Source organism: Aeromicrobium sp. 50.2.37 (assembly GCF_024655735.1).
GTDB lineage: Bacteria > Actinomycetota > Actinomycetes > Propionibacteriales > Nocardioidaceae > Aeromicrobium.
The window spans coordinates 1-115343 of sequence record NZ_JANLGG010000003.1; the positions used below are offsets into that span (position 1 = coordinate 1).

Here is a 115343-nt window from a genome sequence, read left to right on the forward strand (position 1 = left end):
CCCCCCCCCCCCCCCCCCCCCCCCCCCCCCCCCCCCCCCCCCCCCCCCCCGACGGTCTCGTCCTCCTCGACCTTGATCTCGAGGATGGTGCCGGCGACGGGGGAGGGGATCTCCGTGTCGACCTTGTCGGTGGAGATCTCCAGCAGGGGCTCGTCGACCTCGACGGTGTCGCCGACGGCCTTGAGCCACGTGGTGACGGTGCCCTCGGTGACGCTCTCGCCGAGCTCGGGAAGGGTGACGGTCGTTGCCATGGTGTCGTCCTCGTTCGGGTCAGGCGTGCGAGTGGAGGGGCTTGCCGGCCAGGGCGAGTGCAGCCTCGCCGAGAGCCTCGTTCTGCGTGGGGTGCGCGTGGATCAGCTGCGCGACGTCCTCGGGGTAGGCCTCCCAGTTGACGATCAGCGAGGCCTCACCGACCTGCTCGCCGTAGCGGGCGCCGATCATGTGGACGCCGACGATCGGGCCGTCCTTCTCGCGCACCAGCTTGATGACGCCGGCGGTGCCGAGGATCTGGCTCTTGCCGTTGCCGCCGAGGTTGTACTCGACGGTCTCGACGTTGTCGTCGCCGTACTTCTCCTTGGCCTGCGGCTCGGTGATGCCCACCGAGGCGAGCTCGGGGTCGCAGTAGGTGACGCGCGGGATGCCCGGGTCGAGCACGGGCTGGGGGTTGAGGCCGGCGATCTCCTCGGCCACGAAGATGCCGTGGGCGAAGCCGCGGTGGGCCAGCTGGAGACCGGGCACGAGGTCACCCACGGCGTAGACGCCGTCGACGTTGGTGTGCAGGCGCTCGTCGGTGGGCACCCAGCCGCGGTCGACGGTGACGCCGACCTCCTCGAAGCCGTTGCCGTTGCCGTTCGGGCCTCGGCCGACCGCCACGAGGACGAGGTCGGTCTCGATGGTCTTGCCGTCCTCGAGGGTCACGATCACGCCGGAGTCGGTCTGCTCGACACCGGAGAACTTGGTGCCGGTCTTGAAGGCGATCTTGCGCTTGCGGAACGCGCGCTCGAGGTTCTTCGAGAGCGTCGGGTCCTCGAGGGGCACGAGCGTGGGGAGGGCCTCGATGATCGTGACGTCGGCCCCGAAGGACTTCCAGACGGAGGCGAACTCGACGCCGATGACGCTGCCGCCGATGATCACGACACGCTCGGGGACCTCGCTCATCGTGAGGGCCTCCTCGCTCGTGACGACGCGACCGCCGATCTCGAGACCGGGCAGGCTGCGGGCGTAGGAGCCGGTCGCCAGCACGACGTTCTTGCCGGTGTACCGCTGGCCGTCGACTTCGACGGTGTCCTTGGCGACGAGCACGCCCTCACCCTCGACGACCGTGATGCCGCCGGACTTGATGAGGCCCTGCAGACCCTTGTAGAGACGGTCGATGACGCCGTCCTTGTAGGCGTTGACGGCGGCCATGTCGATGCCCTCGAACGTGGCCTTGACGCCGTAGTTCTCGCTGTGGCGGGTCTCGTCGGCGACCTCGGCCGAGTGCAGGAGCGCCTTGGTGGGGATGCAGCCGTTGTGCAGGCAGGTTCCCCCGACCTTGCCCTTCTCGACCAGCGCGACGCTGAGGCCGAGCTGCACCGCGCGGAGGGCGCAGGCGTAGCCGCCGCTGCCGCCGCCCAGGATGACGATGTCGAAGGTGTTCTGGTCGCCCGGGCTGTCCGCCACAGTGTCCTCCCGCGTGGATGAGTCGTTCTCCGTCATCTTGTCACCCTCGCGTGCGACCGCACCACGGGGGGAGCGACCGGCGAGTAGGTTGCGGCGTGACCCGTGGGGCGCCGCCCGGCGACCTGCCGCGCGGGTCGCTGCGCGATTCTCCCGGTCGTCCACCAGTCGTCGGGCAGAATGTCGCCATGGCTCTGTTCGGCCGCCGACGCGGCAGCTCCGATCGTCGCGCGACGCGTGACGACATGGCCACGCTGCGCGCCTGGGCGGGGGAGCGTGACGGCGTCGAGGCGTACGTCGAGCCGCGCACGTCGTTCAACGAGCCGACGGTCGTCCTCGTGGCGTCGGACGGTGAGTCCATCCGCCGTCGGGTCGAGTCGCCCAAGGCGGCCGCCGACCTCGCCCGCAAGCTGGCGATCCCCGTCTACGACGCCAACCGGGTGGGGTACCCGCAGCGCATGCGCGACTACGCCGTGCGCAAGCAGGCCCGCGACACCGGTCGGGCGCGTTCGTCCTCGCCGGGCCCGCGTCGCTCCACGCCCGGTGGCTCCACGGCGCCGGCGCCGTCGGGCCCGCGTCCGCTCTCGCCGCGCGAGCGCGACGCGATCGCCACCCTCCAGGTGTCGGCCGACGTCACGGGCGACGCCACCGTCCGCCCCGACGACGAGGTGCTCCGCCGCTGGTGGAAGCAGGCGCGTGCCCGCTCCCACCCCGACCGCCGCGGTGGCGACCGCAGCGAGTGGGACGAGGTCGAGCAGGCCGCCCGCACCCTCGGCCTCGCCGGCGACTGACCCGCACGCCTCAGTCGGCGTGCTCGGGGGGCCAGACGACCGTGAACCGCTCGAAGACGACCTCGACGTGGTCGACATCGGCGTCGTCGGCCAGCCCGAGTCCGCGCGCCACGTAGCGGCGGTGCTCCCGCAGCCAGGAGTCACGGGTGCGGTCGTCCTCGCCCTCGTCCCATGCAAAGACGTCGTCGACGGAGTCGAGCCGTCCCGAGCGCACGTCGGTGGTGCGCAGCACGACGCGTGACCGCCCGGAGCCGTCCTCCACCACCCAGTGGCCGCCCAGCACGACGGGCTCGTCGGGGTCGGGCAGTCCGCAGGTGGCCCGCTTCGGGCCGTGGAGCACGTAGTCGAGGAGCCGGTCCGCCATCGCGGCCGAGCTGCCGAACGGTCCGACGGCGGGCACCTCGTCGCGGTGCTGCGGGTGCGCCGCGACGTAGGCGGCCCAGAGCGGATCGTCGCTCACGACCAGCCCGCCTCGTCGAGCCCGCCCGGGACCTCGACGTCGGGCGACGCGTCGTACGGGGTCCGGGTGAACGCGAACGTGGCGAGGTCCAGCTGGACGGGTCGGCCGTCGGCGTCGCGGCGCACCGTGAGCCGCTCGTTCTCGTAGTAGCCCTCGAGACCGACCCACGCACCGTCGGCGGTGGAGGCGAAGCGCGCGCCGCGGCCCTGCCCGGGCTCGCCGAGGACGAGCCGGTCCCCGTCGAGTCGGACGGTGTAGCGGGACGTTCCCCAGAACCAGTCGCCCACGAGGTCGAGCAGGTCGTGCTGGGCGGGCGCGCGGCGCCACGGCGGCGCGGCGACGGGCTCGCGCTCGCGCACAAGGTCGAGCAGGTCGGTGCCGACGGGGCCCAGCCCCGAGGTGGTGTTGGCCAGCACCACGACGCCGTCGCCGGACTCGACGTCGACGCGCAGCGACGCCAGGAAGCCCGGCATGGAGCCGCCGTGGCCGACGTACCGGCGGCCCGCGACGTTCCAGACCTGCCACCCGAGCGCGTGGGCGCCCGTCCACGGCTGTCCGGTGACGTCGCTCACCGCGACGGGGCGGAGCATCTCGCGCAGCGTGGCGTCCTCGAGCAGCCCGGCGGTGTGGCCGGCGGCGAAGGCGGCCCACCGGGCCAGGTCCTCGGCGCTCGACCAGAGCTGGCCGGCCGGGGCCAGAGCAGCGGCGTCGTGCTCGGGCTCGACGTGCGCCAGGTCCGCGAACGGGTGGACCGCGAGTCCGGGAGCAGCGTCGTCGGACGGCCGGTGGGTGGTGGCCGTCATGCCGAGGGGCTCGAGCAGGTCCTCGTGCACGGTGTCGTGCCACGGCTGACCACGCAGCCGGGAGACGAGCTCACCGAGGACGCCGAAGCCGGTGTTGGAGTAGTGGAAGCGCGTGCCGGGCGTGAAGAGCAGGCGCGGTCCTGCCGCCAGCAGCTCGTCCCAGGCCTCGCCGGGGGTCCGCTCCCACCACGGTCCGTTGGTCTCGGCCTGCAGGCCCGACGTGTGGCTCAGGAGCTGAGCGACGGTGACCGGAAGGTCGGTGCCGTTCGCCGCCCGCGGCCCGGTGGTTCCTGAGCCCCGTCGAAGGGCACCCCCGCCGGTGCCGTTCGCCGCCCGGAGCCCGGCACCCCCGCCGAGCTCCGGCAGGTGGTCGCCGATCCGGTCGTTCAGGTCGAGCCGACCGGCGTCGCGCAGCTGCAGCACCTGGGTGCCGACGAACGTCTTCGTGATGGACCCGATCCGGTACTGGGTCCGCGGCGTGGCCAGCGGCGAGTCCGCCGTGCCGTCGAGGTGGCCGGCCGCACCGCTCCACACCACCGCACCCCCACGCACGACGGCCGCCGTGACCGAGGGGACGCGGCGGCGGGCCTGCTCCTCGGCGAGACGGGCGTCGAGCGCGCGCCGGGTGCCCTCCAGCAGTGGTCCGTCGTCGGTGGCGGGTCGGTCCTCAGGCACCGGCTGCGGCCAGGTCGCTCGCCAGACGCACGAGCGTGCGGACCGACACCCCGGTCCCGCCCGACGGCGTGTAGCCGTGCTCGGCCCCGTCGTTGAACGACGGACCGGCGATGTCCAGGTGCGCCCACGGGGTCTCGCCGACGAACTCGCGCAGGAAGGCGGCCGCGAACAGGGTCCCGCCGTAGGGCTTCGGGTTGTGCTGGCGGATGTCGGCGATCTTCGAGGACGTGACGGCGGACTTCATCTCCTCGACGATCGGCAGCGGCCACATCGACTCCCCGGTGGCCTTCGCGGCGTCGAGGACCGACTCGCTCAGCGCGTCGTCGTTGCCGAGCACACCGCTGGTGCGCTCACCGAGCGCGACGACGCACGCACCGGTCAGCGTCGCGACGTCGATGATGCGGTCGGCACCGGCCTCCACCGCCAGGGAGAGACCGTCGGCGAGCACGAGACGACCCTCGGCGTCGGTGTTGTGCACCTCGACGGTGGAGCCGGAGCGCATCGTGAGCACGTCGCCGGGGCGGGTGGCCGAGCCGCTGGGCATGTTCTCGGCGAGGCAGGCGAACGCCGTGACCTTGATCGGCAGCCCGAGCTCGGCGATGGCCAGGGTCGCGGCCACGACCGCGGCCGCGCCCGCCATGTCGATCTTCATGGTCTGCATGCCGGCGCCGCTCTTGATCGAGAGGCCGCCCGAGTCGAAGGTGATGCCCTTGCCCACCAGGGCGAGGTGGGTGACGGGCTTGCGGGGCTCGTAGCTGAGGCGCACGAGGCGGGGCGGCGCGTCGGACCCGGCGCCCACGCCGAGGATGCCGCCGCAGTGCTCCTTCTCGAGGCGCTTCTCGTCCCACACCGAGACCTTGACGGGGGCGCCACCGGCGTGCTCGACGATCTGCTCGGCGAAGGCCGGCGGGCGCAGGTCGCCGGGCGGGGTGTTCACCCAGTCACGCGCCAGGGCCGTGGCGCGGGCCACCACGGCGGCGCGCTGGACGGCGTCGACGACCGTCGACTGGCGGGCGAAGGCGGACAGCACGGTGAGGGTCCGCACGCGATCGTCGTCGGACGTCGGCTTGGTCTTGTAGGCCTCGTAGCGGTAGGAGCCGAGCAGGGCGCCCTCCGCCACGGCCGTGACCTCGTCGCCCTCGGCCGGGTGCAGGGCCAGCGCCACGGACGTGGCCTTGGTACGGGCCGCGGCACGCACGCCGCTCGCGGCCGCACGGCGCAGCTCCTCGGCGTCGGGCTCGGCGCTCAGGCCCACGGCCACCACCGTCGAGACCTTGGCGGCCTCGCCGGCAGGGACGGTGACGACCTGGCCCTTCTCGCCGGTGAAGCCCAGCAGGGCCAGCGTCGAGGCGTGGTCGCCGGCGTCGTCGTCGTTGCGCACGCCCAGCACGAGGACGTCGGCCTTGACCGACGACGGCTTGGCTGTGCTGACCGAGACGTCAGGCAGAAGGGACTCGTTCACGCGCGACGGCGTCGAAGGGGCCATGGATCCCATGTAATCACGCAGGCCGCTAGGTTGAGTCGCATGGACCTGCTCCGCTCGCCGCTGCACGACCACCACGTGGCCCTGGGGGCCAAGATGGCCGAGTTCGGCGGGTGGACGATGCCGCTGGAGTATCCCTCGGAGTCAGGCGGCGGGGTGCTCGCCGAGCACGCTGCCGTGCGAGAGGCCGCCGGCCTGTTCGACGTGAGCCACCTGGGCAAGGCCAGCGTGCGGGGGGCGGGCGCCCTCGACCACGTGAACGCGGTCCTCACCAACGACCTGCGGCGCATCGGCCCCGGCCAGGCGCAGTACACGCTCTGCTGCGACGAGACCGGTGGCACGGTCGACGACCTCATCGCCTACGTCCGCAGCGAGTTCGACGTCTTCCTCGTGCCGAACGCCGCGAACACCGCCGCCGTCGTCGCACAGCTGCAGGCGTCGGCACCGGAGGGGGTCGAGGTGGTCGACCGGCACCGCGAGCTCGCCGTGCTGGCGGTCCAGGGACCGGCGAGCGAGGCCGTCCTCGAGGCGGTCGGGGTGCCCGTCGACCACGCGTACATGTCCTTCGTCGAGGCGCCCGTGGGTGGCGCCGAGGCCATCGTGTGCCGCACCGGCTACACCGGCGAGAAGGGCTACGAGCTCGTGGTCCGGGCCGACGACGCCCCCGCCGTGTGGGAGGCGCTCCTGGAGGCCGGCGCGCCGCACGGTCTGCGGCCCTGCGGCCTCGGTGCCCGCGACACGCTCCGAACCGAGATGGGGTATCCGCTGCACGGCCACGAGCTGTCCCTCGAGATCTCGCCGGTCATGGCGCGCGCGGGCTGGGCGGTCGGCTGGGACAAGCCCACGTTCGCCGGCAAGGACGCCCTGACCCGCCAGCGCGAGGAGAAGACCGTTCCCCTGGTGCGCGGCCTCGTCGCCGCAGGACGCGGCATCCCGCGTCCCGGCATGGTCGTGCGGTCCGTCGGCCCCGACGGCGAGCCCGGCGACGTGGTCGGCGAGGTCACGTCGGGCACCTTCTCGCCGACGCTGCGCCAGGGTGTCGGCCTGGCCCTCCTGGACCGGTCCGTCGGCGACGGTGACGACGTGGTCGTGGAGGTCCGCCGGCGTGCGGAGCGCTTCACGGTGACCAAGCCGCCGTTCGTGACGACCTCGACCTGACGACTTCCGACGCGACACGGGCCGTGGCCTGCGCGACGATGACCGGACCGACTGCTGGACCGAACGAGGAGGACGGCGATGAGCTGGAGCTGGGTGCTGGAGACCGCCGACGGGCAGGACAAGGGCCGGTCGGAGGAGTTCGACAGCCGCGGTGACGCGGAGTCGTGGGTGGGGGAGACGTTCTCCGAGCTGATCGACCAGGGCGTCGACCAGGTCCGTCTGCTCGACGGCGACACCGAGGTCTACGGACCGATGTCGCTGCACAGCGCATAGCCGTCCGCCGCCCGCCGCTCGAGGTGCGCGACGCGTGACCCGGCCGCTTCACGGGTGCGCGGACGCGCCGCCGGCCCGGTCGTAGCGCTCCGCGAGGAGGGCGAAGGCCGAGACCAGCTCCGGCGGACCGACGACGTCCATCGCGGACTCGAACCTCCCGAACCAGGCGGCCAGCGCGCCCCAGGACCAGGAGCCGGTCTCGATGCTGCAGCGGTGGTCGTCGAGCGCGACGAGCACCCCGTCGTCCACGAAGGGGCGTACCTCGTGCGCCGGCCGGTGCAGCACGACCGTGCCGCGGCAGGGCCACTCGTCCAGGTCCGACCCCTTGGACCGTGCCGACACGAACGCCTGCACGTCGCCGCCCGGCACGGACCGTGGCCGGAACCGCGGCCCGGTCGGCGTGCGCGGGCCGACGCGGTCGGCGCTGAAGATCCGCCAGTCCTCGCGGTCGAGGTCCCACCCGACGAGGTACCACCGTCCGGAGGAGCTGACCAGGTGGTGCGGCTCGACACGTCGCGCTGCAGGGACGTCGTCACCCGCGTCCGGTGCTCCTCTCGCGACGTAGTCGAAGCGGAGGACCTCGCGATCCCGTATCGCGTTGGCGAGGGTGACGAGGACGTCGACCGCCACGCTCGGGCGTGCCGTGCCCCCGGGTCGGATCGTGGTCACCTGGAGCGCGTCAAGGCGGTGCCGCAGCCGCGCGGGCATCACCTGACGGATCGTGACGAGGGCGCGGACCGCGGCCTCCTCGATGCCGACGCCGGAGGCCGGTGCGGTCTGCAGCGCGACGGCCACCGCGACGGTCTGGTCGTCGTCGAAGAGCAACGGCGGCAGCTCGGAACCGGCAGCGAGCCGGTAGCCGCCGTCCGGGCCCGTGGCGGCCTGGATGGTGTAGCCCATCTCGCGGAGTCTCTCGACGTCGCGGCGCACCGTGCGGTCGCTGACCTCCAGCCGCGAGGCGAGGAGGGGACCCGGCCAGTCCCGCCGTGCCTGGAGCAGCGACAGCAGACGCAGGAGCCTGGCGGTGGTGGTCACAGGGTCGAGATTACGTGGAGTTCAGGACAGAAGCTGGCCTGAACGGGTGTCACGGTGGGTCCACCGGCCGACGCGGCCGGCCACCACCGAAGGAGAAGACATGACCATCCAGACCGTCACCCACCTGAACTTCCGCGGCGACGCCCGCGCGGCGCTCGAGCTCTACCAGTCCGTGTTCGGCGGCCACCTCGCCATCACCACCTACGCCGACGCCGGCATGCCGGCCGACGCGCCCGGGGCGGGTGCGGTCCTCTTCGGCCTGGTGTCGGCCGACAACGGGTTCCGCGTGATGGGCTACGACGTCCCCGGCCGGACCGAGGGCATGCTCGTCGGCGGAGGCACCACCCGCCGGGAGAACCACACGACGCTCACCGAGCAGGCGGTGTTCGTCTCGGTCGCGTCGGACACCCTCGAGGAGCTCCAGGGCTACTGGGACGACCTCGCGGTGCAGGGCGTCGTCGTCGAGCCGCTCGCGGCCTCGGCCTGGAGCGCAGGGTTCGGCATGCTCACCGACCGGTTCGGCGTCACGTGGAGCTTCAGCGTCGTGCCGTCCTGACCGCGTCGCGGCGGCGCTGCGACCTGGTGGTCTAGTAGCGGTCCCGCAACGGGGCGCCGCGATCGATGGAGACGGCCGGCAGCCGGAAGCGACGCAGCTGGGTGCTGCGCAGCACCGAGTAGCCGACGGCACCCTTCGTGGGGGTGTCCGGGAACCGCTCACGCAGACCGCGCTTGAGGCCGCGGACCATGACCACCTCGTCGAGGATCGTGAGCAGCAGCATGACCGCCCAGGCGTAGAAGACGACGAGCTGGGCCCAGGGCTGGTTGATGAAGCTCAGCACCAGCACGAGCAGCAGGATCGGGAGCAGGTACTCGGCGACGTTGCGACGGCGGTCGACGAAGTCCCGGGCGAAGGCGCGGACCGGGCCACGGTCACGGGGCGGCAGGTCGGAGCCCTTGCCGGCGCGGAGCGCCTCCTGCTGCCGCTGGCGCAGCTGCGCGCGGGCGTCGCGCTCTCGACGCATCTGCTCCTTGCGCGTCAGGGGCGTCTTCATGGCCTTCTTGCGGGCGGCCTCGGCCTCCTTGCGACTGGGAGTCGCGCGGCCCTTGGCGTTGTTGCTCTGGCGGTCGTCCGGGGCGGCGTTGTCCTGCGTCACGGCGTCACCCTACACAGGAGGACCTCGCCATCCTCACCCCTGCAGGCGGTCGTCCACGTCGCGCGCGATGGTCGCCTGCTCCTGCGTCGGGACCGACGTGTCACCCGTCGCGACGAGGACCACGACGACCTCGGCGCGCCGGAACACGACCACGCGGAACCGGTTGCCGGCGCCGTCGTCGTAGTCCCAGCCCACCTGCTGGTCGCCGAGCCCGTCGAGCTCGTCCTCGGGGACGGGCTCGGTCGTGAACCCTTCCTCCTCGCACGTGGTCCGGACCGCCACGAGAGCGTCGAGGGTGTCGGTGGCGGCCTGCTCGTCCGCGACCATCCCGTACTCGAGCACGGAGCGCGGCAGCCCCTCCTGCTCGTAGTAGGAGACGCGACCCTCCTTGACGTTGGCGGGCTCGGCGGGGACGCCGCAGTAGCGGGGCTTGCCGGGGTTGCCCGAGATGCGCTCGCTGGCTGGCACGCGGACCCAGCCCTTCGGCAGCCCGTCCTCCGGCAGGATCGTGAGGTCGGCGCGCTGGTCGGCGGACGTGCGCTCGGGCGCGGCGGGCTCGTCGCCGCCCGTGCAGCCGCTCACCGTCACCAGGAGGGTGACGGCGAGCAGCGACGCGACGCGGGTGAACGGGTCACGGACCATTGCGGATCGCCTCCTCGAGGATGGCGGCCATCTCCTCGTGTCCTCGGTCGTTGGGGTGGTAGCTGCCGTTCTTGTCGGGCTTGCCGTCGGCGATGCGGACCTCGATGTTGTTCATGCAGGCGTTGGAGGTGCCGATCTCGCACCCGTTGAAGGCGTCGTACATGTCGACGTACTGGAAGGCACCGGGGTTCTCCTCGTTGAGCTCGTTCACGAGGTCCTCGATCTGGCCGTCCATGTCCTCGACCAGGTCGTTGATGGCCAGGATGTCATCGGTGTCGATCTGCGTGCCGTCGCTCCACGCGCTGCCCGGGTCCTCGGGGAAGAAGCGCGGGTAGCCGAGCACCAGGATCCTCGCGTTCGGAGCCTGCTCGCGGATCTGCGGCAGCAGCTCGCGCATGTTCTCGATGGCCTGGGCGATGTTCTCCTCGGCCTCGTCGCGCTCGGACTGGTTGTCGAAGCAGCTGTGGAACGGGTTCATCCCGTCCTTGATGCACTGCTCGAGCGTGTTCGCGAACTTCGCGTCGTTGCCACCGATGGTGAAGGTGACCAGGCTGGTGTCCTCGTCGAGGTTGTCCAGCTGCGCCGGTTCGTCGTCGTTGTCGCTGTTGGGCTCGGTGAAGTCCTCGGTGACGGCACCGGAGCAGGCCGCGAAGGTGTAGCCGCCGGCGAAGTCGAACGTGTCGTTGATCTGCTGGGAGTACGCGCCCTCGGACCGGTGGCACATGTTGTTGTACGGCGCCTCGGTCTGGGTGACCGGGATCTCGACGCAGCCGTACTGGTGGCAGTAGAGCTGCGGCTGGGGATTGCCGTCCTCGTCGAGGTTCTCGTAGTAGTCCTCGGCCTCGGAGGCGTAGTTCTCGTCGGTGTCGGGGTCGTACTCCGAGCCGCCCTCCCCGGAGGAGAAGGAGTCGCCGAGGGCGACGTACTCGCCGGCCTCGGCCTGCTCCTGCGGTGTGAGCGACGGGTCGAGATAGGTCGGCACCGTCGAGTCGCCGGGCAGGGGTGCCGTGGGCTCCGGCACCTCGCCGCAGTCGCTGCCGCCGGTGATCTCGCAGATCTTCGTGCTGACGGTGGCCCTGATGGGCTCGCTGTTGGCCGTGATGGTCCAGACGATCCCCCCGACCAGGATCGCGGCGAGGACGATGACGCCCACGAGCTCGAGCGAGCCTTGGCCCCGCTCGAAGCGTCGTGGTCGCACGGTCTGCATGGCTCCATGGAAGCGAGACGGGTACCCGGGCGCCCAGGGCCCTGGGACCCAGATGCTCCGCTGCGGCGTCCGTCGGTCGTGCAGCCCCGGTCGTGCACGGTGCCCGTACTCTGGCGCCATGGGGATCGGACGCAGGATTCGCGACATCTGGCGGTCGCGGTCGCACCAGGAGCTCGACGGCGACGCGTTGCGCAGCTCGCTCGACGACACGTACCGCGGTCAGCTGGCCCACCTGCAGCGCGTGCGTCGCGGCGTCGCGGACGTCACCACGAGCCGCAAGCGCGTCGAGGTGCGGCTCCGCCAGCTCGAGCAGCAGTCCAGCACCTTCGAGGGCCAGGCGCGCGAGGCCGTCGCCCGGGGTGACGACGACGCGGCCCGCGCGGCACTCGGGCGCAAGGTCGGGCTCGAGGAGGCCCTGGCGGACCTGCGCGAGCGGCACGCCGCCCTCCAGAAGGAGGAGGCCACGATCACCGACGCGGCGACCCGCCTGGAGCAGAACATCGAGGACTTCCGGCTCCGCAAGGACACGCTCACGGCCCGCCAGTCCGCGGCCGAGGCCCGTTCTCAGCTGACCAGCGCCGACTCCGGCATCACCTCCTCGCTCAGCACCGTCAACCAGCAGATGGAGGCGGCCGAGCGGCACACCCGAGAGCTCGAGGCCAAGGCCGACGCCGTGGACGAGCTCGTCGCCGACGGGGTCGTCGCGCGGCCGGGCGAGGACACCGCCGACCTCGAGGCGCGCCGCTTCGACCGCGAGCTCGGGATCGACCCGTCCTCCACGGACACCGAGTCAGGGGAGGATGGCCGTGGCCCGCACCAGATTCAGGCCTGACGCGGGGCTCTCCCGACGGATGTTCGGGGTGAGCCTCGGGCTCGGCGCCCTCTACGTCGCCTTCGGCGCGATCCTGATCAACTTCTCCGGCAGTGCGGTCGTCGGGCTCGTCATCGTGATCGCCATGGCCTGGGGCCAGTGGTACTTCTCCGACAAGCTCGCCCTGCGGTCCATGGGCGCGAAGGTCGTGACCCCGGAGCAGGCCCCCGAGCTGCACGCCATGATCGACCGGCTGTGCGTCATGGCCGACATGCCCAAGCCGACGGTGGCCGTCGCGGTCACCGACATGCCGAACGCCTTCGCGACCGGCCGCACGCCCAGCCACTCCGCGGTGTGCGTCACGACCGGCATCATGCAGCGTCTCGACGCCGACGAGCTCGAGGGCGTGCTCGCGCACGAGCTGGCCCACGTGGCCAACCGCGACGTCTCGGTCATGACGGTCGCCTCGTCGCTGGGCCTGCTGGCCGGCTTCATCACCCGCTGGGGCCTGTACTTCGGCCGGGGCGGCAGCAACCGCAACGGCAACAACGTGCCCTTCATCGTCGTGTTCCTCGTGAGCATGGTGGTGTACTTCATCAGCTTCCTGCTGACCCGGGCGCTGTCGCGGTACCGCGAGCTCAGCGCGGACCGCAGCGGCGCGTACCTCACGGGGCGTCCCTCGAAGCTGGCGTCGGCCCTCACCAAGATCTCGGGCGACATGAGCCGCATCCCCAACAAGGACCTGCGCGACTCCCAGGCCCTGAGCGCGTTCTTCTTCGCGCCGGCCATCAGCCGCGCGTCGGCCGGCGCCCTCATGGCCACCCACCCGCCGTTGGAGCAGCGCCTGGCGCAGCTGGCCAAGGTCGGCGCCGAGCTCTCGGATCCGATCTGATGGGCCCGATCTGATGGGCTGGCTCGACGGGATCCTCGGGCGCTCCAAGCCGCCGGAGGCCGACCTCGACGTGCTGTTCGGAGTGCCCCAGGCGGGGTTGTCGCTGCAGGCTGCCGGCTTCACGGCCACGGGCGCCGGAGCCGTGTGCTTCCGCGACGTCGACGGCGTCAGCGACGACCAGGTCGTGGCCGAGGTGCAGCAGGTCATCGGGACCGACGCCTCGGCGGCGGTCGAGCTGAGCGACGACGGGCGAGGCTTCCGCTGGATGCAGGTGACCCGGTCGCCGGGCGACCTCACCGGCCTGGTCACCGACCTTCACGCGGCGAACTCCTCGCTCGCCGACGCCGGGTACGGACCCCAGCTCCTGTGCTCCACGGTCCTGTTCACGGCACCTTCCGGCGGAGCGCTGGCGCTGGTCTACCTGTTCAAGCAGGGCACCTTCTACCCGTTCGCGCCGGTCGCCGGCCAGCGTCGGGACAACCCGGTCGAGATCCAGGTCCGCGCGCTCGTCGAGGGTGACGTCCCGGTCGAGCCGAAGCTCGAGCGGTGGCTCGCGCTGTGGGGTGCGCCGGGCCTGTCCGTCTAGGGCACTGGGGCGCGCACTGCGGCTGGGGCGTCCGGGTCGGCCGGTCTTGGGTAGGTTGGGACCGTGAGCCTCGACACCCTCTCGACCGCAGAGATCAGCGCCCTCCACGACGAGCAGACGGCCGCCTACGAACGCCTCAAGGCAGCCGGTCTCGCCCTCGACATCACGCGCGGCAAGCCGTCCGCGGCCCAGCTCGACCTGTCGAACGCCCTGCTCGACCTCCCGGGCCAGGACTACAAGGACGGCGCGGGCACCGACACCCGCAACTACGGCGGCATCGTGGGCAACACCGACCTGCGCGGGATCTTCGCCGAGCTGCTGCACGTGCCGGTCGACCAGGTGGTCGCGGGCGACAACGCGAGCCTGGCGATCATGCACGACCTGGTGGTGCTCGCCATGCTCAAGGGCACGGTCGGCTCGACGCGTCCGTGGTCGCAGGAGGACGAGGTCGTCTTCCTCTGCCCCGCGCCCGGCTACGACCGGCACTTCGCGATCTGCGAGCAGTACGGCATCACCATGCGCACCATCGAGATGCACGACGACGGCCCCGACATGGCCGCCGTGCGCGAGGCCGTCACCGACCCGGCCGTCAAGGGGATCTGGATCGTCCCCACGTACGCCAACCCCACGGGTGCGGTCGTCAGCGAGGCGAAGGCCGCCGAGCTGGCCGCCCTCGAGACCGCCGCACCCGACTTCCGCATCTTCTGGGACAACGCGTACGCCGTGCACCACCTGACCGAGGAGCGCACCAAGACCGCCGACATCGTCGGCCTGTGCGCCGCCTCCGGGCACCCGGACCGTCCCTTCGTGCTCGCGTCGACCTCCAAGATCACCTTCGCCGGGTCCGGGGTCAGCTTCTTCGCCTCGTCGCCGGAGAACGTCGCCTGGTACACGGGACTCATCGGCAAGCGGACGATCGGGCCCGACAAGGTCAACCAGCTGCGCCACCTGCGGCACCTCGTCGACGTCGACGGCGTGCACGCGCTCATGGACCGGCACCGCGAGATCCTCGCCCCGAAGTTCGCGGTGGTGCTCGAGGTCCTGTCCGAGCGACTCGGGGGACACGACGTGGCCACGTGGACCGAGCCCAAGGGCGGCTACTTCGTGAGCCTCGACGTCCCGGACGGCTGCGCGACGAGGGTCGTGCAGCTGGCCAAGGAGGCCGGCATCGCCCTCACCCCGGCCGGTGCCTCGTTCCCGTACGGCAAGGACCCGCGCGACCGCAACATCCGCATCGCGCCGTCGTTCCCGCCCATCGAGGAGCTGCGGACGGCCATGGAGGGACTCGCCACGTGCGTGCTCCTCGCGGCCACCGAGCAACGACTGGCCTGACGACCGTGCGGGTGCTCGTGGCGCCGGACACGTTCGCCGGGACGCTGGGCGCCCCCGAGGCGGCCAGGGCGATCGCGCGCGGCTGGGCCCGTGCGGCGCCCCACGACGAGATCGTGCGGCTGCCCATGGCCGACGGTGGCCCCGGCTTCGTCGACGCGCTCCACGACGCCCTCGGCGGTCACCTCCACGTCGTGACGGTGACCGGGTCGACCGGGGTCGACGTCCCGATGACGGTCCTCGTCGTCGACGACGTCGCGTACCTGGAGTCGGCACAGGCCTGCGGGCTCCAGCTCGGACCGCCGTCGGCGAGGTCGGCGAGCACGTGGGGCGTGGGTCAGGCGATCGCGGCCGCCGTGGAGCTCGGCGTCGAGTCGGTGGTCGTGGGTCTGGGCGGCAGCGCCACCAACGACGGGGGCGCCGGACTGCTGGGCGCGCTCGGAGCGGTGGCCGACCGCCCGCTCGACGCCGGGCCCGACGGGCTCGGCGGCATCACACGGGTCGACCTCGAGCCGGCTCGCGCGGCAGTCGGCCAGGTGCGCCTCGTGGCGGCGAGCGACGTCGACGTGCCCCTGCTCGGGATGTTCGGTGCGACCAAGACCTTCGGGCCGCAGAAGGGCCTCTCCGACGCCGACGTGGTCGAGGTCGACGGACTGCTCGACCGGTTCGTCGAGGCGGCCTGCGGCTCGTCCCCGGCGGAACGGCGGGTCGCGGACTCGCCGGGTGCCGGCGCTGCGGGCGGCCTCGGGCTCGCGCTCCTCCTCCTGGGCGCGGAGCGCCGGCCCGGTGTCGCGGTCGTGGCCGACGCCGTGGGTCTGGACGCCGCGTGCGCCGCGGCCGACCTGGTGGTCTCGGGGGAGGGTGCCTACGACCACACGTCGCGCAGCGGCAAGGTCGTGCACGGCGTGGCGCAGGTGGCAGCACGCCACGCCCGTCCGTGCGTGGCGATCGCCGGCCAGGTCACGGTGGGCGCGCGCGAGATGCGCGCCATGGGCGTGGAGTCGGCGTACGCGGTGCTCGACGTCGTGGGGGAGGAGCGTGCCTTCGCCGATCCGGCCGGCTCGCTGAGCGAGGTGGCCGAGCGGGTCGCCCGCACCTGGTCCAGGTGAGCCCGCGGCGGAGCACGTGGTGATCGCGCCCAGGTCGAGCACGTACGATGGAACAGAACCGGCCTCCTCCTGGTTTGCACCAGGGAGACCACCCGAGACCGACGGAGATGACATGAGCGTCGACAGCAGCACGACCCCCGACACGGCCACCACCGCCACCGACGGCGTCACCGCGCCCGCCGAGGGCGTGACGTTGTCCGCCAACGCCGCCGACAAGGTCCGGAGCCTGCTCGCGCAGGAGGGTCGCGACGACCTCGCCCTGCGGATCGCCGTGCAGCCCGGTGGCTGCTCCGGCCTGCGCTACCAGCTCTTCTTCGACGAGCGCACGCTCGACGGCGACGAGGTCCGCGACTTCGACGGCGTCAACGTCGTCGTCGACCGCATGAGCCTGCCCTACCTGGGCGGCGCCACCATCGACTTCGTCGACACGATCGAGAAGCAGGGCTTCACCATCGACAACCCAATGGCCACCGGTTCCTGCGCCTGCGGCGACTCGTTCCACTGATGGAGTGACCTCGCGAGCCTTGCGAGCGACGGTCACGACACGCCGAGCAGTCCACGCCGAAGGCGTCCAGCTCGGTCGAGGTGCCCCGACGGCCCGGACCCAGCCGGCGTCCGGGGCCACGCTTGCACAGCTCGTGAACGCACCAGCACGCCCGAGGTCACGCACGACCTCCTCACACGACGGCCTCCTGCGCACGCAGGGGGCCGTCGTCTAGTCTCGTCGGGTGCATCTCGCGATCGCCGGTTCCGTGGCCACCGACCACCTGCAGGTCTTCACGGGAAGGTTCTCGGACTCCCTGGTCCCCGACCAGCTGGACAAGCTGTCCGTCTCCTTCCTCGTCGAGGACCTCGACATCCGCCGAGGAGGGTGTGCGGCGAACATCTCCTTCGCCCTGGCCGCGCTCGGCCACCGACCGACGCTCGTGGCCTCGGTCGGCACCGACTTCGTGGAGCAGGGCTACCGCACCTGGCTCGAGGACGCGGGCGTCGACTGCTCCCTCGTCCACGTCTCGCCCACGGCCCACACGGCCCTGTGCACCATCACGACGGACGACGCCCACGCGCAGATCGTCACGTTCTACCCCGGCGCCATGGCCGAGGCGCGGCGCATCGACGTGGGGGAGATCCACCGCGAGCGGCCGATCGACCTGCTGCTCATCGGACCGGACGACCCGGCCGGCATGCAGCGCCACACCGAGACGGCCCGGTCGCTCGGCATCCCGTTCGCCGCGGACCCCTCGCAGCAGCTCGCCTGGGCCGGCGGCGACCTGATCCGTGACCTCGTCGACGGTGCCGCCTACCTGTTCAGCAACGACTACGAGGACGCCCTCATCCAGAGCAAGACCGGCTGGTCGGCCGACGACGTGCAGGCGCGCGTCGGCACCCGCGTCGTCACGCGCGGCAAGGACGGCGTCACGGTGTACCCGTCCGAGGGCCCGGCCGTCGAGGTCGCGGCCATCCCGGGCGTGACGTCGGTCGACCCGACCGGCGTCGGCGACAGCTTCCGCGCCGGGTTCCTCGCCGGTGTGGCCGCGGGCCTGACCCTCGAGCGGTGCGCCCAGATCGGCTGCACCATCGCCGCGAGCGTCGTCGAGACGACCGGCACGCAGGAGTACCGCCTGACCCGCGAGGCGTTCCTCGGACGGCTCGAGGGAGCCTACGGCGAGGCCGCCCGGGTCGAGGTCGACGCCGCCCTGAGCCTGGTGTGAGCTCACCCCGCGAGTGCACCCTAGGAAGGGTGCCCTTACCTCCCCGTCACGGACGACGTCGGGGTACTGTTCTTGTGTCATCGCATGACTGGTGTGGACTAGAAAGGCGCCTCGTGGGTCGGATGAAGTTGGCGGCTGCTGTCGTCCTCGCGGTTCTCCTCAGTGCTTGCTCGCCCGTCGCGGACAACGACATCGAGCGGCTCGCGCTGCCGGTCGCCGCGAGCGATCGGTCGCAGCCCGTGTGGGACCTGTGGCTCGGCGCCTGGATCGCCGTCCTCGTCGTGTTCGTGCTCGTCTTCGGCCTGATCGTCTACGCGTCGGTCCGGTACCGGCGTCGCAGCGACGACGAGATCCCGACGCAGGTGCGCTACAACCTCCCGCTGGAGGCGCTGTACACGATCGCACCGGTCGTGGTCGTCGCGGTCTTCTTCTTCCACACCGTCACGAGCCAGAACGAGGTGCTCGAGGAGGTCGAGAACCCCGATCACACGATCCAGGTCGTCGGCTCCAAGTGGCAGTGGGCCTTCAACTACCTCGACGAGCAGGCCACGCAGGGCGAGGACGTGTACGACTTCGGCACGCCCGCCCAGCCGGCCGAGCTGTGGCTCCCGCTGGGTGAGTCGGTGCGGTTCAACCTGACGAGCCCCGACGTGATCCACTCGTTCTGGATCCCGGAGTTCTACTTCAAGATGGACGTCGTCCCGGGTCGCGACAACAGCTTCGACATGACGCCGACGCGTGAGGGGACCTTCACCGGGCGGTGCGCCGAGCTGTGCGGGCTCTACCACTCGCGGATGATCTTCAAGGTGAAGGTCGTCTCCCCCGAGGAGTACCAGGCACATCTGCGGGACTTGGCCGAGCTCGGCCAAGTAGGCGCACCCGCCGGCCAGAAGGAGGCCGACACGGTCACCGGGCTCGACGGCCCAGACACGTCGAACACGGACGACGAGAGCGTCCAGGAAGGTGCGGGCAACTGATGGCCACCACTGCGGCATTCGACGACGGTCGGGAGCAGACCGCCGTCCGTGAGACGACGCTCGGCCAGAAGGTCGTCACGATCATGACCACGACCGATCACAAGGTGATCGGCAACCTGTACCTGGTCACGTCGTTCGTGTTCTTCCTGATCGGCGGCGTGCTCGCCCTCGCGATCCGGGCGAACCTGGCGCAGCCGGGCTCCAACCTCTTGAGTGACGAGGCCTACAACCAGGCCTTCACGATGCACGGCACGATCATGCTGCTGATGTTCGCGACGCCGCTGTTCTTCGGCTTCGCCAACGCGATCATGCCCCTGCAGATCGGCGCCCCCGACGTCGCGTTCCCGCGTCTCAACATGTTCAGTTACTGGTTGTACCTGTTCGGCTCGACGATCGTCGTGGGCGGCTTGTTCGTGCCCGGCGGAGCTGCGAGCTTCGGCTGGTTCGCCTACGCCCCGCTGTCGGACAGCGTGAACTCTCCGGGCGTCGGCGGCGACCTCTGGGTCATGGGTCTGTGGATGTCAGGTCTCGGCACCATTCTCGGAGCCGTCAACTTCATCACCACGATCTTCTGCATGCGCGTGCCCGGCATGACCATGTTCCGCATGCCGATCTTCGTCTGGAACACGCTCGTCACCAGCCTGCTGGTCCTCATCGCGTTCCCGATCTTCGCCGCTGCGCTGCTCACCTTGGCCGCCGACCGCATGCTCGGGGCCAACGTCTTCGACGCGGCCAACGGGGGACCGATCCTGTGGCAGCACCTGTTCTGGTTCTTCGGGCACCCCGAGGTCTACATCATCGCGTTGCCGTTCTTCGGCATCATCTCCGAGATCCTGCCGGTCTTCAGCCGCAAGCCGATCTTCGGGTACGTCGGCCTGGTGGCAGCGACGCTGCTCATCGCGGCCCTCTCGGTTGCCGTGTGGGCCCACCACATGTTCGTCACCGGGGCGGTCGACCTCGCGTTCTTCAGCTTCATGACGTTCTTGATCGCGGTACCGACCGGCGTGAAGTTCTTCAACTGGATCGGCACGCTGTGGGGGGGGAGTCTGTCCTTCGACACCCCCATGATCTTCTCGATCGGCTTCCTCGTCACCTTCCTCTTCGGTGGTCTGACGGGTGTCATCCTGGCCTCGCCCACCCTCGACTTCTCGCTGTCGGACTCCTACTTCGTGGTGGCGCACTTCCACTACGTCGTGTTCGGCACGGTGGTGTTCGCGATGTTCGCCGGCTTCTACTTCTGGTGGCCCAAGCTCACCGGCCGCATGCTGGACGAGAAACTCGGCAAGGTCCACTTCTGGCTGCTGTTCATCGGCTTCCACCTGACGTTCCTCGTCCAGCACTGGCTGGGCGTGGAGGGCATGCCGCGCCGCTACGCGGACTACGGCCCCAACGACGGCTTCACGACGCTCAACGAGATCTCGTCGATCGGCGCGTTCCTGCTGGGCGCCTCGACCCTGCCGTTCCTCTGGAACGTCTGGAAGTCGCGCAACAGCCCGCTGGTCAAGCTCGACGACCCGTGGGGCTGGGGCCGCTCGCTGGAGTGGGCCACGAGCTCGCCCCCGCCGCGCCACAACTTCCACTCCCTGCCGCGGGTGCGCAGCGAGAGCCCGGCGTTCGACCTCCACCACCCGGAGATCGCCGAGCTGGAGCTGCTGCACAACCCCGACGAGGACAGCGTCTTCGCCGACGCCCCGAACACCAACGGCAAGGCGGACGTGGTCGACGAGCACCAGAAGTCCCAGAACCCCGAGAAGGACGGTCACTGAGCCATGAAGGGCATGAAGGCCGAGTACTGGACGATCATCTCCTGCGGGATCTTCTTCGTCTTCATCGCGCCGGTGTACTGGGTGCTGACCGGGGACCCCACGGGCACCACGGCGCTCGTCATGACGTTCCTGCTGTGCGCCCTGCTGGGCTTCTACCTGTACGTGGTGGCCAAGCAGATCCCGAGCCGTCCGGAGGACCTGGACGACGCCGAGATCGCCGACGGCGCCGGCGAGCTGGGCTTCTTCCCGCCGTACAGCTGGTGGCCGCTCTACTGCGCCCTGGCGCTCGGCACGATCGTGCTCGGCGTGGTCATCGGCTGGTGGTTGTTCATCATCGGCGCGACGATCGGTGCCGTGACCCTCTGCGGCTGGATCTTCGAGTACTACCGCGGCGTCCACGCCCACTGATCAGCCTGGATGTTGGTCCCCGCCGCGTAGGATGACGCGGTGAGGTCAACGTTCTTGGGGCACCGCGTCGTGCTCGTCGTCGTGGCGATCGCGTCGCTCCTGGCAGCCTGCACCTCGGGCGGATCGCTTCGTGAGGCCGTGGCCCCCAAGGAGCCGGCCGTCGTCACGGCCAACGTCAAGGACAAGGCGGCCGACGTGCCCGTCGACACCCTCGTGGAGGTCGACGTCGAGCACGGGACGATCGTCGAGGCCTCCCTGTCCACCGAGGACGGCGCCGACGCCATCGAGGGCGAGGGTGGCGAGTCCGGCTGGACGGCGGCCTCGCGGCTCGAGCCCGGCACGGCCTACACGCTCACCGCGCAGGTCCGTGGCGACGACGGCAAGGACGTCGACCTCGTGCGCACGTTCACGACCCAGACGCTGACCCTGGACGACCAGACCTATCCGTCGGTGGCTCCGCTCAAGGGCGAGACGGTCGGCGTGGGCATGCCGGTCATCGTCACCTTCGACATCCCCGTGAAGAACCGGGAGCTGTTCGAGGAGAACATGCACGTCCGGTCCACCCCCGAGGTCGAGGGGTCGTGGCACTGGATCAGCGACTCCGTCGTGCACTACCGCCCCGAGCGTTACTGGCCCGCCGGGACGAAGGTGACGGTGGACCTCGACCTCAACAGCCTTCCCGCCGGGGGAGGGGTGTACGGCCAGCAGGACCAGGACATCCCCTTCACGATCGGCAAGAAGGTCGTGACCACGGTCGACGTCGCCAAGCACACGCTGACGATGAGCGTCGACGACGAGAAGCTGCGCACGATCCCGGTGTCCACCGGCAAGCCCGGGAACGAGACCCGGCGCGGCACCAAGGTGATCATGGAGAGGTTCTCCTCGGTCGACATGGACGCCGCCACCACCGGCGTGGACTCCTCCGATCCCGACTACTACGACATCAGCGACGTCCGCTGGGCCATGCGGGTCACGAACTCCGGGGAGTTCCTGCACGCCGCCCCCTGGTCGGTCGGCTCGCAGGGTCGGGAGAACGTGAGCCACGGCTGCGTGGGCATGAGCACGGCCGATGCCAAGTGGGTCTACGACCGCTCCCGCCGAGGCGACGTCGTGCGCTTCGTGAACAGCCCCCGGTCCCTCGAGGACAACAACGGCTGGACCGACTGGAACGTCGACTGGAGCGAGTGGACGAAGGGGTCGGCGCTGGACCCTGCGGCGTCCTGAGGGGCGTTCTGCGTCGCCGAGGGGGCTCTGGGACGTCCGGGGTGGCTGCGTCCCGTTCCGGTGGGCATCGCGCACGCTGCTGCGCCGCTGCAGTGGGCTTTCGGGTGGTGCTGCGTCGCTGCCGTTGACCTTCACGTGCTGCTGCGTCGCTGACGGGAGCGGCGCGCTTCCTGCGGCTGCGTCGCTGGCGGGAAGGCGCGCGTCCTGCGGCTGCGTCGCTGGCGGGAAGGCGCGCGTCCTGCGGCTGCGACGCTGCCGGTGGGCCTTCACCTGCTGCTGCGTCGCTGTGGCTGCGAGTCGGGGCGGCCTCCGAAAGGGCCTCGACCGCAACAGGGGGTCTGGGCTCGAGTGGGTCTGCGGGGCGCGGCCACGATTCTTCATCTGTGCGGGATCCACGCACGACTCTTCCTTCGCGTGGACCGTGCCTCGCGAAGGAAGAATCGTGGCGACGACCAGGGGCCCCGTACGGGCAGGGATTCTCCTTTCGCGTGGAACGGTCCGCGCAGAGGGAGAATCTCTGCCCACCCGATGCACGCGGGGCTCTGCCGGACGCAGGATTCTGCCTTCGTGTGCAGGAACCCGAATGATGCTGCGTTGGTGACGGGATCCCGTAGCCAACGCAACATCCTTCGCCCCCTCACGCACGAACGCAGAATCGTGCGTCCCCCGACCCGCGCTCCGAGAGCCCACCCGAGCCCGGACGCGTCCGCCGGTCGAGGCCCTTTCGGAGAATGACCCGACTCGCAGCCACAGCGACGCAGCAGCGAGTGAAGAGCCAGCCGGAGCGACGCGGCAGCGAGTGAAGAGCCAGTCACAGCGACGCAGCAGCGAGTGAAGAGCCGGCCGGAGCGACGCAGCAGCGAGGAGCGACCCAGCCGCGGCGACGCAGCCGCAGGGCGAAGCTCCGTCGCGCCGGCCGCGCCCGGCGGTTCGCCCAGGTTCGCCGGTCGGTCGTCACCCCCGCGCAGACGTCACCGCGCCGGACGCACGATTCTGCCTCCCCGCGCAGAAGCGCGAACGATGCTGCGTTCGCTACGGGATCCCGTCACGAACGCAGCATCCTTCGGCCGGCCACGCACGAACGCAGAATCCTGCGTCGCCGGGAACGCAGAGTCCTGCGCCACCCGGGAACGACGAAGGCCCCCGCCGGAGCGGGGGCCTTCGTGCGGTGATGGTGCTCAGTGCGACTTCGGGATGCCGGTCTCCGACACGCCCTGGAAGTCCTCGCCGAGGTGCACGGGGTGCCCCTCGATCTCACCGAGATGCTCCTCGGCGTGCTCGACCTCCGCCACGGTCGGCTTGTCGATCGCGCCGTGGTAGTAGAACGAGCGTGCCTTGTGGCGCAGCTTGGCCTTGCGTCCGGCCGGAGCGGCCACGCCGTTCTCGTCCGTCTCGGCCGGGGCCTCGAGGGCCGGGACCCGGTCGTGGGCCGTGAGGCGGTACTGCTCGAGGACCGGGAGCGGAGCGTGACGCTCGGCGTAGCTGCCGTCGGGCGAGCGCTCGATGACACCCGTCTCGTAGCCGTGCAGGATCTTGTTCTGGTCGGCCCGCTGCAGCCCGATGCAGATGCGGCGGGTGATGAAGAACGCGAGGACCGGGAAGACGAACAGTCCGATCCGGAAGACCCAGGTCAGGGCGAAGATGTCGAGACGGAACTGGGTGGCGATGATGTCGTTGCCGCCGGCCGCCCAGCCGACGCCGTAGAACGTCATGCCGGCGACACCGAACGCGGTGCGCGTCGGGGCGTTGCGCGGGCGCTCGAGCAGGTGGTGCTCACGCTCGTCGCCGGTGATCCAGCGCTCGATGAACGGCCACAGGAAGAGCGTCGTGAACAGGACGCCCAGGCCACCCACGCCGGGGATGAAGATGTTCCAGCTCCACGTGTAGCCGAGGAACGTGCTCTCCCAGGCCGGCATGAGGCGCACGAGGCCCTCGGAGAAGCCCATGTACCAGTCCGGCTGCGAGCCCGCAGTGACTTCCGACGGGTTGTACGGGCCGTACGCCCACACCGGGTTGATCTGGATGATGGCACCCATGAGGGCGGTGAAGCCGAAGACGACGAAGAAGAAGCCGCCGGCCTTGGCCGCGTACACGGGGAGCATCGGGTAGCCCACGACGTTGTCGTTGGTGCGTCCGGCGCCGGGCCACTGCGTGTGCTTGTGGTAGATCAGCAGCAGCATGTGCGCGGCGATGAGGCCGAGCAGCAGCGCCGGGATCAGCAGAATGTGCGCCATGTACAGACGGGGGATGATCTCCTCGCCCGGGAACTCGCCGCCGAAGATGAAGAACTCCACGTAGGAGCCCACGATGGGGACCGAGCGGATCATGCCGTCGACGAACCGCAGGCCCGTGCCCGACAGCAGGTCGTCGGGCAGGGAGTAGCCGGCGAAGCCCTCGACCATGCCGAGCGTCAGCAGGCCGACACCGATGACCCAGTTGATCTCACGCGGCTTGCGGTACGCGCCCGTGAAGAACACGCGGAGCATGTGGGCGATCATCGCGCCGACGAACAGCGCCGCCGCCCAGTGGTGGATCTGCCGCATGAGCAGACCGCCACGGATGTCGAAGGAGATGTGCAGCGTCGAGGCGTAGGCCTGCGACATCTCCAGGCCCCGGAAGGGGGCGTAGGAGCCGTCGTAGACGACCTCGGCCATGCTCGGCTGGAACCAGAACGTCAGGAAGACGCCGGTCAGCAGCAGGACGACGAAGCTCCAGAGCGCGATCTCTCCGAGCATGAAGGACCAGTGCTCGGGGAAGACCTTGCGCAGGTTCTTCTTCGCCACACCGGCGAGCCCCAGACGGTCGTCGAGCCAGCCCACCGGCCCGGCGGCCTTCTTGCCGAAGGCCGTGTCCTCGACCGGGGTGTAGGTGTCGTTGCTCATGACTCACCATCCAGTCTCTTCTGGTCGCGCGCAAGCTCGGGGTAGCTCGGCGCCACGATGTCGGGGAAGTCGCTCATGGCGATGATGTAGCCCTCGGAGTCGACACCCAGCGGCAGCTGGGGGAGAGGGCGGTGCGCCGGGCCGAAGATGACCTTGCCGTTGTCGGCCAGGTCGAACGTCGACTGGTGGCACGGGCAGAGCAGGTGGTGCGTCTGCTGCTCCCACAGGGAGATCGGGCATCCGACGTGCGTGCAGATCTTGGAGTAGCAGAGGATCCCGTCGATGCCCCAGTTCTCCTTGCCCTGCTCGGGCGTGATGTCCTCCGGGCGCATGCGCACCACGATGATCGCCGCCTTGGACTTCGCGGCCAGGAGCTCGTGGCCGTGGTACTCGGCCTCCTCCTCGCCCTCGGCGGGGAAGAACACGGCCGGCTCGGCGTTGATGAGCTGACCGACCTCGATCTCCTCCGGACGCATCGGCAGGCCGGACACGTCGTTGACGACCCGCATGCCCTTCTTCCACACCGTCTCGTCCTGGCCGTGGGGGAGCGGACCGAGGTCACGCAGGAGCACCACGGACGGCAGCGCCAGCGCGCCGACGGAGAGGAACAGGCTGTTGCGGATGAGCGGGCGTCGGCCGAAGGTCGACTCCTCGATGCCGGCATTGATGTCGGCCATGACCGCCGCGCGGTCCTCGTCGGAGGACTTGGCGGGGTGGCGCATCTCGACCATCTCGTGGTCGCCCATGAGCTTCTTGGCCCACTGGATGATGCCGACGCCGATGAGCAGCATGCCGCCGCCGAGGGTGGCGCCCAGCGCGAAGTTCGAGGCGGACCAGTTGAGGAACGTCTGGTCCTCGTCGATCAGGAAGTAGGAGAAGCAGAACACCACGAAGAGCAGGGCCGCGGCGAAGAACATGCCCGAGACCTGACGCTCGGCGCGACGCTCTTGTGCCGGGTCCACGTCGGTCGGACGCCACTGGTGGGGCGCTAGTCCCGGGTCCTGGACGGGCTCGGTCCGGGCCGGGGTGCCGGAGCTGTCGCGCCGCTCGAGGTCCTCGCTCATGATCAGGCCTTCTTCTTGTTCTTCACACGTGCCCCGTGGGCGCCGATCCAGATGGCGAATCCCACGAGGCCTCCGATGCCGACGAACCAGACGAAGACGCCGTCGACGACCGGGCCGAGGCCGCCGCCGGCGACGCCTCCGTAGTTGGGCTGCTCCTGCACGTTCTTGATGTACGCGATGATGTTGCGCTTGTCCTCCGGCGTGATGAGCTCGTCGTTGAACACCGGCATCTGCTGAGGGCCGGTCTGCATGGCCTCGTAGAGATGCTTGGCGCTGACGCCCGACAGCGTGGGGGCGTAGCGCCCGTTCGGGAGGGCACCACCGGCACCGACCGAGTTGTGGCACGCGGTGCAGTTGGTGCGGAAGAACTCCCCGCCCTCCTTCAGGCCGTCAGCATCGACGGTGCCGTAGTCGAGGTACTCCTCCGAAGGGATCGCCGGTCCGGGCGCGAGCGAGGCGATGTACGCAGCGAGCTGCTTGGTCTCCTCGGCGTCGTACTCGGGCTCCTTGCGCGGTGCCTGCGGCGCGGTCTGGGCCATGGGCATGCGGCCGGTGCCGACCTGGAAGTCGACCGAGGCGGCACCCACGCCGATGAGCGACGGACCGTAGTTGCCGCCGTCCTTCGTCGTGATGCCCGTGGCGTTCTTGCCGTGGCAGCTGGCGCAGCCGACGAGGAAGAGCTCGCGCCCCACCTCGACGTCGCGCGCCGTGTACTCCTCGGCCTGCGCGGGCTTGGGGGCTGCGGCGGCCCAGAGGGATCCGGCCGTCACGAGTCCCACCAGCAGGACGACGAGTCCGGCGAGGGGATGACGGCGGCGGGTCGACAGAGTGCGCACCGAGAACCTCATTCCTGTTAGGGGACCTCAGCGTACCTAGCGTCGTCGCAGGTCGCCGGGGTTAGGTTGGCCTAAGAAGGGAAGGTCCGGCGTGGAAGCGCCGGATCGACTACTTGATCACGTAGATCGTGAGGAACAGCGCCACCCACACGATGTCGACGAAGTGCCAGTAGTAGGACACGACGATCGCCGAGATGGCCTGCTCGTGGGTGAACCGGCGGGCGACGAGCGTGCGGCCGATGACGAGCAGGAAGGCCAGCAGACCGCCGACCACGTGGATGCCGTGGAATCCGGTGGCGAGGTAGAAGAGCGAGCCGTAGGCCGAGGACGGGATGGTCACGCCCTCCTGGATGAGCTCGGCGTACTCGGTGGCCTGGCCGCCGATGAAGACCGCGCCCATGACGTACGTGAGGATGAACCACTCGCGCATGCCCCACTTGCCCATCTGCCAGATGGTCCCGGTGCGCCCGGCGCGGCCACGCTCGGCGGCGAAGACGCCGAACTGGCAGGTGAGTGACGACAGCACGAGGATCGTGGTGTTGATCGTCGCGAACGGGACGTTGAGGAGCTGGGTCTCCTGCGCCCACAGCTCGGGCGTCACGTTGCGCACGGTGAAGTAGGCGGCGAAGAGGCCGGCGAAGAACATCAGCTCGCTGGAGAGCCAGACGATCGTGCCGACGGTCACCATCGAGGGACGTCCCTCGGTGCCGTGGAGTCGGGACGCGGGGATCACGGAAGTAGTGGCCACGCGCTCATTATGTACGATTCGAACGTGACCGAGAGCAGCAGGTTCCACGTCCTGGTCTACAGCGACGACCGAGACGTCAGGAATGCCGTCATCACAGCGCTCGGCACGCGTCCGCACCCGGACCTTCCACCCTTCGAGTACGTGGAGTGCGCCACCGAGCCGGTCGTGTGGCAGCACCTCGACGACACGCGCCGTCGACCCGACCTCGTGATCCTCGACGGCGAGGCCAACCCGGCAGGTGGGCTGGGCGTGGCTCGTCAGATGAAGGACGAGATCTTCCAGGCGCCGCCGGTGCTCGTGCTCACGGGTCGCCCGCAGGACGCCTGGCTCGCCACGTGGTCGCGGGCCGAGGCCGCCGTCTCGCACCCGATCGACCCGCTGCGGCTGGCCGAGGCGGTCATCGGGCTCGCGCGGTCCGTGCTCACGGCGTGAGCGCCCACACCTGGCCCGACGTGCTCGACGCCCTGGTCCTCGGGCACGACCTCGACGCCCGGTCGACGGCGTGGGCGATGGCCTCGATCCTGGACGGGGAGAGCACGCCCGCCCAGATCGCTGCCTTCGCGGTCGCGCTGCGCGCCAAGGGGATCTCCCAGGCCGAGCTGCAGGGCCTCGTCGACGCGCTGCTGTCGAAGGCCGTCCTCGTCGACGTGCCCGGCCGGGTCGTCGACATCGTCGGCACCGGGGGAGACCGGGCCAAGACGGTGAACATCTCCTCGATGTCGGCGGTCACGGCAGCCGGTGCGGGCGTGCCCGTGGTCAAGCACGGCAACCGGGCGGCCTCCAGCGACAGCGGCACGGCCGACGTCTTCGAGGTGCTGCAGATCCGTCTCGACGTTCCGGCGGAGGCAGTGCCGACGGTGCTGGAGCGAGCCGGCATCACCTTCTGCTTCGCCCCCCTGTTCCACCCCGGGCTGCGCTTCACGGGGCCGCCGCGACGCGAGATCGGCATCGCGACGCCGTTCAACGTGCTCGGCCCGCTCGTGAACCCGGCCCGTCCGGCGGCGTCGGCCGTGGGGTGCTCGGACCTGCGGACCGCTCCGCTCATGGCGCAGGTGTTCGCCGACCGCGGTGACGACGCGTTCGTCTTCCGGGGCGACGACGGTCTGGACGAGATCACCACCACCTCCACGACTCGGGTCTGGACCGTCGCGGACGGGCAGGTCGTCGAGGAGCTGCTGGACCCGCGGGACCTCGGTGTCGACCTCTCCTCGCCCGAGGCGTTGCGCGGGGGCGACCCGACCTACAACGCCGACGTGTTCCGGCGCGTGCTCGACGGTGAGACCTCACCCGTGCGCGACGCCGTGCTGCTCAACGCCGGAGCGGCCCTGGCGGCCCACGCCGGGGGGAGCGGGCCGTTGCTCGAGCGGCTGGGGGCCGGGATGGAGCAGGCGCGCACGTCGATCGACAGCGGCGCAGCGCGCGAGGTGCTGGCGCGCTGGTCGACCGTGACGCAGGAGCTCGCGCCCCCTCGCTGACGACGCGACGGCCGCGTGCGGACGTCAGAGGCCGATGCTGAACGCGTCCTCGAGGTCGTGGCGGCTGAACGTCTGGAACGCGATCTGGGTCTGCGTCGACAGCACCCCCTCGACCTTGTTGAGCCGGTCGGCCACGACGGCGGCGACGTCGTCGATGCGCTGCACCCGCACCATGGCGACGAGGTCGTGGTCGCCGGTGACGGAGTAGACCTCGCTGACGCCGTCGAGGTCGGCGATCTGGGCGGCGGTCTCGGGAAGCCGCGAGACCTCGGCCTGGATGAAGACGATGGCGGTGATCACGCCGTCAGCCTAGACCGGTTCGCCCGGTGGACGTCGGACTCGACCGGCAGGTCGGCGACGTGCCGAGCAGCGCCGGCGACGGGCACGTGCCAGCTGCCTCGCACCATGCGCACGCCGGGCGTCTCGAGCCATCGCAGGAGGGTCTCGGTCTCCTCGACCGAGGCGACCGGGGCGGGGTGGGCGGCGTGCGCAGGAGCGGGTACCTCCTCGGCGGTGGCCAGGAGTGCCTCGACCCACGCGGACGGGTGGACCGTGCGGGGCAGGAGCCCGGCGGCGGCGAGGCGACCGTGCCGGACCACGTGGACCTCCCAGCCCCTCTCGCCGGGCGCCGCCGCCACGAGCTCGTCGACCTCGGTGAGCTGGCGCAGTCGTTGGGTGCGGTCGACCGCCCGCAGGGACGCGGTGAGCCGGTCGCGCACGGCGGCGGCGTCCTCGTAGCGCTGCTGGTCGCCCAGCTCGGTCATCCGCAGGCGCAGCCGGTCGACGACCTCGAGCGGGTCGCCGGTGAGCGCCTCGCGCAGGCGTGCGACCTCGGTGTCGTAGAGGGCGGGGTCGAGGTCGCCGGTGCACGGCGCGAGACAGCGGCCGAGGTCGGCCAGGGCGCACGCGCTGCCGCGCGGGCGTCGGCCCATGCGGGTGGTGCACTGACGCACGAGGAAGGTCTCGTGCAGGGCAGCGAGGGCGAGCTCGCTCTGGCGTCGGTTGCCGAACGGTCCGACGTAGTCGGCGTCGTCGTCGAGGACGCGGCGCACCACCGACAGGCGGGGCCACGGCTCGCGGGTGAGCTTGATCCACGTGAGGCGCTCGGGGAACCGCGAGCGCCGGTTGTACGGGGGACGGTGCGCCGCGATGAGCCGGAGCTCGCGCACCTGCGCCTCGAGCGCCGTGGCGCAGACGACGGAGTCCACCCGCTCGGCCAGACGGACCATCTCGCCCATGCGGGTGCGGGTCTCCGACGCCGTGAAGTAGCTCGCGACCCGCTTGCGCAGGTCGCGGGACGTGCCGACGTAGAGCACGTGGTCGCGGACGTCGCGGAACAGGTAGACGCCGGGCTCGTGCGGCAGGTGCTGCGCCAGGTGGCGCTTGCGACGCTGCTCGGGGGAGACCCGCGACGTGAACGTGACGGCGTCCTCGAGGCTGTTCACGCCGAGGGAGCCGAGCCGCTCGAACAGGCCGTGCAGCACGTCGACGGTGGCGCGGGCGTCGTGCAGGGCCCGGTGGTCGGGCGTGGTGGTGGCGCCGAAGTGGGCGGCGAGGGTGGAGAGCTTGACGTTGCGCACCTCGTCGCGCAGCAGCGCCCGCCGGGCCAGCACGGCCGTGTCGAGCACCTCGAAGCGCGGCCAGGGGATCCCGAGCTCCTGCGCGGCGTGCTTGAGGAACCCGACGTCGAAGGGGGCGTTGTGCGCCACGAGCACGCTGCCGGCGGCCAGCTCGAGGAAGCTGGGCAGCACCTCGGCGATGCGGGGCGCCTCGACGACCATGGCGTCGGTGATGCCGGTGAGCACCGTGATGAACGCCGGGATGCTCTCCTCGGGGTTCACCAGCGTCTGAAGCTCGCCCAGCACCTCGCCACCGCGCACCTTGACCGCACCGATCTCGGTGATGCGCGACCCGGCCTTCGGCGAGCCGCCCGTGGTCTCGAGGTCGACGACGCAGAACGTGACGTCGCTCAGCGCTCGACCGAGGTCGTCGAAGCTGGCCTGGTGGGGGAAGGGACTCGTCACAGCGCCGACGCTAGGCGCGGCGTCCGACAGAGTGGGCGATTCCCTTGGTGTCGTCGGTGGGGTGGGTCTTCTCCTGCGGCTGCGTCGCTGTGGCTGCGCGTCGGGGTGGTCTCCGAAAGGCCTCGACCGGAGCGGTGGGTCTGGGCTCGGGTGGGTCTGCGGGGCGCGGCCACGATTCTCCCTCGGCGCGGGATCCGCGCACGGTTCTTCCTTCGCGTGGACCGTGCCTCGCGAAGGAAGAATCGTGGCGACGAAAAGGCGCCCTGGAGGGCAAGGATTCTCCTTCTGCGTGGAACGGTCCGCGCAAAGGAAAAATCCCTGCCCACCCGCCGCGCACCGAAGCCCCGCTGGACGCCCCGGGCCGCGCTCCGAGAGCCCGACCCGAGCCCGGACCCCGCCGCCGGTCGAGGCCCTTTCGGAGCGCAGGTCCACTCGCAGCCACAGCAACGCAGCCGCAGGAGAAGACCCACCCGCGAGAGCGCAGCCGCAAGGCACGACCCACCCCGAAGCCCCGCAGCCGTCGGGGACCACTCACCGCAACCCCGCCGCATGACGACTGAACCGTTTCTGTCGGGACGGCTGCCTAGCGTCGGCGACATGAACCCCGAATCCGTCGTGATCGACTGCGACAGCTGCCTCGTCCGCAGTCCCAGCGCGTGCGGCGACTGCGTGGTCAGCGTGCTGCTCGGCGGTCCGCCCCAGGGTGTCGAGGTCGACGCCGAGGAGATGGCCGCACTCACCGCCCTCGCCGACGAGGGTCTCGTGCCCCCGTTGAGGCTCGTCACCCCCGTCTCCGGACCCGACGTCCAGGCCGGGTGACGCACCTCACCCCGCACAGGGCCCACGCGGTCCGTCGAGGCGTCGGGTTGTCGCCCGCTTCCTCGCGCCCTCGGTTAGACTCGGCAACCGTGCGTCCGGAGCATGCTGCTCACCCAGAGCGACATCGGAGGCACCGCCGAACCGCCGCGGACGTGGGGAAGACGTCCAGGGCGGACCGGGGAACCACGTTCCTGGGGTGAATCGCACGGGCGCTCGCGCCCGTGGGTAGGGCAGACCTTGGCCCGAACCCGTCAGCTCACCCGGTAGGCGTCGAGGACACTGGAGGGTGCACGTGCACCGACGAGGCCTGGCCCGTACACGCAGCACACGATCGACCCTGGCCACCGCAGCGGTGGCGGCCCTGACCATCGGCGTCACCGTCGGAGTGGTCGGCCCCGCGCAGGCGGACCCGGTGACCACCGAGGACGTCGAGGCCGCGTTCCACGACGTCGAGGTGGTGGCCGAGCAGGTCAACCAGCTCGACGAGGACGTCAAGGACACGCGCGCCGAGATCGCCGACCTCGACGACGACATCGCCGACCAGCTGGCCGTCTACCGCAAGCAGCGCGACGCGCTGGGCGCCTCGGTCGTGCAGCAGCAGCTCGACTCGCCGCTCGGCCCCACGGTGAGCCTGTTCGGCAGCCAGGACCCCGAGGAGTTCCTCGAGGGCCTCGGTGCGGTCCAGGCGCTCAACAGCACGCGCGCCGACGCCGTCGAGTCCTTCGCCGCCACGGCCAAGGAGCTCAAGAACCGACGCGCCAGCCTGAAGGACCGCAAGACCGAGCTCGAGCGCGATCGCAAGAAGGCTGACGCGAAGCGCGCCCAGATCAAGGCCAAGTACGAGGACGCCAAGGCCGAGCTGGCCCGTCTGACGGCCGCCGAGCAGGCCGCCTTCAACACCAGCGACGTCGAGATCGGCTTCGAGGTCGACGCGAGCGGCCGCGCCAAGGCCGCGATCGACTTCGCGACCGCCCAGCTGGGCAAGCCCTACATCTACGGCGGCACCGGGCCGAAGGGCTACGACTGCTCCGGCCTGGTCATGAAGGCCTTCGCCGCGGCCGGCGTCTCGCTGCCCCGCGTCGTGGGTCCGCAGTACGCCGCGTCGCGCAAGATCTCCATGAACGAGCTCCAGCCCGGCGACGTCGTCTTCTACGGCGACATGTCGCACAACGGCATCTACATCGGCAACGGCAAGGTCATCCACGCGCCCCGGCCGGGCAAGAGCATCGAGGTCACGAGCGTGTCCTACGGGTTCACCAAGGCCGGACGCGTCGTCTGAGCCGACCCGTGCCGGGTGTCGGATGACGACGAGATCATGACGGGCGCCCCGTGAGGAGGCCTTCGGCCAACATCACGGCCGCGCTCGTCCTCCTCGGGGTCGCGCTCGCGGTGCTGCTCTGGCAGCGGCCCTGGTCAGGCGGGTCGGAGGACGCAGACGTCGTCGCGATCCCCGACGACGCACGTGTCGTGCTGGCGGACCAGCTGACCGCGCTCTCACGGGCCACGACGGAGCAGGAGTTCGTCGCCGCAGCCGGCGAGGGGTCCCGGGCGCGCACGTTCGCCGAGCAGGCCTGGCAGGCGCGCGAGGCGCTCTCGGTGACCGACGTGTCGCTGCGCTACGTCTCGGGCGGTGACGTGGCGGACCGCGCCGACGGCTCCACCCTCGCGACGGTCGAGGTCTCGTGGCGAGCCGGTGACGCGTCGCCCGTGGCCGGCACGAGCGTCCGGTCCACGCAGGTGGGGCTGCGCCTCGACCCCCGGGACGACGGCACGTTCGCCGTGCGCGGGGCCGCGGCCGTGGGGGACCGCCTTCCGCTCTGGCTGGCGGGCGACGTGCGTGTCCAGTCGGCAGGCGACGCGGTCCGCGTGGTGAGCATCGACGGTGGCGTGCCCGACCTCGACGCCCTGGCCGCGGCCAGGGCTGCGGACCGCAGCGTGCGGGCGACGGTGCCGGAGGCCGACGGTCGGCTCACGGTGATCGCCCCCAGCAGCAGGGCCACGACCGCGGCGCTGGTGGGCCAGTCCCAGGAGGACGTGGCCGCGATCGCCGGCGTCACGACCACCGTCGACGGCTCCACCGGGACCGCGCGGGTCGTGGTGCTCAACCCCGACCTCTTCGCCGGCATGGACGCCCGCGCCCGGCAGGTCGTCATCACGCACGAGGCCGCGCACCTGCTCACCGGAGCGGTCGGGACCTCGATGGTGACGTGGGTGGCCGAGGGCTTCGCCGACTACGTGGCGCTGCGCGACGACGACGCGCCGCTCGCGGTGAGCGCCGGGCAGATCCTCGCCCAGGTCCGTGCCGACGGCCCGCCCGACGCCCTTCCCGACGCCCAGGCCTTCGCCTCCGCCGGCGGGCACGGGCTCGGCGCGGTGTACGAGTCCGCATGGCTCGTCTTCGAGATGCTCGCCGACGAGACGTCGAACGACCGGATCGTGGCCTTCTACGAGGACGTGCGTGACGGTGGCGACGTCGCGGACGCCGCCCGGGAGCGCCTCGGGCTGAGCGTCGAGCAGATCACCGCCCGGTGGCGCGCCTACCTGGAGAAGAGCGCCTCGACCGTGTCGTGAAGGTCGCGCAGCACCGCGGTCCGCTTGACCTTGAACGACGGCGTCAGGTAGCCGTTCTCCTCGGTCCAGTCGTCGTCGAGGATGACGAACTTGCGGATCGACTCCGCCTGCGAGACCAGGGCGTTGGCGTCGTCGACGGCCTGCTGGACCTGCGTCTCCAGCTCGGGGGAGTCCAGGGGTCCGGTCCAGGCCTCCCGGTCGATCGTCACGAGCGCGGCGATGAACGGCTTGCCGTCGCCGACCACGAGGCACTGGCTCACCAGCGGGTGGGCGCGGACCCGGTCCTCGAGCACCGCGGGGGCGACGTTCTTGCCGCCGGCGGTCACGATGATCTCCTTCTTGCGACCGGTGATGCGGACGAAGCCGTCGTCGTCGACGTCGCCGAGGTCGCCGGTGGCGAACCAGCCGTCGGGGTCGAGCGCCCCGGCCGTGGCCTCGTCGTTGTTCCAGTACCCGGTGAACACCTGGGGGCCGCGGAACAGCAGCTCGCCGTCGTCGCCGACCCGTACCTCGGTCTCGGGGAACGGACGCCCGACCGTACCGATGCGCTGGTCGGACGGCGTGTTCACGCACAGTGCTGCCGTGGTCTCGGTGAGGCCGTAGCCCTCGAGCACCGTGACGCCGATGCCCCGGTAGAAGTGCGCCAGCCGGTCGCCGAGCGGCGCGCCGCCGGAGATCGCCCACTCGGCGTGGCCACCCAGCGCCTGACGCAGCTTGGCGAACACCAGCCGGTCGAAGAGGGCGTGCTTGGCGCGCAGCGCCGCCCCCACCCGCTTGGGCTTCCCTCGCCTCGTCGTCGCGTCCTGGGCCTTGCTGTAGGCGATCGCCGTCGCCACGGCCCGGTCGAAGATCGGACCCTTGCCGTCGGCGTAGGCCTTGGTGCTCGCGGAGTTGAAGACCTTCTCGAACACGCGGGGGACCGCCAGGACGAACGTGGGCTGGTACTCGCCGAGGTCGGCCACCAGGTCCTTCACGTCGGCCGTGTGGCCCAGCCGGGTGCCGGAGCGGATGGAGCCGACCTGGATGATCCGCGCGAACACGTGCGCCAGCGGCAGGAACAGCAGCGTCGAGGCGTTCTCGCGGCCGAACAGCTCGGGCAGCTGCTCGAGCGCCCCGGAGAGCTCGGCCCGGAAGTTGCCGTGCGTGAGCCGGCAGCCCTTGGGGCGGCCCGTGGTGCCCGACGTGTAGATGAGGGTGGCGAGCGAGTCCGACGTGAGGGTCGCCCTGGCCTGCTCGAGCTGTGCGTCGCTGACGCCCGCGGCGGCGGAGCGGACCTCGTCGAGGCCGCCCTCGTCGATGATCCACACGTGCTTCAGGTCCGGAGCGTCACGGCGGGCCTCGTCGACCCGTCCGAGGTGCTGTGCGCTCTCCACGACGGCTGCGACGGCGCCGGAGTCGGAGAGGATCCACGCCACCTGGTCGGTCGAGGACGTCTCGTAGATCGGCACGGTGACCGCTCCGGCCCACCAGACGGCGTAGTCCACGAGCGTCCACTCGTACCGCGTGCGCGAGAGCAGTGCGACCCGGTCGCCCGGTCGGACACCGGCCGCGACGAGCCCCTTGGCGACGGCGACGACGTCGGCGTGGAACGCGCCGATCGTCACGTCGGACCAGCCGTCCGGCCCACGTCGGGCGAGGGCCACGGCCTCCGGGTCGGCCGCGAGGCGGTCGAGCACGTCGTCGGTCAGGTTGCCCCGGTCGGGGCGTCCGTCCGACGCGGCAGGGTCAGGTCGGTCACCGTCCGCAGCGTTCACGTACGGCAGGCTACTCGGCGTCGAACGGGCACGGGAGCCGCGGGGCGGACGCGGAGCGGCGTCCCACTACGATGAGGATCCCGAGGAAGCGAGGAGGGCCCATGGCGCGCACCACGAGCGACATCGTCATCGATGCCGCACCGTCGGACGTCATGGCCGTGATCGCCGACTTCGACGCCTACCCGTCGTGGGCCACCGGCGTCCGCAGCGCCGAGGTGGTCGAGCCGGGAGCTGCCGGCGATCGGGCCGACCGGGTCCGGTTCACCCTCGACGCCGCACCCATCCGCGACACCTACGAGCTGCTCTACACCTGGGACGGCGACCGGTCGGTGTCGTGGAGCCTGGCGGAGAAGGCGACGGTGCTGACCGCGCTCGACGGCACGTACGCCCTGGCCGAGGTGGCCGGCGGGACGCGGGTGACCTACCAGCTCGCCGTCGACGTCGCCGTGCCGCTGCTCGGCACGCTCAAGCGCAAGGCCGAGAAGGTCATCATCGACGCGGCCCTGAGCGGCTTGAAGCAACGGGTCGAGACTCTTGGCTGACGACGAGGTGGGGTCGCTGGGACAGGAGACCCTCAAGCTGTTGCGAGCGCTCGCCGTCGACGCCGACACCACCGCGCCCCGGCGGAACGACGCCGACGCCGGGTCGCCCGCCGCCGACGCGCACGTGTGCACCACGTCGTGGTGCCCGGTGTGCCAGGTGGTGGGCTTCGTGAAGACCAATCCCGACGTGGTCGAGGAGGTCGCCGTGGCGGCGCTGCACCTCGCGCGCACCGTGCGCGACGCGTTCGAGACCGCGCTGCGCCAGGGCGACGGCACCCACGACACCAGCGACCGACGTACCGACGAGGGAGAGGCGAGCCGATGAGCTCGACGCACGACCACGACACGCGCCTCGGCGTGGGGGTCGACATCGGCGGCACCAAGATCGCCGCCGGCCTCGTGGGGCCCGACGGCACCATCCTGGCCAGCGTCTCGGAGCCCACGCCCGACGCCGACGCCATCGCCGGGCTCGTGGCCGACCTGGTGGGCCGGCTCCGCGCGCAGGCGCAGCACCCGGTCGCCGGGATCGGTGTGGGTGCGGCGGGGTTCGTCGCGGCGGACCGGTCCACGGTCACCTTCGCCCCCAACATCGACTGGCGCGACGAGCCGCTGGGCGAGCGGATCGCCCAGCTGGTCGAGCTGCCCGTCGTCGTCGAGAACGACGCCAACGCCGCGGCCTGGGGCGAGTACCGGTTCGGCGCCGGCGCCGACTCCGACGACCTGCTGCTCGTGACCATCGGTACCGGGGTCGGTGGTGGCGTGATCCAGGACGGCGACCTCATGCGCGGCGGGTTCGGCGCGGCGGCCGAGATCGGGCACCTGCGGCTCGTCCGCGACGGGCGCCTGTGCGGGTGCGGTCAGCACGGGTGCTTCGAGAAGTACGCGAGCGGCAGCGCCCTCGTGGCCGAGGCACGTGAACGGGCTGCGAGCGACGACCCGGCAGCGGCGGCCCTCGTGGCCCGCGCCGGTGGCGTCGCGAAGATCAAGGGTCCGCTGGTCACCGACCTCGCCCAGGAGGGCGACCCGTTCGCGGTGGACCTGCTGCGCGACCTCGGGGCCTGGATCGGCGAGGGCTGCGCCTCGCTCGCCGCCGTGCTCGACCCGAGCGTCATCGTGATCGGGGGCGGGGTCGGGGCAGCCGCCGACCTCCTGCTCGACCCCGTGCGGGAGGCCTTCGAGGAGCACCTGCCCGCGCGCTTTCACCGTCGTGTGGCCGAGGTGCGCCTCGCGACCCTCGGCAACGACGCCGGCATCGTCGGCGCCGCCGACCTCGGCCGCTCCGCCCGCAGGGCGACGGCGCAGAGGGTCGGCTCCGCACCCGGCTCAGGAACAGAGGACTGACATGGCGGACAGGTTGGCCGTCGGCATCGACATCGGCGGCACCAAGATCGCGGCCGGCGTGGTCGACGAGGACGGACGGGTCGTCGCCCGCACCCGCCGCGAGACGCCCACGACCGAGCCGGAGGCCGTGCTCGACGCGATCACCGAGATCACGGCGGAGTTCCGCGCCGAGCTTCCGGTCAAGGCCGTGGGCATCGGCGCCGCGGGCTTCGTCGACGCCTCGCAGTCGACCGTGCTCTTCGCGCCGCACCTGGCCTGGCGGCACGAGCCGCTGCGTGACCGGGTCGCGCGCCGGACCATGCTGCCCGTGATGGTCGACAACGACGCCAACACCAGCGGCTGGGCCGAGTGGCGGTTCGGGGCCGCGCAGAACGAGCCCGACCTGGTCCTCATCACGCTCGGGACCGGCATCGGCGGAGCGCTCGTCATCGACGGACTGCCGTACCGCGGCCACTTCGGCATCGCGGGGGAGTTCGGCCACATGCAGGTCGTGCCCGGCGGCAACCGGTGCGAGTGCGGGAACCTCGGCTGCTGGGAGCAGTACGCCAGCGGGCGCGTGCTCGGGCGCCGGGCGGCGGCGGCGGTGGCCGAGGGCTCACCCATCGGCCGTCGGCTGGCTGAGGCCGCCGGTGGTCCGGACCGTGTCGAGGGGGCGCACGTCACGCCGCTCGCGCAGGACGGCGACGAGGAGGCGATCTCCTGGATCGCCGACGTCGGCGACTGGCTCGGCGTCGGCATGGCCAACCTCGCCGCGGCGCTCGACCCCGGTCTGTTCGTCGTCGGCGGTGGGGTGAGCGACGCCGGCGAGATGCTGCTGGGGCCTGCACGCGAGGCCTACTCGCGCACGCTGACGGGTCGCGGCTACCGGTCCGAGGCCCGGATCGTCCGCGCCCACCTCGGCCCCGAGGCCGGGCTGATCGGCGCGGCCGACATGGCCCGACTCACAGCGCGGCGCCGTCGTCCGGCCAATCCCGCTGCGAGGGTCCGTGTTCGGGCAGCTGCGCGATCAAGTAGATCGCCGAGGCGACGAAGGTGATGGCCGCGCCGAGCAGGACGGGGCTGGACAACCACTGACCCGCCAGCGAGGCGAGCATGAGCAGCAGCGGCGATCCCACCAGGCCGCCCCACGCGGCGGCTCGCCCACGGTGCATGGGCCGACCCGGACCGGGGTCGACCCGACGGTAGAACTGCTCGTCCACCGGGTCGGGCTCGTCGTCGAGCTCGAACGGCTCGGGTTCGGCGGGCTCCTGTGCCGGTGGGGTGTCCCGGGGCTCGTCGGCCTCCGCAGGGAAGGGCAGGTCGAGGTCGAGGCGGCTCACGATGTCGTCGAACGCGTCGCGCCCGCCGTCGTCGGGACCGTTCCTGTCCGGTCCCGTGTCGCCCGGCCCCCTGCCGCCCGACCCCGTGCCGCCCGACCCCGTGCCGCCCACGTCAGCCACCGGCGCGCCCCGGCCCTGCGTGCTCGGCGATGAAGGCGGCGGAGCGCTCGAAGATCTCCGGGGCGTCGTGGTCGAGGGTGGCCACGTGGTAGCTGTTCTCGAGCGTGACGAACTCCCCGAGCCCGGGGCGCAGACCCTCGCGCACCAGCGACAGGGTGCTGTCGTCGACGACGTGGTCGTCGGTGGACCGGAAGAACAGGACCGGCGCCTTGATCCGTCCGAGGTCGGCGCGCACGTCGCCCCAGAGCTGCATCATCGAGTGCAGGGCCTTCAGCGGCGTGCGGTCGTAGGCGTTCTCCTCGATGCCCGGCTTCTTGATGTCGCCGCCGATCGCCTCGAGGGACGGGACGACCCACTTGAGAAGGGGGACGGCCTTCAGTCGCGGGTCGCGCGAGGCGATGGCGGGATTGACCACGACGACCGCGTCGACGTCGTGCGGGCGCTGCTCGGCCAGTCGCAGGGCGAGGCAGCCGCCCATGGAGAGCCCACCCACGACGACCCGCTCGCAGGTGTCGCGCAGGATGTCCAGCTCGGTCTCGAGCGCGCCGTACCAGTCCGACCACGTGGTGCGGTTCATCTGCTGCCAGGTGGTGCCGTGGCCGGGTAGACGGGGGACTCGCACCGTGTAGCCCCGGTCGGCGAGGTCGCGGCCCCAGGGCGCCATCGAGTACGGCGAGCCGGTGAAGCCGTGGCTCAGCAGGACTCCGACGGGTCCACCGTCGCTCGTGAAGGGCTCGGCTCCCGGCACGACGGAGGGCTGCGACGGTGTCGATCCGGAGGAGGTGGGGCTCATGGATGCATCCTCCCTCACGGTGTCGCCACCGTGCACCCCCCTGAGCGCGGTAGTGTCCGGGTGACGCTGAGGAGGCGACGTTGTTCTACTGGTTCCTGAAGTTCCTGGCGCTGGGTCCGCTGTTGAAGCTGATCTTCCGGCCCTGGGCCGAGGGCACCGAGAACGTGCCCAAGGACGGGGCGGTCATCCTGGCCAGCAACCACCTGTCCTACAGCGACTGGCTGTTCATGCCGCTCGTCATCCCGCGTCGCGTGACCTTCGTGGCCAAGGCCGAGTACTTCGAGTCGCCCGGCATCAAGGGCTGGTTCCAGAAGAAGTTCTTCTCCGGTGCCGGCCAGGTCCCGATCGACCGGTCGAGCGGCTCCGCCGCCGCCGGCGCCATCGCGACCCAGCTGCGGCTGCTCTCCGAGGGCGAGGTGTGCGGGATCTACCCCGAGGGCACGCGCTCCCACGACGGAAAGCTGTACCGCGGTCGCACGGGCGTCGCGCGCATCGCACTGGAGGCCGGCGTGCCGGTCATCCCGCTCGCCGTCATCAACACCGACGTCGTCGCGCCTCCCGGCAAGGTCTTCGGCAAGATGGCCCGCCCGGGCGTCCGCTTCGGCGAGCCGCTGGACTTCAGCCGCTACGAGGGCCTCGAGGGCGATCGCTTCATCCTGCGCGCCGTCACCGACGAGATCATGTACGAGATCATGCGTCTGTCGGGCCAGGAGTACGTCGACCTCTACGCCCAGGACGCCAAGAAGCGCGACAAGGACTCGGAGCGCGCGGCCGCCAAGGCGGCGGAGCGCGCCGAGTCCGACGAGGTGTGGGACGAGATCAAGCCCGAGTGAGGCCCACCCCGGCACGAGGCGGGCACGACGTCGGTACCGACGAAGGAGCGAGCCATGCGGATCGGAGTACTGACCGGGGGCGGTGACTGCCCCGGACTGAACGCGGTGATCCGGGCGGTGGTCCGCAAGGGGGTCCAGACGTTCGGCGACGAGTTCATCGGGTTCCGCGACGGTTGGCGGGGTCCCCTCGAGGACGACGCCCGTGAGCTGGGCGTCGCCGACGTCCGGGGCATCCTGCCGCGGGGCGGCACCATCCTGGGCTCCTCGCGCACCAACCCGTTCGCCGTCGAGGGCGGGGTCGAGCGGATCCGCGCGACGTTGCAGTCCCGTGGGTGCGACGCGCTGGTCGCCATCGGTGGCGAGGACACCCTCGGTGTCGCCACCCGGCTGGCCGAGCTCGGCGTGGCCGTCGTCGGCGTGCCGAAGACCATCGACAACGACCTGTCGGGGACCGACTTCACGTTCGGCTTCGACACCGCCGTCAACATCGCCACCGAGGCGATCGACCGGCTGCACACGACGGCCGAGTCGCACCACCGGGTGCTGGTGGTCGAGGTCATGGGGCGCCACGCCGGCTGGATCGCCCTGCACTCCGGGCTCGCCGGGGGAGCGAACATCATCCTGATCCCGGAACGGCCGTTCGACATCGACAAGGTCTGCGCGCAGGTCGAGAGCCGGTTCGCGACCCGGTTCTCGCCGATCGTGGTCGTGTCCGAGGGAGCCGTGCCGATCGCCTCGCCCGACGGGTCGGGCATGACGTTGCAGTCGGGCGACAAGGACGCCTTCGGCCACGTGCGGCTCGGTGGTGTGGGGGAGCGGCTGGCCCAGGAGATCGAGGAGCGCACCGGCAAGGAGGCACGGGCCGTGGTGCTGGGCCACGTGCAGCGCGGCGGCACCCCGACCGCGTTCGACCGGTGGCTCGCGACCCGCCTGGGGCTGCACGCCATCCAGGCCGTGCACGACGGTGACTTCGGCATGATGATGGCGTTGCGTGGCACCGACATCGTCCGGGTCCCGCTCAGCGAGGGGACCGGCGAGCTCAAGCTCGTCCGGCCCGAGCTCTACGAGGAGGCCGAGGTGCTGTTCGGATGAGTGCAGGACGCGACGTCGAGGACGTCTGGAGCTACCCGCGACCGCCCGCCGTCGAGGCCAGCGACGAGCTGGTCGTCGTCGAGCTCGGCGGCGTCGAGATCCTGCGGACCACGCACAGCTACCGCGTGCTCGAGACCAGCCACCCGCCGACCTACTACCTGCCCGTCGACGCCGTCGCCGACGGCGTGCTCCGGCCGATCGCCGGCACCACGGTCTGCGAGTTCAAGGGCGAGGCCAGCTACTGGGACCTCGTCGTCGGCGACCGCGTCGTCCCCGCCGGAGCCTGGACCTACCCCCGGCCCCGGCCCGGGTACGAGATGCTCCTCGACCACCTCGCCCTCTACCCCGGCCGCATGGACCGTTGCACCGTCGACGGCGAGGTCGTTCAGGCCCAGGACGGCGACTTCTACGGCGGCTGGATCACGTCGCGCGTGAGCGGACCGTTCAAGGGGGCGCCGGGGACGCTGGGATGGTAGGCGGCTCGCGGCTCGTCCCTCGCCGCTTCGGCGGCTCCTTCGTCGCCGCCCTGGGCTCCGCCCAGCCGCCTGTCTCGCTTCGCTCGACCTGTGGTGGCTGAGGTCGCCGACCTTGGCTCCGGCCGGCAGCGTGTCGCCCCGGGGGCGTCCACGTGTGCGTGGGTGGTCGTGGGCGCCGACGGGCTCCCCGTATCCTTGACCGGTGAGCATTCCGAGCCTTGATGACCTTCATGCGATGGGTGCTGCCCAGCAGCCCACGTATGCCGATCCTGCTGCCCGCGAGCGTGCGCTCGGGCAGCTGCGCCGGATGCCACCGCTCGTGTTTGCCGGCGAGTGCGACGACCTCCGCGACCGGATGGCCGCCGTCGCCCGTGGCGAGGCGTTCCTGCTGCAGGGCGGTGACTGCGCCGAGACGTTCGAGGGCGTCACCGCCGAGAACGTCCGCAACAAGCTGCGGGTGCTGCTGTCGATGGCCGTCGTGCTGACGTACGCGGCGAGCGTGCCGGTCGTCAAGCTCGGCCGCCTCGGTGGCCAGTACGCCAAGCCGCGGTCCCGCGACACCGAGACCCGCGACGGCATCACGCTTCCGGCGTACCGCGGCGACGCCGTCAACGGGTTCGACTTCACCCCCGAGTCACGCGTGCACGACCCGCAGCGACTCGTCGACGTCTACAACGCCTCCAGCGCCACCCTGAACCTCGCCCGTGCCTTCACCACCGGTGGCTACGCGGACCTGCGCCAGATGCACGAGTGGAACAAGGACTTCGTCAAGAACAGCCCGGTCGGCGTCAGCTACGAGAAGGTCGGCGGCGAGATCGACCGCGCCCTCGCCTTCATGGACGCCATCGGCGTGGAGCCCGACGCCTTCCGCTCCGTCGACTTCTACTCCTCCCACGAGGCGCTGATCCTCGAGTACGAGCACGCCCTCACCCGCATCGACTCGCGGACCCAGCAGCCCTACGACGTCTCCGGCCACTTCGTGTGGATCGGCGAGCGCACCCGCCAGCTCGACGGCGCCCACGTGGAGATGCTGAGCCACATCGCCAACCCCATCGGAGTCAAGCTCGGCCCGACCACGTCGGCCGACGACGCGATCGCCCTCTACGAGAAGCTCAACCCCGAGCGCACGCCCGGCAAGGTCACGTTCATCACGCGCTTCGGCGCCGGCAAGATCCGCGACCTCCTGCCCGCCCTCGTCGAGAAGGTCACCGCTGCGGGCCTCGAGGTCGCGTGGGTGTGCGACCCGATGCACGGCAACACGTTCGAGGCGTCCACCGGCTACAAGACCCGGGAGTTCGACGACGTCATCGACGAGACCCGGGGCTTCTTCGAGGTGCACCGCTCGCTCGGCACGTGGCCGGGCGGGCTGCACGTCGAGCTCACCGGCGACGACGTCACCGAGTGCGTCGGAGGCGGGCGCCGGCTGTCGGCCGAGGACCTCGCGACGCGCTACGAGACGTTGTGCGACCCGCGCCTCAACCGGGAGCAGTCGCTCGAGCTCGCGTTCCTCGTCGCGGACATGCTGCGCGACCGCTGATCGACCCCCGGCCGGTCAGCGACCGTCGAGCGGCACCCGCAGCGTCATGAGCGTGGTGGCGAGCGCGTCGTACTGCCCGCACAGCATCAGCAGCTCGATCGCGGTGGCCTCGTCGAGGTGCTCGCGCACACGGGCCCACGTGGCGTCGTCGAGGTCGCGGTCGCGCACCAGCGACGCCGTCGCGTCCAGCAGCACGCGCTGACGACCGGTCCAGCCGTCCCACGTGGCGTCACCGACGTGCTCGACCTGCTCGGGCGTCAGCCCCACTCTGCGGCCGATCCGTCGATGGTGGTCGAGCTCGTAGTCGCACCCGCGCAGGGTCGCGACGTGCAGGATGACGAGCTCGGTCTCGGTGCGCGGGAGACGTCCGAACGGCATGAGCGCCGCGCTGAACATCAACCAGGCGCGGAAGAGTCGCCGCTGGCGCCCGAGCGTGGTGAACACGTTCGGGCGGTGGCCGCCGATGACGCGACCCGCGATGCTACTGATGCCGTGGTTCACGAGGCCGAGGTCGCGTCGGTCACCCGGAGCGATGCGTGGCGCGGTGGTGGCGGGCTCGGGGGAGGCAGGGGGCGTCGGGGAGGCGGTCACGGGCCCAGCCTAGGGGTAGAACTGGGACGTGTGCACCAGAAACTTCCGTGGGATGCGTCGCCCACGACCCCGCGGGTGTGGATGCAGGCGCCCGACCGCGAGGTCAGACGTAGATCGTGATGGTCGAGCCGACCTTGGCCTCGCCCGAGCCGGGCTCCTGGAACACGACGCGGTCGGCCCCGGGGATGCGGTTCTTCACGTCGACCTTGAAGCCGGCCTTCTCGAGAGCGGCCACGGCCTCGGTGCGGGGGCGGCCCATGACGTCGGGGACGTCGACGTTCTCGGGCCCGCGGGAGACGACGATCGTGATCGTGTCGCCCTTGAAGCGGGTGCCGTCGGACGGGGACTGGCTGATGACCACGCCCTTGTCGACGTCGTCGGAGAAGCGCTGGGTCACGTTCACGTCGAAGGACGCACCCTCCAGCGCCTTCACCGCGTCGGCCTGTGACTTCCCGGTCTGGTCGACCACGTCGATCGGCTGGCGACCGCGACTCACGACGAGGTCGATCACGGTGCCGCGCTTGACCTGCTGACCGACCTTCTGGTCCACGGCGCGGACGATGCGACCCTCGGGGATCTTCTCGCTGTAGGCCTCGGTCACGTCGCCGACCTGCAGCGTGAGCTCCTCGAACGCGACGCGCGCCTGGTCCACGGTCTGTCCCTGTACGTTGGGGATCGCGTACCGCTCCTTGCCCTTGGAGACCACGGCGTGGATCGTGTCGCCCGGCAGCAGGCGGTCGCCGGCCGCGGGGTCGGTGGAGAGCACCGTGCCGAGCGGGGCGGTCTCGGAGAACGCTCGACGGGTGACGTCGAGCGTGAAGCCGGCGGCCTCGGCCTCCTCGGCGGCCTGAGCCTCGGCCTGGCCCACGAGCTGGGGCGTGTCGGCGTAGCGGCCCACGCCCAGCCAGTAGCCGAACGCGGCCAGCAGCAGTGCGGCGACGACCGCTGCGACCAGGAGCACGCGTCCGCGCCTGCTCGAACGGTCCTGGTCGCGGGACTGCTGGTAGTCCTCGGCGGTCATGGCGGGGTGGAGGCCCGGTGCCGCGGCGGCCGTCGTCGTCCGGCTGTCGGTCCATGTCTCGCTGCTCCACCGCATGGTGGGCTCGGCGCGCGCGACGACCTCGCCGGTCTCGCGGTCGACGAGCACGGTCTCTCCGCCGTCGTCGAGGTCACTCGCCTCGGCCGGCGTCTTCGGACCCGTGAGCTCACCGTCCGGTGCCTCGTGCTCGAGGTCGACGGGACGGGTGGGCTCCTCGTCGGCGGCCATCGGACGGGGCCGCAGGTCGGCGGTCAGGTCGGGGTCGTCGTCGAGCCCCTCGGCCAGGGCACGTTCGACGAGACGCACCTGCCGCAGCAGCACGCCGGCGTCCTGCGACCGCTGGGAGCGGTCGCGGACGGTCGCTCGGGCGACCAGGGCGTCGACGTAGGGCGGGAGGTCCGGACGCACCACCGACGGGGCGGCGATGTCCTCGTGCACGTGCTTGTAGGCCACCTGGATGGGGGAGTCGCCCGTGTGCGGCTTGGTGCCCGTGAGCATCTCGTAGAGCAGCGCGCCGCACGCGTACACGTCGGACCGTGCGTCGGCGCCCTCGTTGACCACGATCTCGGGCGCCAGGTAGGAGACGGTGCCGATGAGCGTGCCGCCGGTGGCGGTGGTCGCGGCGCTCACGGCCCGCGCCAGGCCGAAGTCGGCGACCTTGACCTCGCCGTCGGGCGTGATGAGGACGTTCTCGGGCTTGACGTCGCGATGCACCAGGTGGGCCCGGTGGGCCGCCGAGAGCGCGGTGAGCACGTCGGCCAGCAGGTGCAGGGCTCGCAGGGGAGGCATCGGCGTCTCCGCGCGCATGACGTCGCGCAGGGTGCTGCCGGGGACGTACTCCATGACGAGGTAGGTGACGTCGCCGTCGCGCCCCTGGTCGAAGACCGCCACCACGCCACGGTGGTTCAGCTTGGCCGCGGCGCGGGCCTCGCGCTCGAAGCGCTGGGAGAACTCGTCGTCGTCGCCGAGGCCGGCGTGCATGACCTTGATCGCGACGGGGCGGTCGAGCCGCTCGTCGTGGCCGTGGAACACGCTGGCCATGCCGCCACGAGCGATCCGTTCGTCCACGCGGTAGCGACCGTCGAGGACGCGTCCGACGAGGGCGTCGTCGCGGATGACCGTCACGCCGGACCTCCTCACGTCCGCTCCCAGGGCCGGCTGACCCTGCGACGAGTGTAGAGAACGCCCGCGCGCCGGGCGTGCTCCGCCGCCCGTGTTCTGCCCCGCTGTTCGGCCCGGGCGCCCTTGCGGGTCAGGAGGTGCGGCGGGTCGCGCTCAGGGCCAGAGGGCGGAGGACGGACCGGGCGTGGTCGCCGAGCGCGGTGATCGCGGCGTCGGACTCGTCCTCGAGGCGCGCGATGTCACGCTCGACGGCCGCCAGGGCGCCCGTGCGCACCATCAGCTCCGTGAGCGGCTCCACGCCTTCGCGGGTGCCAAGGAGGCGGGAGAGGAGGGCGCGGTCGTCGTCGCTGCCGAGCTCGGTGGCCCGGGCGACGAGGACGGTGCGCTTGCCCTCCCGGAGGTCGTCCCCGGCGGGCTTGCCGGTGACCGCGGGGTCACCGAAGACCCCGAGCACGTCGTCGCGCAGCTGGAAGGCCTGGCCGAGAGGCAGGGCGACGGCGCTCAGACCGTCGATGAGGTCGGCGTCGGCGCCGGCGAGGGCCGCCCCGATGTGCAGGGGCCGCTCCACCGTGTAGGAGGCCGCCTTGAACCGCACGATGGTCATGGCCTCCTCGACCGTCACGGTCGGACGGGTCTGGGCGAGGACGTCGAGGTACTGGCCCGCCACGACCTCGGACCGGCACAGGTCGAGGAAGTGCAACGCCTCGGGGACGCGCGGCAGACCGGACGAGCGCAGCTGCTCGTCGGCCCACGACAGCATCAGGTCGCCCAGGAGCACCGCCGTCGACAGGCCGAAGCGCTCGGCGTCGCCCACGGCGTCCTGGCCCCCGGCCCGGTGCTGCGCCTCGAAGGCACGGTGGACGCTGGGGTTCCCGCGGCGGGTGTCCGAGCCGTCCATGAGGTCGTCGTGCACCAGCGCGCTGCCCTGCAGCCACTCCAGCGAGGCGGAGGCCGTGACCACGGCGGGGTCGTCGGGGTCACCACCTGCCACCAGCCAACCCGCCCGGCAGAACGCCGCCCGCAGCCGCTTGCCCCCGGCCACGAACGAGGTCGCCGCGTCGAGGAAGGGGGCCAGGTCGGGGCCCACCGTGACGAGGGCCGCACGCCGATCGTCGCCGAAGCGAGAGAGCTCACGTGCGACGTCGTCCCGAAATCGGTCAAGGTCGGCTGCTCCCACCGTTCGGACGATACCGTTGGTCCGTGACTGACGGTCCTGCGCCCACGTCCTCGCGATCGCTTCTCGAGGACCTCCGCCACCCACGCCCGTGCGTGTCGTTCGAGTTCTTCCCGCCGAAGGACGATGCGGGCGAGGAGGTGCTGTGGCGCACCATCGCCGACCTCGAGCCGCTCCAGCCCACGTTCGTCTCGGTGACCTACGGGGCCGGCGGCACGAGCCAGGAGCGCACGGTGCGCGTGACGTCGCGCATCGCCGAGCAGTCCCGCATCTGCGCGATCGGGCACCTCACCCTCGTGGGACAGAGCCGCGCGGAGATCGAGCAGGTGCTCAAGCAGTACGCGAGCGCCGGGATCCACCACGTCCTCGCGCTGCGCGGCGACCCGAAGGGTGGCCCGCGGGAGCCCTGGGAGCCGCACCCCGGGGGCATGGACCACGCCATCGAGCTGGTGGAGCTGGCACGCGAGCTGGGTGACTTCTCGATCGGCGTCGCGGCCTTCCCCGAGGGCCACCCCGATGCCGGGGGCCGCGACCCGGACGCCGACGTCCTGGTCGCCAAGCACCGGGCAGGCGCGGAGTTCGCGATCACGCAGTTCTTCTTCCGCGTGCAGGACTACGTCGACCTCGTCGAGCGCACGCGGGCGCGAGGCAGCGACCTGCCGATCGTGCCGGGCATCATGCCGATCCTGAACTTCGGCCAGGTCGCGCGCATGGCCGAGCTCTCGGGGGCGGAGATCCCGCGGGAGGTGCTCGACGTCATCGAGCCGGTCGCCGACGACAAGGACGCCGTGCGCACGCGCGGCATCGAGCTAGCGACGCAGCTGTGCCGCGACCTGCTGGCCGCCGGTGCCCCCGGGCTGCACTTCATCACGCTCAACCGGTCCAAGGCGACACGCGAGATCTTCCAGACCCTGCGGAGCGAGGGCCTGGTCTGAGGTCTCCTCAGGGGGCGGGACGACGGGGCACGGGACCGAGACGTTCGGCCAGGGCCTCGGTGGCCAGGCCGATCTCCTCGAGGGAGCCGCCCGGGTAGGCGTGGGCCCCGGCCATGAGCAGGCCCGGTGGCAGGCGCGGCCCCGGTCGCTCGAGCATCGTGCGCCAGCCCCGCCACTGCCAGCCCCAGTGGCCGAGACGCACCAGGTCGGCCGGCCGCAGGTCGTGGCGCTCGACGACGTGCTCGCGCAGGTCGACGCCCACGCGGACGAGTGCGACGAGGGGGTCCTCGGCGTTGTGGTGCGTGATCGTCCAGCAGCCGGGCGAGGACTCCCACAGCTGCATGGGCGGGTCCGAGTGGACCGCCACGTCCCGGGGGAGGTCGGGGGCGTCCGCCGCCAGGCGCACCAGCGTGCGGTGCGCCGGGATCCGCGGGTGGAGCGTCGGCTCCGGCAGACCGTCGGGCCACCACGGCGCGCACCAGGCGACGACGTCGGCCTCGACCGGACCGCCGTCGGTGGTCACGCCGGTCACGGACCCCCCGTCGCGGGTGATCCCCGAGGCCGCGGTGTGCAGGCGCACCTCGACACGACGCTCCTGCAGGCGGGTCGTCAGGGCGTCGGCCAGCGCGGGCATCCCGCCGTCGACGGCCCACCGCCCGAAGCCCCTCTCCACGTGGTGGACGACGGCTGCGGCGGCGGGCACCAGGCGGGGGTCGTCGCCGGCAAGGACCACGGGGTCCAGCACGATGCGCCGCAGCTGCCGGTCGTCGAGGACCCGCTGGGTCTCCCGACGCAGCGTGCGCCGCGCCTCGAGGGTCCGGCGGGTGGGGCGGTCGAGCGCGTCCTCGTCCGGGACCTGGTTGAGCAGACGTCGGCGCACCGTGTCCCAACGGTCCGACATCGTGTCGAGCCAGGGGCTCCACGGGTCGACCCCGAAGGCCTCGACGAAGGCGTCGACCTGGCCCGACCGTCGGCCCATGGGCAGGTCCATCACCGTGCGGTCGGCGAACACGTGGCGTCGCCCGGGGACGGTCTCGATGGTCAGTGCGGCGTCCAGGGGGCGGCCGGACTTGCGGAACAGGTCCCGCAGCACCCCCGGGAGGGTGAACGTGTCGGGGTCGAGCTGCCACACGCCGTCACCGACCCCGTGACCGCGCAGACGACCGCCGAGCCGGTCGGAGGCCTCGAGCAGCACCACCTCGTGCCGCAGCTTCGCGAGACGCGCCGCGAGCGAGGTGCCGGCGAAGCCACCGCCGACCACCACGATCCTCGCCATGCCCGCACCCTAGGTCATGCGCGAGGAGCCTCGGTGCGGACCGAGGCGCTGTGACACAGTGGCGCCATGCGTCCGGTGCGTCAGGAGATCATGTGGCAGGCGGTCCTCGACGCGATCGCGGCCGTGCCGGGGGAGGGCCCCTTCGACGTGCTCGACGTCGGGGGAGGAACCGGCGGTGACGCCGTCCGCCTGGCGGCGCTGGGCCACCGGGTGACCGTCGTGGACCCCAGCCCCGACGCCCTGGCGTCCCTCGGTCGTCGGGCCGCCGAGGCCGGCGTCCAGGACCACGTGGTCGGCGTCCTGGCCGACACCTCCGACCTGGGCGAGCACGTCGCTGCCGCCTCCACCGACCTCGCGGTCCTGCACGGCGTGCTCGAGTACGTCGACGATCCCGCCGAGGCCCTGGCCGCGGTCGCCGGCGTCCTGCGCCCGTCGGGCGTGGTGAGCGTGGTCGTGGCCGGCCGGCCGGCAGCGGTGCTCGCCCGCGCGATCACCGGTGACTTCGACGGTGCCGCCACGATCCACGGCTCGACGGCGCCGACCTGGGACCTCCGCGCCCAGGGGCCTCGGCGGTACGTCGAGAGCGAGCTCGCCGCCGAGCTGGAGGGAGCCGGGTTCGCCCTTTCCTCCGTGTCGGGACTGCGGACCTTCGCCGACCTCGTGCCCAGTGCGGTGGTCGACACGGAGCCCGGCGCGCGGGAGCGGCTGTACGCTCTCGAGCGACTCGTCCGGTCGTCCAGCGAGTTCTCAGCGATCTCGGGTGGTCTGCACACCATCGCCCGCCTAGACTTGACGTAGTTCCACCTGACCAGGAGGCCCCCGTGCCACTCTCCGACGAAGAAGCCCGCCTGCTCCAGCAGCTCGAGCAGTCCCTTGCGGCCGAGGATCCCGACTTCGCCTCGACGTTGCGCGGGTCCAAGCAGGCGGCGCGCAACCGCAAGATCGCCGTCCTGGCGGGACTCGGCTTCCTGGTGGGCCTGGGCGTCATGTTCGCCGGTGCGGTCACCGCCACCACGTGGCTCGGTGTCGCCGGGTTCCTCGTGATGCTGGTCGGCGCCTACTTCTTCGTCACGGCCTGGCGCCACGGTCTGGCCGCGTCGCCCGACGCCGCTCCCTCGCGCCCGTCCTCGCCCAAGCCCTCCGGGTCGTTCGTCGACCGCATGGAGGAGCGCTGGCAGCGTCGCCAGGAGGGCGACGACCTCTGACCCACCCGAGCCCGCGACGCTGAGTCGCCGGCTCTCGCACCACACCCGACGCCGGGTCCCGCACACGCGGGGCCCGGCGTCGTCGTGCGTGCGGGGTCTCGTGCGTCCTCGAGCGGGCGTCGGGGCCCGTGCGCCCTCGGTGAGGGCCGAGGTCGCTCCACCACGCTCCACCACGCGCCCCGGGCCGGTGTGCTTCCGGGTCCAGCGCTGCAATCCCGGCGTAGGACCGTCCTGGCGCCGGGGGAGAGGGCGGGCGGAAAGGTGCCGCGAAACCAGGCGAATCGGCTTGACGGTGGTGGAGTGTGGGGTACTGTGGTGCGAAATGGAGCGTTCGTGGCGCGGTGGTCGCACCACGGGGCACGTCGCAGAGGGCGAGGTGGAAGGAGGTGGGCATCGATGCGAACAACTTCTTCGGCACCTACACGCCGCGTCTGGACGACAAGTCCCGCCTGTTCCTGCCCGCCAAGTTCCGCCCCCGGCTCGAGGGCGGCATCGTGCTGACCCGCGGGCAGGAGAACTGCATCTACGGCTGGACGACCGACTCGTTCAGCGCGTTCACCGACCGCATCCGCGAGACGCCGTTCACGAACCGCGAGGCACGCAACTTCGTGCGCATGCTCTACTCCGGGGCCTCCTCGGAGGTGCCGGACAAGCAGGGACGCATCTCCATCCCGCCGGTGCTCCGCAGCTGGGCCGGGCTCGAGCGCGACGTCGCGGTGGTCGGGGCCATGGACCGCCTCGAGATCTGGGACGCCCGCCGCTGGGACGAGTACTCCTCGTCGCAGGAGGAGCAGTTCTCCGACATGTCCGACGAGGTGATGCCCGGCATCTTCTGACCACGCCCGCAGGGTCCGACCTCCGGCTGTCCGGTCCTGGCATCACTTCCCCGGTGCCAGAGCCGTACGGACGGGGATCAGGCCACACGGTCTCCACCACCCCGCTCCACGTCCAGCACGACCACCCCGCCACACCCCGACCCTCGAGCGCCCGAGGAGGTGCCATGAACCAACGACGCCGTGTCCGCCACGAGGTCGCCGACGCTGCTGTGCTCATGGCCTTCTCCGCCGGCGTGTCCGTGGCGATCGCCGTGGTGCTGGGCGTCGTGGTCGCGCTGACGGCAGGCGCCTCGTGACGACCGAGGAGCCCGGCGGGCCTGACGCCCGCCACGTCCCCGTCCTGCTCGACCGCGTGCTCGACCTGCTGGCCCCGGCCATCGAGTCGGACGCCACGACGGGCTCGGGCGGACGGACCCCGGTCGTCGTCGACGCGACGCTGGGCCTCGGCGGGCACACCGAGGCGATGCTGCGCCGCTTCGAGCACCTGCGGGTCGTCGGGGTCGACCGCGACACCGAGGCGCTCAGCCGCGCTCGCGCCCGCCTCGCGGAGTTCGAGGACCGGGTCACCTACGCGCACGCGGTGTACGACGAGCTGCCCGAGGTGCTCGCCGACGCCGGCCTGCGCCACGTCGACGGCGTGCTCTTCGACCTCGGCGTCTCGTCGATGCAGCTCGACCTCGCCGATCGCGGCTTCGCCTACGCGCAGGACGCCCCCCTCGACATGCGGATGACGCCGGGCGTGGGCATGACGGCCGCCGACATCCTGAACACCTATCCCGCGGACCGGCTCGCCCGCGTGCTGAGGGTCCACGGCGAGGAGAAGTTCGCCAAGCGCATCGCCGAGGCCGTCGTCGCCGCCCGGGACACCGAGCCGTTCACGCGAAGCGCCCGCCTGGTCGACCTCGTCCGCGACAGCATCCCCGCCGCGGCGCGGCGCACCGGCGGCCACCCCGCCAAGCGCACCTTCCAGGCGCTGCGCATCGAGGTCAACGACGAGCTCGCGGTCTACGCCCGGGCCCTGCCGGCCGCCCTCGACGCGCTCACCGTCGGTGGCCGGGTCGTCGTGCTGGCCTACCACTCCCTCGAGGACCGCATCACCAAGCGGGCCCTGGCCGAGGTCACCACCCTCAAGGTCCCGCACGGCCTGCCCGTGGTCCCCGCCGAGCTGGAGCCGCGGTTCCGTCAGCTCACACGGGGTGCCGAGCAGGCGAGCGACGCGGAGTCCGCGGAGAACCCGCGCGCCCGCTCGGTGCGGCTGCGGGCCGTGGAACGGACCGCGGCATGAGAGGACACGACGTGGCGAAGGGGGAGGGAACGGCATGAGCACGATGCACGCGGCACGTCCGCGCCAGAGGACCACCCGGCAGGCTCGACCCACGAGCCTGCCGCTGCGTCTCGTCGCGCCCGTGCGCAGCCGCGCGAGCCGGGCCCCCTTCGTGGTCGTCGTGCTGACGGTGCTGGGTGCCGGACTCGTGGGTCTGATCCTGCTGAGCACGGTCCTGCAGGCCCAGGCCTTCGAGATCGCCCGACTGTCGACCCGAGCCGACGCCCTGGGCGTCCAGCAGCAGGAGCTGCGCCGCGAGGTCGACCGCCTCCAGGCGCCGGCTGCGCTCGCCGAGCGAGCGATCCGTCTCGGGATGGTGCCCAACGCCAACCCGGCCTTCCTGCGACCCAGCGACGGCGAGGTCATCGGTGACCCGGAGCCGGCGGAACCGCGCAGCAACGTGACGAGGGTGGACCGATGAAGCGCCAACGACTGACCCGCTCCCGGCTGCGCATCAGCCTCGTCCTGGTGGTGACGCTGTTCTGCCTCTTCGGCGTCCGGCTGTTCTGGATCCAGGGGCTCGACGCCCAGGCCTACGCGGCCATGGCGCGCCAGGCCGGGACGCAAACGACGACCATCCCGGCCCCGCGCGGCGACATCCTCGACCGCAACGGCGAGGTGATCGCCACGAGCGTGGACGGTCTGACCCTGACCGCGGACCCGACGATGACGGCGGACAAGGCGCCCAAGATCGCCCGCATCCTCGTGACCTCGCTCGGCGAGGACCGGATCGACTACTTCGAGACGATCGAGAAGCTGCGCACCCCGAAGACCCAGTACGTGGTCCTCGAGAAGAACCTGCCCGCAGCCAAGGCCGACAAGGCGTTGAAGGCCGTCCGCAAGGCCGGACTGACCGGCGTGTTCGGCGAGAGCGTGACGCTGCGCAGCTACCCCGGAGGGAAGCTGGCCGCCAACCTCGTCGGCTACATGAGCCAGACCAAGGAGTCCGACAAGCCCGTCGGCGTCCAGGGCATCGAGCGGCAGTACGACGACCTGCTCACCGGCAAGGACGGCTCGGCCACCTACGAGGTGTCACCGAGCGGTCAGCGCATCCCCATGGCCGACAGCACCGTCGTCGAGATGGAGCCCGGCCAGGACGTCAAGACCACGATCGACCGGGACCTGCAGTGGTACGCCGACCAGCGGCTGGCGGACGCCGTGCGCTCGTCGAGCTCGGACTGGGGGCTCGCCATCACCATGGACGTGCGCACCGGACAGGTCGTCCAGCTCTCCCAGGCGCCGACCTTCGACCCCGAGACGCCCTCGACCCGCAACGACGGGAACACCGTCTCGCGCTTCGTCCAGACCGTGTACGAGCCGGGCTCGGTGCTGAAGACCGTCACCATGGCGGCGCTGGCCGACCAGGGCAAGATCACGCCCGAGACCCAGATCAAGGTCCCCGGCAGCATGACGATCGACAAGTACCCCATCGGTGACTACTGGAAGCACGGCACGATCAACCTGACCGCGGCCGGCGTCATCGCGAAGTCCTCCAACCTCGGCACGATCGTCGCGGCCCAGCAGATGAACAACCAGACCATGCACGACTACTTCCGGAAGTTCGGCTTCGGCGTCGGCTCCGGCGTGGAGCTGCCGGGCGAGTCCAAGGGCATCCTCAAGCCGGCCGCCGAGTGGACCAAGGCCAACCACGCCACGATCTCGTTCGGCCAGGGCATCTCGGTCACCGCGCTGCAGGTGGTGCGAGCGGTCGGCGCCATCGCCAACGGAGGCGTCATGGTCGACCCCTCGGTCGTCAGCGGGTACGTGGACCAGGAGGGTGCCACGACGAAGACGCGGGAGACGCCCACCCGGCGCGTGGTCTCCAAGAAGGCCGCCGCCCAGGTCACCCGCATGATGGAGGCGGTCACGGCCGACGACGGCACCGCCCCCGCCGCCCAGATTCCCGGCTACCGCGTCGCAGGCAAGACCGGTACCGCCTGGCGTGTCAACCCGGTCACGGGACGCTACGTGCGCGGGCAGAACACCGTCTCCTTCATCGGCTTCGCCCCGGCCGACGAGCCCCGGTTCGTCACCTACGTCGTCCTCGACAAGCCCTTCAGCAACGCCGGTGGTGGCTCCACCGCCGCCCCGGTCTTCCACGACATCATGTCGATGGCGCTCGAGCGCTTCGGCGTCACGCCCACCGGGTCGAAGAGCCCGAAGGTCGAGCAGGAATGGTAGGCGGGGCGCACTCGTCGTTCCTCCTCGTGCTCGGTCGCGGCTCCCTCGCTGGCGCTCGGTCACCGCTGCCCGCCTCGGCTTCGCTCGCTGGCGCTCGCTTGCCGTTGGAGGTGGGTCTACTGCTTTCTGGCGATCGGTTGCTGTCGGTGCTGGGTTCGCGGGGGGTATCGCATGGTGGGGGTGGAACGGGTTCCGGGGCGGGGTGAGGAGATGGCGGAGAGTCGCTACGTTGGCATCGTGACGGACTCCGACGGCTCCACGGCGACGATGCGGACCCGGCCCAGGGAGGTCGGGGCGCGCACCCTCGCGGACGTGGCCGACCACCTCGGCGTGCCGGCACCGGGGGCTCCCGCCGACGCCACGTCGGTCACGGGCATCACGCTCAGCACGCGCACGGTGCGCCCCGGGGACCTCTATGCGGCCCTGCCCGGCGGCCGTGTGCACGGGGCCGACTTCGTCGACGCCGCCGAGGCGGCAGGTGCCGTCGCCGTCCTGACCGACGCCGAGGGCGCGTCCCGCCTCCCCACGCTGCCCACGATCGTCGTGGACGGACCCCGGTCACGACTGGCCGAGCTCAGCACCTGGTTCCACGACCACCCGACCACGGCCTTCACGACCCTCGGCATCACCGGCACCCAGGGCAAGACCACCAGCACCTACCTGGCCGAGTCGGCCGTCGGCGCCGCCCGCAGCGCGGTCGTCGGCACCATCGGGACCCGGGTGCGGGGGATCGCGGCCGACTCGGCGCTGACGACACCCGAGGCACCGGACCTCCAGGCCCTCTTCGCGGTCATGCGCGAGGAGCAGGTCGAGCTGTGCGCGATGGAGGTCTCCAGCCACGCCCTCGTGCAGGGTCGCGTCGACGGCTTCGCCTTCGACGTCGCCACGTTCCTCAACCTCGGACGCGACCACCTCGACTTCCACCGCGACCTCGAGGAGTACTTCGCCGCCAAGGCGAGCCTGTTCACCCCCGAGCACGCCCGGCGCGCCGTCGTGAACGTCGACGACGAGCACGGCCGACGCCTCGTCGAGCTGACCTCCCTGCCGGTCACGACCTTCTCGACGGAGGGGCGGGTCGCCGACTGGCGCGCGGCCAACGTGCGCCCGCACCGCCTCGGGACGGACCTGGAGGTCCTCGGCCCCGACGGCCTGGAGCTGGAGCTGCACGTCCCCCTGCCCGGCGTGTTCAACGTGGCGAACGCCCTGGCGGTCATCTCCTCCCTCGCGACAGTGGGTCACGACCCCGTCGCGCTCGCCGCCGGCATCGAGACCAGCCGGGGCGTCCCTGGCCGCATGGAGCGGGTCGAGGCCGGGCAGACCTTCACGGCCGTCGTCGACTACGCGCACAAGCCCGACGCCGTCGAGGCGGTCCTGACGGCCCTTCGCCCGGTCACCGCAGGCCGGCTCGTCGTCGTGATCGGCGCCGGCGGCGACCGCGACCACGGCAAGCGTCCGCTCATGGGCGAGGTCGCGGCCCGCTACGCCGATCTCGTGGTGGTCACCGACGACAACCCCCGCACCGAGGACCCTGCCGCGATCCGCCGTGCCGTGCTCTCCGGAGCCTCCGGCGGCGCTGCCACGGTCGTCGAGGTCCCGGGACGTCGCGACGCGATCGCGCACGCCGTGTCCGTCGCCGAGCTCGGCGACACCGTCGTGGTGGCGGGCAAGGGACACGAGCAGGGCCAGGAGGTCGGCGACGTGGTCCACCCGTTCGACGACCGGGACGTGCTGCGTGCCCTCATCGAGGAGCACGCATGATCCCGATGAGCCTCTCCGCGGTGGCCCAGGTCGTCGACGGCGTCGTGCACGGCGACGGCGACGTCGTGGTCACCGGCCCCGCCACCCTTGACTCGCGCGCGGTCGAGGGCGGCGGCCTCTTCGTCGCCCTGGCCGGTGAGCACGTCGACGGCCACGACTTCGTGCAGTCCGCGCTCGACGGGGGAGCGGTCGCGGTCCTCGGGTCCCGACCGGTCGAGGCGCCGACGGTCGTCGTCGAGGACGTCACGGTCGCGCTCGGACGTCTGGCACGCCACGTGGCCGACGAGATCGACGCCGAGGTCGTCGCGATCACCGGCTCGCAGGGCAAGACCAGCGTGAAGGACCTCGTCGCCCACCTGCTGGGGGCCGCGGGCCCGACCGTGGCCACGGCCGGCAACTACAACAACGAGCTCGGTGTCCCGATCACGGTCCTGCGGGCCGGGCGCGACACCCGCTACCTGGTGGTCGAGATGGGCGCCCGTGGGATCGGGCACGTCGCCCGGCTGTGCCGCATCGCGCCCCCGGACGTGTCGGTGGTGCTGAACGTCGGCAGCGCGCACGTGGGCGAGTTCGGGTCGGTCGACAACATCGCCGTGGCCAAGGGCGAGATCGTGGAGGGTCTGCAGCCCGGCGGCGTGGCGGTGCTCAACGCCGACGACGCACGAGTCGCCGCCATGGCGGCCCGCGTGCCGGCCGGTGCCTCCGTGGTGCGGTTCGGCCGGACGGCCGACGGCCCCGACGACGTGCGCCTGGACGACGTCCACGTCGACGGGCGGGGCGAGCCCGACGTGACGCTCGCACAGGCAGGCCGACGCTGGACGACGCGCGTGCCCCTGCCCGGTGCCCACCAGGGGCTCAACCTCGCGGCGGCCGTCGCGGTCGCCGCTGCCCTCGACCAACGGGTCGACGCGCAGGCGCTCTCGGACTACCGCTCCGCCAGCGCTCAGCGGCTCCAGCGGCTCGAGCGGTCCGACGGCGTCGTCGTGCTCGACGACTCCTACAACGCCAACCCCGAGTCGGTGGTCGCCGCGGTCGAGACGTTGCGGACCATCGACGCCACGCGCAGGGTCGCGGTCCTGGGGGAGATGCTCGAGCTCGGCGCCGAGGCCCACCTCAGGCACGTCGAGGTCGGCCGAGCGGCGGTCGACGCGGGCCTCGACCTCGTGCTCGCGGTCGGTCCTGGGGCGCGCGGCGTCGCCGAGGGTGCCGGGGCCCTCGCCCTCGAGGTGCCCGACGTCGACGTGGCGCTGACCACACTCCGCGCGTGGCTCGAGCCGGGAGACGTCGTGCTCGTGAAAGCATCGAGGGGAGCGCGCCTCGAGCGCGTCACGGCAGGACTCCTCGACGCCTGACCGGCATACTCGTGCACGACCCTGAGCCAGCCCACGTCCCCCCACCCCCCCAGAACCGCCGAGAGGATCCCGCCCCCATGCTCGCCGTCCTGATCGCTGCAGCCCTCGCCCTCGTCGGCACCCTCCTGGGCACCCGTGTGGCCATCCGGGTGCTCGTCAAGAAGGGCTACGGCCAGCTGATCCGCGACGACGGTCCGACGTCGCACCACGTGAAGCGCGGCACGCCCACGATGGGCGGCACGGTGATCATCCTCGCGTCGCTCGTGGCCTACGCCGTCGCGAAGCTCGTGACCGGCTACGCCCCCAGCGCATCGGCGATCCTGCTGCTGTTCCTCTTCGCCGGACTCGGCCTCATCGGCTTCCTCGACGACTACATCAAGATCTCCAAGCAGCGCAGCCTCGGGCTGCGCAGCAAGGCCAAGATGATCGGCCAGGTGCTCGTGGGCCTGGTCTTCGCGATCCTCGCCATCGGCTGGGAGGACGAGAACGGTCGCACCCCCATCTCGCACGCCATCTCGTTCACGCGGGACATCCCGGGGACCCAGCTGCCCACCGTGCTGCTCGTCGTGTGGGTGCTGCTCATGATCGCCGGGGCGAGCAACGGCGTGAACCTGACCGACGGTCTCGACGGTCTCGCGACCGGTGCCTCCGTCATGGTCTTCGGCGCCTTCATCATCATCAACGTCTGGCAGTACAACCAGAGCTGCGCGACGGAGGACGTCCTCGGCTGCTACGAGGTGCGGGACCCCCTCGACCTCGCCGTCGTGGCGGCCGCCATCACGGGCGCCTGCTTCGGCTTCCTGTGGTGGAACGCCTCCCCGGCCAAGATCTTCATGGGCGACACCGGCTCGCTGTCGCTCGGCGGCGCGATGGCCGGCTTCGCCCTCATGACCCGCACCGAGCTGCTGCTCGTCATCATCGGCGGTCTGTTCGTCGCCATCACCGCGTCGGTCATCCTGCAGGTGGCCTACTTCAAGGCCACCGGCGGCAAGCGGATCTTCCGCATGGCACCGCTGCAGCACCACTTCGAGCTGCTCGGCTGGGCCGAGATCACCATCGTGGTGCGCTTCTGGATCATCAGCGGCCTCTGCGTCGCGGCCGGGCTCGGCGTCTTTTACTGGGAATGGCTCGCCCGCCTGTGAGCGCGGCACCCACCACGGACGTGGTCGCATGAGCGCCGCGGAGCGTCCCGACGTCGGGTCCCTCGGCCGCGACGACGACTGGTCCGCCGTACGCGCGGTGGTCACCGGCTTCGGCGTGAGCGGGTTCGCCGCCGCCGACACCCTGCAGCACCTCGGGGCCCACGTGGTCGTGCTCGACGAGAGCACGCCCGCCCCGGGCTCGGCCCACGAGGAGAGGGCCACGTTGCTGGACACGCTGGGGGTCGACCTGCGACTGCGTGCCGGCAGCACGACCGAGCTGCCCGACGACGTCGACCTGGTCGTCACCTCGCCCGGCTGGCGTCCGGAGGCGCCGGTCCTGCAGGCGGCCGCCGACCGTGGGCTCCCGGTGTGGGGCGAGGTCGAGCTGGCCTGGCGGCTGCGGGCCGCCGACGCGCCGCCCTGGCTCTGCGTCACCGGGACCAACGGCAAGACCACCACGGTGCAGATGCTGGACTCCATCCTGCGTGCTGCGGGCCTGCGCAGCGCCGCGGTCGGGAACGTCGGCCGCCCGGTGCTCGAGGCGGTCATGGACCCCGAGCCGCTCGACGTGCTGGCGGTCGAGCTGTCGAGCTTCCAGCTGCACTGGAGCGACTCGATCGCGGCCGAGGCAGCCGCCGTGCTCAACGTCGCCGACGACCACCTCGACTGGCACGGCTCGCTCGACGAGTACGCCCGCGCCAAGGGGCGCGTCTACGAGCACGTCGAGAAGGCGTGCGTGTACGCGGTGGAGGACCCCACCACCGAGCAGCTGGTCCGCGACGCCGACGTGCAGGACGGCGCCCGCGCCATCGGGTTCACGCTCGGGGTCCCCGCTCCCGGCATGCTCGGCGTGGTCGACGGCCTGCTCGCCGACCGTGCCTTCGCGCCCGACCGTCACACCAGTGCCGCCGAGCTGGGATCGGTGAGCGACCTGCCCGACGACGCGCCCCACACCGTGGCCAACGCCCTCGCCGCGGCCGCCCTGGCCCGCGCCCACGGGGTCGAGCCCCGTGCCGTGCGCGACGGGCTGCGTGACTTCCGGCCCGGGCCCCACCGCTCCGAGCTGGTGGCCGAGATCGGCGGCGTCCGCTACGTCGACGACTCCAAGGCGACCAACCCGCACGCCGCGCTCGCGTCGCTGCGGGGGGTCCCGTCGGCCGTCTGGATCGCCGGGGGACTGGCGAAGGGTGCGCGCTTCGACGACCTCGTCGAGGCCGTCGCCGGTCGGCTGCGCGGCGTGGTGCTCATCGGTGCCGACCGTGCGGTCGTCGCCGAGGCGCTGGCCCGACACGCGCCGGATGTGCCCGTGACGGAGGTCCTGGCCGGGGAGGATGAGCTCATGGACGACGTCGTCGCGGCTGCTGCAGCCATGGCCCGGCCCGGTGACTCGGTGCTGCTGGCCCCCGGATGCGCGTCCATGGACCAGTTCCGCGACTACGCCGCCCGAGGCGATGCGTTCGCCGCGTCGGTGCGACGGCTCCCGACGGGGTGAGCGGCCGATGAGCACGACCGATCGCCGCCCCGCTCCCGGCGCAGGCGCCGGAGGCCCGATGAGCGGTGCCCAGCGCCTGCTCGACCGGCCCCTCGCGTCGTACCAGCTGGTGCTCGGGACCACGGCCCTGCTGCTCGGGCTCGGCCTGATCATGGTGCTCAGCGCGAGCTCCGTGCTGTCGCTGCAGGTGTACGGCAACTCCTTCGCGATCGTCCAGCGTCAGCTGGTGCTGGCCGTCGTCGGCCTGGTCGGTGCCTACCTCGTGACCCGGCTGCCGCTCGCGACCCTGCGCAAGCTCATCCTGCCGGGGCTCGTCGTGTCCATCGGCCTGACGCTCGCCACGTTCATCCCGGGCGTGGGCGTGGAGGTGAACGGCAACACCAACTGGATCCCGGTGGCCGCGGGCTTCCGGCTGCAGCCGTCGGAGTTCCTCAAGCTCGCGCTCGTGCTCTGGATCGCCGACCACTACGCGCGCCGGCAGAAGCACCTGGACACGCCGCGCCTGATCCTGCTGCCCATGCTCATCGTCGCCGGGGCGTGTGCCGCGCTCGTCGTGGCGCAGAACGACCTCGGGACGGCGCTCGTCCTGTTCGCCGTCATCGTCGGCATGCTCTGGGTCGCCGGGCTGCCGGGGCGCTACCTCGGCGCCATCGTGGCGTTCGTCGGCGTCCTGTGCGTGTTCTTCGTCGCCACCGCGCCGCACCGCGTGGCGCGCATGCTGAGCTTCCTCAACCCGCTCGCCGACCCGGACAAGGACGGCTACCAGGCCGTCCACGCCATGATGGGGTTCGCGCGGGGCGGCTTCGGCGGCGTCGGCCTCGGTGGCAGCCGGCAGAAGTGGGGCTCCCTGCCGGAGGCGCACACCGACTTCATCCTCGCCGTCGTCGGCGAGGAGCTCGGCCTGCTGGGCAGCCTCGTCGTCCTCGTGCTGTTCGTGCTGCTCGCCGTCGCGGGCGTGCGGATCGCCACGCGCAGCCGCGACCCCTTCGCGCGCTACGCCGCGGCCGGCATCACCGTCTGGATCACCGCCCAGGCCATGATCAACATCGCCATGGTGCTGGGCCTGCTCCCGGTCATCGGCATCCCGCTGCCGCTGCTCTCCTACGGCGGCTCGAGCGTGCTGGTCACGCTCGTGGGCTGCGGCGTCCTGCTGAGCTGTGCCACGACGGAGCCGGGAGCCAAGCGCGCCCTCGCCGCCAGCAAGGCCCGTCGCGCCCGACGCAACGCTGCCAGGAGGCGATGAGCGGTGCGAGCCCTGCTCGCCGGCGGTGGCACCGCCGGCCACACCTCGCCCCTGCTCGCCACGGCGGCCGTCCTGCGCGACGAGGGGGTGGAGGTCACCTGCCTCGGCACCCCCCGTGGCCTGGAGACCACGCTCATCCCGGAGGCCGGGTTCCCGCTCGAGCTGGTGCCCCCGGTGCCGCTGCCGCGACGTCCCGGGATGGCCATGCTCCGGGTGCCCGGCCGTCTGCGCGCCGCCGTCGCCCAGACGCAGGAGGTCTTCGAGCGCGTCAAGCCGCACGTGGTCGTGGGGTTCGGCGGCTACGTGTCGGTGCCCGCCTACCTCGTCGCCCGGCGGATGCGCATCCCGCTGGTGGTGCACGAGGGCAACGCCAAGCCCGGCATCGCCAACCGGCTCGGGGCGCGCTTCACGACCCACGTGGCCACCAGCTTCCCCGACACGCCGCTGCGGCACGGGCGCTACGTCGGCCTGCCGATCCGGCGCCAGATCTCCGGGCTCGACCGTGCGGCCTCGCGGGCGGAGGGCCGAGCGCACTTCGGGCTCGACCCGGACCGTCCGACGCTCCTCGTCACGGGCGGCTCGCAGGGTGCCCGACGCATCAACCACGCGGTCAGCGGGGCTGCGCGTGACCTCGCAGAGGCCGGCATCCAGGTGCTGCACGCCGCCGGTCGTCCCGACGAGGTGGTGCTCGACCGTCCGGAGGGCGCGCCGCCCTACGTGGTGGAGCAGTACATCGACCGGATCGACCTCGCCTACGCCGCGGCCGACCTCGTGGTGTGCCGCGCGGGCGCCAACACGGTCACCGAGGTCGCGGCCGTGGGCCTCCCTGCGGCCTTCGTCCCGCTGCCGATCGGCAACGGCGAGCAGGCGCTCAACGCCCATCCCGTGGTCCAGGCCGGCGGCGGGCTGCTGATCGACGACGAGGCCATGACGCCGTCGTGGGTCGACCACGTGGTCGTCCCGCTCGTGCAGGACACGGAGCGCCTGGCCGCGATGTCGGCGGCCGCGCGCGACCTCGTGCCGCGCGACGCCGACGTCCGTCTCGCCCGCATGGTGGTCGCCGCCGCCGGACGGCAGCTGGGCCGATGAAGGTCCCCTTCCCCGACGCCGTGCCCGGACCCGACCAGCTGGGCCGCGTGCACCTCGTCGGCATCGGCGGCGCCGGACTGTCGGCGATCGCCCGGCTCATGGCGCAGCAGGGAGTGTCGGTCAGCGGCAGCGACGCCGCCGACACCGACGTCGTCCGGGCTCTGCGGTCCGAGGGCATCACCGTGCACGTCGGTCACGCGGCCGAGCACGTGGCGGGTGTCGACACCGTGATCGTCTCGACCGCGGTCCGCGAGGACAATCCCGAGGTCGTCGCTGCCCGCGCGGCCGGCGCGCGCCTCTGGCCCCGGTCGGCCGGGCTGCGCTCGGTGATGTCCGGCCGACGGACCGTCGCCGTGGCGGGCACCCATGGCAAGACCACCACCACCGCGATGCTCACGTGCGCCCTGGTGGGCGCGGGCGCGGAGCCGTCCTTCGCGATCGGTGCGGAGGTCGCGAGCCTCGGCACGAACGCCCGGCTCGGCGCGGGCCACCTCCTCGTCGCCGAGGCCGACGAGAGCGACGGGGCCTTCCTGCACTACGAGCCCGCCGTGGCCGTCGTCACCAACGTCGACGCCGACCACCTGGACGTCTGGGGCACCGAGGAGGCGTACGCGGCCGCCTTCGACGAGTTCGTCGGCACCGTCGCTGAGCTGCTCGTCGTCAGCTCCGACGACCCCGGTGCGGCGGCCCTCGTCGCGGTCGGGCGGGCTCGTGGCCTCGACGTGGTGACCACGGGCATCGACCCGACGCGGGACCTCGACCACCCCGACCACGACCTCCGGGCCCGCGACGTCCGTGTCGTGGACGGCGCCACCACCTTCCTCGTCGACGGCATGGGCCTGTCCGGCCTTCCGGTGCAGCTGGCCGTGCCTGGTGCGCACTACGCCCAGGACGCCCTGCTGGCCCTGGCCGTCGGGCTGCGTCTCGGACACCCTCCCGACGCCCTCGTGGCCGGCCTGGCCACGTACGGGGGAGCCCGACGCCGCATGGAGCGCCTCGGCGCCGTCGACGGCGTCACGGTCTACGACTCGTACGCGCACCATCCCACCGAGATCCGTGCCGACCTGGCGGCCGCCAGGTCGCTCGCCGGGGACGGCCGCCTCGTCGTCGTCTACCAGCCGCACCTGGTCAGCCGCACCCGTCGCTACGGCGCGGAGATGGGGCAGGCCCTCTCGTCCGCCGATCGCGTGGTGGTGGCCGACCTGTACCTCGCGCGGGAGGATCCCGATCCTGCTGTCACGGCCGCGCTCGTGGTCGACGCCGTCCACGGACCGCCGGCGTCGGCCGGTGGACCGGTCGAGTCGGTGCACGTGGCGCTCCTGCCCGAGCTGGGCGACGGCGACCTCGTGCTCACCCTCGGGGCCGGCGACGTCACCACGGTCGGACCGCGCATCCTCGAGGGTCTACGGACCCGCGAGGCGCCGGGAGCATGAGCGAGGAACGGTTCGCCCTCCGGCGACGACAGGACCGCCGTCGGCGCCTGCTGCGCTGGCTGGGGGGCGTGCTCGGCGTCGCCGCGGTCGTCGGTCTCGTGTGGGTGATCTGGTTCTCGGACGTGCTCGGTGTCCGCACGGTGCAGGTGGAGGGACTCAGCACCTTGAAGCCCGACCAGGTGCGCACCGCGGCCGCCCTGACCCGCGGCACTCCGCTCGCGCGGGTCGACACGTCGGCGGCCGCGGCCCGCGTGGCCCGGCTCGAGCGCGTCGAGCACGTCGAGGTCGAGCGCAGCTGGCCGCGCACCGTCACGGTGGTCGTCACCGAGCGGACGGCGGTGGCCTGGACGAGCGTCGACGGCCAGGTCCGGGCCCTCGACCGGTTCGGCGTGGACTTCCGGACCCTGTCGAAGGAGCCGAAGCAGCTGGTGGAGGTCGCCACGACCGCCACCGAACCACGGCAGCGCCAGCTGGCGCTCGTGGCGGCGGCGTCGGTCGTCTCCCGGCTCAGGACCGACGCGCCCGCTCTCATGAAGCTTGTGCAGTCGGTCGACGCGCCGAGCCGTGACGCCGTCACGCTGGACCTGACCAAGGGCCGCACCGTCACGTGGGGGAGCGCAGCCAAGCCGGAGCAGAAGATCCGGGTCCTCGAGGCGCTGCTGCGGATCGACGCGACCGGGTACGACGTGAGCGCGCCCGAGCAGCCGACCACGCGCCAGTAGGTCCAGCCGTCGGTCTCGGCGGAGACCGCACGGCAACGAACCGGCGACACGCGGCGTGTCTGCGGGGTGGCCGTCGTGGTCGCGCGTAGCGTGAGCGTCAGACAGCAGGTTGACATAACTATAACCCTGTCGTTGACGTTAAGACTTGAACCCCATCGGCCCCAGAGCCAGCTCACCTCTCCTGAAAGGCATCGCACATGGCGGTCCAGAACTACCTCGCCGTGATCAAGGTCGTCGGCATCGGCGGCGGCGGCGTGAACGCCGTGAACAGGATGATCGAGGTCGGCCTCAAGGGCGTCGAGTTCATCGCGATCAACACCGACGCGCAGGCCCTGCTCATGAGCGACGCCGACGTGAAGCTCGACGTCGGCCGTGACTCGACCCGTGGGCTCGGCGCCGGCGCCAACCCCGAGATCGGCAAGCGCGCCGCCGAGGACCACGCGGAGGAGATCGAGGCCGCCATCAAGGGCGCCGACATGGTCTTCGTCACCGCGGGCGAGGGCGGCGGCACCGGAACCGGCGGTGCGCCGGTCGTCGCCCGCATCGCGCGCTCCCTCGGTGCCCTGACGATCGGCGTCGTCACGCGCCCGTTCACCTTCGAGGGCCGCAACCGCTCCGGGCAGGCCGATGCCGGCATCCAGGCGCTGCGCGAGGAGGTCGACACCCTCATCGTCATCCCGAACGACCGGCTGCTGTCGATCAGCGACCCCAACGTGAGCCTGCTGGACTCGTTCCGCCAGGCCGACCAGGTGCTGCACCAGGGCGTGTCGGGCATCACCGACCTGATCACCACGCCGGGCCTGATCAACCTCGACTTCGCCGACGTCAAGTCCGTCATGTCCGACGCGGGCTCGGCCCTCATGGGCATCGGCTCGGCGCGCGGTGAGCAGCGCGCGGCGGTCGCCGCCGAGATGGCCGTCTCCAGCCCGCTGCTCGAGGCGTCGATCGAGGGGGCCCGTGGGGTCCTGCTCTCCATCGCCGGCGGCTCCGACCTCGGCCTGTTCGAGATCAACGAGGCAGCCGGCCTCGTCGCCGACGCCGTGGACCCCGAGGCCAACATCATCTTCGGTGCCGTCATCGACGACGCCCTGGGCGACGAGGTCCGGGTGACCGTGATCGCGGCCGGGTTCGACGGTGGCGAGCCGAAGTCGCGCGACTCCTCCCAGCCGGCGCTGCTCAAGGAGCAGGGTGCCCAGGAGCAGGCCGCCACGCCTCCGCCCACGGCCGAGACCTACACCGGCGGCAAGTACTCCGCGTCCACGCAGGCCGACCCGGTGCCCTCGGGCGACCCCCGGTCCGTGCCGGCCCGTGAGCCGCGCGAGGTGCCCTACGGCGACGACCTCGACATCCCGGACTTCCTGCGCTGAGCAGGGCGTCGGGGCACGCGGCTACCGTCGGGGACGTGTTCTTCCACCGCGACGACCTGGGGTGGGCCGAGATCGGCTTCACCGATGCCTCGACCGACTTGGGGCGCACGGACGACCCCGAGCACGTCGCCACCCGTCGGCGGGTGGCCGAGACGCTCCGGGGTGGGGAGGCGACCGAGCGGCTCGAGGTGGCTTCGATGCACCAGGTGCACGGGGCCGACGTCGTGTCGGTGCGGCGGGAGTCGCCGGGGGCATCGTCACCGGCCCCCACGGCCGACGCGCTCGTCACGGGCGACGCCGACGTCGCGCTGGTGGTGCGGGTGGCCGACTGCACGCCGATCGTCCTGGTCGGCGAGGTGGATCGCCGGGCCGCCGTCGTCCACGCAGGGCGCGAGGGGCTCGTGCGGGGTGTCGTGCCCGCAGCGGTCCAGGCGCTGGGCCTCGGCGAGCGTCCGTCCCAGCTCCACGCCTGGGTCGGTCCCCGAGCCTGCGGACGCTGCTACGAGCTCCCGGAGGAGATGGCCGACGCCGTCGAGGCGGCCGTGCCCGGCACCCGGTCCACCACGTCGTGGGGGACACCAGCGGTCGACGTCGGAGCCGGCGTGGTCTCCCAGCTGCGGACGCTCGGCGTGACCGTGCACGACATCGGCCGCGACGTGTGCACGATCGAGGACGACCGCTTCTGGTCCCACCGCCGCCAGGGCGAGGCCGCGGGCCGCATGGGCGCCGTCGTCGTCCTGCGTCACTGGACGAAGGAGAGACAGCCATGAGCCGTCACGACGAGCTGGCCGCCAACCTGGCCGAGGTGCGCGAGCGGGTCGACGCCGCGTGCGCCGCTGCCGGCCGTGAGTCGGCGGACGTGACCACGATCGTGGTCACCAAGACCTACCCGGCCTCCGACGTCGCGCTGCTGGCCGAGCTCGGCGTCACCGACGTGGGGGAGAACCGTCACCCCGAGGCCGGCGACAAGCGGGCCGAGCTCGACGACCTCCTCGCCGACGGAGTCGCCGCGCCGCGCCTGCACTTCGTCGGGGGCCTGCAGACCAACAAGGCCGGGGCGGTGGCGCGCTACGCGGACGTGGTGCAGAGCGTCGACCGGGCCAAGCTGGCCCGATCCCTGTCCCGTGGGGCCGAGGCGGCCGAGCGTGACCTCGAGGTGCTGCTCCAGGTCGACTTCGACCTCGCCGACCCCGGTCGCTCCGGCGCGGCGCCCGCCGACGTGCCGGCCCTGGCCGACCTGGTGGCGGAGCTGCCGCGGTTGCACCTGGGTGGCCTCATGACCGTCGCGCCCCTCGGTGTGGAGCCGCGGCCGGTGTTCGAGCAGCTGCGTGAGCTCGGTGACGCGGTGCGCGCGACCCACCCGGGCGCGGACGTCGTCTCGGCCGGCATGAGCGGCGACTTCGAGGACGCCGTCGCCGCCGGCGCGACACACCTGCGAATCGGGCGCGCGGTCCTGGGGGAGAGGGCATCTCTCCGGTAATCTCACCAGTGTCGTTCACGACACTTCGACCACCCGCTCACCGGCGACCCTCACCTGCAAACCACGGAGACATCATGGCTGGCGCAATGCGAAAAGTAGGCGAGTACCTCGGCCTGGTCGAGCAGGCCGACTACGACGAGTTCGACGACGAGCCCACCGGGCCGATCGCCGTCCGGCGCGACGACGAGCGCAGCGCCGCCGTCGTGCGCACCCCCGAGCGTCGGGCCCAGGTCGCGTCGATCGACGAGCACCGCCGCGCGCCTCGCGCCGTCGAGCCGGCCCCGTCGATGCTCGCGCGCATCGAGACGGTCACGCCGCGGACCTACAACGACGCCCGCACCGTCGGTGACCACTACCGGTCCGGCGTGCCGGTCATCATGAACCTCTCCGAGATCGACGACGACGACGCCAAGCGCCTGGTCGACTTCGCCGCTGGCCTCGTCTTTGCCGTGCATGGCACGATCAACCGTGTCACCGCCAAGGTCTTCCTGCTGTCGCCCGAGAACATCGAGGTGACCGACGAGGACAAGCAGCGCATCGCTGCGGGCGGGTTCTACAACCACGGCTAGGGAGACATGGCGCTGAACTCCATCGGGCAGGTCATCAGCTTCATCCTGCTCGTCTGCATCCTCGTGCTCCTCGCGCGGTTCATCCTGGACTGGGTCCAGCTGCTGGCGCGCTCCTGGCGCCCCAGCGGGGCCGTGGCGGTCCTCTGCGAGGGCATCTACACCGTCACCGACCCGCCGCTGCGCGTGGTCCGTGGCGTGATCCCGCCCATCCGTCTGGGTGGGGCGGCGCTCGACCTCTCGCCGATGATCCTGCTGGTCGTCATCTACATCCTGCAGGCGATCGTCAACCGCACCATGGTGCAGTGACGTGCCGGTGGATCCGGCTCGACTGGGACGGGTGTGGCAGCAGTGAACGGTGACCGAGTACGGTGGGTCAGAACCACAGATCTTGCGACGAAACCACGACACGAGGTGAACTCATGCCCCTGACGCCAGAGGACGTGCGCAACAAGCGCTTCACTCCGGTACGTCTCCGCGAGGGTTACGACATGGGCGAGGTGGACCAGTTCCTCGACGAGGTCGAAGCCGAGCTGGAGCGACTCACCGTCGAGAACGAGGAGCTGCGTGCCAAGGTCGCCGCTGCCTCGACCGGCGAGCCCACCGGCCTGATCCCGGCGATCAAGCCCGAGCCGACGCCGCAGCCCGTGGCCGCCGAGCCCGAGCCCGAGCCGACCCCCGAGCCCGAGCCGGAGCCGGTCGTCGAGAAGAAGCCCGAGCCCGAGCCGGAGCCCACTCCTGCACCCGTCGTGGCGGCTGCGCCCGCGCGCAGCAGCATGGGTGAGGCGTCCACCGCCGCGGCACGTCTGCTGGAGATCGCGTCCAACAACGCGGACCAGCTGATGGAGCAGGCCAAGGAGGAGGCCGACCGCATCGTCGGTGAGGCCCGCACCAAGGCCGAGCGCCTGACGAACGAGTCGCGCGGCAAGGCCGACCGGCTCGAGACCGACGCCCGCATCCGCGCGCAGAAGCTCGACGACGAGACGAACGAGCGTCGCCAGCAGGCGGTCGCGGCCATCGAGCGGGAGCGCTACGAGCTCCAGCGCGAGGTCGAGCACCTGCGGGCGTACGAGCGTGAGTACCGGGCCCGGCTCAAGAACTACTTCCAGAGCCAGCTCGACCAGCTCGCGGCCAACGAGAACACCCCGGCCCCGGCGCAGAATCAGAACGACGGCTCGCCCCGTCGTCTGCGCTCGCTGCTCGGCGACGAGGACAGCAACGCCTCGCTCTGAGTCGCAGCCACCACGCAGGGCCCGCCACCGTCACGGTGGCGGGCCTTCGTGCGTCGCCGGGTGGGTCTTCGCGTGCTGCTGCGTTGCTGTGGGTGGGTCTTCGCCGCTGCTGCGTGGTTGTGGGTGGGTCTTCGCCGCTGCTTCGTCGTTGTGGGTGGGTCTTCGCGTGCTGCTGCGTCGCTGTGGCTCCGAGTGGGTGTGGTCTCCGAAAGGGCCTCGACCGGGGCAGGGGGTCTGGGCTCGGGTGGGTCTGCGGGGTGCGGCTGGGCCTTCGCTCGCTGCTGCGGCGCTGTGACGCCGAGTGGGGTCGTTCTCCGAAAGGGCCTCGACCGGAGCAGGGGGTCTCGACCCGGGTGGGTCTGCGGGGCGTGGCCACGATTCTTCATCTGTGCGGGATCCACGCACGATTCTTCCTTTGCGTGGACCGTGCCTCGTGAAGGGAGAATCGTGGCGACGACGAGGGCCCCGAGCGGGCAGGGATTCTACCTTCGCGTGGAACGGTCCGCGTAGAAGGAGAATCCCTGCCCACCGGTCGACGAGTCGCCCCGGATGGACGCAGGATTCTGCCTTCGCGTGCTGAAGCCGAACGATGCTGCGTCCACGACGGGATCCGACCACGAACGCAGCATCCTTCGCCCCGTCACGCACGAACGCAGAATCTTGCGTCCGCGGGCAGCCGCGCTCCGAGAGCTCGTCCGACTCCGGACCCCGCCGCCGGTCGAGGCCCTTTCGGAGGCCGACCCGGCTCCGAGTCACAGCGACGCAGCCGCAGGATGAACGTTCACCGCGGGGCGACGTCGACCGGGGAGCGGTGCTCGCGGCGATGCGGCTACAGGCGAAGACCTACCCACAGCGTCGTAGCAGCCTGGCAGGACCCAGCCGATCTCCGCAGCAGCACGGGAACCTCACCCCAGCACGGAGAGCAAGCCGTGCGGACGTGAGAAACCCGTGCGCGGCGGGAGATTCCCAGGTCGACCTGGGAATCTCCCGCACTCTGGCGGGGTGGGTCAGGCCTTCGTGACCGTGACGCGGGCGGTCGCGCCGGTGACGTCGATCGGGGTGCCGTCGGGGAGGTCGCCCAGGGAGACCGAGGTCGCCAGGGTCTCGCCCGCGACGAGCGCCTCGTGGGTGCGGACGGCGGCCAGCACGGCGTCGTCGCCGTCCAGGTGCAGCGCGATGCGGTCGGAGACGGACAGGCCGGCGTCGCGCCGGGCCTGCTGCACGCCGCGCACGACGTCGCGCGCCAGGCCCTCGGCCTCCAGCTCCGGCGTCACCGTGGTGTCCAGCGCCACGAAGCCGCCGCCCGGCAGCACCGCGATCTCCGTGCCACCGGAGGACCCGGCCACTTGCTCGAGCGTGTACTCGCCCTCCTGCAGCTCGATGCCGCCGGACGTGACGGTGCCGTCGTCGGCGACCGACCAGTCGTCGGTCTTCGACCCGCGGATCGCGTGCTGGACGTCCTTGCCCAGCCGGGGTCCGGCCGCGCGGGCGTGCACGGTCAGACGCGACGTCAGCCCGTGGGCGGCCGCCTCGTCGGAGTCGGCCGCGATCAGCCGCACGTGCTTCACGTTGAGCTCGCGGGCCACCACGGACTCGAAGCCCTCGAGGGCGCCGGGATCGGGCACGGCCACCTCGAGCGACGCGAGCGGGAGCCGCACCCGCAGGGCCGATGCCTTGCGCAGCGCCGAACCGGTCGAGCAGACGGCGCGGACCTGGTCCATCGCGTCGACGAGGGCGTCGTCGCGCACGTAGGCGTCGGCGTCGGGCCAGTCGGTGAGGTGCACCGACCGTCCACCGGTGAGACCGCGCCAGATCTCCTCCGTCGTCAGGGGGAGCAGGGGGGCGACGACCTGGCAGACGGTCTCCAGGACCGTGTGCAGCGTGTCGAACGGCGCCTTCTGCTCGGCCGTGAGCTCAGCGCCGGCGTCGGCCAGCCAGAAGCGCTCCCGCGAGCGTCGGATGTACCAGTTCGTGAGCACGTCGAGGAACTCGCGGGTCGACTCGCAGGCCTCCGCGATCGCGTAGTCGTCGAGCTGGGACGTCATGTCGCGCACCCACCGGCCCAGCTTGGCCAGCACGTAGCGGTCGAGCGGGTCGCTCGGAGCCGACGTGAGCGGCTGCCCCTCGTAGCCGGCGGCGTTGGCGTAGAGACCGAGGAACGCCCAGCTGTTCCAGAGCGGGATCATCACCTGGCGGACGCAGTCGCGGATGCCCTGCTCGGTGACCACGAGGTTGCCGCCCCGCAGGATCGGCGACGCCATGAGGAACCAGCGCATCGCGTCGGCGCCGTCGCGGTCGAAGACCTCCGAGACGTCGGGGTAGTTGCGCAGGGACTTGCTCATCTTGTTGCCGTCGGACCCGAGCACGATGCCGTGGCTGATGCACGCCTCGAACGCGGGACGGTCGAACAGCGCCGTGGCCAGCACGTGAAGCGTGTAGAACCAGCCGCGCGTCTGGCCGATGTACTCGACGATGAAGTCAGCGGGGAAGTGATCCTCGAACCAGTCGCCGTTCTCGAACGGGTAGTGGACCTGGGCGAAGGACATGGAGCCCGAGTCGAACCAGACGTCGAGCACGTCGGGCACGCGACGCATCATCGACCGGCCGGTCGGGTCGTCGGGGTTCGGGCGCACCAGGTCGTCCACGTACGGGCGGTGGAGGTCGGGGACGCCGTCCTTCATCGGGAGCGTGCCGAAGTCCCGTTCCAGCTCCTCGAACGAGCCGTAGACGTCGAGCCGCGGGTAGGCGGGGTCGTCGCTCTTCCACACGGGAACGGGGGAGCCCCAGAAGCGGTTGCGCGTGATCGACCAGTCGCGCGCGTTCTCGAGCCACTTGCCGAACTGGCCGTCGCGGATGTGGTCGGGGACCCAGCGGATCTGCTGGTTCAGCTCGACCATCCGGTCCTTGAACGCCGTGACCTGGACGAACCACGACTCCACCCCCTTGTAGATGAGGGGCTCGCGGCAGCGCCAGCAGTGCGGGTAGGAGTGGTCGTACGTCTCGCGGCGCAGCAGGATCGTGCCGGGGGAGACCGAGCCGGTGCCGTTCTTCAGGTCGTCGATGACGTGCGGGTTGGCGTCGAAGACCTGCATGCCCTCGTAGTCGGTGACCGGCACGGTGAAGCGGCCGTCCTTGCCCACGGGCATGACGGCCACGATGCCCTCGCGGTCGGTGACCTCCTTGTCGACCTCGCCGAACGCACCGGCGCTGTGCACGAGGCCCGTGCCGTCGGTGGTGGTCACGGCGTCGTCGGCGGCCACGACGCGGAACGCGTTCTCGTGACCGGCGAAGTAGCCGAACGGCGGGGTGTACGACAGCCCGAGGAGGTCGGCGCCGGTGCCGCGCCAGACCACGGTGGGCTCGTCGCCGAGCTCGCGGGCGTAGGCGCCGAGGCGTGCCTCGGCCAGGACCATCCGGGTCGTGCCATCCGCCGCCCGTGGCCCGGCACCCCCGCCGGCGTCGTGCTCCACCGCGACGTAGTCGATGTCCGTCCCGACCATGACCGCCAGGTTGCTGGGCAGCGTCCAGGGCGTGGTGGTCCAGATCATCAGGCGCGCACCCTCGAGCTCGCCCGGTGTGGTGATCTGGAACCCGACGGTGACCGCCGGGTCCTGACGGTTCTGGTAGACGTCGTCGTCCATCCGCAGCTCGTGGTTGGACAGCGGCGTCTCGTCGTTCCAGCAGTAGGGCAGCACGCGGAAGTCCTCGTACACGAGGCCCTTGTCGTGCAGCTGCTTGAACGCCCAGATGACCGACTCCATGTACTCGGGGTTCAGGGTCCGGTAGTCGTTCTCGAAGTCCACCCACCGGGCCTGGCGGGTCACGTACTCCTCCCACTCGCCGGTGTACTTCAGCACCGAGGCGCGGCAGGCCTCGTTGAACCGGTCGATGCCCATCTCGACGATCTCGTCGGTCGTCTTGATGCCGTTGAGGCGCATGGCCTCGAGCTCGGCGGGCAGACCGTGCGTGTCCCAGCCGAACCGGCGCTCGACCTTGCGGCCCCGCATGGTCTGGTACCGCGGGACCACGTCCTTCACGTAGCCGGTCAGCAGGTGGCCGTAGTGCGGGAGTCCGTTGGCGAACGGGGGACCGTCGTAGAAGACGAACTCGTTCGAGCCGTCGGCGCCACCGTCGCGAGCCTCCACGCTCGCCCGGAAGGTGCCGTCGCTCTTCCAGTACGCGAGGACGCGCTCCTCGATCTCGGGGAAGCGAGGGGTGGAGGGGACGGCGGTCGCGGGCTGGTCGGTGCCCGTCTGAGCCTTCGGGTAGGTCATGGCGGCTGCTCCTCGGTGGTCTGCTCTGCTCGAGGACGACCCCGAAGGACCGCGGTACCACCTCGGTTGCCACCCCCGGACCTGCCGGCTGCGACCACTCGTCGAACGGCTGTGACGGGCCACCCGTCCGGTTCTACTGAGGGCCCGCGAGGGGCCCGGTTCTTCCGGAAGCTCGCCGCTGATGACGGCTCGAACGCTGTGCCTGACAGGGTACCCCGCAGACGGGGGAGCCGGCGCACAGGGCGAAGTTGTGCGGTGGACCCGCCGGGTCTACTGTCTGGCCATGCCCAAGACCACCCTGGCCGTGCGGGCGGACGAAGATCCGTGGACCGCCGACGAGACCGCGGCCATCCGCGTCGAGCTGGAGGACGACCTCCTCCGCCTGCGCAAGGAGCTCGACCTCTCCGCCAAGGAGCTGCAGGACCTGCTGCGTGACGGCGTCGACGGTGCCGGCAACGACCAGGCCGACGTCGGTTCCAACAGCCTCGAGCGTGACGCCGAGATGTCCCTCGCCGCCAACCAGCGCGAGCTGCTGCTGCAGACCGAGAAGGCCCTCGACCGGCTCGGCAAGGGCACCTACGGCGTGTGCGAGGTGTGTGGCGAGGCGATCGGCAAGATGCGTCTGCAGGCCTTCCCCCGCGCCACGCTGTGCAAGGAGTGCAAGCAGCGCGAGGAGCGTCGCTGAGCCGAGCCCGGCTCGTGTGGTGGCACGTGGGACGATGACCCACGACATGCCTGAATCCTCCGACGCGGTCCCCGAGTCCTCCGACGCGATGCCCGAGCCTTCCGACGCCGTGCCCGCGCCCCGCCGCCGCGTGCTCCCGCTGTTCCTCGCCGCCGTGGCGGTCGCCTGGATCGTCGACCAGGTCACCAAGATCCTGGCCGTCGAGCGGCTGGCCGACCGCGACGAGCCGATCCGGCTCCTGCCCGACGTCCTCGAGCTGACCTTCCTGCGCAACCCCGGCGCCGCCTTCGGCATGGGCGCGTCCATGACCGTCGTCCTCAGCATCGTCTCGGTCGCGGTGTGCGTCGTGGTCGTGCGCATGGCCGCCCGCCTCCGCGACCGGGTCTGGACCGTGGGCCTCGTGCTGCTGCTGGCCGGCGCGCTCGGCAACCTCACCGACCGCATCCTCCGTGAGCCCGGACCCTTCCGTGGCCACGTGGTCGACTTCATCGACTACGGCGGGTTCTTCGTGGGCAACGTGGCCGACATCTATCTCACCGTCGCCGCCGTCCTCGTCGTCGTGCGCACCTGGCAGGGCGTCGGCCTCGACGGCGCACGCACCGACCCGAAGGAGCGCGCGTGAGCGACACCGACCACGGCCAGGAGCCCCACCAGGAACACCGCGTGATCTCCGTGCCCGAGGGACTGGCGGGGGAGCGCGTCGACACGGCGCTCGCGCGTCTGCTGGGTCTCTCACGCACGCGTGCGAGCGAGCTCGTGGCCGACGGGCTCGTGCTCCTCGACGGCCAGGTGCCGCAGAAGTCCGAGCGGGTCGAGCCCGGCGCGATGCTCGAGGCCACCATCCCGGCTCCGCGCACCGCCACCGTCGTGGCCGAGGTCGTGGAGGGCATGAGCATCGTCTTCCAGGACGACGACATCGTCGTCGTCGACAAGCCGGTCGGCGTGGCGGCGCACCCCAGCGTCGGCTGGGAGGGTCCGACCGTGGTCGGTCACCTCGCGGGTGCGGGCGTGCGCATCTCGACGTCGGGCGCACCGGAGCGGCAGGGCATCGTGCAGCGGCTCGACGTCGGCACGAGCGGGCTGATGACGATCGCCAAGTCCGAGCGGGCCTACACGGTGCTCAAGCAGGCGTTCCGCGACCGGACCGTCGAGAAGACGTACCACGCGCTCGTGCAGGGACATCCCGACCCGCACACCGGCACGATCGACGCCCCCATCGCGCGTCACCCCCGGCACGACTTCAAGTTCACGGTGCGCGCGGACGGCCGCCCGAGCATCACCCACTACGACACGCTCGAGGCGCACCGCTTCGCCTCGCTCCTGACGATCAAGCTCGAGACCGGTCGCACCCACCAGATCCGCGTGCACATGAGCGCGCTGCACCATCCGTGCGTCGGTGACCTGCAGTACGGCGCCGATCCCACGCTCGCCGCCCGGGTCGGCCTGGACCGCCAGTGGCTGCACGCCAAGCACCTCGGCTTCGTGCACCCCACGACGGGGGAGCGTGTCGACTTCGAGAGCCCCTACCCCGCGGACCTCGCACAGGCCCTCGACGTCGTCCGCAGTGCTGACTGAGGAGCACCACGATGAGGTACTGGCTCGCGGGAGCCCTCGAGGCGAGGCCGCTGGCCGACGCTCCCGACCTGGCCGCTCCGTCGGTCGTGGCGGCCCTGGCCGCGGCCGGTCTCGACCGCGAGGTCGGCGTGGTGGCGATCGACCCCGCACTGTCGGACACCGCCGCCAACCAGGAGGCCTACGGCGTGCCGACGGAGGCGCTCGCGAACTGCGTGGTCGTGGGCGGTCGTCGTGACGGGCAGGAGCGGGTCGCCGCGTGCGTCGTCCTGGCGTCCACCCGCGCCGACGTGAACGGTGTGGTCAAGCGCGTGCTCGACGTGCGCAAGGCGTCGTTCCTGCCGCACGAGGACGCGGTCGAGCGCACCGGGATGGAGCACGGAGGCATCACCCCGTTCGGCCTGCCGGACGGCTGGCGGGTGCTCGTCGACGCCGCCGTCGTCGCGCAGCCGGTGCTGGTCATGGGCTCGGGCGTCCGGGCGTCCAAGCTGCTCCTGGACGGCTCGGTCCTGCCCCGTGTGCCGGGGGTCGAGGTCGTCGACGACCTCGGTCGCCGCGCCTGAGCCACGTCGTGGCCGGGGAGCCCGACCGGTCTGGGAAGATGAGCGCATGTCCAGCCAGCGCGTGCGCCAGTCCGAGAAGCTGAGGGATGTCCTCTACGACATCCGTGGACCCGTCAGTGCCCGTGCCGCCGCCCTCGAGGCCGAGGGCCACCGCATCCTCAAGCTGAACATCGGCAACCCCCAGCCCTTCGGCTTCGACGCGCCCGCCGAGATCCTCCAGGACGTCATCGCCGCCCTGCCCGGCTCGGCCGGCTACTCCGACTCCCGCGGCATCCAGTCCGCTCGCCGGGCGGTCGTGCACCACTACCAGCTCGTCGACGACTTCCCGGCGATCGACATCGACGACGTGTGGATCGGCAACGGGGTCTCCGAGCTGATCCAGATGGCGCTGCAGGCGCTGCTGGACAACGGCGACGAGGTCCTCATCCCGATCCCCGACTACCCGCTGTGGACCGCGGTCACGAACCTCGCCGGAGGAACGCCGGTCCACTACCGCTGCGACGAGCAGAACGAGTGGAACCCCGACCTCGAGGACCTCGAGTCCAAGATCACCGACCGCACGAAGGTGATCGTCGTCATCAACCCCAACAACCCGACGGGGGCGGTGTACTCGCGGGAGACGCTCGCCGGCATCGCCGACCTCGCCCGCCGGCACGGTCTGGTCCTCATGGCCGACGAGATCTACGACAAGATCCTCTACGACGACGCCCAGCACCACTCCATGGCCGGGATCGCCCCCGACGTGCTCACCCTCACCTTCAACGGCCTGTCGAAGGCCTACCGCGTGTGCGGCTACCGGGCGGCGTGGCTCGTGGTGACCGGTCCGCTGGAGGGCGCCCGCGACTACCTCGAGGGCATCACCCTCCTGGCGTCGATGCGGCTGTGCCCGAACGTGCCCGCGCAGAACGCGATCCAGGTGGCGCTCGGTGGCTACCAGAGCATCAAGGACCTGGTGCTCCCCGGTGGGCGTCTGGTCGAGCAGCGCGACACGGCCGTCGCGGAGCTGGAGAAGATCCCCGGGGTCTCCGTCGTGCGGCCCAAGGGTGCGCTCTACGTGTTCCCGAGGCTCGACCCCGAGGTGCACCCCATCAAGGACGACCAGCAACTCGTCCTCGACCTGCTGCTGGCCGAGAAGATCCTGCTCACGCAGGGGACCGGGTTCAACTGGCCCGAGCCCGACCACCTGCGCATCGTCACGCTGCCCTGGGCCGCTGACCTCAGCGACGCGATCCAACGACTCGGCAACTTCCTCAGCAGCTATCGACAGGACTGACGGCGTGGACTCCGGGACGCGCACGACGGCGACGTGGGCGGTGGCCGGTGCGCTGGTCGTCGTGGTGGTGAGCGGCGCGGTCGTCGGCACCCGCGACGTCGGCCGGTCGCTCACGCCGCAGGTCGAGCGGGCCGTGCAGTCGACGGCCCCCGACCAGGTCGGCGTCGAGGTCACGGGCCGCGAGGTCCGCATCGACCCGTGGTCGGCGTCGGACGCGGTGGTGCAGCGGACCGTCGACGCCGTCGAGGACGTGCCAGGGGTGCGCTCGGTGGAGGTGCGACCGATCGACGTGGGCACGTCGCCGCGACCGACGCCGACCGCGGAGGACATCGACCTCGCCCTCGAGGTGTCGCCCACCGGGGTGGCGTTCTCCAGCGCGGTGCCCAGCAAGGCCCTGGCCGACGAGATCGGTCGGCGGGTGGCCAGGGTGCGTGGCGTGCCGGTGGCGGTGGACCTGGCCGTCGACACCACGCTCCCGAGGCCACGCTGGTGGCCGGCGCTCGGTGCGGTGCTCGACGACACGGCGCAGGTCGACGACCTGCGACTGACGATCCGCGACGGCGTGCTCGAGGTCGAGGGGACGACCGCGGCCCCCACGACGCGCGCCCGTGTCACGGTCGCCCTGGAGCGGCAGCGGGTGGTCGACGACGTGCGGGTCTCGCTCGCGGCCGGAGCCACGCGCCTCGGTCCGCGGCAGGCCCAGGTCCTCGAGGGCACACGGATCACCTTCGGCATCGGGAGCGACGTGCTCGGCCCACGAGGTCGAGCCGACCTGGACCGCGTCGCAGCCGTGATGGCGCGCACCGACGTCTCGCTCGACGTGCTCGGTCACGCCGGGCCCGCCGACCCCGAGCGGGGAGACTCGCTCGCCGCCGACCGGGCGGCCGTGGTGCGTGCCTACCTCGTGGCGCGTGGCGTCCCCGCCGGGCGCCTCGTCTCCACCGCGATCGGCTCGGGGACCGATCGCGGCATCGACCCCTGGTCGCCGCTCTACCGTCGGGTCGACTTCCGAGTGGAGGAACGCTGATGTCCGTGTACACCGCAGGCGAGATCGTCGTGTGGCTGGTGCTCGCCGCCGCTCTCGGCGTCGCGCTGGGCTGGCTGCTCGGCTCGCGCCGACGCTCCGCTCCCGGTACCGGCCCGACCGCGCCCGCCGACCGTTGGACCGTCCCCGGCCCCGAGACGCGGTACGGCTCGTCGGACCCGGTCCGGCCGCGGCCGGCCGTCCAGCCGGATCGAGAGCCGGAACGTCCCGCCCCGGGCTCGACGGGTCCGTTCCGCGGCTCGGCCCTGCCCGGACCCGGGGGTGGATCGCCCGGCCCTGGGTACGAGGTCAAGGCGAACGTCGACTCCCTGACCTACTACCTCCCCGGGTCGCCGGCGCACGCCCGGGTGACCGCGGACGTCTGGTTCAGGGACGCCGAGGCGGCGCGAACGGCGGGCTTCCGGCCCCCGCCCTCGCAGGGCTGACGGTCCCGCGACGAGGAGGTTCGCGATCCGCGACCTTCGGCTGATGCGTTCTGTCCGTGGCACACGGCATGATCGTCCCAGCGGTCTTCCAGTTCGGAGGACCATCAGGAAGGTGTGCTCATGGCCGACATGATCCGGGCGACCGGTCTCGTCAAGCGCTACAAGGGGGTCGAGGCGCTGTCGGGGCTCGACCTCGCGGTGCCCGAGGGCACCGTGCTCGGCCTCCTCGGGCCCAACGGTGCCGGCAAGACCACGGCGGTCCGCATCCTCGCCACCCTGCTGAAGGCCGACGGCGGCACGGCCGAGGTCGCGGGCATCGACGTCGCGAAGGACCCCGACGGGGTCAAGGCCCGCATCGGGCTCTCGGGGCAGTACGCCGCGGTCGACGAGTACCTCACCGGCTTCGAGAACCTCGACATGATCGGCCGGCTGTACGGACTCGGACGCTCGGCGTCGCGGACCCGGGCACGTGAGCTGCTCGAGCGCTTCGACCTCGCGGAGGCCGGCGACCGGCCCTCCAAGACCTACTCCGGGGGCATGCGACGTCGACTCGACCTCGCGGGCGCCCTCGTCGCCGCCCCGCCGGTGCTCATCCTCGACGAGCCCACCACCGGGCTCGACGTGCGGGCCCGTCAGCAGATGTGGGGCGTCATCCAGGAGCTGGTCGACTCCGGCGCCACCCTGCTGCTGACCACGCAGTACCTGGAGGAGGCGGACCTGCTGGCCGACGACATCGTGGTCATCGACTCCGGACGCGCGATCGCCCAGGGCACCGCCGACGAGCTCAAGTCCCGTACCGGCGGCGAGCGTGTCGAGATCGTGGTCGCCGACCCCGCCCACCGGGACACCGCCGCCCGGATCCTGGCCGGCGTCGCCATCGGCGACGTCCAGGTCGACGCCAACGGCCGCGGGGTGGCCGCACCCGTCACCGACGGCGCCCGGCAGCTCTCGACGGTCCTGCAGGCCCTGCAGGACGAGCACGTCGCCGTGGTCGACATCGGGCTGCGGCGGCCGACGCTCGACGACGTGTTCCTCAGCCTGACCGGGCACGCCGCCGAGCGCGAGCCCGCTCCCGAGACCGACGAGCAGGAAGAGGCATCCGCATGAACGCCGCCCGAGTCGCGAGCGACGGCTGGGTCGTCGCCAAGCGCAACGTCATCAAGATCAAGCGGGTCCCCGAGATCCTGGTCTTCGTCCTGATCTCACCCATCATGTTCGTGCTGCTGTTCGCCTTCGTCTTCGGTGGCGCCATCGACGCGGGGGAGGGCCTCAACTACCGCGAGTTCCTCATCGGCGGCATCTTCGCCCAGACCGTGGTCTTCGGGGCCACCTTCACCGGGGCGGGCCTGGCCGAGGACATGCAGAAGGGCATCATCGACCGCTTCCGCTCGCTGCCCATGTCCAGCTCGGCGGTGCTCGTGGGGCGGACGACGTCCGACATCATCTACAACGTCCTCTCGCTCATCATCATGGCGCTCACCGGGCTGCTGGTCGGCTGGCGTGCACGCGAGGGCGTCCTCGACATGCTCGCGGGCTTCCTGCTCCTGCTGCTGTTCGCGTACGCGGTCAGCTGGATCATGGGCTACATCGGCCTGCTGGTGCCGAGCGTCGAGGTCATCAACAACGCCTCGTTCATCGTGATCATGCCGCTGACGTTCGTCTCCAACGCGTTCGTGCCCACGGAGAGCTTCAACTCCTTCCTCCGGCCGTTCGTGGAGTGGAACCCGGTCTCGGCCGTCACCCAGGCGTGCCGCGAGCTGTTCGGCAACACCAGCGCCTCGGTGCCAGTGCCCGACGCGTGGTCGATGCAGAACCCGGTGCTGTACACGCTCCTGTGGGTCGTGCTGATCCTCGCCGTCTTCGTCCCGCTCTCGATCCGTCAGTACACGATCGCCAGCTCCCGCTGAGGGCCGTGAGGGACGAACCGGGATGGATCTCCCGTAAGTCACGCGTGGCGCGTCGGCAGCGGTTAGCATCGGGCCGCACGTCACACCACCACGTCGGGGAGCAGCATGAGCGCGTTGGATCGTCGGACCCTTCTGATCGGCTCCGCCGGCCTGCTGGTGGCGTCGTGCTCGTCGGGTGGCTCCAAGCCCGGCGGTGAGGCGACGAAGGGCCCGAAGATCTTTCGCCCGAACGCCGGGAACGCGGTCACGCAGGACGACGTGGCCGCGCTGAGCGAGCAGCTGAACACTGCGTTCGGGACCGGGGACGTCGAGAAGCTCCTGCAGGTGATCAAGGGGGACGACTACTCCCTCGACGACGTGCGCGCGCGCTGGAGCCGGCGCTTCGAGAACTTCGGTCGCCTGGGCTTCATCGACGGCGAGTGGTACGTGGGCGTGCCGGGCGGGCGCACCCGCAACGGTGCCGGCGGCATCGTCGAGTACGACGGCGACCTCGTCTTCGCCCACCAGGTCCGCGGTGCCGACGGCCAGCAGGTGGTGGAGACCTACCGGGCCAGCTTCCGCAAGGCGGACGAGAAGTCCCCGCTGGAGCTGCTGAGGATCGGCGAGCCGGAGGAGAGCTACGACCCGTCCTTCTGGGACGTCGCCGACATCGACGCGATCGAGACCAAGCACACCTACCTCGCGTTCCGTTCGAAGGACGCGGCCACCGCCAAGCGCATCTCCGGCACGATCGAGGCCGGCGCCAAGCGCGCCTTCGACCTGATGCCACGGCCGAAGGGCGTCGACAAGGTCTTCTACGCGCTCACCTGGCCGGCCATCGACGGCAAGCTGTGGGGCGGAGTCGCTCTCGGCGAGGCTGACGCCCACGCCTACTACCACCCGTTCGTCGACCCGAAGGAGCTGGCGAAGGGGCAGAAGAAGGCCGCGTCGGTGAAGGGGCTGCCGCTCGGCACCGGTCGCGTCGGGATGCACCAGACGTCGTTGTCGCGTCCTGACTTCGAGGACGTCTGCTGCCACGAGGCCGTGCACGTTCTCGCGAACCAGTGGCTCGCCGGCGGAGGTGCCCCGTCGTGGACCGCGGAGGGGCTGGCCACGTGGGGCGACCGCGGCGCACGTCGCCTGATGGCGCAGGACGGCGCTCGCATCCGCGGCCGCTTCGGATCGTTCGTCAAGGCGGTCGAGAACGCTTCGAAGGGGCGCGAGTCCTTCTACTCGAAGGACCCGGACGCGCGCTACGGCAACTACGTGAGCGCCGCTGCCGTCTTCGCCTACGTGGAGGACCGGCGCGGCCGATCGGCCGTCTTCGAGGAGGCCGAGCACTACTACGGCGGGAGCGACGGCAGCGGTGTCGGTGGAGAGCTCGACGGTCGCACCCGCGACCTGTTCGACGCGACCAGGAAGTGGTTGAACGCATGACGAACCTCGGGGGACTCCGCAGCGGCGTCCGCACGACCTCGGCGCTGCTGGTGTGTGGCGCACTCCTGCTCGCGGGGTGCTCGGGGGGCGACGACGAGGACGAGAAGGCCTCGCTCCCGCTGCCCGACAAGCCGCCCGCCGCTGCCGGGCCCGCCACCGGGCCGGCCCTGGAGGCCAAGGCCTTGTTCGCCGCCGCAGACGAGCTCGAGGAGCAGGTCGGCTCGCTCGACACCGCGCTCGTCGAGCGTCGCTCCGGTGCGTTCATCAGCGGGTCGACGGCCGTCGGCTACTCCGTCGACGACATCTCCGGCTACGACCTGGAGTCCGGCGACCAGCTCTGGACGGCCAAGCTCGACCTCAAGGGAGGCTCGGTCTGCTTCGTGTCCCAGCCCGACCGGGCCGTCAAGCAGTTCACCGTGGTCTACGGCGACGGCTCGTACTGCTCGTCCGTCGCGACCGTCCGCGTGGCCGACGGCAAGGTCCTCTCGAACATGGTCGAGCAGGACCTGGGCGTGACCTTCGAGGGCGAGTCGGCGGGTGGGGCGTTCGAGAACCTGCTCACCGTCGACGGCAAGGACTACCTCATCGACATGCGCGGTGTCGTGTGGCGCTCGGCCGCGAAGGAGCCCGAGCCCATCGCCCGGCTGAAGGACGACTCCTACTTCGACCTCTTCCCGTCCGCCGACGGGACGCTGCTCGTCGGGTCGCGCCTGAGCGACCCCGAGTGCAACGTCGACGCCTACGAGCTGCCCTCGTTCGAGCCGGTCTGGACCACGCCGGGCGCCACCGCCTTCCCGGACCAGGCGTCCGACTGCGTGGTCTCGCTCTCCCCGGGCGACCCGACCTGGGCCGTGCAGCAGATCGGCACGACCTACCACATGACCAAGCTCGATCCCGCGAGCGGCAAGCCCGTGGGCACGGCCCAGGCGCCCACGTCGCCCCCGGAGAAGCCGCTGGAGGAGGGCACGTTCGACCTCGCGAGCGCCGCCAACCAGTTCGACCGCTCCTTGGCCGTCGGGAAGAAGGGCGAGATGATCTTCGCCCAGGCCCGTGGGCTGTCGCGCTACTCCTTGGAGACGAAGAAGCAGACGTGGGAGCTCGACCTGACGCAGCTCGAGCAGGCCTCCGACGAGCGGTTCCCGCTGCGGACCGTGCTGCCCCAGGGCCTGACCGCCGACGGGTACCTCGTGGCCACCGTCAGCAACGACACGACCACCGAGGTCATCGCGGTCGACGCCGCCAAGGGCACCCTCGTCGGACGGTGGCCCCTGCCGGAGGAGTACGCCAATGGCTTCCAGGTGGAGCCGGGCGCGACCCTCTACGAGGACGGGCTCGTGCTCACTCGCAACTTCGAGGCCTGGCAGCGGACGTTCGACGGCTTCGGTGAGCTCGAGGAGCCCGAGGGCGACCTCTTCGACATCGGGGTCTTCACGTTCCCCGAGCCCGGCGAGGAGGTCGCGCCGCAGGACCGTCCCGTGCCCACCGCGGGCCCGATCGACGTCGACGCCGAGCCGCTGGCCTCCATCGAGGCCGAGGACCCCGACGCCACGTCGTCCGTCGGCGCGGTCTACACCGGCTCGGCGGTCGTCACCTACGTGGACAACCGCCTGCAGGCGTACGACACGAAGGGCAAGAAGACCTGGAAGGGCACCCTCGGCGACGACCCCGAGGTCAGGGTCTGCTCGGCGTCCGACCCCGACCGCAAAGCCACGTCGATCCTGCTCTCGTACCGCGAGGGCGATCGGTGCACCGGCCTCATGAGGGTCGGTTCGGGCAAGGGCACGCAGGTCGAGGTCGAGGTGCCGGCGGCCAAGAAGTCCGTCGGGCGGATCGTCACCCACGACGGCACCGACTTCGTGATCGCCGAGGACGACACGATCAACCGCGTCGACGGCGACCGGCTCGTGGAGGTCGCCGACCTCGGGCTCACGCCGTACTACTGGCAGCGCACCCCGGAGGACCCGTCGCTCGTCGTCGTCTCCGCGAAGGACGCCAAGGGTGGTGACTGGACCGTGCAGGCCTTCCGGGCCCCGACGTTCCAGAAGGTGTGGTCCGCCAAGGCGTCCGCCCTGTTCGGCAAGAAGCCCGACGCCGACAACACCGTCTCCCCGTTCACCGGGAACGGACTCTGGGTCGGCGTGACGTTCGGCACCTACACGGGCCCGGAGTCGACGTTGTCGGACTCCCTCGTGAAGCTCGACCCGGCCACGGGCAAGGTCGTCGCCAAGACCGGCACGAAGGAGCGGGCCTACGGCGAGCCCGACCTGACGAAGCTCGACCTCTCGAGCGCCGTCGTGGGTGGCTACGCCTCGGTCGGCTTCGAGGACGGGTCGGTGGTGATGACGCAGAACGGCGGCATCGTCCGGTACTCCCTCGAGGACGACGAGATGCTCTGGACCGTCGACACCTCCTCGATCGAGACCTCGATGGAGAAGGCACGCCGCGGCACCTACCTGTCCGAGGACCTGCAGCTCACCGACGGTGGACGCTCGGTGCTCGTCACGTTGTCGAACGAGGTGAGCACCGAGCTCATGACGATCGACGCGAAGAGCGGGAAGATCACCGGCCGGTGGAAGCTCGGGGCCGACGCCCGCAACGGGCTGCAGGTCTCGCCCGACGTGACCCCGTGGAAGGGCGGCGTGGCCCTCACCCGCAACGACTACTCGTGGTCGTCGACGTACGGACCGGACGCCCCGAACGACCCGCCCGAGGGACCAGTGCTCGACGTGGGGCTGTTCGCCCTCGACAAGCCCGCCGCCCCGAAGGACTGATCGTGCCCGGGCCGCCTCGGCGGCCCGGGCGGTCCGCGTGCCTCGGCCGATGCGTCGGGAGGGTCACGTAGGCTGATGTCCTTCCCCTCCTCCGCCCCTCGGGGCCGTCCGTCCGCCATGTCTGGAGGCGCATCACCCGATGCCGAGCGACTCGTCCTTCGTGCACCTGCACAACCACACGGAGTACTCGATGCTCGACGGTCACGCGCTGCTCGACGGCATGTTCGAGCGCACCGCGTCGCTCGGGATGCCGGCCATCGCGATGACCGACCACGGCAACGTGCACGGCGCCTACGACTTCTGGTCCAAGGCCCGCTCGCACGGCGTGAAGCCGATCATCGGGCTCGAGGCCTACCTGACCCCGGGCACCCACCGCAGCGAGCGGCGCAAGGTCAAGTGGGGCCGCGGTGTCAGCGGTGACGAGGAGGAGGGCGGCAAGGACGTCGCCGGTGGTGGCGCCTACACGCACATGACCATGCTCGCCTCCACCACGGAGGGCATGCACAACCTGTTCCGGCTGTCGTCGCTGTCCAGCCTGGAGGGCTACTACTACAAGCCGCGTGCCGACCGCGACCTCCTGCAGCGCTACGGCACGGGGCTCATCGCCACCACGGGGTGTCCCTCGGGCGAGGTGCAGACGCGGCTGCGCCTGGGCCAGTACGACGAGGCGGTGCAGGCCGCCGCCGACTTCCAGGACATCTTCGGCAAGGGCAACTTCTTCCTCGAGCTGATGGACCACGGCATCCCCATCGAGAAGGAGGTCCGCGACGACCTCCTGCGGCTGGGCAAGCAGCTGGGCCTGCCGCCCGTCGCGACCAACGACTGCCACTACACGCACCCCGAGGACGCCGACGCGCACGACGCGCTCATCTGCGTCGCGTCGGGCAAGTCCGTCGCCGACCCCAAGCGGCTCAAGTTCGACGGCGGCGGCTACTACGTGAAGTCCGCCGCCGAGATGCGCGAGCTGTGGGAGGACCGCTTCGACATGAAGGAGGCGTGCGACAACACGCTTCTCATCGCCGAACGCTGCGACGTGGAGTTCACCGAGTCCAACGGCGGCTACATGGCCCGGGCCGACGTGCCCGCGGGGGAGACCGAGGAGAGCTGGTTCGTCCAGGAGGTCTGGCGCGGCATCGAGTCCCGCTACCCGGGCGACGCCCTCACCCAGGCCGTGCGCGACCGGGTCGAGATGGAGCTCGAGGTCATCAAGACCAAGGGCTACTGCGGCTACTACCTCGTGGTCGCCGACTTCATCAACTGGTCGAAGGACAACGGCATCCGCGTGGGTCCCGGCCGTGGCTCGGGCGCCGGCTCGATCGCCGCGTACGCGCTGCGCATCACCGACCTCTGCCCGCTCACGCACGGCCTCATCTTCGAGCGGTTCCTCAACCCCGAGCGTCCGTCGATGCCCGACTTCGACATCGACTTCGACGAGCGTCGTCGCAGCGAGGTCATCCGCTACGTCAGCGACAAGTACGGCAACGACCGCGTGGCCTACATCGCCACCTTCGGCCGGCTCAAGGCCAAGGCCGCCATCAAGGACGCCAACCGCGTGCTCGACTACCCGTTCAACATGGGCGAGCGCATCACCAAGGCGCTGCCGGCCGACATCATGGGCAAGGGCGTGCCCCTCAAGCAGCTGTTCGACCCCCAGCACAAGCGCTACAACGACGGCAAGGAGTTCCGCGACCTCCACGAGAGCGACGCCGAGGTCCGCAAGATCTACGACACGGCGCTCGGGCTCGAGGGCCAGATCCGCAACTGGGGCGTGCACGCCGCCGGCGTGATCATGAGCAGCGAGCCGCTCATCGACATCGTGCCGATCATGCAGCGCGAGCAGGACGGCGCGATCATCACGCAGTTCGACTACCCGATGTGCGAGGCGCTCGGGCTGGTCAAGATGGACTTCCTGGGGCTGCGCAACCTCACCGTCCTCGACGACGCGCTCATCAACATCAAGGCCAACCGGGGCGAGGACGTCGTCCTGGAGGACCTGACCTTCGACGACCCGGCCACCTACGACCTGCTGTCGCGAGGAGACACGCTCGGCGTGTTCCAGCTCGACGGCGGTCCCATGCGTGCCCTGCTGCGCAGCATGCGTCCGGACAAGTTCGAGGACATCTCGGCCGTGGGCGCGCTCTACCGGCCCGGCCCGATGGGTGCGGACTCGCACAACAAGTACGCCCGGCGCAAGAACGGGCGCGAGAGCATCGAGCCCATCCACCCCGAGCTGGAGGAGCCGCTCAAGGACGTCCTGGGGGAGACCTACGGCCTCATCGTCTACCAGGAGCAGGTGATGGAGATCGCCCAGGTGCTGGCCGGCTTCAGCCTCGGCCAGGCCGACAACCTGCGGCGTGCCATGGGCAAGAAGAAGAAGGAGGAGCTCGACAAGCAGTACGCCGGGTTCCAGGCCGGCATGCTCGAGCGGGGCTACTCCCAGCCGGCCATCACGGCGCTGTGGGAGATCCTGCTGCCCTTCTCCGACTACGCCTTCAACAAGGCGCACTCGGCCGCCTACGGCGTCATCTCCTACTGGACGGCCTACCTCAAGGCCAACTACCCGGCCGAGTACATGGCGGCGCTGCTCACCAGCACCCGCGGCGACAAGGACAAGTCGGCCATCTACCTCGCGGAGTGCCGACGGCTCGGCATCCAGGTCCTGCCGCCCGACGTCAACGACTCGGTCTCCAACTTCGCCTCCGTCGGGGAGGACATCCGCTTCGGGCTCGGCGCCATCCGCAACGTCGGCGAGAACGTGGTGGCCGGGATCGTGGCCGGTCGCGAGGAGAACGGCCCCTATGCCGACTTCACCGACTTCCTCGACAAGGTCCCCACCCACGTGTGCAACAAGCGCGTGCTCGACTCGCTCATCAAGGCCGGCGCCTTCGACTCCCTCGGCCACCGGCGGCGGGCGTTGACGACCATCGCCGAGGACGCCGTCGACCAGTACATCGACCTCAAGCGCAACGCCGCCATCGGCCAGGACTCCCTGTTCGGGGGCATGGACGACGCGTTCACCGGTGTCACGGTCGCGGTGCCGCAGATGCCGGAGTGGGAGAAGACCCAGCTGCTCGCGTTCGAGCGCGACATGCTGGGTCTGTACGTCTCCGACCACCCGCTCGCCGGTCTGGAGCACGTGCTCAAGGCCAGCAGCGACTGCTCGATCGGCGACCTCATCGCCGACGCCGAACGACCCGACGGCACCACCGTGCGCGTGTGCGGTCTCATCACGGCCGTGCAGCGCCGGCTCAGCAAGAAGGGCGACACGTGGGCCCTCGTGACCGTCGAGGACCTCGACGGCAGCATCGACGTGATGGTCTTCCCCGGCGCCTACAACCTCGCCGCGCCGGTGCTGGTGCCCGACACGGTCGTGGTCGTCAAGGGCCGCCTGCGCCGCAAGGACGACAGCATCGAGCTGAACGCGCTCGAGGTGACGTTGCCGGCCATGGGCTCGGGCGGACAGTCCGACGCCCCCGTGGTCGTCACCCTGCCGGTGGCGCGGTGCACGAGCGACACGATCGGCAGGTTCAAGCAGGTGCTCGGCAACCACCCGGGCATGACCGAGGTGCACCTGCGCCTCGTCGGCACCGGCACCACCAAGGTCATGCGGCTCGACGACGGGTTGCGGGTCAAGCCGTCCTCGTCGCTCATCGCCGACCTCAAGGAGCTCCTGGGGCCACATTGTCTGGGGTGAGCGGCGGTGCCCGCGGCGCGACCGTGCGGGCCGTGCTGGCGGTCGTCGTCCTGCTCCTGCTCTCGGTCGGCGCGGGCGCGCTGTGGATCGGGCTCTCCCGTCCGCCGGAGTGGCTCGTCACCGAGCAGGGGATCGTCCTCACCGAGGAGGCCTCCGGCCTGCAGGTCGGTGTCGAGCTGCTGTTCGTGGCGATCGGGGCCGCGCTGAGCCTCGTCTGGGCGGTCGTGGTGGGCTTCGTGCTGCGCCGTCTCGGCTGGGTCCTGGCACCGATCGTCGTCGCCGGCACCCTGCTGGCGTCGATCGTCACGTGGCGCGTGGGTCTCTGGCTGGGGCCGGGCGACCCGGCGGCGACGACGGACCCGAAGATCGGCGACCTCATCCCGGCTCAGCCGGCGGTCGACGCCCTCGCCTCGTTCCTCGTGTGGCCGATCGCCGGTCTGCTCGGCCTGCTCCTCGTCACGTGGGCCACCGGGCGCCGGTCCCGCGTCAGCGTGCCAGCGGACCCAACGTCGCTGCGGTGAGTCGCACCAGGTCCGCCGGTGCCAGCTCGACCTCGAGCCCCCGACGGCCCGCGGACACGTGCACGGTGTCCCAGTCCAGCACCGACGCGTCGATCGCCGTGCGGAGCCGACGTCGCTGGCCGAGCGGGGAGATGCCGCCCAGCACGTAGCCGGTGGCCTTCTCGGCGCGCTGCGGGTCGGCCATCTGGGCACGCTTGTTGCCGAGGGTCGCCGCCAGGGCCTTGAGGTCGAGCTGGGCGGTGACGGGCACGACGCCCACGGCCAGCTCGCCGTCGACGTCCGCCAGGAGGGTCTTGAAGATCCGCGCCGGCTCCACGCCGAGCGCGTCGGCGGCCTCGAGCCCGTAGGAGGTGGCACGCGGATCGTGCTCGTAGCGGTGCACGCGGTGCTCCACGCCGGCGCGGCGTACGGCGGCCAAGGCCGGGGTGGCCTCAGGCCTCGTCGATCTCGCCACGGGGCTCCTCCTCGTGCGGTGGCCGCTCGATCGTGGACCGGACCAGCAGGCCGACGACCAACGCCCAGAACGCGGCCCCGACGCCCAGCAGCTGCAGACCGGAGGCAGCGACCAGGAACGTGACTGCCGCGCTCGTCCGCCCGCGCGCGTCCTGCAGGGCCGCGACGACCGAGGCGGCGAAGGTGGACAGCAGCGCGAGCCCGGCCACCGTCTCGACGATGCCGGCCGGTGCCTTCTCGGTGACGGCCACGAGGGCGCCCGAGGTGAAGGCCAGGACCAGCGCGGTGAGCCCCGCGACGAACGCGGCCACCCACCGGCGGGACCGGTCGCCGGCCTGCTCACCGGCGGCGAGCGCGGCCGAGATGGCGGCGAGGTTGATCGCGTGACCGCCGAAGACCGCGGCGACCCCGGTTCCCGCGCCGGTCGTCACCATCGAGGCACGCCACGGGACGGTGTAGCCGAAGCTGCGCATCACCGCGACACCCGGGATGTTCTGCGACGCCAGGGTCACGACGGTCAGCGGCAGCGCGATGCCGACGACGGACGCGACGGTGAGCGCGGGTGCCGTGGGCTCGAGCCGGGGGAGCAGCGACGCGGCCTCCAGCGTGGTCCCCCTCTCGACGAGCGAGACGGCGATGACGACGAGAGCCGTGAGCAGGGCCAGCGGGACGGCCCACCGGGTGGCCCATCGCGTGCCCAGCAGCCACACGACGATCACCGGGCCGACCGCCCAGGGGGACGCCGCGAACGCCGTGAAGGGGGCGAGGCAGAGCTGCAGCAGCACACCGGCGAGCATCGCCTGGGCCAGCGGGACGGGGATGGCGGCCGCCAGCCGACCGAGCCACGGCACGAGCCCGGTCAGGGCCAGGAGCACGCCGGTGAGCACGAACGCGCCCACGGCGGCGGGCCATCCGCCGGCCACGGGGCCGGTGCTCACCAGGAGGGCGGCCCCCGGGGTCGACCAGGCCAGCGTGACCGGCAGCCGCGTCCACAGGGCGAGGCCGGACATGAGCAGTCCGAATGCCACGGTGAGGGCGAACAGGCCGCTCGCGGCCTCGTCGGGCGAGGCGCCGACGGCGCGCAGACCCGCCAGCACCACCGCGAACGAGGACGTGAAGCCGACGATCGCGGTCACGACACCGGCCACGACGGGCTGCTGCAGGTCGCGTGACGTCACGGGGCCCGATCCTAGGCGCAGGGGCGGTCCCTAGAATCGGTGCGTGATCAGACGCCTCGACCTCCGCCTCGACCCGACCGCCGAGCTGCCCCGTGCGCAGCAGGACGTCGAGCACGCGCTGGAGGTGGTGGCGCCCCTCTGCGAGGACGTCCGAGCCCGCGGCGAGGAGGCCGTCCTGGAGTACGGCGAACGCTTCGACGGCGTGCGCCCGGCGTCGCTGCGCGTGGCCCAGGAGCACCTGGCCGCCGCTCTCGCCGAGCTCGACCCGGCGATCCGGGCGGGTCTGGAGGAGTCCATCGCTCGGCTGCGCGTGACGTGCGAGGCCGAGCTGGAGCAGACCGTGGTCACGACGGTGGCCGAGGGTGCGACCGTCGAGCGACGGATCGTGCCGATGCAGCGCGTGGGCCTCTACGTGCCCGGCGGGCTCGCGCCGCTGGTCAGCACCGTCGTCATGAACACGGTGCCGGCGCAGGTCGCGGGCGTCGGGTCCATCGCGCTCACGTCGCCCCCGCAGTCGGAGTTCGGCGGTCTCCCGCACCCCACGATCCTCGCGGCGTGCGCCCTGCTCGGCATCGACGAGGTGTACGCCGCCGGGGGAGCGCAGGCGCTCGCGCTGCTCGCCTACGGCAGCGTCGCCACAGGTGGCTCCGTGGAGCCGGTGGACCTCGTGACCGGTCCGGGCAACATCTACGTGGCCGCGGCCAAGCGCTACCTCCAGGGCACCGTGGCGATCGACTCCGAGGCCGGGCCCACCGAGATCGCCGTGATCGCGGACGACGCGGCCGATCCCGCCTTCGTGGCGGCCGACATGATCAGCCAGTCCGAGCACGACCCGATGGCCGCGAGCGTCCTCGTGACGCCCAGCGACGCCCTCGCCGACGCGGTCACCGCCGAGCTGGAGCGCCAGGTGCCCACGGCCACGCACGCGGAGCGCATCACCACGTCCCTGGCCGGTCGGCAGTCCGCCATCGTGCTCGTCGACGACCTGGACCAGGCGGTCGACGTCGCGAACGCGTACGCGGCCGAGCACCTGGAGATCCAGACCGCCGACTCGGCGGCCGTCGCCGCGCGCATTGTCAACGCCGGCGCGATCTTCGTCGGTGCCTGGACGCCGGTGTCCCTCGGCGACTACGCCGCCGGGTCGAACCACGTGCTGCCCACGGCGGGCTGCGCCTGCCACTCGTCGGGACTGTCGGTGCGCGCCTTCTGCAAGAACGTGCACGTCGTCACCTACACCGAGCAGGCCCTGCGCGAGGTCGGCCACCACGTCGAGGTGCTGGCGGCGGCCGAGGACCTGCCGTCGCACGGTGCCGCCGTGGCGGTGCGGACGGGATCGTCTGCCGCCCAGGGCCCGGCACCCCTGCCGGGGCACGCCGAGTGAGCGTCCCCGTGCCCGATCGCCGCCCACGGCCCGGCACCCCCGCCGCGTGGCTCCCGATCCGCGAGGAGCTCCGGGACGAGGAGCCCTACGGTGCGCCGCAGATCGACGTGCCCGTGCGCCTCAACACCAACGAGAACCCCTACGGGCCCAGCGAGGCCGCCGCCGACGACGTCGCCGCGTCGGTGCGTGCCGCCGCGCTCGGGCTCAACCGGTACCCCGATCGCGAGGCGTGGTCGCTGCGGACGGCCCTCGCCGCGTACCTCACGGCCGAGGTGCCGGCGGCGGACCTCGACGCCTCGCGGGTGTGGGCGGCCAACGGCTCCAACGAGGTCATGCAGCAGATCCTGCAGGCCTTCGGCGGCCCCGGCCGCACGGCGCTCTCCTTCGCCCCCACGTACTCGATGTACCCCGAGTACGCACGCAACACCCACACGAGGTGGGTGGCCGGGCAGCGCCGCGAGGACTTCGGGATCGACGCGGCCGCCGCGGTCGCGCTCATCGAGGCCGAGCGGCCCGACGTCGTGTTCCTGACCTCGCCCAACAACCCCACCGGCACCGCGCTGGATCCTGCGCACACGCGGGCCGTGCTCGAGGCCGCGCCCGGGATCGTGGTGGTCGACGAGGCCTACGCCGAGTTCCGCCGCGAGGGCACGCCCTCGGCGCTGGAGCTGCTCGAGGAGTTCCCGCGGCTCGTCGTCACCCGCACCATGAGCAAGGCGTTCGCCCTGGCCGGTGGCCGCCTCGGCTACCTGGCCGCGCACGCCGACGTCGTCGACGCGCTGCGCATCGTGCGGCTGCCGTACCACCTGTCGTCGGTCACCCAGGCCACGGCGGAGGCGGCGCTGCGCCACACCGACGCGCTGCTGGCCCAGGTCGACGCCCTGCGCGCCACGCGCGACGCGACGGCGGCCCGGCTCCGGGAGCACGGCTTCACGGTCGCCGACTCCGACGCGAACTTCATCCTGTTCGGCACGTTCGACGACCGCCACGCCACGTGGCAGGCGCTCGTCGACCGCGGGGTCCTGATCCGCGAGACCGGGCCCCTAGGATGGCTGCGCGTCTCCATCGGGACGCCGTCCGAGATGGACGCGTTCTTCACGGCCTTGAAGGAGGTCACCGATGTCTGACCAGCCGACCACGGCCCGGCACCCCCGCCCGGGTGAGCGCAGGACAGCACGCGTCGAGCGGAAGACCTCGGAGTCGCACGTGGTGGTCGAGCTCGACCTCGACGGCACCGGCCGGCACGACATCTCGACCGGCGTCGGCTTCTACGACCACATGCTCACCGCGCTGGCGCGGCACTCGCTGGTCGACCTCACCGTCAAGACCGAGGGCGATCTGCACATCGACGCCCACCACACCGTCGAGGACACCGCGATCGCCATCGGCGACGCGCTGCGCGAGGCGCTCGGTGACAAGGCCGGCATCCGTCGGTACGGCACGGCCACGATCCCGCTCGACGAGGCGATCGCCACCTGCACGGTCGACGTGTCCGGGCGGCCCTACTTCGTGCACGAGGGCGAGCCGGAGCGCCAGATCACGGTCGTGATCGGTGGCCAGTACTCCGGGTCCCTCACGTCGCACGTGCTCGAGTCGATCGCGCACCACGCCGGTCTGACGCTGCACATGACCCTGATCGCCGGCCGCGACCCGCACCACATCGCCGAGTGCCAGTTCAAGGCGCTGGCCCGCGCGCTCCGTGAGGCGATCGAGCCCGACCCTCGGGAGACGGGCATCCCGTCGACCAAGGGCGCGCTCTAGTGGCGGACGCCACGGCGCCGGTCGCGGGGCGACCCACGGTCGCGGTCCTCGACTACGGGTCGGGCAACCTCCGGTCGGCCGTGCGCGCCGTCGAGCGCGCAGGGGCGGACGTCACGCTGACGTCGGACCCGGCGGTGGCCGAGACTGCCGACGGACTGCTCGTGCCGGGCGTCGGCGCGTTCGCGGCGTGCATGGCCGGCCTGCTGGAGGTCGACGGCGAACGGATCATCGAGCGTCGGCTCATCGCCGGTCGACCGGTGCTGGGCATCTGCGTGGGCATGCAGATCCTGTTCGGCGAGGGCATCGAGCACGGTGTCCGGACGGCCGGGTGCAGGGAGTGGCCCGGCGTCGTGGAACGGCTCCAGGCGCCGATCGTCCCGCACATGGGCTGGGACACGGTCGAGCCGCCCGAGGGTTCCCGGATGTTCGCCGGACTCGAGGGCGAGCGGTTCTACTTCGTGCACTCCTACGGCGTGCGGCGCTGGGAGCTCGACGTCGAGGGCACGTCGTTCCGCGCGCCGCAGGTCACCTGGACCGAGTACGGGGGAGACCGCTTCGTCTCTGCCGTCGAGAACGGTCCACTCTGGGCCACGCAGTTCCACCCCGAGAAGTCCGGCGACGCCGGTCGACGCCTGCTCGAGAACTGGATCGCCACGCTCTGACCTGTCCCCGCCCCCGTCAACGCCGGGGCGGACGGTGCTCGCGCAGGTGGAAGCCCAGGTCGACGAGCGTCTTGAGGCCGCAGAGCAGGACGACGGGTCCGATCGCCTCCGCGGGACGGCCGTCGGGGCCACCCAGCAGGAAGAACGCCCCGATCACCGACAGGTGCAGCACGAGCATCCGGGGGTAGGGGAGCAGCATCGTGCGCGACGGCGTGGCGCGCGCACGCTCGTCGCGGCCGAACCAGTGCAGGGCGAGCGACAGTGCGTGGCTCCAGACCAGCACCAGCACGGAGAGGACCCAGAAGCCCGCGCTGCCGGTGAACCCACCGGTGGTGAAGGCCAGCACGAAGGCGAACACGCCGTGCACGAGGGTGAACAGGCCGTAGTGGAAGGCGAAGAAGCCCGCCATGACGCGCGGGTCCGGGGCCACGCGCCGTCCGTTCATCGTCATCGTGACCTTCGTGGGGTCCTCCGGCGCCTGCGCCGTGGCGATCTTGACGATCGTGACGAGCCACACGGCCACGTTCTCGATCCAGTACAGGACGAACACGTCGCCGACGCCGAGGTCGCCGCGCAGCACGCCCCAGACGGGCACGAGGTTGGCCACCACGAGCAGCACGGACGAGACGACGCGGGGCAGGCCCGGCGGCAGCTCCGACCCGGCGCGCGCGACCGACCCCAGACCCAGCAGGCGGAGCAGCAGCGGCACGGCGACACCCTACGACGCCGCGGTCCCCGAGCCCGGGGACCGCCGATACGATCGGCCCCGTGAGTGACTACCTGCAGCTGCTGCCCGCCGTCGACGTGAAGGGCGGCCAGGCCGTGCAGCTGGTCCAGGGGGTCGACGGCTCGGAGAAGCGGTTCGGCGACCCCGTCGAGGCGGCGCTGCGCTGGCAGTCGGCCGGCGCGGAGTGGATCCACCTGGTCGACCTCGACGCCGCTTTCGGGCACGGCCACAACCGCGACCTGCTCGCCACGATCGTCGGCACGCTCGACATCGACGTCGAGATGTCCGGCGGCATGCGCGACGACGAGTCGCTCCGGGCCGCGATGGACGCCGGCTGTCGCCGGGTCAACATCGGCACCGCGGCGCTCGAGAACCCCGAGTGGTGCGCGAAGGTCATCGCCGAGTGGGGCGACCGCGTGGCCATCGGGCTCGACGTCCGCGGCACGACGCTGGCCGCCCGCGGCTGGACCCGTGACGGCGGCGACCTGTACGAGACGCTCGAGCGGCTCGACGCCGAGGGATGCGCCCGCTACGTCGTCACCGACGTCAACAAGGACGGCATGCTCCAGGGCCCGAACCTCGACCTCCTGCGCGACGTGTGCGCCCGCACCGAGCGGCCCGTCATCGCGTCGGGCGGCGTGACGACGCTGGCCGACATCGAGGCGCTCATGGGCCTGGTCGACGTCGGGGTCGAGGGCGCGATCGCCGGTACCGCCCTGTACACCGGCCAGTTCACGCTCGAGGACGCGCTCGCCCTCACGCGCGGTCGCTGAGCGGGTCCACGACGTCCGGCGCCCTGCTCCTGGGCCGTGGCACGCTGGGCCCATGACAGGGGAGTGGGACCGGCTGAGCGCCGACCCGAGCACGCCGGCGGCTGCGACCTTGCGCGCCAGCGACGCCGACCGCGACGTCGTGCTCGGCGTGCTGCGCGACGCCTACGCCGAGGGCCGGCTCGACCGGGCGGAGTACGAACGTCGCGTCGAGGGCGCCCTCGGGGTGATCGTCGTGGCCGACGTCGTGCCGCTCCTCTCGGACCTGGTCGCCGCGAGGCGGCCCGCTGGTGCGGCGCGCTCCGCCCGCACCGAGGCGGAGGAGAAGTTCCGGCGTGAGTCGCGCGACTCCCGCAACGGCTGGATCGGTGTCACCGCGCTGACCACCGGGATCTGGGCGGCCACGAGCGCGGCGTCGGGCGAGCTGCTCTTCTTCTGGCCGGTCTTCCCGAGCCTCGGCATCGGGTTCGGCTGGTTCATGCACCACCTCAACCGTGAGCAGCGGGTCGAGGAGCTCGAGGAGAAGATCGCCAGGAAGCGGCGCAGGCTCGAGGGCTGAGCGTCGGACCGGATCGATAGGCTCGGCGGGTGAGTCTCGCCGTGCGTGTCATCCCCTGCCTCGACGTCGACGCGGGGCGCGTCGTGAAGGGCGTCAACTTCGTCGACCTGGTCGACGCGGGCGACCCGGTCGAGATGGCGCGGGTCTACGACGCCGAGGGCGCCGACGAGCTCACCTTCCTCGACATCACGGCCTCCAGCGGCGACCGCGCGACCACGTTCGACATCGTGAGCAGCACGGCCGAGCAGGTCTTCATCCCGCTCACCGTCGGCGGGGGGGTGCGCACCGTCGACGACGTCGACCGGCTGCTGCGCGCGGGCGCCGACAAGGTCGGCATCAACACCGCGGCCATCGCGCGCCCCGAGGTGATCGCCGAGATCGCCCAGCGGTTCGGCAACCAGGTGCTCGTCCTCAGCGTCGACGCGCGACGCGCCCCGACCTCGGGCGAGGGTGCGCAGCCCAGCGGCTTCGAGGTCACCACCCACGGTGGCCGGCGGAGCGCCGGGATCGACGCCGTGGAGTGGGTCCGCCGGGCCGACGAGCTGGGCGTGGGCGAGGTGCTGCTCAACTCGATGGACGCCGACGGCACGAAGCAGGGCTTCGACCTGGAAATGATTCGGGCGGTCCGCGGCGTTACACAGGTGCCACTGATCGCCAGTGGTGGCGCCGGACGGCTCGAGCACTTCGCTCCCGCGGTCGAGGCCGGTGCCGACGCCGTGCTCGCCGCGAGTGTGTTCCACTTCGGCGAGCTGACCATCGGACAGGTGAAAGAGACCTTGCGAGCAGCAGGACACCGTGTCAGGTAACGACGCGGCCGACGTCGTCGAGACCTCGGCACTCGGGTCGGCCCAGCCCGACCGGATCATGCGCCGCGGGTTCGGCCTGCTCGGACGCGGCATCGCCGAGCAGAAGGGCCTGTTCGCGATCTCGGTCGTCGGCAGCGTGCTCTTCGGCGCGATGACCGTCGCCGACGCCTGGGTGCTCGGGTGGGCGACCGACAACGTCATCCGGCCGTCCTTCGAGCAGGGCGAGGTGCTGCAGGGTGCGCTCTGGACCTCGATCGCCCTGTTCCTCGGCGTGGCCGTGCTGCGGGCGCTCGGCGTCATCGCGCGGCGGCTCATCGGCGGCATCGTCTACTACCGCCTGGTCGCCACCTACCGCCGCAAGGTCACCCGCCAGTACCTAGCCCTCCCGATGTCGTGGCACCACCGCCACCCCACCGGTCAGCTGCTCTCCAACGCCAACGCCGACGTCGAGGCCACCTGGGCGGTCTTCATGCCGCTGCCGATGGCGGTCGGCGTCATCGCCATGCTCGCCGCCGCGCTCGTGGCGATGCTGGAGGCCGACTGGGTGCTCACGCTCGTGGGCCTCGTGGTCTTCCCGGCCCTGTTCGGGATCAACGTCTTCTACCAGCGCTGGCTCTCGCCCAAGGTCGCGCACGCCCAGGCCCTGCGCGGCGACCTGAGCGCCGTGGCCCACGAGTCGTTCGACGGCGCGCTCGTGGTGAAGTCGCTCGGTCGCGAGGCCGACGAGACCGCCCGCTTCGCCCGGTCCACCGAGGAGCTCCGCGACGCCAACATCGAGGTCGGCAAGATCCGCAGCATCTTCGACCCGTTGCTGGAGGCCCTGCCGAACCTCGGCATCCTCGCCGTGATCGTCCTGGGTGTCGGTCGCGTGGCCAGCGGCGCCGCCGAGCCCGGCGACGTCGTGCAGGTGGCCTACCTGTTCACCGTGGTCGCCTTCCCGGTCCGTGCCATCGGCTGGGTCCTCGGCGAGCTGCCCCGCAGCGTCGTCGGCTGGGACCGTGTCGAGAGCGTGCTGCAGGCGTCGGGGTCCATGACGTACGGCACCACCATCCTGCCGGGCGACGGTGCGGTCGACCTCCACCTGCGGGGCGTCTCCTACCAGTTCGACGACGCCGTGCAGTCGGGCGAGGGCGCCGACGTGCTGGACGGCGTCGAGCTGCACGTGCCGCGGGGGTCCGTCACGGCCCTCGTCGGTGCCACCGGCAGCGGCAAGAGCACCCTCACCACCCTGCTCTCGCGCCTCGTCGACCCGCGCTCCGGCAGGGTCGAGCTCGACGGGCACGACGTCGCGGGTCTCACGCACCGGGCCCTGGCCGATGCCGTCGCCGTGGTGCCGCAGACCACCTTCCTGTTCGACGACTCCGTCCGTGAGAACGTCACGCTCGGGGCCGACGTCGACGACGCCGACGTCTGGGAGGCGCTGCGGACGGTCCAGGCCGACGGCTTCGTCGCGCGCCTGCCCGCGGGGCTCGACACGCAGCTCGGTGAGCGCGGGACCACCCTGTCCGGTGGCCAGCGCCAGCGCCTCGCCCTGGCGCGGGCCCTCGTGCGGCGGCCCAGGCTGCTGGTCATGGACGACGCCACGAGCGCCGTGGACCCCGAGGTCGAGCAGCGCATCCTGCGCGCCCTGGCCGACCGCACCGCCGACGGCGGCGGGCCGACGGTCCTCGTCGTGGCGTACCGCAAGGCCACCATCGCCCTCGCCGACGAGGTCGTGCTGCTCGACGGCGGACGGGTGGCCGAGCGCGGCACCCACGCCGAGCTCATGGCGGGGTCGGCGGTCTACCGCGACCTCGTCGACGCGTACGACCAGGCGAGGGAGGCACAGGCATGACCGCCACGAGCACCGAGGTGAGCCTGCCGGGCGTCACCACCGTCCGGGCGTCCGGGCGCGAGATCGTGCGCCGCGGCCTCGCCCTGTCACCGGCCATCAAGGACGGCCTGGGACTCACCCTGCTGCTCGCCGTGCTGAGCACGGTCGGCGGCTCGGTGGTGCCCGTGGTCATCCAGCGCACGGTGGACTCGGGGCTGGGCGACGGGGAGGAGACGACCCTGTCCTCCATCGGTCCCTACCTGCTCGGTGCGCTCGTGCTCGTCCTGCTGACCGCGGTCGTCGCCTACTGGATGCGCGTGCGCCTGTTCGTGGCGAGCGAGCGAGGCCTCGCCGAGCTGCGCGTCACGGCGTTCCGCCACGTGCACGACCTCTCGATGCTCACGCAGAACGCCGAGCGCCGCGGCGTCCTCGTCTCACGGGTGACGTCCGACATCGACCAGGTCTCCCTGTTCCTTCAGTTCACCGGGATCATGATCGTCATCAGCCTCGGCCAGATGCTCGTCGCGACGGTCATCATGGCGTTCTACTCCTGGCAGCTGACGCTGGTCGTCTGGCTGTGCTTCCTCCCGCTCGCGGCCAGCCTGAAGTACTTCGCCGCACGGCTGAGCCGGGCGTACGACACCGTGCGCCGCACCGTGGGCGAGATGCTCGCCGTCGTGGCCGAGCCGGTCGTCGGTGCCTCCGTCGTCAAGGCGCACGCCATCGAGGACCGCACGCAGGCCAGGGTCGACGCGGGCATCCAGCGCAACCTCGACGCCAACGTCCGCGCCCAGAAGCTCGTGGCGGTCACGTTCGCCTCCGCCGGTCTCGCGGGCGGGCTCGCGAACGCCGGTGCCGTGGCCGTCGGCGTGGTCCTCGGCGTGGCCGGTGGCCTCTCGATGGGGACCGTCATCGCCTTCGCGTTCCTCGTCGGCCTGCTGGTGGGGCCCGCGCAGATGGCCACGCAGGTGCTCACCGAGGCGCAGAACGCCATCGCCTCGTGGCGGCGGGTCATCGAGCTGCTCGACACCCCGGCCGACGTGGTCGATCCCGGTCCCGACGGGGTCGGTCTGCCCGACGAGGTGCTCGGCGCCCGGTTCGAGCACGTCGCGTTCGCCTACCCCGACGGCCCGGAGGTGCTCAGCGACGTCGACGTCACGATCGAGCCACGCCAGCGCGTGGCCGTGGTCGGCGAGACGGGCTCGGGCAAGACGACCTTCGCCAAGCTGCTCACCCGCCTCATGGACCCGGTGCGCGGGACGGTGCGGCTCGGCGACACCGACATCGCGCGGGTCTCGTTCGACGAGCTGCGACGCCACGTGCTCATGGTTCCCCAGGAGGGCTTCCTGTTCGACGCGACGTTGCGCGAGAACCTGCTGTACGGGCGCGACGACGCGACGGACGTCGAGCTCGTCGCCGCGGTCGACGACCTCGGCCTCACCGACTGGTTCGCGGGACTGCCGCAGGGGCTGGACACGCGGGTGGGCCAGCGGGGCGAGTCGCTGTCGGCGGGGGAGCGCCAGCTCGTCGCGCTGGTGCGCTCGGCCCTGGCCGACCCCGACTTCCTCGTGCTCGACGAGGCCACGAGTGCGGTCGACCCGCAGACCGAGCTGCGAGCCACCCGCGCGCTGGAGACCCTGCTCGAGGGGCGCACGAGCGTCACGATCGCGCACCGGCTCAGCACGGCGGAGAACGCCGACCGCGTGCTGGTGTTTGACGCGGGCCGCCTCGTGGAGGACGGCTCGCACGGCGAGCTGGTCGACGCCGGAGGCGTGTACGCCCGGCTGCACGCCAGCTGGGTCGCGCAGGCCTCGCTCGGGATCGTGCCGGTGGCCGAGTGACCTCTGGGAGGATGACACCGTGACCTCACTCGACCCAGCCGTGGCCGCCCGGCTCAAGCGCGATCCCGCGGGGCTGGTCCCCGCCGTGGTGCAGGACGCCGGCACGCGCGACGTCCTCATGGTCGGGTGGATGGACGACGAGGCGCTGCACCGCACCCTCACGACCGGCCGGGGGACCTACTGGAGCCGCAGCCGCCAGGAGTACTGGGTCAAGGGCGAGACCTCCGGCCACACGCAGGCCGTGCGCGAGGTCCGGCTCGACTGCGACGGCGACACCCTGCTGGTCGTGGTGGACCAGGAGGGGCCGGCCTGCCACACCGGCGCGACCACCTGCTTCGACGCGGACCGGTTGCTGTGACGGCTGTGTCCGGACGGCGTCTGTACGCGCCGGTGGTGCTCGGCCTGCTGGCGGTGGGTGGACTCACCTGGCTGGCGCTCGGCCGCACCTGGGCCAGCACCCGGCTGGCCCCGGCGGGCCTGCCGCCCGACACGATCGCGGTCTCGGGCCGCGACGTCGCCCCGCTGGCCGCCGCTCTGGCCGTCGTCGTGGTCACGGCCGCGCTCGCCGTGCTCGCGACCCGTGGGCGCGGGCGGCTCGTCGTCGGACTCCTCGTCGTCGTGCTCGGACTCGGCGGTTCCGCCGTGTGCCTGGTCTCGGCGGCCGACGTCGACGCGACGTTGTCGTCGGCTGCCGAGCAGTCCCCGGCCTTCACGGGCCAGGACCTCGGCGCTGTCTCGACGTCCCCGTGGTCCTACGTCGCGGCCGCGGGATTCCTGCTCGCGACCGGCCTCGGTGCCGTGACCGTCCGCCACGGCCGGTCGTGGCCCGCGATGAGCGGCCGGTACGACGCACCGTCGAGATCACGTGTCGACGACGACCCGTGGAAGGCCCTCGACGAGGGCCGCGACCCCACGGTCTGAGCACGTCCGGGACGAAAGTCCTGAATTCACCCGGAGGACTCGTAACCCCCGGGTGCACCCGTCGTTGAGATCTTCGACACCGATGAGCGGTGGCGACGGTTGGAGGTCCGATGCGCGTACTCGTGCACGACTTCAGCGGGCATCCCTTCCAGGCCCAGCTGAGCCGAGAGCTCGCGCGGCGCGGCCACGACGTCACCCACTCCACCTGCAACGCCTACGTCTCGGGCAAGGGTCGACTCGAGTCCGGCGAGGGTGAGTCGATCACCTTCGAGACCGTGGGCGACGGCATCGTGTTCGACAAGAGCCGCTTCGTCCAGCGTCTGCTCCTCGAGCTGAGGCTGGGGATCGAGCTGGTCCGCCACGTCCGGCGGGTCCGTCCTGACGTCGCCCTCATGTCCAACGTCCAGATCCCGACCCTGGTGGTCTTCGCCGCGGCGATGCTCCTGCTGCGCCAGCCGTGGGTGCTGTGGCACCAGGACGTGTACTCCGTGGCGGTGCGGTCGTTCGCCGGCGCGAAGCTCTCCCGCTCCTTCCGGGCGGTGGCGGTCGGCTTCGAGGTCGCCGAGCGCTGGACGTCGCGCCGCGCCCGCGAGATCGTCGTCATCGCCGAGTCGTTCGTGCCCGTGCACGCGGGATGGGGCACGGCCGACAAGGTGACGGTCATCGCGAACTGGGCTCCGCTCGACGAGATCGTGCCCTGCCCGCGCAAGAACGACTGGGCGGTCGAGAACGAGCTCGACGACGTCGACACGATCCTGTACTCGGGGACCCTCGGGCTCAAGCACGACCCCGCGCTGCTGGTCCAGCTCACCGCCGCGGTGCGCGAGCGCGGCCGCGAGGTCCGGCTGGTGGTGGTGAACGAGGGCCCCGCCGTCCCGGTCCTGCAGGCCGAGGCCACCCGGCTCGACGTCCCGCTCACCCTGCTGCCGTTCCAGCCCTACGACCGGCTGCCGGAGGTGCTGGCCAGCGGTGACGTGCTCGTGGTCCTGCTCGACCAGCAGGCGGGTGCGTTCTCCGTCCCGTCCAAGACGCTGTCCTACCTGTGCGCCGGCCGTCCCGTCGTGGGGCTGATGCCCGAGGAGAACGCCGCGTCCGGGCTGGTGCGCCGCGCAGGCGGGCACGTCGGCCGCCCCGACGCCGCATCGCTCCCGGCGGCGGCCGCGTGGGTCGACCAGCTCCTGGCCGAGCCCGGCGCTCGCGACGAGGTCGGTGCCGAGGCACGCGACCTCGCCGAGCAGGAGTTCTCCCTGGCCTCGTGCGCGGACCGCTTCGAGTCCGTGCTGCTGCGGAGCGCGCGATGAGCGCCGCCACGCGGGCCGTCGCCGGTGCCGTCGCCGGCGTGCGTGAGGTTCCACGACCCACCGGCGTGCCGTTGGTCGTTGTCGGACCGTTGACCCGCACGGGCCGTGAGCTGGCCGCTCGACGTGGCGGGCCGGTGCTCTCGGTCTCGCGTGGTGCGACCGACGCGGCGACCCTGCGGGCCGCAGGAGCCGACGTGGTCGACGTGTCCGGCGACGAGCTGGACACCCTGCTGCGCGACGTCGAGTCCGTCGACGTCGCGGTCTGCGCGCTCGGACCGGTGCACCCGGGGCCCGTGAACCTGGCGGGTGACACCGCAGGGGCGGAGCGCGACCTCGCCTTCCTGGGAAGGCTGCTGGACGCGGCAGCCGGTCGGCCGGTCCGGCTCGTCCTCGTGTCCTCCGTCGTGGCACTGGCACCCACGGCCGACCGACGCTACTACGGGGGCTTCAAGTCCCTGGTGGAGCAGTCGCTCGTGGCGCTCGTCGCCGAGCACCCCGCTGCGCGCCTCGACGTCCTCTACCCGGGGCGGCTCGTCGCCGGTGGTGAGCGCACCCGCCCCTGGCACCGGCTCCACGCCGGGTTCTCCGGTCTGGCGGCCCGCATCGAGCGATGCCTCCAGGACCGGGCAGCGGGAGCCGGGCGTCGCCGCGTCGTCGGCCTGGACGCCCGTCTGTGGCTGTGCGCGCGGTCCCTCTCCCTCGTCGTCTCGGGCGCTCTGCCCGGTCGGATCGATCCCCCCTCGAGCTTGTCGGCACCAAGGAGACCTCCTGATGTGGAAGAAGCGTTCGCTCGACCTGTTGCTGACCGTCGCCGGAGCCGTCGTCTGGGTCCCGGTCGTCCTCACGGTAGCCCTCGCCGTCCTCGTGTCGGAGGGGCGCCCGGTGTTCTACCGGTCACGTCGCCGGGTGAGCGTCGACGAGGTCGTGATGCTGACCAAGTTCCGCACGATGGTGCGCAACGCCGACAAGCTCGTGAACCGTGAGACGGTGCCGGTCGCGTCCGACACCCGCTTCCTCAACATCCCGGCCGACTCGCCGCTCTACACCCGCATCGGCCGCTTCGTGGAGCGCTTCGCGCTCACCGAGCTGCCGCAGCTCTGGCACGTCCTGCGTGGCGACATGAGCGTGGTGGGGAACCGTCCGCTGCCGCAGAACGTGATCGACTGCCTCCGCGAGGAGTACCCGCAGGTCTCCGACCGGTTCCTGACGCGTGCCGGCCTGACCGGCCCGGCCCAGCTCGTCGGCCGCGAGGCGCTCACCGACAGCGAGCGCCTCGAGCTGGAGGCGGCCTACTGCCGCGCCTGCCTCAACGGCTACCAGGCGAAGCTCGACGTCGTGATCCTGGCCGCGACGATCTTCGGGGTCCTCGGCATCGGCAAGCAGCTCGGCCGCCGCGACGTGATGGACCTGATCGCCCGTCACTCCGGCCGCCCGCGCACCGCCGCCGTCCTGACGCCGGCTCCCGCGCCCTCGGTGCTCGCACGGTCGCAGCCGTCCTGAGCGGTGCCCTCCGGGGCGCACCGGCCGACGCCGATGCGTCCCGGTAGGCTGTCGCCCGTCGTCCCCCTCGCAGGAGAGAGAGCTGCATGTCGCACGGATCGTCGCCCGCGTCCTGGACCGCCGTCCTGGTCTGCCTCGCAGGCTTCACCATCGGCGGGATCGCTCTGATCCCCGAGCCGCACTGGGTGCCCTTCACGATCGGCGTCGTGCTCGCGGTCGCCGCGGGTCCGATCGGCCTGATCATGTCGCGCATGGGTCTGGGCGTCGAGCGTGCCCCCGGCCACGGCGACCGGCCGCACGGCGTCGACGAGCACCGCGCGACCACCGACTGACGCACCGTGAGCCCCGACGTGCCCCAGGGGCCCCGCTACCCGCGCTACCCCGGGGAGCAGCCCGACGGCGCCGACCCGACGCCGACGCACGGCACGCCCTGGGCGGCGCCCGTGCAGCCGGACGTCCGTCCCGGCGTCCAGCCGGGAGCGCCGGCCTTCCCGGGGCAGGTCGACCGTTCGGTCCCGGAGGAGCCCGCAGGGTGGTGGATCCGCGTGCTCGCGTCGTTCGTCGACGGGCTCGTCGTGCTGGCACTGTCGATCGTGCCGATCGTCGGCGGGTTCGTGCTGCTCTTCGTCGACGCCGACTACGACGAGGTCACCGACGAGTTCACGAACACCAACCCGTGGGGCCTCGTGGTCGTCGGGCTCGGGTTCGCCCTGTACCTCGGGTTCGACCTGTGGAACCGCGGGCTGAGGGTGGGGTACCGCGGCCAGAGCCTGGGCAAGCAGCTGGTGGGCGTGCACGTCGTCGGACGTGACGGCGCACCGGTCGGCGCCCTCGAAGGATTCTTCCGGTGGCTCGTCGCCGGTCTGCTGCAGTGGACCTTCATCGGCCTGCTCGTCGACCTGCTCTGGCCCCTGTGGGACGGCCGCAAGCAGACCGTGCACGACAAGGCGATCAACACCTTCCCCGTGCGTCGCTGACGTCGGGACACGCCGCACGCCCGGACGTTGGACGTCCTGCCCGGTCCACGCTTGGATGGACATGAGCCGGGGCGACACCCGGCCCGACCGGAAGAGGACCCATGGAGCCGTTCCCCGCAAGCCCCGAGCCCGAGTACCGTCCCGACGCCAAGGGTCCGGCCCCGGCCTCGGTCCAGAACGCCGTCAAGCTCATCTGGGTCGGCGTCGCCGTCGGTCTGCTGAGCACCGTCCTGTCGATCCTGTTCGTCGACGACTTCGTGGACCAGATCATGGGGTCGGACTCCGGGCTCAGCGAGAGCCAGGCACGTGCCGCGTTCTACCTGAGCCTGGTCATCACCACGATCATCACCGTGGCCCTGACCGCGCTGTTCGCCTACTTCATCGGCAAGGGCGCCAACTGGGCCCGCATCGTCTACACCGTCCTCGGCGTGGTCGGCCTGCTGTTCACCCTGCCGGCGATCGGCAACCAGCCGGGTCTGTTCGTGATCTTCACCCTGGTGGGTCTCGCGATCACCGTCGTGACGATCTTCCTGCTGTTCCGACCGGAGTCCAACGCCTACTTCAAGAAGGCCTGATCTCGCCGGCGAGGCCCGGTCCCTCGTGACGCCGGCCCGCGACCTGCTCCGGTCGGGCCCCCTGTGGGGTGGCCTGGCCGGAGCAGTCGCGTCGGCGGTCGTGGCGGTGCGGGACCCGCACGTCCCGGGTGCCTACGGCACCTGTCCGTTCCTCGCGGCCACGGGGCTGCCCTGCGCCGGCTGCGGTGGACTGCGGGCCACGCACGACCTGCTCCACGGCGACGTGGGTGCGGCGTTGGCCCAGAACGCGCTCGCCGTCGGGCTCGTGCTCCTCGCCGCGATCGCCTGGACGCGGTGGGCCCTCCGGACCGCGAGAAGGGGTGCGGCACGGGCCTCGGGCCCTGCCCCCACCACCACGTCGGGCGGTGCCTCGACGACGCTGCTCCTCGTCGGGGGCGTGGTCGTCGTGGTCTTCACCCTCGTGCGGTGGACCCCGGCCGGGGGAGTGCTCGGACCCTGACCGACCCGCGGGGGCGATGCGGTCTACCCTGGTGGGCAGGAGAAGTGCCGACGACGAGGAGGTGGCCATGACCGTGCTCGACGACATCCTCGAGGGCGTCGCTGCCGACCGCGCCGCACGTCAGGCCACGTGCTCGCTCGACCAGCTCAAGGAGCAGGCGCTGCGTCAGCCCCCGGCGCTCGACCCGATGCCGGCGTTCCGGGCCGACGGCGTGAGCGTCATCGCCGAGGTCAAGCGCTCCAGCCCGAGCAAGGGCGCGCTCGCCGCGATCAAGGATCCCGCCGCGCTCGCCTGCGACTACGCCGCCGGTGGAGCAGCCGCCATCAGCGTGCTCACCGAGCAGCGCCGCTTCGACGGCAGCCTCGACGACCTGCGCGCGGTGCGTGCCCAGGTCGACGTGCCGCTGCTGCGCAAGGACTTCATGACCACCTCCTACGAGCTGTGGGAGGCCCGCGCCGCCGGCGCCGACATGGCCCTGCTCATCGTCGCGGCGCTCGACCAGGAAGCCCTCGTGAGCCTCGTCGAGCGTGCCCGGTCCATCGGGCTCACCCCGCTCGTGGAGGTCCACGACGAGGAGGAGGTCGAGCGGGCCCTCGACGCCGGGGCGCAGCTCGTCGGCGTCAACGCCCGCGACCTCAAGACCCTCGAGGTCAAGCGCGACACGTTCGAGCGTCTGGCTCCCCGGATCCCCGACGGCGTGGTCCGTGTCGCCGAGTCCGGCGTGCGCGGACCGCACGACGTGCTCGAGTACGCCCGCGCCGGTGCCCACGTGGTGCTGGTGGGCGAGACCCTCGTGCGGGGCGACGACCCGCGGGCCACGGTCGCCGACCTCGTGGCCGCCGGCGCCCACCCCGCCCTGCAGCAGAGGTCCTGACGTGGTCACGACGACGCTGCGGCGATGGTGACGGTCGCCGCGACCCCACCGTCACCCACCGCGCAGCCACGCCAGAGAAGGACCTCATGACCTACGTACAGCCGGACGCCACCGGCCACTTCGGCCGCTTCGGCGGTCGCTTCATGCCCGAGGCGCTTGTGGCGCCCCTCGACGAGCTGGCCCAGGCCTGGGCCGACGCGCAGGCCGACCCCGCGTTCATCGGCGAGCTCGACCGGATGTTCCGCGAGTACGCCAACGTGCCCAGCCCGCTCTACGAGGCGAGCCGCTTCTCCGAGGCCGTCGGCGCCCGGGTGCTGCTCAAGCGCGAGGACCTCAACCACACCGGCGCGCACAAGATCCGCAACGTCCTCGGGCAGGCGCTCCTGGCCAAGCGGATCGGCAAGCCGCGCGCCATCGCCGAGACCGGTGCCGGTCAGCACGGCGTCGCGTCGGCCACCGCGTGCGCCTACCTCGACCTCGACTGCACCGTCTACATGGGCGAGGTCGACACCGAGCGCCAGGCGCTCAACGTGGCGCGGATGAAGATGCTCGGCGCCGAGGTCGTGCCGGTCACCACCGGCAGCCGCACCCTCAAGGACGCCATCAACGAGGCGCTGCGCGACTGGGTGGCCAGCGTCGACCACACGTCCTACCTGTTCGGCACGGCCGCAGGCCCGCACCCGTTCCCGTCGATGGTGCGCGACCTGACCCGCGGCATCGGTGACGAGGCCCGTCGCCAGGTCCTCGAGATGACCGGCCGCCTGCCCGACGCCGCCGTGGCCTGCGTGGGTGGCGGGTCCAACGCCATCGGCCTCTTCACGGCCTTCATCGACGACGTCGACGTCCAGCTGCTGGGCGTCGAGGCCGGGGGCGACGGCTACGAGACGGGCCGGCACGCGTCGCCCATCACCGCCGGCGACGTCGGTGTGCTGCACGGTGCACGCTCCTACCTGCTGCAGGACGAGGACGGCCAGACCATGGAGTCGCACTCCATCTCGGCCGGGCTCGACTACCCGGGCGTGGGGCCGGAGCACTCCTACCTCGCGTCGATCGGCCGCGCCCGCTACGTGCCCGCCACGGACGCCGAGGCCATGTCGGCCTTCGACCTGCTCTGCAAGACCGAGGGCATCATCCCCGCGATCGAGTCCGCCCACGCCCTCGCCGGTGCGGTGACGCTGGCGAAGGAGCTCGGTCCGGACGCCACCATCCTGGTCAACCTCTCGGGTCGCGGCGACAAGGACGTGCACACCGCAGCCGAGTACTTCGGCCTCCTCGACGGCCCGGTCGTGCTCGAGGAAGGCGTGGAGGAGTGAGCGGGATCGACGACCTGTTCGAGCGCACGCGCGCCGACGACCGTGCCGCGCTCGTGGGGTACCTGCCGGCCGGCTTCCCCGACGTGGACACGTCGGTCGCCGCGCTCACGGCGATGGTCGAGGGCGGGTGCGACCTCGTCGAGATCGGTCTGCCGTACAGCGACCCGGTCATGGACGGCCCCACCATCCAGGCCGCGGCCGAGACCGCACTCGCGCAGGGGTTCCGCACGAGCCAGGCCTTCGACGTCGTGCGACGTGTCGCCGGGACCGGCGCCCCCGCGGTCGTCATGACCTACTGGAACCCGGTCGAGCGCTACGGCGTCGACCGCTTCGCCGCCGACCTCGCCGAAGCCGGGGGAGCAGGGCTGATCACGCCCGACCTCATCCCCGACGAGGCCACCGAGTGGGAGGCCGCGTCGCGCGAGCACGGGCTGGACCGCACGTACCTCGTGGCGCCGTCCTCGACCGACGAGCGGCTCGCGATGACCGCCGACGCGGCGAGCGGCTTCATCTACGCGACCGCCGTCATGGGTGTGACGGGCCAGCGCCAGGAGACCAGCTCACTGGCCCCCGAGCTCGTCGCCCGTCTGCGCAAGGTCACCGACAAGCCGGTGGGTGTCGGGCTGGGCGTCAGCAACGGCGCCCAGGCCCACGAGATCGCCCAGTACGCCGACGCCGTCATCGTCGGCTCGGCGTTCGTGCGGCTGCTGCTCGACGCGCCCGACGCCGAGAGCGGGGTCGCCGCCGTCGGCGAGCTGGCCCGTGAGCTGCGGGCAGGGGTCGTCCGATGACCATGTCGTCCGCCGCGGGTCTCGTGACCTCCATCCCCAGCCCGTCGACGGGTGTGTGGGAGATCGGACCCTTCCCGCTGCGTGCCTACGCCCTGGGCATCATCGTCGGCGCCCTGCTCGCGATCTGGATCGGCGAGCGCCGCCTCCAGGCCCGCGGCGGGCGCGAGGGCGCCATCAGCGACATCGCGATCTGGGCCATTCCGTTCGGCATCGTCGGTGCGCGGATCTACCACGTCGCCACCGACCCCGAGCTGTACTTCGGCGAGGGCCGTCGAGCGATCGAGGCGCTCTACATCTGGAACGGCGGCCTCGGCATCTGGGGCGCCATCGCCGGTGGTGCGCTCGGCGTGTGGATCGCCTGCCGTCGCTACGACATCTCCTTCCTGGCCGTGGCCGACGCGCTCGCGCCGGGACTCCTCGTGGCCCAGGCGGTCGGACGCATCGGCAACTACTTCAACTCCGAGCTGTTCGGCCGTCCCACCGACCTGCCGTGGGCGCTCGAGATCGCGCCGCAGAACCGCCCCGACGGGTACGAGCAGTTCGCGACGTTCCATCCCACCTTCCTGTACGAGATGATCTGGAACCTCGCGGCCGCGGCGCTCATCGTCGCGATCGACCGTCGCGTCCGCCTCACGGGCGGCCGGGCGTTCGCCCTCTACGTGATGCTCTACACCGCCGGCCGGTTCTGGATCGAGCAGCTGCGGATCGACACCGCGAACGAGCTCCTCGGCATCCGGCTGAACGTCTTCACCTCGGTCATCGTGTTCCTGGGAGCACTGGCGTACTTCCTCCTGGCGCGTCGACGCGAACGCACCTCCGCCGAGACTCCGTAGCCACACGGTCCGGGTGGCCGGGACGCCACCGGACCCGGGAGTAGTTTCGTCCCATGAGCACCCCTGAACCGCTGCCGGACCCGGGCGCGGTCTCCCACGAGCACCCCGACGTCAACGGCGGGTGGCTGCGGCCCGCCGTCTTCGGGGCCATGGACGGCCTCGTGTCGAACTTCGCGCTCATCATGGGCGTCACCGGAGGCAGCACCGAGCGCACCCCCGTGATCATCGCGGGGCTGGCGGGGCTGGCTGCCGGCGCGTTCTCGATGGCGGCCGGCGAGTACACGTCGGTCGCGAGCCAGCGCGAGCTGGCCCAGGCCCAGCTCGCGGTGGAGCGCGACGAGATCGTGCGCAACGGCCCCGCCGAGGAGGCCGAGCTGGCGGCCACGTTCGTGTCCAAGGGCGTCGACGAGACCACCGCACGGGAGGTGGCCCGGCAGGTGCACCTCGACCTGGACCACGCGGTCGCCGTGCACGCTGCGGAGGAGATGGGCATCGACGCCGACGTGCTGCCCTCGCCGATGGTTGCGGCGATGTCGTCGTTCGGGGCCTTCACCGTCGGGGCCCTGATCCCGCTCCTGCCGCTCGTGCTGGGGGCTGGCTCGTCGGTCCCGACCATCGTCGTGTCCCTGCTGGCGCTGTTCGGGTGTGGAGCGATCGTCACGCGGGTGACGAGCCGCGCCTGGTGGTACGGCGGGCTGCGCCAGCTCCTGCTCGGCGGAGCCGCGGCCGGCATCACCTACCTCATCGGCGAGGCGGTGGGGACACAGCTCGGGTGACACGGGGCCGGTCGGCCCTGCTCGCTCCCGGGTCGTCGTGCCTGTACAGTGACGATGCTGTCCTGGGCCAACGTCGTCCCACGGTCGGGCCACCGCATCGGTGGTCCAGCACCCATCCATGATGACGCGAGAAGGGACCTCTCGGTGAGCGCATCCATTCCTCCTGAGCTCCAGCAGCCCCGCACGGCCGGCCCGAAGTTCTCTGCCCCCAAGTTCTCGGCACTGCCCGCCGCCCAGGGCCTCTACGACCCGATGCACGAGCGTGACGCCTGCGGCGTCGCGTTCGTCGCGACGCTCTCGGGGGTCCCGAGCAACGAGATCGTCCAGCACGGCCTGACGGCGCTGCGCAACCTCGACCACCGCGGCGCGGTGGGCGCCGAGGAGAACACCGGCGACGGTGCCGGCATCCTCATGCAGGTGCCCGACCGGTTCGTCCGGGCGGTCGCGCAGGAGCAAGGGTTCACGCTGCCGGACGCCGGCCACTACGCCGTGGGACTGGCGTTCCTGCCGACCGAGCCCGAGGCCGCCGCCGAGGCGAAGCAGCGGGTCGAGGCGATCGCCGCCGAGGAGGCGCTGACCGTTCTCGGGTGGCGTCCCGTGCCCGTCAAGCCCGAGATCCTCGGGTCCATGGCCTTCGGTGCGATGCCGTCGTTCGAGCTGCTCTACGTGGAGTCCACCGACCGGTCGCGCGAGGGCATCGAGCTGGACCGGTTCGCCTACTGCCTGCGCAAGCGTGCCGAGCACGAGACCGGGGTCTACTTCCCGACGCTGTCGTCGCGCACGCTCGTCTACAAGGGCATGCTCACCACCGAGCAGCTCGACGAGTTCTTCCCCGACCTGCTCGACGAGCGCATGGAGTCGGCGCTGGCGATCGTGCACAGCCGGTTCTCCACCAACACGTTCCCCAGCTGGCCGCTCGCCCACCCGTTCCGCTTCGTCGCGCACAACGGCGAGATCAACACCGCGCGGGGCAACCGCAACTGGATGCGGGCCCGTGAGGCGACGCTCGAGAGCGAGCTGATCCCCGGCGACCTCAGCCGGCTGTACCCGATCTGCGACCCCGAGGGCAGCGACACGGCCTCGCTCGACGAGGTGCTCGAGCTGCTGCACCTGGGCGGACGCGAGCTCCCGCACGCCGTGATGATGATGATCCCCGAGGCCTGGGAGAACAACGACGTCATGGACCCGGCCCGACGGGCCTTCTACGAGTTCCACTCCTCGATCATGGAGCCCTGGGACGGCCCGGCGTGCGTCTGCTTCACCGACGGGACGCAGATCGGTGCCGTGCTGGATCGTAACGGCCTGCGGCCCGGTCGGTTCTGGATCACCGAGGACGGTCTCGTCGTGCTCGCGTCCGAGGCGGGCGTGCTCGACCTCGACCCCGCGACCATCACGCGCAAGGGCCGGCTCGAGCCCGGCAAGATGTTCCTGCTCGACCTCGACGAGCACCGCGTCGTCGAGGACGAGGAGATCAAGGACCGGCTCGCCGGTGAGCAGCCCTACGACGAGTGGCTCTACTCCGGGCTGGTCCGCTTCGAGGACCTGCCCGACCTCGAGCACATCATCCACACGCACGCGTCGGTCACCCGTCGCCAGCAGGTCTTCGGCTACAGCGAGGAGGACCTGCGGATCCTGCTCGCGCCGCTGGCCCGGACCGGTGCCGAGGCGATCGGCTCGATGGGCACCGACACGCCCATCGCCGCGATCTCGGACCGCCCGCGGATGCTGTTCGACTACTTCAGCCAGCTGTTCGCGCAGGTGACCAACCCGCCGCTCGACGCCATCCGCGAGGAGGTCGTCACGTCGCTCGCCGGCACCATGGGGCCGGAGGCGAACCTGCTCGAGCCGAGCCCGGCCTCCTGCCGCATGCTGCAGCTGCCGTTCCCGGTCATCGACAACGACGAGCTCGCCAAGATCCGGCACATGAACAAGGACGGCGACATGCCGGGGTTCAGCGTGCACGTGGTGCGCGGGCTGTACGACGTC

At 71.6% G+C, this 115343-nt stretch carries 112 protein-coding genes and 1 riboswitch (1 of these 113 running past the window's edge); of the genes, 86 read left to right on the forward strand and 26 right to left on the reverse strand.

Features of this window, described 5'->3' with window-relative positions:
• Positions 1-251, reverse strand: a 251-nt coding sequence (locus tag NUV38_RS02475) for a biotin/lipoyl-containing protein (RefSeq protein WP_308219638.1), incomplete at its 3' end; no start/stop codon positions are given.
• A 19-nt stretch (positions 252-270) separates the two neighbouring features.
• Entirely contained in the window at positions 271-1698 is a 1428-nt protein-coding gene (gene lpdA, locus NUV38_RS02480; RefSeq protein ID WP_156366909.1) for a dihydrolipoyl dehydrogenase, read from the reverse strand.
• A 149-nt stretch (positions 1699-1847) separates the two neighbouring features.
• On the opposite strand from lpdA, the gene NUV38_RS02485 reads away from it, so the two are divergent.
• Positions 1848-2450, forward strand: coding sequence for a hypothetical protein (locus NUV38_RS02485; protein ID WP_257727608.1), 603 nt, complete (start codon positions 1848-1850; stop codon positions 2448-2450).
• Positions 2451-2460: 10 nt separating this feature from the next.
• On the opposite strand, the gene NUV38_RS02490 is transcribed toward NUV38_RS02485, so the two are convergent.
• From NUV38_RS02490 to NUV38_RS02500, 3 genes are read right to left on the reverse strand one after another with little or no spacing between them, the layout of a single operon-like run.
• Positions 2461-2910, reverse strand: a complete 450-nt coding sequence (locus NUV38_RS02490) for an ASCH domain-containing protein (RefSeq protein WP_200914512.1) — start codon at positions 2908-2910, stop codon at positions 2461-2463.
• Positions 2907-4388 carry a serine hydrolase gene (locus tag NUV38_RS02495; protein ID WP_257727609.1) on the reverse strand — a complete coding sequence of 494 codons (1482 nt, stop codon included), beginning with the start codon at positions 4386-4388 and terminating at the stop codon, positions 2907-2909. The genes NUV38_RS02490 and NUV38_RS02495 overlap by 4 nt, the downstream gene beginning before the upstream one ends.
• Positions 4381-5850: a leucyl aminopeptidase gene (locus NUV38_RS02500; protein WP_257727610.1), complete on the reverse strand. Its 1470-nt coding sequence runs from the start codon at positions 5848-5850 to the stop codon at positions 4381-4383. The genes NUV38_RS02495 and NUV38_RS02500 overlap by 8 nt, the downstream gene beginning before the upstream one ends.
• A gap of 63 nt (positions 5851-5913) precedes the next feature.
• On the opposite strand from NUV38_RS02500, the gene gcvT reads away from it, so the two are divergent.
• Together gcvT and NUV38_RS02510 are read left to right on the forward strand one after the other, a co-directional pair.
• Positions 5914-7029: a glycine cleavage system aminomethyltransferase GcvT gene (gene gcvT, locus NUV38_RS02505; RefSeq protein WP_257727611.1), complete on the forward strand. Its 1116-nt coding sequence runs from the start codon at positions 5914-5916 to the stop codon at positions 7027-7029.
• Between the two features lie 78 nt (positions 7030-7107).
• Positions 7108-7302, forward strand: coding sequence for a hypothetical protein (locus NUV38_RS02510; RefSeq protein WP_055965659.1), 195 nt, complete (start codon positions 7108-7110; stop codon positions 7300-7302).
• 48 nt (positions 7303-7350) lie between these two features.
• On the opposite strand, the gene NUV38_RS02515 is transcribed toward NUV38_RS02510, so the two are convergent.
• Entirely contained in the window at positions 7351-8337 is a 987-nt protein-coding gene (locus NUV38_RS02515; protein WP_257727612.1) for a YafY family protein, read from the reverse strand.
• Between the two features lie 100 nt (positions 8338-8437).
• On the opposite strand from NUV38_RS02515, the gene NUV38_RS02520 reads away from it, so the two are divergent.
• A complete protein-coding gene (locus NUV38_RS02520) occupies positions 8438-8893 on the forward strand; it encodes a VOC family protein (RefSeq protein ID WP_257727613.1) in 456 nt (151 codons plus the stop codon).
• Positions 8894-8924: 31 nt separating this feature from the next.
• Here the strand turns inward: NUV38_RS02520 and NUV38_RS02525 are convergent, their stop codons facing one another.
• From NUV38_RS02525 to NUV38_RS02535, 3 genes are read right to left on the reverse strand one after another with little or no spacing between them, the layout of a single operon-like run.
• A complete protein-coding gene (locus NUV38_RS02525; RefSeq protein ID WP_055965665.1) occupies positions 8925-9491 on the reverse strand; it encodes a DUF3043 domain-containing protein in 567 nt (188 codons plus the stop codon).
• A gap of 33 nt (positions 9492-9524) precedes the next feature.
• Complete coding sequence (locus NUV38_RS02530) at positions 9525-10133, reverse strand: hypothetical protein (RefSeq protein ID WP_257727614.1); 609 nt, start codon at positions 10131-10133, stop codon at positions 9525-9527.
• Positions 10123-11340, reverse strand: coding sequence for an SGNH/GDSL hydrolase family protein (locus NUV38_RS02535; RefSeq protein ID WP_257727615.1), 1218 nt, complete (start codon positions 11338-11340; stop codon positions 10123-10125). The genes NUV38_RS02530 and NUV38_RS02535 overlap by 11 nt, the downstream gene beginning before the upstream one ends.
• A gap of 118 nt (positions 11341-11458) precedes the next feature.
• Here NUV38_RS02535 and NUV38_RS02540 point away from each other — a divergent pair, with 118 nt between their 5' ends.
• From NUV38_RS02540 to NUV38_RS02590, 11 genes are all read left to right on the forward strand, one after another.
• A complete protein-coding gene (locus NUV38_RS02540) occupies positions 11459-12172 on the forward strand; it encodes a PspA/IM30 family protein (protein WP_055965671.1) in 714 nt (237 codons plus the stop codon).
• Entirely contained in the window at positions 12147-13043 is an 897-nt protein-coding gene (htpX, locus tag NUV38_RS02545; protein WP_056581160.1) for a zinc metalloprotease HtpX, read from the forward strand. The genes NUV38_RS02540 and htpX overlap by 26 nt, the downstream gene beginning before the upstream one ends.
• Before the next feature lie 13 nt (positions 13044-13056).
• Entirely contained in the window at positions 13057-13629 is a 573-nt protein-coding gene (locus NUV38_RS02550) for a hypothetical protein (RefSeq protein WP_055965673.1), read from the forward strand.
• 63 nt (positions 13630-13692) lie between these two features.
• Entirely contained in the window at positions 13693-14961 is a 1269-nt protein-coding gene (locus NUV38_RS02555) for an aminotransferase class I/II-fold pyridoxal phosphate-dependent enzyme (protein WP_257727616.1), read from the forward strand.
• Between the two features lie 5 nt (positions 14962-14966).
• A complete protein-coding gene (locus NUV38_RS02560; protein WP_257727617.1) occupies positions 14967-16067 on the forward strand; it encodes a glycerate kinase in 1101 nt (366 codons plus the stop codon).
• Positions 16068-16179: 112 nt separating this feature from the next.
• Positions 16180-16572 (forward strand): iron-sulfur cluster assembly accessory protein, encoded by a 393-nt coding sequence (locus NUV38_RS02565; protein WP_055965679.1) that lies wholly within the window; start codon positions 16180-16182, stop codon positions 16570-16572.
• A 223-nt stretch (positions 16573-16795) separates the two neighbouring features.
• A complete protein-coding gene (locus NUV38_RS02570; protein ID WP_257727618.1) occupies positions 16796-17779 on the forward strand; it encodes a carbohydrate kinase family protein in 984 nt (327 codons plus the stop codon).
• Positions 17780-17901: 122 nt separating this feature from the next.
• Positions 17902-18756, forward strand: a complete 855-nt coding sequence (gene coxB, locus NUV38_RS02575) for a cytochrome c oxidase subunit II (RefSeq protein ID WP_257727721.1) — start codon at positions 17902-17904, stop codon at positions 18754-18756.
• Positions 18756-20522 carry a cytochrome c oxidase subunit I gene (gene ctaD, locus NUV38_RS02580; protein ID WP_257727619.1) on the forward strand — a complete coding sequence of 589 codons (1767 nt, stop codon included), beginning with the start codon at positions 18756-18758 and terminating at the stop codon, positions 20520-20522. The genes coxB and ctaD overlap by 1 nt, the downstream gene beginning before the upstream one ends.
• A 3-nt stretch (positions 20523-20525) precedes the next feature.
• A complete protein-coding gene (locus NUV38_RS02585; protein WP_308219639.1) occupies positions 20526-20930 on the forward strand; it encodes a cytochrome c oxidase subunit 4 in 405 nt (134 codons plus the stop codon).
• 39 nt (positions 20931-20969) lie between these two features.
• Positions 20970-22154, forward strand: coding sequence for an Ig-like domain-containing protein (locus NUV38_RS02590; RefSeq protein WP_257727620.1), 1185 nt, complete (start codon positions 20970-20972; stop codon positions 22152-22154).
• A gap of 1178 nt (positions 22155-23332) precedes the next feature.
• On the opposite strand, the gene NUV38_RS02595 is transcribed toward NUV38_RS02590, so the two are convergent.
• The 4 genes from NUV38_RS02595 to NUV38_RS02610 all read right to left on the reverse strand — a co-directional run bounded on the left by NUV38_RS02595 (position 23333) and on the right by NUV38_RS02610 (position 27624).
• Positions 23333-25036 carry a cytochrome bc complex cytochrome b subunit gene (locus NUV38_RS02595; protein ID WP_257727621.1) on the reverse strand — a complete coding sequence of 568 codons (1704 nt, stop codon included), beginning with the start codon at positions 25034-25036 and terminating at the stop codon, positions 23333-23335.
• Entirely contained in the window at positions 25033-26100 is a 1068-nt protein-coding gene (locus tag NUV38_RS02600) for a ubiquinol-cytochrome c reductase iron-sulfur subunit (RefSeq protein ID WP_257727622.1), read from the reverse strand. The genes NUV38_RS02595 and NUV38_RS02600 overlap by 4 nt, the downstream gene beginning before the upstream one ends.
• A 2-nt stretch (positions 26101-26102) precedes the next feature.
• Positions 26103-26936 carry a c-type cytochrome gene (locus NUV38_RS02605; protein WP_257727623.1) on the reverse strand — a complete coding sequence of 278 codons (834 nt, stop codon included), beginning with the start codon at positions 26934-26936 and terminating at the stop codon, positions 26103-26105.
• Positions 26937-27045: 109 nt separating this feature from the next.
• Entirely contained in the window at positions 27046-27624 is a 579-nt protein-coding gene (locus NUV38_RS02610; protein WP_257727723.1) for a heme-copper oxidase subunit III, read from the reverse strand.
• 69 nt (positions 27625-27693) lie between these two features.
• On the opposite strand from NUV38_RS02610, the gene NUV38_RS02615 reads away from it, so the two are divergent.
• Positions 27694-28116, forward strand: coding sequence for a response regulator transcription factor (locus NUV38_RS02615; protein ID WP_056555574.1), 423 nt, complete (start codon positions 27694-27696; stop codon positions 28114-28116).
• Complete coding sequence (gene trpD / locus NUV38_RS02620) at positions 28113-29159, forward strand: anthranilate phosphoribosyltransferase (protein WP_257727624.1); 1047 nt, start codon at positions 28113-28115, stop codon at positions 29157-29159. Before NUV38_RS02615 ends, trpD begins: the two co-directional genes overlap by 4 nt.
• Before the next feature lie 24 nt (positions 29160-29183).
• On the opposite strand, the gene NUV38_RS02625 is transcribed toward trpD, so the two are convergent.
• Positions 29184-29459, reverse strand: a complete 276-nt coding sequence (locus NUV38_RS02625; RefSeq protein ID WP_055965697.1) for an Lrp/AsnC family transcriptional regulator — start codon at positions 29457-29459, stop codon at positions 29184-29186.
• Positions 29456-31183, reverse strand: a complete 1728-nt coding sequence (locus NUV38_RS02630) for a DEDD exonuclease domain-containing protein (RefSeq protein WP_257727625.1) — start codon at positions 31181-31183, stop codon at positions 29456-29458. Before NUV38_RS02630 ends, NUV38_RS02625 begins: the two co-directional genes overlap by 4 nt.
• Positions 31184-31780: 597 nt before the next feature.
• On the opposite strand from NUV38_RS02630, the gene NUV38_RS02635 reads away from it, so the two are divergent.
• From NUV38_RS02635 to NUV38_RS02645, 3 genes are all read left to right on the forward strand, one after another.
• Complete coding sequence (locus tag NUV38_RS02635) at positions 31781-32002, forward strand: hypothetical protein (protein ID WP_055965699.1); 222 nt, start codon at positions 31781-31783, stop codon at positions 32000-32002.
• Positions 32003-32126: 124 nt separating this feature from the next.
• A riboswitch (cyclic di-AMP (ydaO/yuaA leader) is annotated at positions 32127-32287 on the forward strand.
• Positions 32288-32294: 7 nt separating this feature from the next.
• A complete protein-coding gene (locus NUV38_RS02640; protein WP_257727626.1) occupies positions 32295-33281 on the forward strand; it encodes a C40 family peptidase in 987 nt (328 codons plus the stop codon).
• Positions 33282-33331: 50 nt separating this feature from the next.
• Positions 33332-34573, forward strand: coding sequence for a hypothetical protein (locus tag NUV38_RS02645; protein WP_056555581.1), 1242 nt, complete (start codon positions 33332-33334; stop codon positions 34571-34573).
• On the opposite strand, the gene NUV38_RS02650 is transcribed toward NUV38_RS02645, so the two are convergent.
• On the reverse strand, positions 34540-36327 hold the full coding sequence (locus tag NUV38_RS02650; RefSeq protein WP_257727627.1) for a long-chain fatty acid--CoA ligase: 1788 nt from the start codon (positions 36325-36327) through the stop codon (positions 34540-34542). The two genes, NUV38_RS02645 and NUV38_RS02650, sit on opposite strands and share 34 nt — an antisense overlap.
• 101 nt (positions 36328-36428) lie before the next feature.
• Between NUV38_RS02650 and NUV38_RS02655 the strand changes: the two genes are divergently transcribed.
• Genes NUV38_RS02655 through NUV38_RS02670 form a run of 4 tightly spaced genes read left to right on the forward strand, consistent with a single transcriptional unit; the run spans position 36429 to position 39246 of the window.
• Complete coding sequence (locus tag NUV38_RS02655; RefSeq protein ID WP_257727628.1) at positions 36429-36869, forward strand: SRPBCC family protein; 441 nt, start codon at positions 36429-36431, stop codon at positions 36867-36869.
• The gene (locus tag NUV38_RS02660; protein ID WP_257727629.1) at positions 36862-37194 is read left to right on the forward strand and encodes a hypothetical protein; all 333 of its coding nucleotides are present in this window, start codon (positions 36862-36864) and stop codon (positions 37192-37194) included. The genes NUV38_RS02655 and NUV38_RS02660 overlap by 8 nt, the downstream gene beginning before the upstream one ends.
• Positions 37191-38210 (forward strand): ROK family glucokinase, encoded by a 1020-nt coding sequence (locus NUV38_RS02665; RefSeq protein ID WP_257727630.1) that lies wholly within the window; start codon positions 37191-37193, stop codon positions 38208-38210. The genes NUV38_RS02660 and NUV38_RS02665 overlap by 4 nt, the downstream gene beginning before the upstream one ends.
• A gap of 1 nt (position 38211) precedes the next feature.
• A complete protein-coding gene (locus tag NUV38_RS02670; protein WP_257727631.1) occupies positions 38212-39246 on the forward strand; it encodes an ROK family glucokinase in 1035 nt (344 codons plus the stop codon).
• On the opposite strand, the gene NUV38_RS02675 is transcribed toward NUV38_RS02670, so the two are convergent.
• Positions 39152-39649, reverse strand: coding sequence for a hypothetical protein (locus tag NUV38_RS02675; RefSeq protein ID WP_257727632.1), 498 nt, complete (start codon positions 39647-39649; stop codon positions 39152-39154). The genes NUV38_RS02670 and NUV38_RS02675 overlap by 95 nt on opposite strands.
• Complete coding sequence (locus NUV38_RS02680) at positions 39642-40442, reverse strand: carboxylesterase (protein ID WP_257727633.1); 801 nt, start codon at positions 40440-40442, stop codon at positions 39642-39644. Before NUV38_RS02680 ends, NUV38_RS02675 begins: the two co-directional genes overlap by 8 nt.
• Before the next feature lie 80 nt (positions 40443-40522).
• Here NUV38_RS02680 and NUV38_RS02685 point away from each other — a divergent pair, with 80 nt between their 5' ends.
• The 4 genes from NUV38_RS02685 (at position 40523) to NUV38_RS02700 (ending at position 44380) form a co-directional block, all read left to right on the forward strand.
• Entirely contained in the window at positions 40523-41275 is a 753-nt protein-coding gene (locus tag NUV38_RS02685; protein WP_257727634.1) for a 1-acyl-sn-glycerol-3-phosphate acyltransferase, read from the forward strand.
• Positions 41276-41329: 54 nt separating this feature from the next.
• Positions 41330-42367 (forward strand): 6-phosphofructokinase, encoded by a 1038-nt coding sequence (locus NUV38_RS02690; RefSeq protein ID WP_257727635.1) that lies wholly within the window; start codon positions 41330-41332, stop codon positions 42365-42367.
• Positions 42364-42843 (forward strand): DUF427 domain-containing protein, encoded by a 480-nt coding sequence (locus NUV38_RS02695; protein ID WP_257727636.1) that lies wholly within the window; start codon positions 42364-42366, stop codon positions 42841-42843. The genes NUV38_RS02690 and NUV38_RS02695 overlap by 4 nt, the downstream gene beginning before the upstream one ends.
• Positions 42844-43045: 202 nt before the next feature.
• A complete protein-coding gene (locus tag NUV38_RS02700) occupies positions 43046-44380 on the forward strand; it encodes a class II 3-deoxy-7-phosphoheptulonate synthase (RefSeq protein ID WP_374625848.1) in 1335 nt (444 codons plus the stop codon).
• A gap of 15 nt (positions 44381-44395) precedes the next feature.
• Here NUV38_RS02700 and NUV38_RS02705 read toward each other — a convergent pair whose 3' ends face one another.
• From NUV38_RS02705 to NUV38_RS02715, 3 genes are all read right to left on the reverse strand, one after another.
• The gene (locus tag NUV38_RS02705) at positions 44396-44971 is read right to left on the reverse strand and encodes a carboxymuconolactone decarboxylase family protein (protein WP_257727637.1); all 576 of its coding nucleotides are present in this window, start codon (positions 44969-44971) and stop codon (positions 44396-44398) included.
• Between the two features lie 103 nt (positions 44972-45074).
• Positions 45075-47135 (reverse strand): Stk1 family PASTA domain-containing Ser/Thr kinase, encoded by a 2061-nt coding sequence (gene pknB, locus NUV38_RS02710; RefSeq protein ID WP_257727638.1) that lies wholly within the window; start codon positions 47133-47135, stop codon positions 45075-45077.
• A gap of 127 nt (positions 47136-47262) precedes the next feature.
• The gene (locus NUV38_RS02715; RefSeq protein ID WP_257727639.1) at positions 47263-48309 is read right to left on the reverse strand and encodes a polyprenyl synthetase family protein; all 1047 of its coding nucleotides are present in this window, start codon (positions 48307-48309) and stop codon (positions 47263-47265) included.
• Between the two features lie 23 nt (positions 48310-48332).
• Between NUV38_RS02715 and metF the strand changes: the two genes are divergently transcribed.
• Entirely contained in the window at positions 48333-49241 is a 909-nt protein-coding gene (metF, locus tag NUV38_RS02720; protein ID WP_257727640.1) for a methylenetetrahydrofolate reductase [NAD(P)H], read from the forward strand.
• 7 nt (positions 49242-49248) lie between these two features.
• Here the strand turns inward: metF and NUV38_RS02725 are convergent, their stop codons facing one another.
• Complete coding sequence (locus tag NUV38_RS02725) at positions 49249-50517, reverse strand: NAD(P)/FAD-dependent oxidoreductase (RefSeq protein WP_257727641.1); 1269 nt, start codon at positions 50515-50517, stop codon at positions 49249-49251.
• Between the two features lie 66 nt (positions 50518-50583).
• Here NUV38_RS02725 and NUV38_RS02730 point away from each other — a divergent pair, with 66 nt between their 5' ends.
• From NUV38_RS02730 to NUV38_RS02830, 21 genes are all read left to right on the forward strand, one after another.
• Positions 50584-51315, forward strand: a complete 732-nt coding sequence (locus tag NUV38_RS02730) for a methyltransferase domain-containing protein (protein WP_257727642.1) — start codon at positions 50584-50586, stop codon at positions 51313-51315.
• A 23-nt stretch (positions 51316-51338) separates the two neighbouring features.
• The gene (locus NUV38_RS02735) at positions 51339-51722 is read left to right on the forward strand and encodes a DUF3040 domain-containing protein (RefSeq protein WP_055965740.1); all 384 of its coding nucleotides are present in this window, start codon (positions 51339-51341) and stop codon (positions 51720-51722) included.
• A 386-nt stretch (positions 51723-52108) separates the two neighbouring features.
• On the forward strand, positions 52109-52558 hold the full coding sequence (gene mraZ, locus NUV38_RS02740) for a division/cell wall cluster transcriptional repressor MraZ (protein ID WP_250246796.1): 450 nt from the start codon (positions 52109-52111) through the stop codon (positions 52556-52558).
• 164 nt (positions 52559-52722) lie between these two features.
• Positions 52723-52854 (forward strand): hypothetical protein, encoded by a 132-nt coding sequence (locus NUV38_RS02745; RefSeq protein WP_255353829.1) that lies wholly within the window; start codon positions 52723-52725, stop codon positions 52852-52854.
• Positions 52851-53843, forward strand: coding sequence for a 16S rRNA (cytosine(1402)-N(4))-methyltransferase RsmH (rsmH, locus tag NUV38_RS02750; RefSeq protein ID WP_257727643.1), 993 nt, complete (start codon positions 52851-52853; stop codon positions 53841-53843). Before NUV38_RS02745 ends, rsmH begins: the two co-directional genes overlap by 4 nt.
• A gap of 34 nt (positions 53844-53877) precedes the next feature.
• Positions 53878-54303 (forward strand): hypothetical protein, encoded by a 426-nt coding sequence (locus NUV38_RS02755; protein ID WP_056555604.1) that lies wholly within the window; start codon positions 53878-53880, stop codon positions 54301-54303.
• A complete protein-coding gene (locus NUV38_RS02760) occupies positions 54300-56063 on the forward strand; it encodes a penicillin-binding protein 2 (protein ID WP_257727644.1) in 1764 nt (587 codons plus the stop codon). The genes NUV38_RS02755 and NUV38_RS02760 overlap by 4 nt, the downstream gene beginning before the upstream one ends.
• A 237-nt stretch (positions 56064-56300) precedes the next feature.
• Positions 56301-57821 (forward strand): UDP-N-acetylmuramoyl-L-alanyl-D-glutamate--2,6-diaminopimelate ligase, encoded by a 1521-nt coding sequence (locus NUV38_RS02765; RefSeq protein WP_257727645.1) that lies wholly within the window; start codon positions 56301-56303, stop codon positions 57819-57821.
• A complete protein-coding gene (murF, locus tag NUV38_RS02770; protein ID WP_257727646.1) occupies positions 57818-59173 on the forward strand; it encodes a UDP-N-acetylmuramoyl-tripeptide--D-alanyl-D-alanine ligase in 1356 nt (451 codons plus the stop codon). Before NUV38_RS02765 ends, murF begins: the two co-directional genes overlap by 4 nt.
• A 77-nt stretch (positions 59174-59250) precedes the next feature.
• Positions 59251-60315 carry a phospho-N-acetylmuramoyl-pentapeptide-transferase gene (gene mraY / locus NUV38_RS02775; RefSeq protein ID WP_055965751.1) on the forward strand — a complete coding sequence of 355 codons (1065 nt, stop codon included), beginning with the start codon at positions 59251-59253 and terminating at the stop codon, positions 60313-60315.
• Between the two features lie 28 nt (positions 60316-60343).
• Positions 60344-61807, forward strand: coding sequence for a UDP-N-acetylmuramoyl-L-alanine--D-glutamate ligase (gene murD, locus NUV38_RS02780; RefSeq protein WP_257727647.1), 1464 nt, complete (start codon positions 60344-60346; stop codon positions 61805-61807).
• A 7-nt stretch (positions 61808-61814) separates the two neighbouring features.
• A complete protein-coding gene (gene ftsW / locus NUV38_RS02785; RefSeq protein WP_055965755.1) occupies positions 61815-63050 on the forward strand; it encodes a putative lipid II flippase FtsW in 1236 nt (411 codons plus the stop codon).
• Between the two features lie 3 nt (positions 63051-63053).
• Positions 63054-64139: an undecaprenyldiphospho-muramoylpentapeptide beta-N-acetylglucosaminyltransferase gene (murG, locus tag NUV38_RS02790; RefSeq protein ID WP_257727648.1), complete on the forward strand. Its 1086-nt coding sequence runs from the start codon at positions 63054-63056 to the stop codon at positions 64137-64139.
• Positions 64136-65572, forward strand: a complete 1437-nt coding sequence (gene murC, locus NUV38_RS02795) for a UDP-N-acetylmuramate--L-alanine ligase (protein ID WP_257727649.1) — start codon at positions 64136-64138, stop codon at positions 65570-65572. The genes murG and murC overlap by 4 nt, the downstream gene beginning before the upstream one ends.
• On the forward strand, positions 65569-66294 hold the full coding sequence (locus tag NUV38_RS02800) for a cell division protein FtsQ/DivIB (protein WP_257727650.1): 726 nt from the start codon (positions 65569-65571) through the stop codon (positions 66292-66294). The genes murC and NUV38_RS02800 overlap by 4 nt, the downstream gene beginning before the upstream one ends.
• Before the next feature lie 197 nt (positions 66295-66491).
• On the forward strand, positions 66492-67661 hold the full coding sequence (ftsZ, locus tag NUV38_RS02805) for a cell division protein FtsZ (protein WP_257727651.1): 1170 nt from the start codon (positions 66492-66494) through the stop codon (positions 67659-67661).
• 35 nt (positions 67662-67696) lie between these two features.
• On the forward strand, positions 67697-68431 hold the full coding sequence (locus NUV38_RS02810; protein WP_257727652.1) for a polyphenol oxidase family protein: 735 nt from the start codon (positions 67697-67699) through the stop codon (positions 68429-68431).
• A complete protein-coding gene (locus tag NUV38_RS02815; protein WP_257727653.1) occupies positions 68428-69141 on the forward strand; it encodes a YggS family pyridoxal phosphate-dependent enzyme in 714 nt (237 codons plus the stop codon). Before NUV38_RS02810 ends, NUV38_RS02815 begins: the two co-directional genes overlap by 4 nt.
• A gap of 74 nt (positions 69142-69215) precedes the next feature.
• Positions 69216-69710 (forward strand): cell division protein SepF, encoded by a 495-nt coding sequence (locus NUV38_RS02820; protein ID WP_257727654.1) that lies wholly within the window; start codon positions 69216-69218, stop codon positions 69708-69710.
• A gap of 6 nt (positions 69711-69716) precedes the next feature.
• Complete coding sequence (locus tag NUV38_RS02825) at positions 69717-70016, forward strand: YggT family protein (RefSeq protein WP_257727655.1); 300 nt, start codon at positions 69717-69719, stop codon at positions 70014-70016.
• 113 nt (positions 70017-70129) lie between these two features.
• Entirely contained in the window at positions 70130-70939 is an 810-nt protein-coding gene (locus NUV38_RS02830; protein WP_257727656.1) for a DivIVA domain-containing protein, read from the forward strand.
• Between the two features lie 1007 nt (positions 70940-71946).
• On the opposite strand, the gene ileS is transcribed toward NUV38_RS02830, so the two are convergent.
• Positions 71947-75213: an isoleucine--tRNA ligase gene (gene ileS, locus NUV38_RS02835; protein WP_257727657.1), complete on the reverse strand. Its 3267-nt coding sequence runs from the start codon at positions 75211-75213 to the stop codon at positions 71947-71949.
• 283 nt (positions 75214-75496) lie between these two features.
• On the opposite strand from ileS, the gene NUV38_RS02840 reads away from it, so the two are divergent.
• The 13 genes from NUV38_RS02840 to NUV38_RS02900 all read left to right on the forward strand — a co-directional run bounded on the left by NUV38_RS02840 (position 75497) and on the right by NUV38_RS02900 (position 91085).
• Positions 75497-75898, forward strand: a complete 402-nt coding sequence (locus tag NUV38_RS02840; protein ID WP_055965777.1) for a TraR/DksA C4-type zinc finger protein — start codon at positions 75497-75499, stop codon at positions 75896-75898.
• A gap of 46 nt (positions 75899-75944) precedes the next feature.
• Positions 75945-76520: a signal peptidase II gene (gene lspA, locus NUV38_RS02845; protein WP_257727658.1), complete on the forward strand. Its 576-nt coding sequence runs from the start codon at positions 75945-75947 to the stop codon at positions 76518-76520.
• Positions 76517-77473 (forward strand): RluA family pseudouridine synthase, encoded by a 957-nt coding sequence (locus NUV38_RS02850; protein WP_257727659.1) that lies wholly within the window; start codon positions 76517-76519, stop codon positions 77471-77473. The genes lspA and NUV38_RS02850 overlap by 4 nt, the downstream gene beginning before the upstream one ends.
• Before the next feature lie 11 nt (positions 77474-77484).
• A complete protein-coding gene (locus NUV38_RS02855; protein WP_257727660.1) occupies positions 77485-78033 on the forward strand; it encodes a YbaK/EbsC family protein in 549 nt (182 codons plus the stop codon).
• Positions 78034-78079: 46 nt separating this feature from the next.
• Positions 78080-79306 (forward strand): pyridoxal phosphate-dependent aminotransferase, encoded by a 1227-nt coding sequence (locus NUV38_RS02860; RefSeq protein WP_257727661.1) that lies wholly within the window; start codon positions 78080-78082, stop codon positions 79304-79306.
• 4 nt (positions 79307-79310) lie between these two features.
• On the forward strand, positions 79311-80333 hold the full coding sequence (locus NUV38_RS02865) for an OmpA family protein (protein ID WP_257727662.1): 1023 nt from the start codon (positions 79311-79313) through the stop codon (positions 80331-80333).
• Positions 80333-80776, forward strand: coding sequence for a hypothetical protein (locus NUV38_RS02870; RefSeq protein ID WP_257727663.1), 444 nt, complete (start codon positions 80333-80335; stop codon positions 80774-80776). The genes NUV38_RS02865 and NUV38_RS02870 overlap by 1 nt, the downstream gene beginning before the upstream one ends.
• Before the next feature lie 120 nt (positions 80777-80896).
• Positions 80897-81883, forward strand: coding sequence for an ATP-binding cassette domain-containing protein (locus NUV38_RS02875; protein ID WP_257727664.1), 987 nt, complete (start codon positions 80897-80899; stop codon positions 81881-81883).
• Positions 81880-82683: an ABC transporter permease gene (locus NUV38_RS02880; protein WP_257727665.1), complete on the forward strand. Its 804-nt coding sequence runs from the start codon at positions 81880-81882 to the stop codon at positions 82681-82683. The genes NUV38_RS02875 and NUV38_RS02880 overlap by 4 nt, the downstream gene beginning before the upstream one ends.
• A 105-nt stretch (positions 82684-82788) precedes the next feature.
• The gene (locus NUV38_RS02885; RefSeq protein ID WP_257727666.1) at positions 82789-84099 is read left to right on the forward strand and encodes a hypothetical protein; all 1311 of its coding nucleotides are present in this window, start codon (positions 82789-82791) and stop codon (positions 84097-84099) included.
• On the forward strand, positions 84096-86870 hold the full coding sequence (locus NUV38_RS02890; RefSeq protein WP_257727667.1) for a YncE family protein: 2775 nt from the start codon (positions 84096-84098) through the stop codon (positions 86868-86870). Before NUV38_RS02885 ends, NUV38_RS02890 begins: the two co-directional genes overlap by 4 nt.
• 139 nt (positions 86871-87009) lie before the next feature.
• A complete protein-coding gene (gene dnaE, locus NUV38_RS02895) occupies positions 87010-90564 on the forward strand; it encodes a DNA polymerase III subunit alpha (RefSeq protein WP_257727668.1) in 3555 nt (1184 codons plus the stop codon).
• The gene (locus tag NUV38_RS02900) at positions 90561-91085 is read left to right on the forward strand and encodes a hypothetical protein (RefSeq protein ID WP_257727669.1); all 525 of its coding nucleotides are present in this window, start codon (positions 90561-90563) and stop codon (positions 91083-91085) included. Before dnaE ends, NUV38_RS02900 begins: the two co-directional genes overlap by 4 nt.
• Here the strand turns inward: NUV38_RS02900 and ybaK are convergent.
• Positions 91051-91539 (reverse strand): Cys-tRNA(Pro) deacylase, encoded by a 489-nt coding sequence (ybaK, locus tag NUV38_RS02905; RefSeq protein WP_257727670.1) that lies wholly within the window; start codon positions 91537-91539, stop codon positions 91051-91053. The two genes, NUV38_RS02900 and ybaK, sit on opposite strands and share 35 nt — an antisense overlap.
• Complete coding sequence (locus tag NUV38_RS02910) at positions 91517-92716, reverse strand: benzoate/H(+) symporter BenE family transporter (RefSeq protein WP_257727671.1); 1200 nt, start codon at positions 92714-92716, stop codon at positions 91517-91519. Before NUV38_RS02910 ends, ybaK begins: the two co-directional genes overlap by 23 nt.
• 43 nt (positions 92717-92759) lie before the next feature.
• Between NUV38_RS02910 and hisD the strand changes: the two genes are divergently transcribed.
• From hisD to hisH, 4 genes are read left to right on the forward strand one after another with little or no spacing between them, the layout of a single operon-like run.
• Positions 92760-94097, forward strand: coding sequence for a histidinol dehydrogenase (hisD, locus tag NUV38_RS02915; RefSeq protein WP_257727672.1), 1338 nt, complete (start codon positions 92760-92762; stop codon positions 94095-94097).
• An 8-nt stretch (positions 94098-94105) separates the two neighbouring features.
• Positions 94106-95224 carry a histidinol-phosphate transaminase gene (locus NUV38_RS02920; protein WP_257727673.1) on the forward strand — a complete coding sequence of 373 codons (1119 nt, stop codon included), beginning with the start codon at positions 94106-94108 and terminating at the stop codon, positions 95222-95224.
• On the forward strand, positions 95217-95858 hold the full coding sequence (hisB, locus tag NUV38_RS02925) for an imidazoleglycerol-phosphate dehydratase HisB (protein ID WP_257727674.1): 642 nt from the start codon (positions 95217-95219) through the stop codon (positions 95856-95858). Before NUV38_RS02920 ends, hisB begins: the two co-directional genes overlap by 8 nt.
• Positions 95858-96520: an imidazole glycerol phosphate synthase subunit HisH gene (gene hisH, locus NUV38_RS02930; protein WP_257727675.1), complete on the forward strand. Its 663-nt coding sequence runs from the start codon at positions 95858-95860 to the stop codon at positions 96518-96520. The genes hisB and hisH overlap by 1 nt, the downstream gene beginning before the upstream one ends.
• Positions 96521-96536: 16 nt before the next feature.
• Here hisH and NUV38_RS02935 read toward each other — a convergent pair whose 3' ends face one another.
• Positions 96537-97229: a DUF6498-containing protein gene (locus NUV38_RS02935; protein WP_257727676.1), complete on the reverse strand. Its 693-nt coding sequence runs from the start codon at positions 97227-97229 to the stop codon at positions 96537-96539.
• A gap of 59 nt (positions 97230-97288) precedes the next feature.
• On the opposite strand from NUV38_RS02935, the gene priA reads away from it, so the two are divergent.
• The 19 genes from priA to gltB all read left to right on the forward strand — a co-directional run.
• Positions 97289-98020 carry a bifunctional 1-(5-phosphoribosyl)-5-((5-phosphoribosylamino)methylideneamino)imidazole-4-carboxamide isomerase/phosphoribosylanthranilate isomerase PriA gene (priA, locus tag NUV38_RS02940; RefSeq protein WP_257727677.1) on the forward strand — a complete coding sequence of 244 codons (732 nt, stop codon included), beginning with the start codon at positions 97289-97291 and terminating at the stop codon, positions 98018-98020.
• 52 nt (positions 98021-98072) lie between these two features.
• Positions 98073-98576, forward strand: coding sequence for a DUF1707 domain-containing protein (locus NUV38_RS02945; protein WP_257727678.1), 504 nt, complete (start codon positions 98073-98075; stop codon positions 98574-98576).
• Positions 98577-98605: 29 nt separating this feature from the next.
• The gene (hisF, locus tag NUV38_RS02950; protein ID WP_055965817.1) at positions 98606-99382 is read left to right on the forward strand and encodes an imidazole glycerol phosphate synthase subunit HisF; all 777 of its coding nucleotides are present in this window, start codon (positions 98606-98608) and stop codon (positions 99380-99382) included.
• The gene (locus NUV38_RS02955) at positions 99372-101216 is read left to right on the forward strand and encodes an ABC transporter ATP-binding protein (protein ID WP_308219641.1); all 1845 of its coding nucleotides are present in this window, start codon (positions 99372-99374) and stop codon (positions 101214-101216) included. The genes hisF and NUV38_RS02955 overlap by 11 nt, the downstream gene beginning before the upstream one ends.
• Positions 101213-103036, forward strand: coding sequence for an ABC transporter ATP-binding protein (locus tag NUV38_RS02960; RefSeq protein ID WP_257727679.1), 1824 nt, complete (start codon positions 101213-101215; stop codon positions 103034-103036). Before NUV38_RS02955 ends, NUV38_RS02960 begins: the two co-directional genes overlap by 4 nt.
• Before the next feature lie 19 nt (positions 103037-103055).
• Positions 103056-103394, forward strand: coding sequence for a phosphoribosyl-AMP cyclohydrolase (gene hisI, locus NUV38_RS02965; RefSeq protein ID WP_056555661.1), 339 nt, complete (start codon positions 103056-103058; stop codon positions 103392-103394).
• A 5-nt stretch (positions 103395-103399) separates the two neighbouring features.
• Complete coding sequence (locus NUV38_RS02970; RefSeq protein ID WP_257727680.1) at positions 103400-103957, forward strand: Trp biosynthesis-associated membrane protein; 558 nt, start codon at positions 103400-103402, stop codon at positions 103955-103957.
• 110 nt (positions 103958-104067) lie between these two features.
• Positions 104068-105258, forward strand: a complete 1191-nt coding sequence (locus NUV38_RS02975) for a glycosyltransferase family 4 protein (RefSeq protein ID WP_257727681.1) — start codon at positions 104068-104070, stop codon at positions 105256-105258.
• A gap of 771 nt (positions 105259-106029) precedes the next feature.
• Entirely contained in the window at positions 106030-106758 is a 729-nt protein-coding gene (locus NUV38_RS02980) for a sugar transferase (protein WP_257727682.1), read from the forward strand.
• An 86-nt stretch (positions 106759-106844) separates the two neighbouring features.
• Positions 106845-107090 carry an HGxxPAAW family protein gene (locus NUV38_RS02985; RefSeq protein WP_257727683.1) on the forward strand — a complete coding sequence of 82 codons (246 nt, stop codon included), beginning with the start codon at positions 106845-106847 and terminating at the stop codon, positions 107088-107090.
• Between the two features lie 6 nt (positions 107091-107096).
• Positions 107097-107735: an RDD family protein gene (locus NUV38_RS02990; RefSeq protein ID WP_257727684.1), complete on the forward strand. Its 639-nt coding sequence runs from the start codon at positions 107097-107099 to the stop codon at positions 107733-107735.
• Between the two features lie 101 nt (positions 107736-107836).
• On the forward strand, positions 107837-108310 hold the full coding sequence (locus NUV38_RS02995; protein ID WP_257727685.1) for a hypothetical protein: 474 nt from the start codon (positions 107837-107839) through the stop codon (positions 108308-108310).
• Positions 108311-108335: 25 nt separating this feature from the next.
• A complete protein-coding gene (locus NUV38_RS03000; protein WP_257727686.1) occupies positions 108336-108770 on the forward strand; it encodes a DUF2752 domain-containing protein in 435 nt (144 codons plus the stop codon).
• Between the two features lie 67 nt (positions 108771-108837).
• Positions 108838-109644, forward strand: coding sequence for an indole-3-glycerol phosphate synthase TrpC (trpC, locus tag NUV38_RS03005; RefSeq protein WP_055965843.1), 807 nt, complete (start codon positions 108838-108840; stop codon positions 109642-109644).
• Positions 109645-109730: 86 nt separating this feature from the next.
• Complete coding sequence (gene trpB, locus NUV38_RS03010; RefSeq protein WP_257727687.1) at positions 109731-110957, forward strand: tryptophan synthase subunit beta; 1227 nt, start codon at positions 109731-109733, stop codon at positions 110955-110957.
• On the forward strand, positions 110954-111748 hold the full coding sequence (trpA, locus tag NUV38_RS03015; protein WP_257727688.1) for a tryptophan synthase subunit alpha: 795 nt from the start codon (positions 110954-110956) through the stop codon (positions 111746-111748). The genes trpB and trpA overlap by 4 nt, the downstream gene beginning before the upstream one ends.
• Positions 111745-112581 (forward strand): prolipoprotein diacylglyceryl transferase, encoded by an 837-nt coding sequence (gene lgt, locus NUV38_RS03020; RefSeq protein ID WP_257727689.1) that lies wholly within the window; start codon positions 111745-111747, stop codon positions 112579-112581. Before trpA ends, lgt begins: the two co-directional genes overlap by 4 nt.
• A 53-nt stretch (positions 112582-112634) precedes the next feature.
• The gene (locus tag NUV38_RS03025; protein WP_257727690.1) at positions 112635-113357 is read left to right on the forward strand and encodes a VIT1/CCC1 transporter family protein; all 723 of its coding nucleotides are present in this window, start codon (positions 112635-112637) and stop codon (positions 113355-113357) included.
• Between the two features lie 252 nt (positions 113358-113609).
• On the forward strand, positions 113610-115343 hold the beginning of the coding sequence (gene gltB, locus NUV38_RS03030) for a glutamate synthase large subunit (RefSeq protein ID WP_374625913.1). 2772 nt of this gene lie beyond the right edge of the window; 1734 of the gene's 4506 nt are visible here — the first part of the coding sequence; the start codon lies at positions 113610-113612; the stop codon falls past the right edge of the window.

Bases quoted from the DNA above. Each gene is read 5' to 3' on its own strand.
- NUV38_RS02800 (WP_257727650.1), top strand. From the start codon at position 65,569: ATGAGCGAGGAACGGTTCGCCCTCCGGCGACGACAGGACCGCCGTCGG.
- NUV38_RS02615 (WP_056555574.1), top strand. From the start codon at position 27,694: ATGTACGATTCGAACGTGACCGAGAGCAGCAGGTTCCACGTCCTGGTC.
- NUV38_RS02680 (WP_257727633.1), bottom strand. From the start codon at position 40,442: ATGAGCCCCACCTCCTCCGGATCGACACCGTCGCAGCCCTCCGTCGTG.
- NUV38_RS02855 (WP_257727660.1), top strand. From the start codon at position 77,485: ATGAGGTACTGGCTCGCGGGAGCCCTCGAGGCGAGGCCGCTGGCCGAC.
- ileS (WP_257727657.1), bottom strand. From the start codon at position 75,213: ATGACCTACCCGAAGGCTCAGACGGGCACCGACCAGCCCGCGACCGCC.
- NUV38_RS02725 (WP_257727641.1), bottom strand. From the start codon at position 50,517: ATGGCGAGGATCGTGGTGGTCGGCGGTGGCTTCGCCGGCACCTCGCTC.
- NUV38_RS02530 (WP_257727614.1), bottom strand. From the start codon at position 10,133: ATGGTCCGTGACCCGTTCACCCGCGTCGCGTCGCTGCTCGCCGTCACC.
- NUV38_RS02610 (WP_257727723.1), bottom strand. From the start codon at position 27,624: ATGGTGACCGTCGGCACGATCGTCTGGCTCTCCAGCGAGCTGATGTTC.
- murC (WP_257727649.1), top strand. From the start codon at position 64,136: ATGAAGGTCCCCTTCCCCGACGCCGTGCCCGGACCCGACCAGCTGGGC.
- NUV38_RS02840 (WP_055965777.1), top strand. From the start codon at position 75,497: ATGCCCAAGACCACCCTGGCCGTGCGGGCGGACGAAGATCCGTGGACC.
- NUV38_RS02760 (WP_257727644.1), top strand. From the start codon at position 54,300: ATGAAGCGCCAACGACTGACCCGCTCCCGGCTGCGCATCAGCCTCGTC.
- NUV38_RS02960 (WP_257727679.1), top strand. From the start codon at position 101,213: ATGACCGCCACGAGCACCGAGGTGAGCCTGCCGGGCGTCACCACCGTC.
- NUV38_RS02975 (WP_257727681.1), top strand. From the start codon at position 104,068: ATGCGCGTACTCGTGCACGACTTCAGCGGGCATCCCTTCCAGGCCCAG.
- trpB (WP_257727687.1), top strand. From the start codon at position 109,731: ATGACCTACGTACAGCCGGACGCCACCGGCCACTTCGGCCGCTTCGGC.
- NUV38_RS02755 (WP_056555604.1), top strand. From the start codon at position 53,878: ATGAGCACGATGCACGCGGCACGTCCGCGCCAGAGGACCACCCGGCAG.
- NUV38_RS02540 (WP_055965671.1), top strand. From the start codon at position 11,459: ATGGGGATCGGACGCAGGATTCGCGACATCTGGCGGTCGCGGTCGCAC.
- coxB (WP_257727721.1), top strand. From the start codon at position 17,902: ATGAAGTTGGCGGCTGCTGTCGTCCTCGCGGTTCTCCTCAGTGCTTGC.
- NUV38_RS02945 (WP_257727678.1), top strand. From the start codon at position 98,073: ATGACAGGGGAGTGGGACCGGCTGAGCGCCGACCCGAGCACGCCGGCG.
- NUV38_RS02730 (WP_257727642.1), top strand. From the start codon at position 50,584: ATGCGTCCGGTGCGTCAGGAGATCATGTGGCAGGCGGTCCTCGACGCG.
- NUV38_RS02860 (WP_257727661.1), top strand. From the start codon at position 78,080: ATGTCCAGCCAGCGCGTGCGCCAGTCCGAGAAGCTGAGGGATGTCCTC.
- NUV38_RS02585 (WP_308219639.1), top strand. From the start codon at position 20,526: ATGAAGGGCATGAAGGCCGAGTACTGGACGATCATCTCCTGCGGGATC.
- NUV38_RS02550 (WP_055965673.1), top strand. From the start codon at position 13,057: ATGGGCTGGCTCGACGGGATCCTCGGGCGCTCCAAGCCGCCGGAGGCC.
- NUV38_RS02820 (WP_257727654.1), top strand. From the start codon at position 69,216: ATGGCTGGCGCAATGCGAAAAGTAGGCGAGTACCTCGGCCTGGTCGAG.
- ftsW (WP_055965755.1), top strand. From the start codon at position 61,815: ATGAGCACGACCGATCGCCGCCCCGCTCCCGGCGCAGGCGCCGGAGGC.
- NUV38_RS02995 (WP_257727685.1), top strand. From the start codon at position 107,837: ATGGAGCCGTTCCCCGCAAGCCCCGAGCCCGAGTACCGTCCCGACGCC.
- trpC (WP_055965843.1), top strand. From the start codon at position 108,838: ATGACCGTGCTCGACGACATCCTCGAGGGCGTCGCTGCCGACCGCGCC.
- NUV38_RS02980 (WP_257727682.1), top strand. From the start codon at position 106,030: ATGTGGAAGAAGCGTTCGCTCGACCTGTTGCTGACCGTCGCCGGAGCC.
- NUV38_RS02695 (WP_257727636.1), top strand. From the start codon at position 42,364: ATGAGTGCAGGACGCGACGTCGAGGACGTCTGGAGCTACCCGCGACCG.
- NUV38_RS02670 (WP_257727631.1), top strand. From the start codon at position 38,212: ATGGCGGACAGGTTGGCCGTCGGCATCGACATCGGCGGCACCAAGATC.
- NUV38_RS02825 (WP_257727655.1), top strand. From the start codon at position 69,717: ATGGCGCTGAACTCCATCGGGCAGGTCATCAGCTTCATCCTGCTCGTC.
- lpdA (WP_156366909.1), bottom strand. From the start codon at position 1,698: ATGACGGAGAACGACTCATCCACGCGGGAGGACACTGTGGCGGACAGC.
- NUV38_RS02875 (WP_257727664.1), top strand. From the start codon at position 80,897: ATGGCCGACATGATCCGGGCGACCGGTCTCGTCAAGCGCTACAAGGGG.
- mraY (WP_055965751.1), top strand. From the start codon at position 59,251: ATGCTCGCCGTCCTGATCGCTGCAGCCCTCGCCCTCGTCGGCACCCTC.
- murD (WP_257727647.1), top strand. From the start codon at position 60,344: ATGAGCGCCGCGGAGCGTCCCGACGTCGGGTCCCTCGGCCGCGACGAC.
- NUV38_RS02600 (WP_257727622.1), bottom strand. From the start codon at position 26,100: ATGAGCGAGGACCTCGAGCGGCGCGACAGCTCCGGCACCCCGGCCCGG.
- NUV38_RS03025 (WP_257727690.1), top strand. From the start codon at position 112,635: ATGAGCACCCCTGAACCGCTGCCGGACCCGGGCGCGGTCTCCCACGAG.
- NUV38_RS02635 (WP_055965699.1), top strand. From the start codon at position 31,781: ATGAACCCCGAATCCGTCGTGATCGACTGCGACAGCTGCCTCGTCCGC.
- NUV38_RS02655 (WP_257727628.1), top strand. From the start codon at position 36,429: ATGGCGCGCACCACGAGCGACATCGTCATCGATGCCGCACCGTCGGAC.
- NUV38_RS02510 (WP_055965659.1), top strand. From the start codon at position 7,108: ATGAGCTGGAGCTGGGTGCTGGAGACCGCCGACGGGCAGGACAAGGGC.
- NUV38_RS02565 (WP_055965679.1), top strand. From the start codon at position 16,180: ATGAGCGTCGACAGCAGCACGACCCCCGACACGGCCACCACCGCCACC.
- NUV38_RS02485 (WP_257727608.1), top strand. From the start codon at position 1,848: ATGGCTCTGTTCGGCCGCCGACGCGGCAGCTCCGATCGTCGCGCGACG.
- NUV38_RS02985 (WP_257727683.1), top strand. From the start codon at position 106,845: ATGTCGCACGGATCGTCGCCCGCGTCCTGGACCGCCGTCCTGGTCTGC.
- gcvT (WP_257727611.1), top strand. From the start codon at position 5,914: ATGGACCTGCTCCGCTCGCCGCTGCACGACCACCACGTGGCCCTGGGG.
- NUV38_RS02745 (WP_255353829.1), top strand. From the start codon at position 52,723: ATGAACCAACGACGCCGTGTCCGCCACGAGGTCGCCGACGCTGCTGTG.
- ctaD (WP_257727619.1), top strand. From the start codon at position 18,756: ATGGCCACCACTGCGGCATTCGACGACGGTCGGGAGCAGACCGCCGTC.
- NUV38_RS02690 (WP_257727635.1), top strand. From the start codon at position 41,330: ATGCGGATCGGAGTACTGACCGGGGGCGGTGACTGCCCCGGACTGAAC.
- NUV38_RS02595 (WP_257727621.1), bottom strand. From the start codon at position 25,036: ATGAGCAACGACACCTACACCCCGGTCGAGGACACGGCCTTCGGCAAG.
- NUV38_RS02665 (WP_257727630.1), top strand. From the start codon at position 37,191: ATGAGCTCGACGCACGACCACGACACGCGCCTCGGCGTGGGGGTCGAC.
- NUV38_RS02880 (WP_257727665.1), top strand. From the start codon at position 81,880: ATGAACGCCGCCCGAGTCGCGAGCGACGGCTGGGTCGTCGCCAAGCGC.
- lspA (WP_257727658.1), top strand. From the start codon at position 75,945: ATGCCTGAATCCTCCGACGCGGTCCCCGAGTCCTCCGACGCGATGCCC.
- NUV38_RS02520 (WP_257727613.1), top strand. From the start codon at position 8,438: ATGACCATCCAGACCGTCACCCACCTGAACTTCCGCGGCGACGCCCGC.
- murF (WP_257727646.1), top strand. From the start codon at position 57,818: ATGATCCCGATGAGCCTCTCCGCGGTGGCCCAGGTCGTCGACGGCGTC.
- NUV38_RS02890 (WP_257727667.1), top strand. From the start codon at position 84,096: ATGACGAACCTCGGGGGACTCCGCAGCGGCGTCCGCACGACCTCGGCG.
- NUV38_RS02815 (WP_257727653.1), top strand. From the start codon at position 68,428: ATGAGCCGTCACGACGAGCTGGCCGCCAACCTGGCCGAGGTGCGCGAG.
- dnaE (WP_257727668.1), top strand. From the start codon at position 87,010: ATGCCGAGCGACTCGTCCTTCGTGCACCTGCACAACCACACGGAGTAC.
- lgt (WP_257727689.1), top strand. From the start codon at position 111,745: ATGACCATGTCGTCCGCCGCGGGTCTCGTGACCTCCATCCCCAGCCCG.
- ftsZ (WP_257727651.1), top strand. From the start codon at position 66,492: ATGGCGGTCCAGAACTACCTCGCCGTGATCAAGGTCGTCGGCATCGGC.
- NUV38_RS02885 (WP_257727666.1), top strand. From the start codon at position 82,789: ATGAGCGCGTTGGATCGTCGGACCCTTCTGATCGGCTCCGCCGGCCTG.
- NUV38_RS02830 (WP_257727656.1), top strand. From the start codon at position 70,130: ATGCCCCTGACGCCAGAGGACGTGCGCAACAAGCGCTTCACTCCGGTA.
- hisB (WP_257727674.1), top strand. From the start codon at position 95,217: ATGTCTGACCAGCCGACCACGGCCCGGCACCCCCGCCCGGGTGAGCGC.
- NUV38_RS02870 (WP_257727663.1), top strand. From the start codon at position 80,333: ATGTCCGTGTACACCGCAGGCGAGATCGTCGTGTGGCTGGTGCTCGCC.
- NUV38_RS02535 (WP_257727615.1), bottom strand. From the start codon at position 11,340: ATGCAGACCGTGCGACCACGACGCTTCGAGCGGGGCCAAGGCTCGCTC.